General features: G+C 46.0%; 116 protein-coding genes, 1 tRNA gene and 1 other RNA gene (2 of these 118 running past the window's edge). 64 read left to right on the top strand and 54 right to left on the bottom strand.

Annotated features, from left to right (window positions below; genetic code table 11):
- Positions 1-110 carry the beginning of an accessory factor UbiK family protein gene (locus B0G85_RS07500; RefSeq protein WP_100379824.1) on the bottom strand. The gene continues 145 nt to the left of window position 1, outside the view, so 110 of the gene's 255 nt are visible here — the first part of the coding sequence; it begins with the start codon at positions 108-110; its stop codon lies off the left edge, out of view.
- 260 nt (positions 111-370) lie between these two features.
- Here B0G85_RS07500 and B0G85_RS07495 point away from each other — a divergent pair, with 260 nt between their 5' ends.
- The 8 genes from B0G85_RS07495 to ptsP all read left to right on the top strand — a co-directional run bounded on the left by B0G85_RS07495 (position 371) and on the right by ptsP (position 7888).
- Positions 371-1204 carry a TorF family putative porin gene (locus B0G85_RS07495; protein WP_100379823.1) on the top strand — a complete coding sequence of 278 codons (834 nt, stop codon included), beginning with the start codon at positions 371-373 and terminating at the stop codon, positions 1202-1204.
- 25 nt (positions 1205-1229) lie between these two features.
- A complete protein-coding gene (locus tag B0G85_RS07490; RefSeq protein ID WP_100379822.1) occupies positions 1230-1568 on the top strand; it encodes a P-II family nitrogen regulator in 339 nt (112 codons plus the stop codon).
- A 13-nt stretch (positions 1569-1581) separates the two neighbouring features.
- Positions 1582-3036, top strand: a complete 1455-nt coding sequence (locus tag B0G85_RS07485) for an ammonium transporter (protein ID WP_100379821.1) — start codon at positions 1582-1584, stop codon at positions 3034-3036.
- A gap of 104 nt (positions 3037-3140) precedes the next feature.
- Positions 3141-4439, top strand: a complete 1299-nt coding sequence (gene gshA / locus B0G85_RS07480; protein WP_100379820.1) for a glutamate--cysteine ligase — start codon at positions 3141-3143, stop codon at positions 4437-4439.
- 38 nt (positions 4440-4477) lie between these two features.
- Positions 4478-5419 carry a glutathione synthase gene (gene gshB, locus B0G85_RS07475; RefSeq protein ID WP_100379819.1) on the top strand — a complete coding sequence of 314 codons (942 nt, stop codon included), beginning with the start codon at positions 4478-4480 and terminating at the stop codon, positions 5417-5419.
- A 2-nt stretch (positions 5420-5421) separates the two neighbouring features.
- On the top strand, positions 5422-5856 hold the full coding sequence (locus B0G85_RS07470) for a PTS sugar transporter subunit IIA (protein WP_100379818.1): 435 nt from the start codon (positions 5422-5424) through the stop codon (positions 5854-5856).
- Positions 5857-5864: 8 nt separating this feature from the next.
- A complete protein-coding gene (locus tag B0G85_RS07465; RefSeq protein ID WP_100379817.1) occupies positions 5865-6134 on the top strand; it encodes an HPr family phosphocarrier protein in 270 nt (89 codons plus the stop codon).
- A gap of 2 nt (positions 6135-6136) precedes the next feature.
- Complete coding sequence (gene ptsP, locus B0G85_RS07460) at positions 6137-7888, top strand: phosphoenolpyruvate--protein phosphotransferase (RefSeq protein WP_100379816.1); 1752 nt, start codon at positions 6137-6139, stop codon at positions 7886-7888.
- Here ptsP and B0G85_RS07455 read toward each other — a convergent pair.
- From B0G85_RS07455 to gpmA, 3 genes are read right to left on the bottom strand one after another with little or no spacing between them, the layout of a single operon-like run.
- Entirely contained in the window at positions 7885-8661 is a 777-nt protein-coding gene (locus B0G85_RS07455; protein WP_100379815.1) for a HesA/MoeB/ThiF family protein, read from the bottom strand. The two genes, ptsP and B0G85_RS07455, sit on opposite strands and share 4 nt — an antisense overlap.
- A 27-nt stretch (positions 8662-8688) precedes the next feature.
- Positions 8689-10122, bottom strand: a complete 1434-nt coding sequence (locus tag B0G85_RS07450) for a S41 family peptidase (protein WP_100379814.1) — start codon at positions 10120-10122, stop codon at positions 8689-8691.
- Between the two features lie 14 nt (positions 10123-10136).
- Positions 10137-10826, bottom strand: a complete 690-nt coding sequence (gpmA, locus tag B0G85_RS07445) for a 2,3-diphosphoglycerate-dependent phosphoglycerate mutase (protein WP_100379813.1) — start codon at positions 10824-10826, stop codon at positions 10137-10139.
- 22 nt (positions 10827-10848) lie between these two features.
- On the opposite strand from gpmA, the gene B0G85_RS07440 reads away from it, so the two are divergent.
- From B0G85_RS07440 to B0G85_RS07425, 4 genes are read left to right on the top strand one after another with little or no spacing between them, the layout of a single operon-like run.
- Positions 10849-11262: a rhodanese-like domain-containing protein gene (locus B0G85_RS07440; RefSeq protein WP_100379812.1), complete on the top strand. Its 414-nt coding sequence runs from the start codon at positions 10849-10851 to the stop codon at positions 11260-11262.
- A gap of 21 nt (positions 11263-11283) precedes the next feature.
- A complete protein-coding gene (gene grxC / locus B0G85_RS07435) occupies positions 11284-11538 on the top strand; it encodes a glutaredoxin 3 (protein WP_100379811.1) in 255 nt (84 codons plus the stop codon).
- 23 nt (positions 11539-11561) lie between these two features.
- A complete protein-coding gene (secB, locus tag B0G85_RS07430; RefSeq protein WP_100379810.1) occupies positions 11562-12065 on the top strand; it encodes a protein-export chaperone SecB in 504 nt (167 codons plus the stop codon).
- Positions 12066-12087: 22 nt separating this feature from the next.
- A complete protein-coding gene (locus tag B0G85_RS07425; protein WP_100379809.1) occupies positions 12088-13110 on the top strand; it encodes an NAD(P)H-dependent glycerol-3-phosphate dehydrogenase in 1023 nt (340 codons plus the stop codon).
- A gap of 7 nt (positions 13111-13117) precedes the next feature.
- On the opposite strand, the gene trmL is transcribed toward B0G85_RS07425, so the two are convergent.
- Both trmL and B0G85_RS07415 read right to left on the bottom strand, forming a co-directional pair.
- Positions 13118-13588 carry a tRNA (uridine(34)/cytosine(34)/5-carboxymethylaminomethyluridine(34)-2'-O)-methyltransferase TrmL gene (trmL, locus tag B0G85_RS07420; protein ID WP_100379808.1) on the bottom strand — a complete coding sequence of 157 codons (471 nt, stop codon included), beginning with the start codon at positions 13586-13588 and terminating at the stop codon, positions 13118-13120.
- A 10-nt stretch (positions 13589-13598) separates the two neighbouring features.
- On the bottom strand, positions 13599-14357 hold the full coding sequence (locus tag B0G85_RS07415; RefSeq protein ID WP_100379950.1) for a ComF family protein: 759 nt from the start codon (positions 14355-14357) through the stop codon (positions 13599-13601).
- A 23-nt stretch (positions 14358-14380) separates the two neighbouring features.
- Between B0G85_RS07415 and B0G85_RS07410 the strand changes: the two genes are divergently transcribed.
- From B0G85_RS07410 to B0G85_RS07385, 7 genes are all read left to right on the top strand, one after another.
- Positions 14381-15184: a methyltransferase domain-containing protein gene (locus B0G85_RS07410; RefSeq protein ID WP_100379807.1), complete on the top strand. Its 804-nt coding sequence runs from the start codon at positions 14381-14383 to the stop codon at positions 15182-15184.
- A gap of 180 nt (positions 15185-15364) precedes the next feature.
- Entirely contained in the window at positions 15365-16522 is a 1158-nt protein-coding gene (gene coxB, locus B0G85_RS07405) for a cytochrome c oxidase subunit II (protein ID WP_100379806.1), read from the top strand.
- Positions 16523-16567: 45 nt separating this feature from the next.
- Positions 16568-18187 (top strand): cytochrome c oxidase subunit I, encoded by a 1620-nt coding sequence (gene ctaD / locus B0G85_RS07400; RefSeq protein ID WP_100379805.1) that lies wholly within the window; start codon positions 16568-16570, stop codon positions 18185-18187.
- On the top strand, positions 18171-18302 hold the full coding sequence (locus B0G85_RS10410) for a cytochrome oxidase small assembly protein (protein WP_232725984.1): 132 nt from the start codon (positions 18171-18173) through the stop codon (positions 18300-18302). The genes ctaD and B0G85_RS10410 overlap by 17 nt, the downstream gene beginning before the upstream one ends.
- Positions 18303-18318: 16 nt before the next feature.
- Positions 18319-18906 (top strand): cytochrome c oxidase assembly protein, encoded by a 588-nt coding sequence (locus tag B0G85_RS07395; RefSeq protein ID WP_100379804.1) that lies wholly within the window; start codon positions 18319-18321, stop codon positions 18904-18906.
- Positions 18903-19097 carry a DUF2970 domain-containing protein gene (locus tag B0G85_RS07390; protein ID WP_100379803.1) on the top strand — a complete coding sequence of 65 codons (195 nt, stop codon included), beginning with the start codon at positions 18903-18905 and terminating at the stop codon, positions 19095-19097. The genes B0G85_RS07395 and B0G85_RS07390 overlap by 4 nt, the downstream gene beginning before the upstream one ends.
- A gap of 30 nt (positions 19098-19127) precedes the next feature.
- Positions 19128-19982 carry a cytochrome c oxidase subunit 3 gene (locus tag B0G85_RS07385; RefSeq protein WP_100379802.1) on the top strand — a complete coding sequence of 285 codons (855 nt, stop codon included), beginning with the start codon at positions 19128-19130 and terminating at the stop codon, positions 19980-19982.
- A gap of 63 nt (positions 19983-20045) precedes the next feature.
- Here B0G85_RS07385 and B0G85_RS07380 read toward each other — a convergent pair whose 3' ends face one another.
- A complete protein-coding gene (locus tag B0G85_RS07380; protein WP_100379801.1) occupies positions 20046-20255 on the bottom strand; it encodes a twin transmembrane helix small protein in 210 nt (69 codons plus the stop codon).
- 14 nt (positions 20256-20269) lie between these two features.
- On the opposite strand from B0G85_RS07380, the gene B0G85_RS07375 reads away from it, so the two are divergent.
- Genes B0G85_RS07375 through B0G85_RS07355 form a run of 5 tightly spaced genes read left to right on the top strand, consistent with a single transcriptional unit; the run spans position 20270 to position 24307 of the window.
- On the top strand, positions 20270-21046 hold the full coding sequence (locus B0G85_RS07375) for an SURF1 family protein (protein ID WP_100379800.1): 777 nt from the start codon (positions 20270-20272) through the stop codon (positions 21044-21046).
- Positions 21009-21707 carry a redox-active disulfide-containing membrane protein gene (locus B0G85_RS07370; RefSeq protein ID WP_232725983.1) on the top strand — a complete coding sequence of 233 codons (699 nt, stop codon included), beginning with the start codon at positions 21009-21011 and terminating at the stop codon, positions 21705-21707. The genes B0G85_RS07375 and B0G85_RS07370 overlap by 38 nt, the downstream gene beginning before the upstream one ends.
- Complete coding sequence (locus B0G85_RS07365; RefSeq protein ID WP_100379798.1) at positions 21704-22813, top strand: COX15/CtaA family protein; 1110 nt, start codon at positions 21704-21706, stop codon at positions 22811-22813. Before B0G85_RS07370 ends, B0G85_RS07365 begins: the two co-directional genes overlap by 4 nt.
- Positions 22810-23703, top strand: coding sequence for a heme o synthase (gene cyoE, locus B0G85_RS07360; RefSeq protein WP_100379797.1), 894 nt, complete (start codon positions 22810-22812; stop codon positions 23701-23703). The genes B0G85_RS07365 and cyoE overlap by 4 nt, the downstream gene beginning before the upstream one ends.
- Before the next feature lie 7 nt (positions 23704-23710).
- A complete protein-coding gene (locus B0G85_RS07355; protein WP_100379796.1) occupies positions 23711-24307 on the top strand; it encodes an SCO family protein in 597 nt (198 codons plus the stop codon).
- A 37-nt stretch (positions 24308-24344) separates the two neighbouring features.
- On the opposite strand, the gene rpoH is transcribed toward B0G85_RS07355, so the two are convergent.
- On the bottom strand, positions 24345-25277 hold the full coding sequence (gene rpoH, locus B0G85_RS07350) for an RNA polymerase sigma factor RpoH (RefSeq protein ID WP_100379795.1): 933 nt from the start codon (positions 25275-25277) through the stop codon (positions 24345-24347).
- 93 nt (positions 25278-25370) lie between these two features.
- The gene (gene ftsY / locus B0G85_RS07345) at positions 25371-26261 is read right to left on the bottom strand and encodes a signal recognition particle-docking protein FtsY (protein WP_100379794.1); all 891 of its coding nucleotides are present in this window, start codon (positions 26259-26261) and stop codon (positions 25371-25373) included.
- Between the two features lie 26 nt (positions 26262-26287).
- Here ftsY and B0G85_RS07340 point away from each other — a divergent pair, with 26 nt between their 5' ends.
- The 5 genes from B0G85_RS07340 to B0G85_RS07320 are packed head-to-tail and all read left to right on the top strand — an operon-like array spanning position 26288 to position 30461.
- Positions 26288-27676 carry a M16 family metallopeptidase gene (locus B0G85_RS07340; protein ID WP_232725982.1) on the top strand — a complete coding sequence of 463 codons (1389 nt, stop codon included), beginning with the start codon at positions 26288-26290 and terminating at the stop codon, positions 27674-27676.
- Complete coding sequence (locus B0G85_RS07335) at positions 27676-29022, top strand: M16 family metallopeptidase (RefSeq protein WP_100379793.1); 1347 nt, start codon at positions 27676-27678, stop codon at positions 29020-29022. Before B0G85_RS07340 ends, B0G85_RS07335 begins: the two co-directional genes overlap by 1 nt.
- Complete coding sequence (gene rsmD, locus B0G85_RS07330) at positions 29015-29635, top strand: 16S rRNA (guanine(966)-N(2))-methyltransferase RsmD (protein ID WP_100379792.1); 621 nt, start codon at positions 29015-29017, stop codon at positions 29633-29635. Before B0G85_RS07335 ends, rsmD begins: the two co-directional genes overlap by 8 nt.
- 46 nt (positions 29636-29681) lie before the next feature.
- Positions 29682-30176: a pantetheine-phosphate adenylyltransferase gene (gene coaD / locus B0G85_RS07325; RefSeq protein ID WP_100379791.1), complete on the top strand. Its 495-nt coding sequence runs from the start codon at positions 29682-29684 to the stop codon at positions 30174-30176.
- Positions 30177-30194: 18 nt separating this feature from the next.
- Positions 30195-30461 carry a YfhL family 4Fe-4S dicluster ferredoxin gene (locus tag B0G85_RS07320; protein WP_100379790.1) on the top strand — a complete coding sequence of 89 codons (267 nt, stop codon included), beginning with the start codon at positions 30195-30197 and terminating at the stop codon, positions 30459-30461.
- Positions 30462-30465: 4 nt separating this feature from the next.
- On the opposite strand, the gene pth is transcribed toward B0G85_RS07320, so the two are convergent.
- From pth to B0G85_RS07290, 6 genes are all read right to left on the bottom strand, one after another.
- Positions 30466-31062, bottom strand: a complete 597-nt coding sequence (gene pth / locus B0G85_RS07315) for an aminoacyl-tRNA hydrolase (RefSeq protein ID WP_100379789.1) — start codon at positions 31060-31062, stop codon at positions 30466-30468.
- Positions 31063-31152: 90 nt separating this feature from the next.
- Positions 31153-31782 carry a 50S ribosomal protein L25/general stress protein Ctc gene (locus B0G85_RS07310; RefSeq protein WP_100379788.1) on the bottom strand — a complete coding sequence of 210 codons (630 nt, stop codon included), beginning with the start codon at positions 31780-31782 and terminating at the stop codon, positions 31153-31155.
- A 137-nt stretch (positions 31783-31919) separates the two neighbouring features.
- Positions 31920-32888, bottom strand: coding sequence for a ribose-phosphate pyrophosphokinase (locus tag B0G85_RS07305; protein ID WP_100379787.1), 969 nt, complete (start codon positions 32886-32888; stop codon positions 31920-31922).
- Between the two features lie 60 nt (positions 32889-32948).
- Positions 32949-33025 (bottom strand) — tRNA-Gln (locus B0G85_RS07300).
- A 5-nt stretch (positions 33026-33030) separates the two neighbouring features.
- A complete protein-coding gene (gene ispE, locus B0G85_RS07295) occupies positions 33031-33933 on the bottom strand; it encodes a 4-(cytidine 5'-diphospho)-2-C-methyl-D-erythritol kinase (RefSeq protein WP_100379786.1) in 903 nt (300 codons plus the stop codon).
- Positions 33926-35413: a lipoprotein insertase outer membrane protein LolB gene (locus B0G85_RS07290; RefSeq protein ID WP_100379785.1), complete on the bottom strand. Its 1488-nt coding sequence runs from the start codon at positions 35411-35413 to the stop codon at positions 33926-33928. Before B0G85_RS07290 ends, ispE begins: the two co-directional genes overlap by 8 nt.
- Positions 35414-35448: 35 nt before the next feature.
- Here B0G85_RS07290 and mutM point away from each other — a divergent pair, with 35 nt between their 5' ends.
- Both mutM and mutY read left to right on the top strand, forming a co-directional pair.
- Positions 35449-36285: a bifunctional DNA-formamidopyrimidine glycosylase/DNA-(apurinic or apyrimidinic site) lyase gene (mutM, locus tag B0G85_RS07285; RefSeq protein ID WP_100379784.1), complete on the top strand. Its 837-nt coding sequence runs from the start codon at positions 35449-35451 to the stop codon at positions 36283-36285.
- Entirely contained in the window at positions 36270-37409 is a 1140-nt protein-coding gene (gene mutY, locus B0G85_RS07280; RefSeq protein WP_100379783.1) for an A/G-specific adenine glycosylase, read from the top strand. Before mutM ends, mutY begins: the two co-directional genes overlap by 16 nt.
- Here the strand turns inward: mutY and rapZ are convergent.
- From rapZ to B0G85_RS07235, 9 genes are all read right to left on the bottom strand, one after another.
- Positions 37363-38253, bottom strand: a complete 891-nt coding sequence (gene rapZ / locus B0G85_RS07275; RefSeq protein ID WP_100379782.1) for an RNase adapter RapZ — start codon at positions 38251-38253, stop codon at positions 37363-37365. The two genes, mutY and rapZ, sit on opposite strands and share 47 nt — an antisense overlap.
- A 1-nt stretch (position 38254) precedes the next feature.
- Positions 38255-39241: an HPr(Ser) kinase/phosphatase gene (gene hprK / locus B0G85_RS07270; protein ID WP_100379948.1), complete on the bottom strand. Its 987-nt coding sequence runs from the start codon at positions 39239-39241 to the stop codon at positions 38255-38257.
- A complete protein-coding gene (locus B0G85_RS07265) occupies positions 39241-39699 on the bottom strand; it encodes a PTS sugar transporter subunit IIA (RefSeq protein WP_100379781.1) in 459 nt (152 codons plus the stop codon). Before B0G85_RS07265 ends, hprK begins: the two co-directional genes overlap by 1 nt.
- Positions 39700-39726: 27 nt before the next feature.
- Positions 39727-40056: a ribosome hibernation-promoting factor, HPF/YfiA family gene (gene hpf / locus B0G85_RS07260; RefSeq protein WP_100379780.1), complete on the bottom strand. Its 330-nt coding sequence runs from the start codon at positions 40054-40056 to the stop codon at positions 39727-39729.
- 201 nt (positions 40057-40257) lie between these two features.
- The gene (gene lptB / locus B0G85_RS07255; protein WP_100379779.1) at positions 40258-41025 is read right to left on the bottom strand and encodes an LPS export ABC transporter ATP-binding protein; all 768 of its coding nucleotides are present in this window, start codon (positions 41023-41025) and stop codon (positions 40258-40260) included.
- Positions 41022-41594: a lipopolysaccharide transport periplasmic protein LptA gene (lptA, locus tag B0G85_RS07250; RefSeq protein WP_198508753.1), complete on the bottom strand. Its 573-nt coding sequence runs from the start codon at positions 41592-41594 to the stop codon at positions 41022-41024. The genes lptB and lptA overlap by 4 nt, the downstream gene beginning before the upstream one ends.
- On the bottom strand, positions 41591-42181 hold the full coding sequence (gene lptC, locus B0G85_RS07245; RefSeq protein WP_232725980.1) for an LPS export ABC transporter periplasmic protein LptC: 591 nt from the start codon (positions 42179-42181) through the stop codon (positions 41591-41593). Before lptC ends, lptA begins: the two co-directional genes overlap by 4 nt.
- 64 nt (positions 42182-42245) lie before the next feature.
- Positions 42246-42818 carry a KdsC family phosphatase gene (locus B0G85_RS07240; protein ID WP_100379777.1) on the bottom strand — a complete coding sequence of 191 codons (573 nt, stop codon included), beginning with the start codon at positions 42816-42818 and terminating at the stop codon, positions 42246-42248.
- Positions 42819-42830: 12 nt separating this feature from the next.
- On the bottom strand, positions 42831-43823 hold the full coding sequence (locus tag B0G85_RS07235; protein WP_100379776.1) for a KpsF/GutQ family sugar-phosphate isomerase: 993 nt from the start codon (positions 43821-43823) through the stop codon (positions 42831-42833).
- A gap of 11 nt (positions 43824-43834) precedes the next feature.
- Between B0G85_RS07235 and B0G85_RS07230 the strand changes: the two genes are divergently transcribed.
- The gene (locus B0G85_RS07230; protein WP_100379946.1) at positions 43835-45817 is read left to right on the top strand and encodes a monovalent cation:proton antiporter family protein; all 1983 of its coding nucleotides are present in this window, start codon (positions 43835-43837) and stop codon (positions 45815-45817) included.
- 26 nt (positions 45818-45843) lie between these two features.
- Here B0G85_RS07230 and uvrA read toward each other — a convergent pair whose 3' ends face one another.
- Entirely contained in the window at positions 45844-48738 is a 2895-nt protein-coding gene (gene uvrA / locus B0G85_RS07225) for an excinuclease ABC subunit UvrA (protein WP_100379775.1), read from the bottom strand.
- Positions 48739-48775: 37 nt separating this feature from the next.
- Between uvrA and B0G85_RS07220 the strand changes: the two genes are divergently transcribed.
- Positions 48776-49954: an MFS transporter gene (locus tag B0G85_RS07220; RefSeq protein WP_100379774.1), complete on the top strand. Its 1179-nt coding sequence runs from the start codon at positions 48776-48778 to the stop codon at positions 49952-49954.
- Between the two features lie 40 nt (positions 49955-49994).
- Positions 49995-50450: a single-stranded DNA-binding protein gene (gene ssb, locus B0G85_RS07215; RefSeq protein WP_100379773.1), complete on the top strand. Its 456-nt coding sequence runs from the start codon at positions 49995-49997 to the stop codon at positions 50448-50450.
- A 60-nt stretch (positions 50451-50510) separates the two neighbouring features.
- Here ssb and queF read toward each other — a convergent pair whose 3' ends face one another.
- Genes queF through ilvA form a run of 3 tightly spaced genes read right to left on the bottom strand, consistent with a single transcriptional unit; the run spans position 50511 to position 53819 of the window.
- A complete protein-coding gene (gene queF, locus B0G85_RS07210) occupies positions 50511-51338 on the bottom strand; it encodes an NADPH-dependent 7-cyano-7-deazaguanine reductase QueF (RefSeq protein WP_100379772.1) in 828 nt (275 codons plus the stop codon).
- 37 nt (positions 51339-51375) lie between these two features.
- Positions 51376-52299: a 5'-nucleotidase gene (locus B0G85_RS07205; RefSeq protein ID WP_100379771.1), complete on the bottom strand. Its 924-nt coding sequence runs from the start codon at positions 52297-52299 to the stop codon at positions 51376-51378.
- Positions 52299-53819, bottom strand: a complete 1521-nt coding sequence (gene ilvA, locus B0G85_RS07200) for a threonine ammonia-lyase, biosynthetic (RefSeq protein ID WP_100379770.1) — start codon at positions 53817-53819, stop codon at positions 52299-52301. The genes B0G85_RS07205 and ilvA overlap by 1 nt, the downstream gene beginning before the upstream one ends.
- Before the next feature lie 133 nt (positions 53820-53952).
- On the opposite strand from ilvA, the gene B0G85_RS07195 reads away from it, so the two are divergent.
- The 13 genes from B0G85_RS07195 to rnpB all read left to right on the top strand — a co-directional run bounded on the left by B0G85_RS07195 (position 53953) and on the right by rnpB (position 69776).
- Positions 53953-57795 (top strand): DUF3683 domain-containing protein, encoded by a 3843-nt coding sequence (locus tag B0G85_RS07195; RefSeq protein WP_100379769.1) that lies wholly within the window; start codon positions 53953-53955, stop codon positions 57793-57795.
- The gene (locus B0G85_RS07190; protein WP_100379768.1) at positions 57795-58184 is read left to right on the top strand and encodes a gamma-butyrobetaine hydroxylase family protein; all 390 of its coding nucleotides are present in this window, start codon (positions 57795-57797) and stop codon (positions 58182-58184) included. The genes B0G85_RS07195 and B0G85_RS07190 overlap by 1 nt, the downstream gene beginning before the upstream one ends.
- Positions 58184-58927, top strand: a complete 744-nt coding sequence (ubiE, locus tag B0G85_RS07185) for a bifunctional demethylmenaquinone methyltransferase/2-methoxy-6-polyprenyl-1,4-benzoquinol methylase UbiE (RefSeq protein ID WP_100379767.1) — start codon at positions 58184-58186, stop codon at positions 58925-58927. The genes B0G85_RS07190 and ubiE overlap by 1 nt, the downstream gene beginning before the upstream one ends.
- Before the next feature lie 56 nt (positions 58928-58983).
- Positions 58984-59907, top strand: coding sequence for a Tim44 domain-containing protein (locus B0G85_RS07180; protein WP_100379766.1), 924 nt, complete (start codon positions 58984-58986; stop codon positions 59905-59907).
- Positions 59908-59958: 51 nt separating this feature from the next.
- Positions 59959-60576 (top strand): ubiquinone biosynthesis accessory factor UbiJ, encoded by a 618-nt coding sequence (locus B0G85_RS07175; protein ID WP_100379765.1) that lies wholly within the window; start codon positions 59959-59961, stop codon positions 60574-60576.
- A gap of 6 nt (positions 60577-60582) precedes the next feature.
- Entirely contained in the window at positions 60583-62166 is a 1584-nt protein-coding gene (gene ubiB, locus B0G85_RS07170) for a ubiquinone biosynthesis regulatory protein kinase UbiB (RefSeq protein WP_100379764.1), read from the top strand.
- Between the two features lie 80 nt (positions 62167-62246).
- A complete protein-coding gene (locus tag B0G85_RS07165; protein WP_100379763.1) occupies positions 62247-62900 on the top strand; it encodes a DUF502 domain-containing protein in 654 nt (217 codons plus the stop codon).
- Positions 62901-62916: 16 nt separating this feature from the next.
- Entirely contained in the window at positions 62917-64716 is a 1800-nt protein-coding gene (gene aspS, locus B0G85_RS07160; RefSeq protein WP_100379762.1) for an aspartate--tRNA ligase, read from the top strand.
- Positions 64717-64736: 20 nt separating this feature from the next.
- Positions 64737-65183, top strand: coding sequence for a dihydroneopterin triphosphate diphosphatase (nudB, locus tag B0G85_RS07155; RefSeq protein WP_100379761.1), 447 nt, complete (start codon positions 64737-64739; stop codon positions 65181-65183).
- A 9-nt stretch (positions 65184-65192) separates the two neighbouring features.
- Positions 65193-67016, top strand: coding sequence for an ABCB family ABC transporter ATP-binding protein/permease (locus tag B0G85_RS07150; RefSeq protein ID WP_100379760.1), 1824 nt, complete (start codon positions 65193-65195; stop codon positions 67014-67016).
- Positions 67017-67025: 9 nt separating this feature from the next.
- Positions 67026-68357 carry a glycerate kinase type-2 family protein gene (locus B0G85_RS07145; protein ID WP_100379759.1) on the top strand — a complete coding sequence of 444 codons (1332 nt, stop codon included), beginning with the start codon at positions 67026-67028 and terminating at the stop codon, positions 68355-68357.
- Between the two features lie 4 nt (positions 68358-68361).
- Positions 68362-69423: a dihydroorotase gene (pyrC, locus tag B0G85_RS07140; protein WP_100379945.1), complete on the top strand. Its 1062-nt coding sequence runs from the start codon at positions 68362-68364 to the stop codon at positions 69421-69423.
- Between the two features lie 46 nt (positions 69424-69469).
- Positions 69470-69776, top strand: an RNA gene (rnpB, locus tag B0G85_RS07135) — RNase P RNA component class A.
- On the opposite strand, the gene B0G85_RS07130 is transcribed toward rnpB, so the two are convergent.
- Positions 69777-70199, bottom strand: a complete 423-nt coding sequence (locus tag B0G85_RS07130; RefSeq protein WP_100379758.1) for an OsmC family protein — start codon at positions 70197-70199, stop codon at positions 69777-69779.
- A gap of 402 nt (positions 70200-70601) precedes the next feature.
- Between B0G85_RS07130 and rplM the strand changes: the two genes are divergently transcribed.
- The 4 genes from rplM (at position 70602) to erpA (ending at position 73102) form a co-directional block, all read left to right on the top strand.
- The gene (gene rplM, locus B0G85_RS07125) at positions 70602-71030 is read left to right on the top strand and encodes a 50S ribosomal protein L13 (RefSeq protein WP_015422034.1); all 429 of its coding nucleotides are present in this window, start codon (positions 70602-70604) and stop codon (positions 71028-71030) included.
- Between the two features lie 9 nt (positions 71031-71039).
- Positions 71040-71441, top strand: a complete 402-nt coding sequence (gene rpsI / locus B0G85_RS07120; protein ID WP_100379757.1) for a 30S ribosomal protein S9 — start codon at positions 71040-71042, stop codon at positions 71439-71441.
- Positions 71442-71576: 135 nt separating this feature from the next.
- On the top strand, positions 71577-72635 hold the full coding sequence (gene argC / locus B0G85_RS07115) for an N-acetyl-gamma-glutamyl-phosphate reductase (RefSeq protein WP_100379756.1): 1059 nt from the start codon (positions 71577-71579) through the stop codon (positions 72633-72635).
- A gap of 80 nt (positions 72636-72715) precedes the next feature.
- On the top strand, positions 72716-73102 hold the full coding sequence (erpA, locus tag B0G85_RS07110; protein ID WP_198508752.1) for an iron-sulfur cluster insertion protein ErpA: 387 nt from the start codon (positions 72716-72718) through the stop codon (positions 73100-73102).
- Between the two features lie 31 nt (positions 73103-73133).
- Here the strand turns inward: erpA and B0G85_RS07105 are convergent, their stop codons facing one another.
- Entirely contained in the window at positions 73134-74264 is a 1131-nt protein-coding gene (locus B0G85_RS07105) for an anhydro-N-acetylmuramic acid kinase (RefSeq protein WP_100379755.1), read from the bottom strand.
- 89 nt (positions 74265-74353) lie between these two features.
- Here B0G85_RS07105 and tyrS point away from each other — a divergent pair, with 89 nt between their 5' ends.
- Complete coding sequence (gene tyrS / locus B0G85_RS07100; protein ID WP_100379754.1) at positions 74354-75586, top strand: tyrosine--tRNA ligase; 1233 nt, start codon at positions 74354-74356, stop codon at positions 75584-75586.
- Positions 75587-75618: 32 nt separating this feature from the next.
- Here tyrS and ruvB read toward each other — a convergent pair whose 3' ends face one another.
- From ruvB to B0G85_RS07050, 10 genes are all read right to left on the bottom strand, one after another.
- Entirely contained in the window at positions 75619-76692 is a 1074-nt protein-coding gene (ruvB, locus tag B0G85_RS07095; RefSeq protein ID WP_100379753.1) for a Holliday junction branch migration DNA helicase RuvB, read from the bottom strand.
- Between the two features lie 20 nt (positions 76693-76712).
- Positions 76713-77294: a Holliday junction branch migration protein RuvA gene (gene ruvA / locus B0G85_RS07090; RefSeq protein WP_100379752.1), complete on the bottom strand. Its 582-nt coding sequence runs from the start codon at positions 77292-77294 to the stop codon at positions 76713-76715.
- Positions 77295-77321: 27 nt separating this feature from the next.
- On the bottom strand, positions 77322-77840 hold the full coding sequence (gene ruvC, locus B0G85_RS07085) for a crossover junction endodeoxyribonuclease RuvC (protein WP_100379751.1): 519 nt from the start codon (positions 77838-77840) through the stop codon (positions 77322-77324).
- A 30-nt stretch (positions 77841-77870) separates the two neighbouring features.
- Entirely contained in the window at positions 77871-79451 is a 1581-nt protein-coding gene (gene purH / locus B0G85_RS07080) for a bifunctional phosphoribosylaminoimidazolecarboxamide formyltransferase/IMP cyclohydrolase (RefSeq protein WP_100379750.1), read from the bottom strand.
- Positions 79452-79494: 43 nt separating this feature from the next.
- Entirely contained in the window at positions 79495-79734 is a 240-nt protein-coding gene (locus B0G85_RS07075; protein WP_100379749.1) for a helix-turn-helix domain-containing protein, read from the bottom strand.
- 70 nt (positions 79735-79804) lie between these two features.
- The gene (gene dusB, locus B0G85_RS07070; protein ID WP_198508769.1) at positions 79805-80824 is read right to left on the bottom strand and encodes a tRNA dihydrouridine synthase DusB; all 1020 of its coding nucleotides are present in this window, start codon (positions 80822-80824) and stop codon (positions 79805-79807) included.
- Positions 80825-80978: 154 nt separating this feature from the next.
- A complete protein-coding gene (locus B0G85_RS07065) occupies positions 80979-82136 on the bottom strand; it encodes an FAD-dependent monooxygenase (protein ID WP_100379748.1) in 1158 nt (385 codons plus the stop codon).
- Between the two features lie 2 nt (positions 82137-82138).
- Positions 82139-83521: an aminopeptidase P N-terminal domain-containing protein gene (locus tag B0G85_RS07060; RefSeq protein ID WP_198508751.1), complete on the bottom strand. Its 1383-nt coding sequence runs from the start codon at positions 83519-83521 to the stop codon at positions 82139-82141.
- Positions 83505-84230, bottom strand: coding sequence for an N-acetylmuramate alpha-1-phosphate uridylyltransferase MurU (gene murU, locus B0G85_RS07055; protein WP_100379746.1), 726 nt, complete (start codon positions 84228-84230; stop codon positions 83505-83507). The genes B0G85_RS07060 and murU overlap by 17 nt, the downstream gene beginning before the upstream one ends.
- Complete coding sequence (locus tag B0G85_RS07050) at positions 84223-85227, bottom strand: aminoglycoside phosphotransferase family protein (RefSeq protein WP_100379745.1); 1005 nt, start codon at positions 85225-85227, stop codon at positions 84223-84225. The genes murU and B0G85_RS07050 overlap by 8 nt, the downstream gene beginning before the upstream one ends.
- Before the next feature lie 32 nt (positions 85228-85259).
- On the opposite strand from B0G85_RS07050, the gene B0G85_RS07045 reads away from it, so the two are divergent.
- Genes B0G85_RS07045 through rsmA form a run of 4 tightly spaced genes read left to right on the top strand, consistent with a single transcriptional unit; the run spans position 85260 to position 91018 of the window.
- The gene (locus tag B0G85_RS07045) at positions 85260-87788 is read left to right on the top strand and encodes an LPS-assembly protein LptD (RefSeq protein ID WP_100379744.1); all 2529 of its coding nucleotides are present in this window, start codon (positions 85260-85262) and stop codon (positions 87786-87788) included.
- On the top strand, positions 87785-89242 hold the full coding sequence (locus tag B0G85_RS07040) for a peptidylprolyl isomerase (protein WP_100379743.1): 1458 nt from the start codon (positions 87785-87787) through the stop codon (positions 89240-89242). The genes B0G85_RS07045 and B0G85_RS07040 overlap by 4 nt, the downstream gene beginning before the upstream one ends.
- Positions 89217-90242 carry a 4-hydroxythreonine-4-phosphate dehydrogenase PdxA gene (pdxA, locus tag B0G85_RS07035; protein WP_100379742.1) on the top strand — a complete coding sequence of 342 codons (1026 nt, stop codon included), beginning with the start codon at positions 89217-89219 and terminating at the stop codon, positions 90240-90242. The genes B0G85_RS07040 and pdxA overlap by 26 nt, the downstream gene beginning before the upstream one ends.
- Positions 90239-91018, top strand: a complete 780-nt coding sequence (gene rsmA, locus B0G85_RS07030; protein ID WP_100379741.1) for a 16S rRNA (adenine(1518)-N(6)/adenine(1519)-N(6))-dimethyltransferase RsmA — start codon at positions 90239-90241, stop codon at positions 91016-91018. The genes pdxA and rsmA overlap by 4 nt, the downstream gene beginning before the upstream one ends.
- A 17-nt stretch (positions 91019-91035) precedes the next feature.
- On the opposite strand, the gene B0G85_RS07025 is transcribed toward rsmA, so the two are convergent.
- The 9 genes from B0G85_RS07025 to B0G85_RS06985 all read right to left on the bottom strand — a co-directional run bounded on the left by B0G85_RS07025 (position 91036) and on the right by B0G85_RS06985 (position 101021).
- Positions 91036-91770: a lysophospholipid acyltransferase family protein gene (locus tag B0G85_RS07025; RefSeq protein WP_100379740.1), complete on the bottom strand. Its 735-nt coding sequence runs from the start codon at positions 91768-91770 to the stop codon at positions 91036-91038.
- 5 nt (positions 91771-91775) lie between these two features.
- Entirely contained in the window at positions 91776-92348 is a 573-nt protein-coding gene (gmhB, locus tag B0G85_RS07020; protein WP_100379739.1) for a D-glycero-beta-D-manno-heptose 1,7-bisphosphate 7-phosphatase, read from the bottom strand.
- Positions 92345-94483 (bottom strand): glycine--tRNA ligase subunit beta, encoded by a 2139-nt coding sequence (glyS, locus tag B0G85_RS07015; RefSeq protein ID WP_100379738.1) that lies wholly within the window; start codon positions 94481-94483, stop codon positions 92345-92347. The genes gmhB and glyS overlap by 4 nt, the downstream gene beginning before the upstream one ends.
- Positions 94484-94499: 16 nt before the next feature.
- On the bottom strand, positions 94500-95393 hold the full coding sequence (gene glyQ, locus B0G85_RS07010) for a glycine--tRNA ligase subunit alpha (protein WP_100379737.1): 894 nt from the start codon (positions 95391-95393) through the stop codon (positions 94500-94502).
- Between the two features lie 60 nt (positions 95394-95453).
- On the bottom strand, positions 95454-96953 hold the full coding sequence (gene lnt / locus B0G85_RS07005) for an apolipoprotein N-acyltransferase (RefSeq protein WP_100379736.1): 1500 nt from the start codon (positions 96951-96953) through the stop codon (positions 95454-95456).
- Between the two features lie 32 nt (positions 96954-96985).
- On the bottom strand, positions 96986-97825 hold the full coding sequence (locus B0G85_RS07000) for a CorC family transporter (RefSeq protein WP_100379735.1): 840 nt from the start codon (positions 97823-97825) through the stop codon (positions 96986-96988).
- A gap of 54 nt (positions 97826-97879) precedes the next feature.
- Positions 97880-98338 carry an rRNA maturation RNase YbeY gene (ybeY, locus tag B0G85_RS06995; RefSeq protein WP_232725979.1) on the bottom strand — a complete coding sequence of 153 codons (459 nt, stop codon included), beginning with the start codon at positions 98336-98338 and terminating at the stop codon, positions 97880-97882.
- Position 98339: 1 nt separating this feature from the next.
- Positions 98340-99692 (bottom strand): tRNA (N6-isopentenyl adenosine(37)-C2)-methylthiotransferase MiaB, encoded by a 1353-nt coding sequence (gene miaB, locus B0G85_RS06990; protein WP_100379733.1) that lies wholly within the window; start codon positions 99690-99692, stop codon positions 98340-98342.
- A 66-nt stretch (positions 99693-99758) separates the two neighbouring features.
- Positions 99759-101021, bottom strand: coding sequence for a putative Na+/H+ antiporter (locus B0G85_RS06985; RefSeq protein ID WP_100379732.1), 1263 nt, complete (start codon positions 101019-101021; stop codon positions 99759-99761).
- Between the two features lie 81 nt (positions 101022-101102).
- On the opposite strand from B0G85_RS06985, the gene B0G85_RS06980 reads away from it, so the two are divergent.
- Together B0G85_RS06980 and htpG are read left to right on the top strand one after the other, a co-directional pair.
- The gene (locus B0G85_RS06980) at positions 101103-101504 is read left to right on the top strand and encodes a rhodanese-like domain-containing protein (RefSeq protein WP_100379731.1); all 402 of its coding nucleotides are present in this window, start codon (positions 101103-101105) and stop codon (positions 101502-101504) included.
- Between the two features lie 88 nt (positions 101505-101592).
- A complete protein-coding gene (htpG, locus tag B0G85_RS06975) occupies positions 101593-103494 on the top strand; it encodes a molecular chaperone HtpG (RefSeq protein WP_100379730.1) in 1902 nt (633 codons plus the stop codon).
- A gap of 95 nt (positions 103495-103589) precedes the next feature.
- Here the strand turns inward: htpG and B0G85_RS06970 are convergent, their stop codons facing one another.
- Positions 103590-103877 carry a YMGG-like glycine zipper-containing protein gene (locus B0G85_RS06970; protein ID WP_100379729.1) on the bottom strand — a complete coding sequence of 96 codons (288 nt, stop codon included), beginning with the start codon at positions 103875-103877 and terminating at the stop codon, positions 103590-103592.
- 50 nt (positions 103878-103927) lie between these two features.
- The gene (locus B0G85_RS06965) at positions 103928-104290 is read right to left on the bottom strand and encodes a Rap1a/Tai family immunity protein (RefSeq protein ID WP_100379728.1); all 363 of its coding nucleotides are present in this window, start codon (positions 104288-104290) and stop codon (positions 103928-103930) included.
- A 135-nt stretch (positions 104291-104425) separates the two neighbouring features.
- Here B0G85_RS06965 and B0G85_RS06960 point away from each other — a divergent pair, with 135 nt between their 5' ends.
- The 3 genes from B0G85_RS06960 to B0G85_RS06950 all read left to right on the top strand — a co-directional run bounded on the left by B0G85_RS06960 (position 104426) and on the right by B0G85_RS06950 (position 106928).
- Positions 104426-105628 carry an ammonium transporter gene (locus B0G85_RS06960; RefSeq protein ID WP_100379727.1) on the top strand — a complete coding sequence of 401 codons (1203 nt, stop codon included), beginning with the start codon at positions 104426-104428 and terminating at the stop codon, positions 105626-105628.
- A gap of 51 nt (positions 105629-105679) precedes the next feature.
- The gene (locus B0G85_RS06955; RefSeq protein WP_100379726.1) at positions 105680-106204 is read left to right on the top strand and encodes a gamma carbonic anhydrase family protein; all 525 of its coding nucleotides are present in this window, start codon (positions 105680-105682) and stop codon (positions 106202-106204) included.
- Between the two features lie 94 nt (positions 106205-106298).
- Positions 106299-106928 (top strand): trimeric intracellular cation channel family protein, encoded by a 630-nt coding sequence (locus tag B0G85_RS06950; protein WP_100379725.1) that lies wholly within the window; start codon positions 106299-106301, stop codon positions 106926-106928.
- On the opposite strand, the gene B0G85_RS06945 is transcribed toward B0G85_RS06950, so the two are convergent.
- Both B0G85_RS06945 and oxlT read right to left on the bottom strand, forming a co-directional pair.
- Entirely contained in the window at positions 106915-108513 is a 1599-nt protein-coding gene (locus B0G85_RS06945) for a gamma-glutamyltransferase family protein (RefSeq protein ID WP_157799298.1), read from the bottom strand. The two genes, B0G85_RS06950 and B0G85_RS06945, sit on opposite strands and share 14 nt — an antisense overlap.
- A gap of 146 nt (positions 108514-108659) precedes the next feature.
- Complete coding sequence (gene oxlT / locus B0G85_RS06940; protein WP_100379724.1) at positions 108660-109934, bottom strand: oxalate/formate MFS antiporter; 1275 nt, start codon at positions 109932-109934, stop codon at positions 108660-108662.
- Between the two features lie 313 nt (positions 109935-110247).
- Here oxlT and B0G85_RS06935 point away from each other — a divergent pair, with 313 nt between their 5' ends.
- The gene (locus tag B0G85_RS06935; protein ID WP_100379723.1) at positions 110248-111918 is read left to right on the top strand and encodes an MFS transporter; all 1671 of its coding nucleotides are present in this window, start codon (positions 110248-110250) and stop codon (positions 111916-111918) included.
- A gap of 53 nt (positions 111919-111971) precedes the next feature.
- Here the strand turns inward: B0G85_RS06935 and B0G85_RS06930 are convergent, their stop codons facing one another.
- Positions 111972-112583, bottom strand: coding sequence for an MOSC domain-containing protein (locus tag B0G85_RS06930; RefSeq protein WP_100379722.1), 612 nt, complete (start codon positions 112581-112583; stop codon positions 111972-111974).
- A gap of 255 nt (positions 112584-112838) precedes the next feature.
- On the opposite strand from B0G85_RS06930, the gene B0G85_RS06925 reads away from it, so the two are divergent.
- Positions 112839-113633, top strand: a complete 795-nt coding sequence (locus tag B0G85_RS06925; RefSeq protein WP_198508750.1) for a bacteriorhodopsin-like — start codon at positions 112839-112841, stop codon at positions 113631-113633.
- A gap of 167 nt (positions 113634-113800) precedes the next feature.
- Positions 113801-114092 carry the 5' end (the start) of a polyprenyl synthetase family protein gene (locus B0G85_RS06920; RefSeq protein ID WP_100379721.1) on the top strand. Its footprint extends 647 nt past the window's final position, so the window shows 292 of its 939 coding nt (coding positions 1-292); the start codon lies at positions 113801-113803; the stop codon falls past the right edge of the window.

Here is a 114092-nt window from a genome sequence, read left to right as displayed (position 1 = left end):
TTCTTTTCAATTTCCTGAGCAGGTGAATTCCGAATGGCATCGCCCACCTTATTCTGTACATTACTCGCAATACGCTGAATTTGTTCTAGGATTTCGCCTGGTTTTTGCATAACGCTGCCCGCCGTTCTATAAAGAGTTGCATAAAAGACACAAAAGCTATTTTAAGTTGGAACGCTCAAAAAGGCTTGAAGGCCCTTAAATAGATGAAATGAACATAAATTCACCAAAATAGTGCATAAAAGTGCTCTAAATGAGTGCATGTGCATCGTTAAGGGGAATATCGCCGAAGTGACGCATTCGTAAACCTTCATGATTCATGCATGCCTTTCAGCATTTATTTCTTTTTTACTTCAACAGCTAGGAGTTACACATGAAAACAATTCAAAAAACAGTAATTGCTTTAGCAGCCTCAAGCCTATTGGCAACAGCAGCTTTCGCACAATCAGCACCAGCTGCAGCACCTGAGGCTCCTGAAGTGAGCCCGATTACTGCTAACATTTCTTTAGTTAGCGATTACCGCTATCGTGGTATCTCACAGTCAAACTTAAGACCAGCTGTACAAGGCGGTTTTGACTATTCTCACGAGAGTGGTTTCTACATTGGTAACTGGAACAGCTCCATCACTTGGGTGAATAACTTAAACCCAGGAGTTTCTTCTGGTATCGAGATGGATTTTTATGCCGGTATTAAGAAAGAATTGATTGGCGAGGGTTTTGCATCTGATTTTGGTGTCTTGCAATACTACTATCCAACTAGTGGCAACTTTACAAGTCCAAGTGTTAACCCAAATACAACTGAGCTTTATGCTGCTCAGAACTATACATTTGGACCTGTAACTGGCTTCTTAAAACTTTCTTATGCAGTAACGAACACATTTGGTAATCAAAATAGCTCAGGATCATACTATCCGGATCTAACAGCTAACTACGATACCGGCATTTGGGGCTTAGCTTTGAATGGCCATGTTGGATATCAGTATATTGCTGGAACACCAGCTGGTACTACGGTATCAAACTCTAGCCTTTATAGCTATACCGATTGGAAGTTTGGTGTAACCAAGGACTTTGGCGGTGGCTTGTCTTTGGCGGCGGCATATATTGGAACCAATGCAAAGAAAAATGGTACTACCTATGCTTATGTCAGCCCAGCTGGAAAAAACTTAGGTGGCTCAACAGGCGTTGTTACCTTAACCAAGACTTTCTAATTCATTCCCCTAAACGGAGAAACACATGAAATTAATCACTGCAATCATCAAGCCCTTCAAGCTTGACGAAGTGCGCGAAGCTCTCTCGGAAGTGGGAGTTTCGGGCATCACCGTCACTGAAGTTAAAGGCTTCGGTCGTCAAAAAGGTCACACCGAGTTGTATCGCGGTGCTGAGTATGTTGTTGACTTTCTACCTAAGGTCAAAGTTGAGGCTGCTGTTGAAGATGGCATCTTGGAGCGAGCGATTGAAGCAATTGAAAAATCAGCTCGTACTGGCAAGATTGGTGACGGCAAGATTTTTGTCTCAACAGTTGAGCACGTCATTCGCATTCGCACCGGTGAAACCGGCGCGTCGGCACTTTAAAGAGAGGTTCAAAATGTTAACTTGGATGAAAAAACTGTTAGCCACAAGCGCAATAGCTTTAGCTATTGGCGCAGGCTCAATGTTGGTGGCCTCACCAGCTTTTGCTCAGCAAGCTGCAACTGCTGTTGCAGCGGCTGCAGCGGTAGCACCCGCATTGGTACCAAACAAGGCTGATACCGCTTGGGTATTGTTGTGTACCGCGTTGGTTATTCTGATGACATTGCCTGGTTTGGCATTGTTCTACGGTGGCTTAACACGTAGCAAAAATATTCTGTCAGTGCTGGTGCAGTGTATGTTTGGATTCTCCCTGATTACGGTGCTTTGGGCTATCTATGGATACAGCTTTGCATTTACTGAAGGTAGTGCATTCATCGGTGGACTAGATCGTCTGTTTTTGGCGGGTATTACTCCAGACTCAGTGGCCGCAACCTTTAGTAAAGGTATTGTGATTCCTGAATTTGTATTTATGGCATTCCAAGCAGCTTTTGCAACGATTACTTGCTGCCTCATCATTGGTTCATTTGCAGAGCGTGCGAAGTTTTCCGCAATCATTGTATTTATGATTATTTGGTTCACATTCAGCTATTTGCCAATTGCGCATATGGTCTGGTTCTGGCCTGGTCCTGATGACATCAAAGATGCTGCATCACTCGAGGCAATTACTGCTCGTGCTGGATGGTTGTGGCAGAAAGGTGTTCTCGACTTTGCTGGTGGTACCGTTGTTCACATCAATGCTGCGATTGCAGGCTTGGTTGGATCATTCATGGTTGGCAAACGTCTTGGTTACGGCAAAGAAGCAATGAAGCCACATAACTTAGTATTTGTAATGATTGGTGCTTCACTCTTGTGGTTTGGTTGGTTTGGTTTTAATGCAGGTTCTGCACTAGAGGCAAACGGCTCAGCTGCTTTAGCTTTCGTGAACACATTATTAGCAACTGCCGCCGCTGTCTTGGCTTGGTCATGTGCCGAGTGGGTTACAAAGGGCAAGCCATCCATGTTGGGCGGTGCATCAGGTTGCGTGGCTGGTTTAGTTGCGATTACACCTGCTGCTGGCTTTGTTGGCCCAATGGGTGCACTAGCGATTGGTGCTGCTGCTGGCGTAGTTTGTCTCTGGGGTGTTACGGGCCTTAAGAAGATGTTGGGTTCAGATGACAGCTTGGACGTATTTGGCGTGCACGGTGTAGGTGGTATCTTGGGTGCGATGTTGACTGGTGTTTTTGCTGACCCAGCCTTGGGCGGCACAGGTATCTGGGATTACGTAGCCAATGCTGCTGCTCCTGATTACTCAATTGCTAGCCAATTGTGGATTCAGAGTCAAGGTGTCATTACTACGGTGATTTGGTCTGGCGTGGTCTCCTTTATTGCCTTCAAATTGATCGATATCGTGATTGGTTTGCGCGTTAAGGAAGATGAAGAGCGCGAAGGCTTGGATATCAGTTCACATGGTGAGACTGCATACGAGTCCTAATTAGTAGATTGATCCCTCACTGGGCGACCTAGCTTGGTTGCCTAGTTTTTAAGCGCGGAATCCTCGGATTCCGCGCCTTTCTTTTAAAAATCTTACAATGGTGAATGGTCCCACATCTCATCACTGCCCTTAGCGGCCCCCTCTTCGAACTCGAGTCGAAGGTATTAGAAGCAACCCCTACGATCGAGCGCTGGTTTAGGCTGGAATGGCAAGAGCATACGCCGCCGTTTTACTGTTCTGTCGACTTGCGTAATGCGGGCTTTAAGCTTGCACCAGTTGATACCAATCTCTTCCCAGGCGGCTTTAACAATCTTTCGCCGCAAATGTTGCCCTTGGCGGTTCAGGCTGCAATGGCAGCGATTGAAAAGATTTGTCCTGAGGCAAAAAATTTACTATTGATACCAGAGCGACATACTCGAAATACATTCTATCTACAGAATATTGCGCGTCTGTCATCGATATTGCGACAAGCAGGACTCAATGTTCGATTGGGTACGCTATCTGATGAAATTAAGAAACCAACATGGATTGATTTGCCAGATGGCAATCGGCTGTTGATAGAGCCTTTATCTCGCCTAGGCCTAAAGAATCAGCGTCTTGGTTTGAAGGATTTTGACCCTTGCTCAATTTTGCTCAATAACGATTTATCTGCAGGCATTCCTCCTATCCTGGAAAATTTGCATGAGCAGTACCTTTTGCCAGGGCTTCATGCCGGTTGGCACATTCGTCGTAAGTCGGCCCATTTTGCTGCATATGATGAGGTTGCTAAAAAGTTTGCGAAGTTAGTAGATATTGATCCTTGGATGATTAATCCTTATTTTAATAGTTGTTCGAATGTGAACTTTCATGAGCGCAAGGGCGAAGAAGAGTTACAAACTGCGGTTGAGCAAATACTTAAAAAAACAGCCAAGAAATACCGTGAGTACGGTATTAAAGAAAAGCCGTATGTCGTGGTTAAGGCGGATGCTGGAACCTACGGTATGGGCGTGATGGTCGTAAATGACCCTGCTCAGCTCAAAGGCCTAAACCGCAAAGACCGTAATAAGATGAGCGTAGTGAAAGAGGGTCTCGAGGTCAGTGATGTATTAATTCAAGAGGGTGTCTATACCTTTGAGAAGGTCAATGAAGCGGTGGCTGAGCCAGTGGTGTATATGATTGACCGTTATGTTATTGGTGGCTTCTATCGCGTGCACACTGATCGCGGTCCCAACGAAAATCTCAACGCGCCTGGTATGCATTTTGTGCCGCTAGCATTTGAACAGAATTCGATACCTGATCTTGGTGCCAAGCCCGGTAGCGCTCCTCCAAATCGTTTTTATCTTTATGGCGTAGTGGCACGTTTAGCATTGCTAGCAGCTTCTTTAGAGCTCGAGCGGTCTGATCCTAACGCTGAATCTGCTTAATTTTTTATATTTAGATACTTAGATACCAAGATACCGAAATGGACCTACTTTTTATTGCTGATCCATTAGCGTCTTTTAAGGTTAATAAAGACTCAACCTTAGCCATGATGCGTGTGGCGCAAGAGGCAGGTCACCAATTGTGGTTTTGCGAAAGCCGTAATTTGCTGTGGAGAGGTAACTCAGTGGTTGCCGATTGTCAGTCACTTCAGATAAAACCAAGCAGTACGTCATGGTTTGAATTGGCGGCAATTGAGGGGCGCGCTCTCAATACTTTTGCGGCAGTGCTAATGCGCACGGACCCCCCTTTTGATATTGAATATTTAAATACGACCTGGTTATTATCTGCTGCGGTGCGACAGGGCGCCAGAGTCATGAATCATCCGCAAGCAGTACGTGATCATTCTGAAAAGCTTTCCATTACTGAGTTTCCCGAGCTCATTCCCCCAACTTTAGTAACGCGCGAGCTGAGTGCGATTAGTGCTTTTCATGAAGAGTACCGCGACATTGTGATTAAGCCCTTAGATGGCATGGGCGGCATGGGCATTTTTAGGGTGGGGCCAGACGGCTTGAACTTGGCTAGTATTGTTGAAACTTTGGGTGAGAATGGTGCTCGAACTTTGATGATCCAGCGCTTCTTGCCTGAGATTTCTCAAGGTGATAAGCGGGTTCTATTAATCGGTGGCGAAGTAGTCCCATTTTCTTTAGCGCGTATTCCACAAGGCAGTGAAATTCGCGGTAATTTAGCAGCTGGCGGTAAGGGTGTTGCAATGGCTTTGACAGAGCGTGAAAGAACGGTTGCAGAGCGTTTGGCACCTATACTGAATGAGCGGGGCTTATTTTTGGTGGGATTAGATTTAATTGGCGGGCAGGTCACCGAGATTAATGTAACGAGCCCTACTTGTTTTGTGGAAATTACCGAGCAGACTGGATTTGACGTCCCTCAGTTTTGGCTTAAAGCGCTTGAAAAGGCATTAAATTAAACATGGTTGGAATCATCATTGTTGCTCACACTCCGGTAGCAAATGCCATGCTGGGATTTGCGGAGCACATATTTGGTTTATTGCCTGAAGGAGTGAGGGCTGTAGATATTCCGCCTTATGAGGATACTAAGGCAAGCTTTGATCGTGTTTTAAAAGCCGCATATGGTGTCGATAACGGCAAGGGCCTATTAATTTTGACGGATGTCATGGGTGCCACACCTGCCAATGTCGCTTCTAAACTAGAGGCATTGGGTCCTCTATCCGGATTGAAGTCCCAGATTATTGTGTTGGCCGGATTAAATCTGCCAATGTTAATGCGCTGCATCTCCCATCGTGGTGAGGGTCTAGAGGAGCTTGCGCAGAAGGCACTCCAAGGTGGCCAGAATGGAATCTTGCGTCTAGGCAGTAAAGCCCAACAAGCAACTACGGAGAAATAATAGTCACTATGCCGGTTATAGAAATAGAAATTATTAATAAACTAGGTTTGCATGCTCGCGCCTCTGCGAAATTATCGCAACTGGCGGCAGCATTTCCCTGTGAAATTTTGTTGTCTCGAAATGGTCGTCAAATTAACGCCAAGAGCATCATGGGTGTGATGATGCTTGCTGCTGGTATCGGCAGCATAGTTACCTTAGAGACCATCGGCGATCAAGCAGATGAGGCAATGACAGCATTAACTGAGCTTATTAATAATCGATTTGGTGAGGGCGAATAACAGTGACTTTTGCTTTGCACGGTATTCCAGTATCGAACGGTATTGCTATTGGCAGAGCTGTGTTGATCTCTCGTGCGGCATTAGAGGTGAGTCACTATTTGATTGAGGTTGGTCAAGAAGAGGCAGAAGCGCAAAGATTGTTAGATGCCTTTGAGCAAGTACGCCTGGAGTTAGCCCAATTACACAAAGGCTTACCCAAAGATGCGCCACAAGAAATGGCTGCATTTTTAGATGTACACGGGATGATCCTAGCTGACCCTGCATTGGCAGAGAAGCCGCTCAAGCTGATTCGGACGCAGCGGTTAAATGCGGCCTGGGCTTTAACGACTGAACTCAATGATCTATTGGAGCAGTTCTCAGAGATTGAGGACACCTATCTCAAAGAGCGGGCGAATGATATTCGTCAGGTAGCAGAGCGTATCCTCAAGGCCCTCAGTTCACAAAAGAAAGAGAATCTAGAGAGCAAGGAGCCGCCATCTTTAAGAGATGTGGGCGTAGATTCTATTATTGTTGCTCATGACATCGCGCCACACGATATGTTGCGATTTAAAGAGCATGCTTTTACGGGTTTTGTAACTGATCTAGGTGGTAAAACATCGCATACTGCAATTGTTGCGAGAAGCATGGAAATACCTGCGGTAGTAGGCGTACGCCACGCTAGCGAGATGATTCGTCATGGCGACTGGTTGGTGGTTGACGGTGAGCACGGTGTTGTTGTCGTTGCTCCTGATGAGCAATTACTGGCCCAATACCGAGTTCTGCAAGCAAAAGCAAAGGCTGAAATTGAGAAGTTACAAGACCTCAAACTGACACCTACTAAAACAGTGGATGATGTAGCCATTGAATTACTAGCCAATATTGAGTTGCCAGAAGATGCGACGCATGCGGTTGATTTAGGCGCTATTGGTGTTGGTTTATTTCGGTCTGAATTCTTATTCATGGATCGCAATCAGGCGCTCCCAGATGAAGAGCGTCAGTATCAAGAGTACCGTCAGGTTGTAGATTTGATGCATGGATTACCTGTCAATATTCGGACGATCGATGTGGGCGCGGATAAGGCCCTAGGCGCAGGCTCTGATTTATCTAAAACAGGTACTTCGCCATTGGGATTACGGGCCATCCGTTGGTCCTTAACCGAGCCAGAAATTTTCCTCACGCAGTTAAGGGCGATCCTACGTGCCTCAGCCTATGGCCAGGCACGCATCATGATTCCGATGTTAGCCCATGTCAAAGAGATTGATGAGACATTACGCCTGATAGAAAAAGCGAAGCAGCAACTACTGCAACGAGGACAAGCTTTTAATCCGAACATTCAAGTGGGTGCGATGATTGAAATTCCAGCGGCCGCTTTAGTGCTTCCCTTGTTTATCAATCGTTTTGACTTCTTGTCTATTGGTACAAATGATTTAATTCAGTACACGTTAGCGATTGATCGATCAGATCATGCAGTGGCACACCTTTACGACCCCTTTCATCCAGCAATTCTGAACTTGCTCTACAACATTATCAATCAGGCAAAGCGTGCGAATATACCTGTAGCAGTCTGTGGCGAAATGGCTGGTGATCCTACGATGACAAAACTATTATTGGGTCTAGGCCTAACGGATTTCTCGATGCACTTCAGTCAATTACTGCTGGTCAAGCGGGAGATTTTGAAAGCTAACGTCGCTGCATTGAAGTCCCGAATTCCAGCACTCTTGATGGCTATAGAGCCACAAGATCAGGCTATTGCCTTAGAAAACTTGATGGCTTAATTCTCGAACGACTTAGTGGGGGTTCGCGCATTCCCACACACCAGACATTCCGGATTTCGAGTAAGTCGAATTTCATCAATTTGTGTATTGTGTGCGTTCCAAAGTAGCATTCTTCCAACTAGTGGCTGACCAAACCCAATGAGTAATTGCAAGGCTTGTGCGGCTTGCATAGTACCAATGATGCCGACTAAAGGAGAGAAGATGCCCATGCTAGAGCAATTTACTTCTTTAAATTGCTCTTGAGGTGAAAAGAGGCAGGCATAACAAGGGGATTTCGTATTTCGAGCATCAAAGACATTGAGCTGTCCATCAAACTTTAATGCTGAGCCAGAAACTAGCGGTACTCGATGATGAAAGCATGCTGCATTGATGATCTGGCGAGTAGCAAAGTTATCCGTGCAATCTAATACGATATCGATGCCGGGTAGCAGCGAGTTGAGTAAAGTCTCAGATGCTTTTTCTTGAATAGCGTGAATGATTAGCTCAGAATTTAAGCCCAGTAGAAACTGCTTTCCCGAATCTACTTTACTTTTCCCAAGAGAATGTTCCGTATGCATGATTTGACGTTGCAGATTAGTCAATTCAACCAGGTCATGGTCTACTAATGTCATTGTTCCAACGCCCGCAGCAGCAAGATAGGGTGCCGCCGCACTACCTAAGCCGCCGGCACCAATAATCAGCACGCGAGCGGCTAGCAGCTTCTCTTGCCCCAGCACATCAATTTCATCTAGCAGTAGATGTCTTGAGTAGCGAAGTAACTGCCCATCATTCATTGAGAAACTGTAATAGTGCTGTGTAGATTACTCAAGCTTAGAAGCAGAGCGCTTTACAGGGTCGCCATTAATAAAAGCCACTGCCTGAGTCAGCATAAAGTCATCCGCACTACCCAGCTCCACTGGTTTTTTGGCCTTATCTTTTTCTTTTTCTTCGGGTGTTTTCTTAGCGTTCTTTTCTTCAATGCGCTGCAACTCTTCGAGTCGACGCTTCTCACGATCAGCAGCCAATTTTTCCTCTGAAGATTGCTTATTGCGTAAGTGCTTCTCACTATCAATCTCACGGGTAATCAATACGTCATCAGGATCGCCATCTTTATTCTGATCAACAGCAATATCCGGTTTGATACCGTAGGCTTGAATAGACTTACCAGTGGGGGTGTAGTAATAAGCAGTAGTGATCTTTAAAGCAGAATCATTCGTTAGGGGGCGTACTGTTTGAACTGATCCTTTGCCAAAGGTAGTCTTACCAATAATGGTTGCACGCTTGTAATCTTGCAAAGCGCCAGCAACAATTTCAGAGGCGGATGCAGAATAGGCATTAACTAAAACAACCATAGGCAATTTTTTAAATATTGCAGGTACTCCGGCTAGAGGATCTCCGGGTTCGCTCAATCGATACATAGCAGGCGTAGCATTAAATATTTGCTTAGAGTCTGCCGTTTGGCCTTTAGTGGAAACGATGACCGCATCTGCAGGTAGAAATGCCGCTGCGACACCAACTGCCCCTTGCAATAGGCCGCCGCCATTATTTCTGAGATCCAGAATAACGCCTTTAAGTTTAGGATCTTGATTGGCAATCTCGGTTAATTTCTTAGCTAAATCAGGAACGGTGCGCTCTTGAAAGCTAGTCACTCTCACCCAAGCGATGTTGTTATCTAAAATCTTCGTTTTTACCGATTGCACTTTAATTTCAGCGCGCGTGATCGTTACTGGGAAACTGCGATCTTCACTCTTACGAAATACTGTTAGGGTAATTTTTGTACCGGGTGCGCCACGCATTGTACGAACGGCTTTATCCAACGACATGCCACGCACGGGCTTGTCGTCTAAGCGGGTAATGAGATCACCCGCTTGGAGGCCGGCACGTGCCGCAGGGCTATCTTCAATTGGATTCAGTACTTTAACCACACCATCTTCAGAGGTGATTTCAATTCCGAGGCCCGCAAACTTACCTGAAGTCTGCTCCTGCATTTCAGAGAAATCTTTTTTGTCTAAATAAGTGGAATGTGGATCAAGACTACTCACCATACCCTTGACGGCATCCGTAAGTAATTGCTTGTCTTCGATTGGCTCAACATATTCGCGCTTGATTTGAGCAAAAACATTCGATAAAGTGCGCAACTCATCTAGGGGCAGTGTTGAACCCTGTTGTGCAGTTGCTGATAGCTGAATGGTTGCTGCAACCCCGGCTATGAGGCCGACAGCAATAAGGGCGAAGTTTTTCATAAATTGGCGCATGTACTAGTTTTACCCTAATCGAGATAAAAATGTTGAATTGGTTTGAGATTGTCATCAAGCTCATAAACAAGTGGAATGCCGTTAGGGACGTTAATTTCCATAATGTCCTGATCAGAGACTTGATCCAAATACTTAATTAAAGAGCGAATACTATTGCCGTGTGCAACTAGTAATACCCGCTTGCCAGCCTTAAGGGCTGGGGCAATGGACTCGTTCCACAAGGGGAGCACGCGCTCGACATTGTCTTTTAAACATTCACCTAAAGGGATGTCACCGGGATTCAATTTTGAATAGCGACGGTCCAGATGCGCATTGCGCTCATCATTAGCTTCCAATAGTGGCGGACGAACATCATAGGAGCGGCGCCAAATATGTACTTGGGCATCCCCATATTGGGCAGCCGTCTCTGCTTTGTTCAGGCCGGTGAGGGCGCCATAGTGACGCTCATTAAGTCTCCAGCTGTGCACAACAGGGAGCCACATTAAATCCATCGTGTCTTGAACATGCCATAAGGTTCTAATGGCCCGCCTTAATACCGAGGTGTAAGCCACATCAAACTCATATCCTGCTTTGCGGAGGTTTTCTCCGGCTGCCAGGGCTTGTTCAGTCCCTTTTGGGGTTAAGTCAACGTCTGCCCAGCCGGTAAAACGGTTTTCGAGGTTCCAGGCGGATTCGCCATGACGAATAAGGACAAGTTGTTTCATAGAGCCATTCTATAATCCGGTGATGAACTTTCTCACACAAATTGATAATTTAGCGCTTATAGCCCTTCTACTAGTATCTGGCTTAGCGCTTTTCCTGCCTACATTATCTACGCTTATTAGCGGAAAAGGCTTGTCTCCTGCTGAGGCGACGATTTGGATAAATCGTCGAAAAGCAGCCGTGGTTGATCTTCGCCCCAATATTGAATTTAAAGCGGGCCACTTACCAGGCGCAAAGAATATATTTGTAGATCAACTGACTGCCAATCTTGAAAAGCTCAAGTTAGACCGTAAAAATCCACTAATTCTGGTTTGCGGAACAGGTGTTAGCTCACGCAAGGCCCTTGCAGAAGTGCAAAAAATGGGTTTTGCAGAGGTAAGCACTTTAGATGGTGGTGTGCAGGCTTGGCAGGCTGCAGCGCTCCCTCTCGTTAAATAATTGATTTCCGGAGACTAAATCATGCCCACAGTGACCATGTATAGCACCCAAGTTTGCCCCTACTGTGTGATGGCAGAAAAGCTCCTACAAAAGAAGGGCGTTACCAATCTTGAGAAAATCTTGATTGATCGCGATCCAGTTCAGCGCGAAACCATGATGACTCGTACAGGTCGTCGCACAGTTCCTCAAATTTACATCGGCGATACCCATGTGGGTGGTTATGACGATCTGGTAGCTTTAGATCGTGCCGGCCAGCTTGACCCATTATTAGCTTAAAAAATTCAATTAGAAAGTTTGCAATGACCGATCAGACCATTCCAGTCCAAGATAATGTGGATAACTCAAAAGAGCCCGGTTTTCGGATTCAACGAATTTATCTCAAAGATTTATCTTTAGAGCAGCCGCATGCACCGCAAATTTTATTGGTTGCAGCAGAGCCCCAGGTTGAGGTTGAGGTAGATGTTGCAGTGACTCGATTGAGCGATGATATTTTTGAAGTGGCTTTGATCGCTACGGTGACTGCTAAGGTGGATGACAAAGCGCTGTTTTTGGTTGAGGCAAAACAAGCAGGTATTTTTGAATTCAACAATATCCCGCCAGAACAAATTGATCCAATGCTTGGTATTGCCTGCCCAACTATTTTGTATCCCTATTTACGCTCAAATATTGCAGACACAATCAGTCGTGCGGGCTTCCAGCCAATCCACTTAAATGAGATGAATTTCCACGGCATGTATGAGCATCGCATGATGCAGGCTCAACTAGCCGCTGTCGAAGAAAGTAAGGGAACCCTCCCTAACTAAGCCGGATAAAAGGTCGCAGACCATGAAAGTGACACTGCTTGGAGCTGGTTCCTGGGGCACTGCTATGGCTGCACAAGCTGCGCGTCACTTGCAGTCAGGCGATGTTTGCTTATGGTCAAGAAGTGCCGGGCAGCTCGAGGGTATTGAGAAGACGGGTGAGAATACCGCTTATCTCCCAAAGGTTTTGTTGCCTCAAGAACTTCGATTAGAGGCGGACTTTCAGCAGGCGATTGAACGGCTTTCTGCAGATGACCTGCTGGTGATAGCCACCCCGATGTCAGGATTGTCAGAAACCGTTGCGCGGGTATTAGATGCTGCGAAACATTCACTGAATATTATTTGGTTATGTAAAGGTCTCGAACCCATCACGACCTTACTGCCACACCAAGTTGTTGAGCGTGAAGATCGGCTACATAGTCGCGGCTTACAACATCAATATGGCGTAGTGTCCGGGCCTAGTTTCGCTCAAGAGGTTGGCAGTGGTATGCCCTGTGCCTTGACGGTAGCGAGTAGATCTGCTGATTTATGTGGCATTGTTCAAGCTGCTTTTCATCATGGCAATATGCGAATTTACGCCAGCGATGATTTGGTTGGCGTTGAATTAGGCGGTGCCATTAAAAATGTACTCGCTATTGCAGCGGGTATCGGTGACGGTTTGGATCTTGGGCTCAATGCAAGAGCTGCAGTATTGACTCGGGGGCTTGCAGAAATGATGCGCCTTGTAAAAGCTGCCGGCGGAAGGCCTGAGACATGTATGGGGCTCACTGGGGTAGGTGATTTAATCTTGACTGCGACAGGCGACTTATCACGTAATCGCCGTGTAGGTCTTGCCTTAGCGGCAGGTAAGTCTTTGCCGGAAATATTAAAGAGCCTAGGACATGTTGCCGAAGGTGTTTTGTGCGCCTCCGCTGTTGCAGATTTAGCCACTCGCTTAGGAGTGGAGATGCCCATTACTGCGATGATGGGTGATGTCTTGTCAGGAAAGTTGGCACCAGATCAGGCTGTGAAAAAATTGATGGGTCGCGATCCCACCGTTGAAACTTAGTTGAGAATCAAGCACCGCCAGTAAGCCCGTTTTGTCTCCATGCTTCATAAACCACAATTGCAACCGTATTGGATAGATTCAAGCTACGACTACTAGCGTACATTGCTAAGCGCATCTGGTTGGGTATTGGTATAGAACTTCGCACCTCATCGCTGATTCCTTTTGTTTCAGAGCCAAAAACAAAATAATCATCCGCCAAGTATTGACCATCATGAAACTTTCCAGAGCCCTTGGTGGTCAATGCAAAAATACGGTCAGGCTTCGGTTGCTCGTCTACCAGAAACTGTTGCCAGTTTGGGTGCACCTTTACCTTGGCGAACTCATGATAGTCGAGTCCAGCCCTACGTAGCTTGGCATCTTCCATAGGAAAACCCAGTGGCTCAATCAAGTGGAGCTTGGCCCCTGTGTTGGCACATAGACGAATAATGTTGCCAGTATTGGGTGGTATTTCTGGTTCGAATAAAACAATGTTGAACATGTTTTGCACTTTAGTTTCTGAGTTGCTTGGAGGATCTTAGTGTTCTCAGTAGAACCCAATTGATAACCCGACGTACGCCATTGTCCTTCAGAACGCGAGCGATCTCGTTCAGGGTGGCTCCGCTAGTCATTACATCGTCAAAAATCACAATGCTACTGCCTTGTAATAATGCTTGATATTGTGGATTGACATAAAACATATCGCGAATCGCTTTATGGCGGTTGATTCTATTTTCAGTAGCTTGATGTTGGGTGTGATGGTGGCGCATTAAAACATGGGCTTGCTTTTTAATATTGACGCCACAATGAATTCTTCTGGCGAGTTCCCAGCTTTGGTTAAAGCCCCTAAAGCAGAGTTTTTCTTGGCTAAGGGGTACAGGAAAGAGGAAGTCGGCTTCAATAGCCTGAAGCGGCTCCATCATTCGCTCATTCCATGCCATTGCCAGCCCATAAGCACAGGCTAGGCGGCGTTGATATTTCAATTGATGTAATGCCGCTTGCAGTATTCCGTCATATCGATCTAAGCAGTATGTCTCATCAAAAAATGGTGGGTTCAGCAGGCACTCTTGACAGCATTTCTGCGCGAGTTCGCTTGCAGTCATGGTAATGCCGCATTTTTGGCAGCACTCGTAGTGATAGAGCTGATTTTCTGCCAATAGCGCACTGCAATAAAGGCAAAGTGCTTGTTCTTGATAATGCCCACAGACGATGCAGGCGTGTGGCAATAGATGTGCACAAAAGGCTTGGACAATGTTCTCGAATCGGCGCATGGGGCGCTGAGTATACTCACGCAATGACCCAATCAATAGCATGGCTTCAAGACGAAATTGCAGACCGAATGCTGCAAAAATTAGACATCGTGAAGTTAGAGGTAAAGGATGTCTTAGTGCTTCCAGATTTCCTAGGTCTGCATGCGCACTTTCTTTCAAAGCGTTTTCCGGGCGTACGTTTTCATAGTGCCCCAGAGTCAGGAATATCCGGTTTTGCCCGTTGGAAATTCAGGGTGAGGCGCTGGTGGAATTCTCGATTCAGGGCAGGGACATTTGTCTCAATGTCGGATTATGAAAAAACAGGTCGCATTGGGCTTCCTGACCATTCTGTTGATTTGGTTTTCAGTACTTTGTTGATCCAAGATCTTCCTGACCCAAAGTATTTCTTGCGGGAGTGTTGGAGGGTGCTGAAAGAGGGTGGCTTACTCTCATTTAGCTATCTTGGCCCCGATACCGGAAAGGAGCTGCATGTTGTGGGTTTGGCTGAACTGATGCCTACCCAGCAATTGGCTAGCCCGTGGGATATGCATGACATGGGGGATGCCCTGCTTGGGGAGCGCTTTTCTGATCCTGTGATGGACATGGAGTTTCTCCATTTGGAATATGTTGCTGATGAACTCCTGATCACTGATGCGATAGCGTTAAAGTTGGTTTCATCGTTGGGCGACAGAATTTCAAGGGTGGCAGATTTACCCAAAAAACTCACCTTGGAAATAGTTTATGGGCATGCTTGGGCACTTGGCAAACACCTGGCCAAGGTACAAGATCACATCGCTTATATCGATCCAAAGCAAATACAACGCAAGACAACAATTGATTCTAATTGAGTGTGAGTGTTTACTATCTATATAAGCTTTATGAGGCCTGAAGACTGTCAGTGTTGCTGGGTTTGTTACAAAGCTTAAATAACCCTATAATCTTGGTACTAGTTATTAGATCGAAATCGTTCTTTTGGATCACCTGAAGCAGGATTGCTACAGACTTTAAGACAACAAACAGAGAATAAGATGAATTTATTTGGAAAAGTCACTAGAGCATTGCTCTATTTAGTAGGCGCATTTGGTGCTGCAATGGCAGTTGCTTCCGAGAATATGCCGGGTGGCCCACAGGTAATGCAGCTCAATTTTGCTGCACCTGCAACAAAAATTATGCAAGAGATTCATTGGCTACATTGGATGATGTTGGTTATTTGCGCAGTAATTTTTGTTGGCGTATTTGGCGTGATGTTTTATTCAATCCTCAAACACCGCAAATCATTGGGTGCAAAATCTGCCTCATTTCACGAAAGTACCACTGTCGAAATTATTTGGACAGTCATTCCATTGCTTATCGTCATTGGAATGGCATTACCAGCAACCAAGACGGTGGTTGCTATGAAAGACACCACCAATTCAGATATCACCATCAAGACCACTGGATATCAGTGGAAATGGGGATACGACTACATCAAAGGCGAAGGCGAAGGAATTAACTTCCTCTCCACATTGTCGACATCCCGTGAATCAATCAACAACCTCGCGCCCAAATCAAATACCTATTTGATGGAAGTTGATAAAGAAATGGTTGTCCCAGTTGGCAAAAAAATTCGTTTAATTACTACGGCTAACGACGTTATTCATGCATGGACAATTCCAGCATTCGGCGTAAAGCAAGATGCCATTCCTGGATTTGTTCGCGATACTTGGTTCAGAGCAGAAAAAATCGGTACCTTCCGCGGGCAATGTTCAGAGTTATGCGGTGCCCAGCATGCGTTTATGCCGATTGTTGTCCGCGTAGTTTCGCCAGAAGATTACACCGCATGGGTTGCAGAGAAGAAAAAAGAAATGGCGGCAGCCTCAGATGATCCATCTAAGGTTTACACGCTAGATGAGCAAAAAGAGCGCGGCGCCAAAGTGTATGCCGCAAATTGTGCTGCATGCCACCAGCCAAACGGTAAGGGCGCGGGCACATTCCCTGCTCTAGATGCCAGTAAAGTTGTATTGGGTCCCAAAGAAGGGCAATACAACATTTTGTTGAACGGCAAAAATGCAATGCCGAAATGGTCTGGTGTGATTTCTGATGGCGATATTGCTGCGGTCATTACCTATACCCGTAACGCATGGGGTAATAAGACGGGTGAAGTAATTCAGACTCAAGACATCGTTGTTACACGCGCAGGCAAATAATTCTTTTTATTAATTGATAGACATTAAATTAAACCGGAGTAATCCATGAGCACAGTCTCTACAACACACGACCACGCACACGATCACGCACATGATGACCACACGCCGCATGGATGGCGTCGTTGGTTATTTGCTACCAACCATAAAGATATCGGTACGATGTATCTGATTTTTTCTTTTGTTAGTTTGTTAGCTGGTGGCGTAATGGCTTTAGGTATTCGTCTGGAGTTATTCCAGCCGGGCCTCCAGTTTTTCCGCCCCGAGTTTTTTAATCAGCTTACAACCATGCATGGTCTTGTTATGGTTTTCGGTGCGATCATGCCGGCATTTGTGGGATTTGCAAACTGGATGGTTCCATTGCAAATTGGTGCCTCTGACATGGCTTTTGCCCGTATGAATAACTTTAGCTTCTGGATCCTGCCAGTGGCCGCATGTTTACTGTTTGGTTCATTCTTAGCTCCTGGCGGTGCTCCTGCCGGTGGTTGGACTTTATATGCGCCATTGACATCACAGATGGGGCCAGGCCTAGATATGGCTATTTTTGCCCTCCATTTGTTGGGCGCTTCTTCGATCATGGGCTCGATCAATATCATCGTTACCATTTTGAACATGCGCGCCCCCGGTTTGACATTGATGAAAATGCCCATGTTTTGCTGGACTTGGTTGATTACGGCTTACTTGTTAATTGCTGTAATGCCAGTATTGGCTGGCGCAATCACAATGGTGTTGACAGACCGTCATTTTGGTACATCCTTCTTCTCTGCAGTCGGTGGCGGTGATCCGATCATGTTCCAGCACATTTTCTGGTTCTTCGGTCATCCTGAGGTTTACATCATGATTCTTCCAGCTTTTGGAATCGTGAGTGAGATTATTCCTGCATTCTCCAGAAAAACCCTGTTTGGTTACAGCTCAATGGTTTACGCAACTTCATCCATTGCAATTCTGTCCTTCATTGTTTGGGCTCACCATATGTTTGCAACAGGCATGCCAGTAACTGGTCAACTGTTCTTCATGTATGCCACGATGTTGATCGCAGTTCCAACGGGTGTGAAGATTTTTAATTGGGTTGCAACAATGTGGAAAGGGTCTATGACCTTTGAAACCCCGATGTTATGGGCGGTCGGCTTTATTTTCGTATTTACTATGGGCGGTTTCACTGGTTTGATTTTGGCACTAGCGCCAATTGATATTGGTGCGCAGGATACCTATTATGTGGTTGCCCATTTCCACTACGTTTTAGTTGCTGGATCGCTATTTGCGATGTTTGCTGGCTTCTACTACTGGTGTCCAAAGTGGACTGGCTATATGGCCAATGAGACGCGTGGCAAGATCCACTTCTGGACATCCATGATTTTCTTTAATATTACTTTCTTCCCAATGCATTTCTTAGGTCTTGCGGGTATGCCACGTCGTTATGCAGACTACCCAACACAGTTTGCTGATTTCAACATGGTTGCTTCTATTGGCGCACTTGGTTTTGGTTTATCTCAGGTGTACTTCTTGGTATTTGTTGTGATGCCAGCTTATCGTGGCCATGGTGAAAAAGCACCTATGAAGCCATGGGATGGTGCTAAAGGTTTAGAGTGGACTATTCCATCGCCAGCGCCACATCACACTTTTGAAACACCTCCTGATGCCAAAGAGTTACATGCAGCAGGAATCTAAGCAGACACTCAAAGAGATCCAATCTGCGAATAATCGTAGATTGGGTTTCATTCTATTGAGTGTTGCGATCATTTTCTTTATTGGTATTTTGATCAAGCGGAGTATGTTGGGTTAATCCCCAATCATCACGTATGTCAGCTATTGCATCTTTAAACCGCCAAATTCTACTGAAGCTGCTCATTGCTGCAGTGATGATGTTTGGGTTTGGGTATGCTTTGGTACCCATGTATAAAGCTTTGTGCGAAGTTACCGGCATCAATGTAGTGACCAGTAAAAATGATTACGGTACACGTGCCTTCAGTGCAAATAAAGTGGGTAATACCCAAGTTGACTATTCGCGTAAGGTCACTATCGAGTTTGACTCGAATAGTCGTGGACCATTTACCTTTAAGCCGGTGAAGAACTATTTAGAAGTTCATCCCGGTGAAATGACAGAGATTGTGTACGAGGTGACCAATAATTTAGGTCGCTCAGTAAAAGCCCAAGCGATTCCGAGTTACGCCCCAAAAACCGCGACTGAATTTTTTACTAAGCTGGAGTGCTTTTGCTTTCAGGAGCAAACATTGACAGCTAATGAGATGAGAAAGATGCCGGTAGTATTTGTGATTGATGCGGGATTGCCTGCGGATGTCAAAACGATTACCCTCTCATATACTTTTTTTGAATTAGGTGTTGGTCAGCAGCCTGCTGGGTCAACTACCCCAAAGTCTAAGTCATGAAAAAGAAAAGTAGTTTTTTGCAGTCCATGAAAGCGGTGTTGTGGGGCTTTTTAGGCGTGCGAAAGCAGTCAGGTTTGCAGGAGGATGTTGCCTCATTGAGTTTTGTGCACATCATCATTGCTGGTGTTATTGGCGCCCTTATTTTTATGAGCGTATTACTGCTCATTGTTAAAGCTGTTGTATCCCATTGATTATTTTTTTGATTGAATAGAGAGAGTCAGATGTCATCCAATTCAACCCCATACTATTTTGTTCCTGGGCTATCAAGCCACCCTGTAATGGCGGCACTTGGTCTTGTAGCCTTCGGTTTTGGTATGTCAGGCTGGGTAAACCAAGCCTCATGGGGAGGACCCGTCACCGCTGTGGGCGTGCTTTGGGTTTTGTTTGTACTTTATCAGTGGTTTGGCGATACGATTTCTGAAGCTAACTCTGGAAAGAATGGCATTAACGTTGACGTATCGTATCGCTGGTCAATGGCCTGGTTTATCTTCTCTGAGATCATGTTCTTTGCAGCCTTCTTTTCTGCTTTGTTTTATGCTCGTAATATTGCAATGCCTTGGATGGGTGATGTAGAAAGTAAGTTGATCTGGCCTAATTTCACGGCGGTATGGCCTAACGACGGCCCAGCTGGACTGGTAGAGAAATTTACTACGATGGGCCCATGGCCGATTCCAACTATTAATACTTTATTGCTATTGAGCTCCGGTGTCACTATCACGATTGCCCACCACGCCATTGTGCAAAATCACATGAAGAAAGCCATTATTGGTTTGGCTGCTACCGTAGGTTTGGGTGTTATTTTCTTGGGTTTCCAAGTTTATGAGTACTACCATGCTTATCATGAACTCAATCTGAAGCTGACCTCTGGTATTTATGGCTCAACCTTCTTTATGTTGACTGGCTTTCATGGCTTTCATGTCTTCTTAGGCGGAACGATCTTGGCCATCGTATTACGCCGGATGATTCGCGGTGACTTTACGGCTGACAATCATTTTGCGTTTGAAGGTGCTGCATGGTACTGGCACTTTGTAGACGTGGTCTGGTTAGGCTTATACATCGCAGTGTATTGGATGTAGAGAAACCAATAATCGGGGCATGTAGCCCCGATTTAATTTAGATTGGCGTTTCTTGCTGATGCATCAAGTGCCAACGCGAATCCCAGTAGCTTCGATGTATCCAAAGTAGTGTGCAATCAAAATGCCTAGAAAGAGCAAAACAGAAAGCCCAATTCGTAGGGTAAGGGAGTGCACCATTCTAGAGTTACTACCTTTATCTTTCATCATGAAGTAAAGGGCAGAGCCTAAACTCCCTACAATCATTAGTAGTGCAATTGGAATTACCCACTTCATCTTAAAGTCCTCAATTGAATATTTTTTCTGGCTTCATTACTTCTCGCATAGTTGCTACTGTATCAGCCTTAGCAGTAATTGCGATAGGCTGTGCAGCAGGGGTCTGGCAGCTCAATAGGGCTGAACAGAAGATTCAGTTAGGAAATTCTTTGGCTGCTAAGCAGCAGATGTCGGTACTAAACGCAAATAGCAGTCATTTGACTTCAGAAGATGCTAAGGAGCGTCGCATAGTCGCTCGAGGATCCTTCTTGCCAGATGAGGCGATTTGGCTTGATAACCGCCCTAGACCAGTTCCAGAAGGGGGCCAGGGTAATGCTGCTCAGTCAGGATTTTTTGTGATGATGCCCCTCAAACTCGATGGACAAAAAACCATCTTATGGGTGAACCGTGGATGGGCGCCTCGGAATAGCTTCAATCGCATTGACTTACCTGCCATTCATACAGACAGCCAGGTTATCGAGATTGAAGGTATTGCATTTGCCCATCCCGGGAAAGTATTTGAGCTGGGTCAAAAAGGATCTTCCAATGTCAGGCCTCGTATTGAACAAAACTTTGATTTGCTTGCTGAAGCAAAAAATCATCAGAGGGAGCAGTTGCCCTTCATTGTTAGGGAAATTGACCCTAATAAAAAGGATGGATTAGTCAGGGAATGGCCTTTGCCAACAAATGGAGTCGATCGCCATTATGCTTATGCTTTTCAATGGTTTGCATTAGCGTTATGTGGATTCTTATTTTGGCTTGTCAGCGGCTTTATTGGATATCGGCGTCTACGGAAAAATTTTGGAGGCTAAAGTGAGTGATCAAGAGTTATTAATTCCAGCATCGCAGACAGATTCATCAGAAATCAATGCGCGCACGAGGCGCGGTAGGTTTCAGATGCTCTTTTTATTGCTTGCCTGTGCTGCCCCAGTCATTGCATCTTACCTAGCCTATTACGTTTTTAAGCCAGAAGGCGCCAAGACAAACTTTGGTACCTTTGTGCAGCCTGCCCAAGAAATGAATGCCGCCTGGTTCGATATGCCATTTAATGGCAAGTGGACATTGCTGGTAGCTCGGCCAGCTAGCGAGTGCACCATCAAAGATGAATCTTGTTTAGAGGCGCTATTTTTAATGCGACAGGTACGTGTAGCTATGGGTCGTGAAAGTGGGCGCGTGCAACTAGTTTGGGTCAATACCGATGGAAAAAAGGTAGATGCTGAGGTATCGACGGCATATGATGAGCAGAATGCTGGTTTTAAGATTATTAATGCTCCTTCAGATCCTCAATTAAAAGCTCAATTCTTAGAGTGGCTTAATCGAGAGGGTGCCGGGCAAAAGATTCAGTTGATTGATCCTAGTCCTGCCAAGATGATGTATTTCCCCATTACAAATTCGCCCAAAGAATTTGGAAGTATTAAGAAAGATTTAGAAAAATTACTGCGCTTAAACCGTAAAGGTGAGAACTTGCAATGAATGGTTTTTTCTTGCTTGCTGAGCTAGCGGCGATTGCAATTATTTTTGCAGGAATACCATTACTTTATGTATGGAGAAGGCCGGGCTATAGTCTGTTTCAGAAACTCAATTGGGTTTTGGTTTTTATGGTGTTTGACCTCATTGTCTTCGGTGCATTTACACGACTTTCTGATTCTGGACTGGGTTGCCCAGATTGGCCCGGCTGTTACGGTACATCAAATCCTTGGCACGCTCTCGGAGAGATTCAGTTAGCTGAGGCGGCGATGCCCACTGGTCCAGTCACCGTGTTGAAGGCTTGGATTGAGATGATTCATCGGTATTTAGCAATGACAGTAGGTGCTCTAATATTGATTCAATTAGGCTTAGCCTTTAGTAAGATTAAAAGTATGGGCAAGGGCCCTTTACTAGGTAGCTTTGCGCTCTTGTTGCTAGTGTGTATTCAGGGTGCATTTGGTGCTTGGACAGTCACTCTGAAGCTGCAGCCAATTATTGTCACTATTCATTTAATGTTGGCTTTAGTTCTGTTGTCCTGCTTGACGGTCTATGCCCAGAGAAATCAGCAGCTGCTAGCAAAACCAAAGCTCATATCTGGAAAATTATTATTCATTGCTTTTGTTGTTCTGGCGATGCAAACATTCCTAGGTGCTTGGGTCAGTACTAACTATGCCGTGTTGGCTTGCCCTGATTTTCCGACTTGTATGGGCACGTTCATGCCAGAGACTGCTTGGAAAGAAGGCTTCTCTGTATGGCGTGAACTAGGTATGAATGCCCAAGGTGAATATCTCTCTCCCATTGCTTTACAAACTATTCATTGGGCGCATCGTGTATTTGCTATTGGCGTAATGGCGGTTCTAGGATATTTGGGTATCAGTATCCTGCGGATCTCTCATGACGTACCAGAATTACGACGTATTGCTCAGTTACTTTTGGCGCTACTTATATTGCAGGTATTAACTGGCATTTCTAATGTTGTATTTCAGTGGCCACTCATTGCGGCTCTGATGCATACCGCCGGCTCTGCTGCGCTAGTATTTTGCTTGGTGAGAATGAGTCAATGGTCTTCTTGGACTCGGTCTATTGGGGTTAAGATGGCTAAATTATTATGAGCAGCTCCAAAACCTCTCCTCCTGAGTCAATGCCACGCTGGCGTCAATACTGGGTATTGACCAAGCCTCGCGTAACCCAGTTAGCCGTCTTCTGTGCAGTCATTGGCATGTTCTTAGCTACGCCAGGAATGGTTCCTTATCCAGTGCTGATTGGCGGTGCTGTGGGCATTTGGTTGTTGGCAGGTGCTGCGTTTGCAATGAATTGTTTGATTGAGCAAGCGGTGGATGCCAAGATGAAGCGTACTGCTTGGAGACCTTCTGCTACTGGTGAGGTGACCCCTTTCCATATCGTTATTTTTGCGATTGTGCTGGGCGCTTTGGGCATGGTTATATTGTGGAACTTCTGTAATCCATTAACGATGTGGCTGACCGTTGCCACCTTTGTGGGTTACGCAGTTATTTACACTTGGTTACTAAAACCAGCGACCCCTCAGAATATTGTGATTGGCGGCTTATCTGGCGCGATGCCACCGGCCCTCGGTTGGGCTGCCGTAACTAATGGGCTTTCTGCAGAAGCATGGCTATTGGTGTTAATCATTTTTGTTTGGACGCCCCCGCACTTTTGGGCTCTTGCTTTGTATCGCCGTGATGATTATGTGCAGTCCGGGCTACCGATGTTGCCAGTGACGCATGGTGAGCGCTTTACCTTGCTTAATATTTTGTTGTATACCTTGATATTGATTGCGGCTACTTTGTTGCCCTATATTTACGGTATGAGTGGTCTTGTATATTTAGTTTCAGCGTTGATATTGGGTTTGATATTTTTAGCGTATGTGATTGCTTTATTTGTTTCTTACAGTGACGGTCTGGCAAAAAAGACTTTTCACTTTTCGATTACCTATTTATCGCTGTTGTTTGCAGCACTTCTGATAGACCACTACTTTCTCTAAAATACCTATGACTTATTTACGCAACCTAATAGGTGCCTGCTGTATTGCAAGCTTATGTTTTGCCATCACGGCATGCAGTCCTAAGCCTGAATTTAAAAACATTGATATTACTGGCGGCACTGCATTTGGTAAGGATTTCAGTTTGCTTGATCCCGACGGCAAAGTCAGAACGCTAGCCGATTTCAGAGGGAAAGTAGTAGTGATGTTTTTTGGTTACACCCAATGCCCTGATGTTTGCCCAACAACCCTGACAGAGATGCAGCAAGTCATGACTTTATTGGGTCCCCAGTCAGATAAGGTGCAGGTGTTATTTGTTACTGTAGATCCTGAGCGAGATACGGCAGCGATCTTGAAGCAATATGTGCCTGCATTTGATGCTCGCTTCTTGGGCTTACGTCCTGCAGATCAGGAAGCCCTAGAGCAGGTGACAAAAGATTTTAAGGTGTATTACAAAAAAGTACCCGGCACCAGTCCGGGCTCATACACCATGGATCATACGGCGGGTAGTTATGCATTTGATCCAAATGGGAATCTACGTCTTTACATTAAGCATGCGCAAGGTCCCGAGACCTTGGCGCATGATTTGAAAGAGTTATTGAAGTAAGCGGTGTCAGAATTACTAAGCACGCAACTGCTTAAACTTAGGCAGCCTGTGCTTGCAACATGCCGCGCATCTTTTTGAGTGCAGCAGTTTCGATTTGACGCACACGCTCAGCAGATATGCCGTATTCCCCAGCTAGGTCATGTAAGGTTTTGGTGCCGTTTCCTTCCGCGTCCATTGCTAACCAACGAGATTGAACGATATTACGACTGCGCTCATCCAGACCCATCAGCGCTTGATCTAGTTGCGGACCATGCAAGGCATCTGTTGCCGCTGACGCTATTTTTTCTGTCGGCTCTTGCGTGTTATCTGCAAGCCACTGAATCGGCGCATAAGCTGCGTCATCATCGTTATCGTCACCCTCTAGAGCAATATCGCCACCAGCAAGGCGCATTTCCATTTCCTTTACATCGGAACCTTTTACATCCAATGCTTTTGCTAGCGCTTCTACTTCCTTCGGGGTTAGCGCACTGAGTGTGGGCTTATTGCTGCGTAAGTTAAAGAATAATTTACGCTGCGCCTTGGTGGTTGCCACTTTAACTAAACGCCAATTTTTGAGGATGTACTCATGAATTTCTGCCTTAATCCAATGGATGGCATAAGAGACTAAGCGTGCACCTTGATTTGGATCGTAGCGCTTGACCGCCTTCATGAGGCCGATATTGCCCTCTTGGATGAGGTCAGCATGGGGAATTCCATAGCCCAAATATTGACGAGCGACAGAAACTACTAAGCGTAAGTGCGACAACACGAGCGTTTTAGCCGCATCTACGTTTTCTGTATTACGAAACTCTTGTGCCAGATGAAGCTCCTCTGCTGCGCTGAGCATGGGAACGCGGTTCACGTAAGCGATATATGAGTCTAGTGTGCCAACTCCGAGAGATGGCAACATTGGAAAGGAAAGCGAAGCAGCAGTCTGCGCTGCTGGCAGTGTTTGCCTTGCTTGCGGTGTGTATGCTTTCTTTGGAACCATGTTTTTATTTGATTTGGTGGTGTTAGTAGAGTTCTATTTTAGCACTCTTACTAAGAGAGTGCTAATGGTTATATAAATATCTAAGCTATTGATTTAATTGAATAATTCAGCGGAATATTGTTCGGCTGTGAATAGCACTAAGTCATCAATACCCTCACCTTTGCCTAGGGCTAAAACGGCGGGTTTTGTACCCTCATGGAAAGTGTGGGCCAAAGCGCAAATGACGCCGCCTTTAGCCGTCCCATCCAACTTAGTCACAATTAAGGCGGTCAGTCCAAGCGCCATATGAAAAGCTTTCACCTGACTTAAGCCATTCTGGCCGGTATTGCCATCCAGTATGAGTAAAGTTTCGTGAGGCGCCCCAGGGAGCGCTTTGCCGATCACTCTTTTGACCTTCTTGAGCTCTTCCATGAGGTGATCTTGGGTGGCCAACCTGCCTGCTGTATCAATAATCAGAATATCGCTTTTTCGAGAGATGGCTGCATGAATGGAGTCATGGGCCACAGCTGCCGCATCGCCACTTTCTTGGGTAATGACATCGACGTGATTGCGACTACCCCATTCAATCAATTGGTTGCGGGCTGCTGCTCTGAACGTATCGCCAGCAGCCAAAAGCACTGACTTGCCTTGAGTCTGAAATAGGCGGCACATTTTGCCGATGGTAGTAGTCTTGCCGGCACCATTGACGCCAACAACAAGCCATACTTCTGGAGTGGTCTTTGCCCTATCGGCATATAAAGGGTTTAATGGGTGCTCGAGGGGTTTTAGAAGGCTTGATACCTCTTGAACCAGCAATGCTTTAAGTACTTCTGGACTAGCTGCTTTTTCTGATTTAGCCGCCTTACGCAACTTGCTGATGAGTTGGTCCGTGGTTGGTAGGCCTACATCGCTGAGAATAAGGGATTCTTCTAGGTTATCAAACCAAGCTTCATCCAAGCGATTGGATGCAAAAAGGGATCCGAGGGTTTTACGTAGGCCGAACATAGTCGATACAATTTAATTTTTGGGATATGGTGATCTTACAGATGCGCTCCACTTTACTGCGAATTTCTTTCTGTTGGTTGATATCTAGTCAATGTGCCTGGGCAGCACCAGGCGGCACTTTGCCAGATACCCATGAATATCAGCTCTCCAATGGCTTAAAGCTGATCGTACGAGAGGACCATCGCGCTCCTACAGTCGCTCATATGGTGTGGTATCGCGCAGGCTCTATGGATGAGATCAATGGTCGAACAGGTGTGGCCCACGTACTTGAGCACATGATGTTCAAAGGTACGGATAAAGTGAAGTCAGGGGAATTTTCTCGCTTGGTCGCTGCTGTGGGTGGCCGAGAAAATGCCTTTACCTCACGAGATTACACCGCCTATTTTCAACAGGTAGAAAAGTCAAAATTAGATGATGTGATGAAGCTTGAGGCTGATCGCATGAGTCATCTCAATTTTGATGATGCCGAATTTTTGAAAGAAATTCAGGTGGTAATGGAGGAACGTCGCTTACGCACCGAAGACAACCCCAGCAGCCTTCTTTATGAATCTCTCATGGCCACAGCTTATATGAGCTCACCATATCGTCATCCAGTAATAGGTTGGATGAACGACCTAGAGAATATGAAGGCAGCTGATGCGCGAGATTGGTATCGCAGTTGGTATACCCCTAATAATGCAACTGTTGTAATCACCGGTGATGTTGATCCACTCGCTGTATTAAAGTCGGTTGAAAAGTTTTACGGTGTAGCAACACCTAAAGAGCTGCCAGTGCGCAAGCCTCAGGTGGAGCCGATTCAAAAAGGGGTCAAGCAAGTGCAAGTAAAAGCACCTGCAGATAGTGCTCAATTAGCAATGGCTTGGAAGGTGCCTAAATTACACCCCGGAACCCTGGATGATGTAGAGCCTTATGCATTGGAATTACTGACGGCAGTGCTAGACGGCTATGACAATGCACGCCTGAATCGTACCCTGGTTAAGCAAGAGCGGGTTGTCGATAATATCGGAGTTGGGTACGACATGATTTCGAGAGGCCCTGAGTTATTTTTAATTCAGGCGAGTCTAGCTAAAGGGAAAACAGTATCTCAAGCAGAGATGAGTATTCGTAAAGCATTAAGAGAGCTTGCAGACAAAGGAATATTAGATTCAGAGCTACAGCGCATCAAAGTAAGAATTCTGTCAGAGCAGATTTATAAGCGTGATTCTATTTTTGGCCAGGCGATGGAAATTGGCACTACAGAAATAGCGGGTTTTTCTTGGCGCGATATTGATCGCATGTTAGATAAGATGCAGACCATCACGCCCGCTCAAGTTCAGGCAGTGGCCAAAAAATACTTAGTAGATGAGGGCCTTACTATTGCGGTACTAGATCCGCAGGTTCGCCAATCAGTCCAGACTAAGCAAGGGGCACAGTAATGCTAATAAAACATCGAATCAAGCCCGCTTTTATTGGCGCCATACTAATGCTCAGTATGTTGTCATCAGCTTATGCTATTTTGCCGATCGAAAAACTGGATACCTACAAAGGTGCGCAAGCTTACCTCGTACAAACTAAAGCGCTGCCTATGGTAGACATCGAGATCAGTATTGATGCAGGCGATCGATATGACCCCGTTGCCAAGAGTGGTTTAGCCAGCATGGCTGGTCAGCTCATGAACTATGGTGCTCGGTCTGAGAATGGAGTTTTATCAGAAGCGCAAATCGCAGATGAGATTGCTGATTTAGGTGCCAATCTGGGCATCTCTGTAAGTGGTGAACGTGCGATCCTGCGCATTCGTAGTTTGAGTAGAAAGGATCTACGTGATCGGGCAGTGAAGTTGGCGTCAGCTATGTTAAGTAATCCGACTTATGACCCGAAGATATTGGCGCGCGAAAAGCAAAGAATGAGCGCTGCTATTTTGGAATCAGAGACTAAGCCAGAGTCCGTATTAGAGCGCCGGTTTAGAAAAGTACTTTATGGAAGTTATCCGCTTGCTGAGTCCCCGTCGGTCAAAACAATTGCCAATATCAGCACTGACAATTTGCAGCAGTTTCACAAACAGTTCTATCGAGGCGATCGTATGATCGTCAGTATTGTGGGTGATGTGACTAAAGCTGATGCCCAAGAAATAGTTCGCAGTTTGTTGCAGCAGATTCCACAGTCTGGTGTCACTATTGCTAGGCTACCTGCGTTTGAGCGTTCACCAGTAGAGCCTTTAAGTCAACGCGAAACCCAGATTCCCTTCGATTCCCAGCAAGCCCATATTGCCATGGGAATGACCGCAGTTACGAGAAATGACCCAGATTACTTTCCTTTATTGGTGGGCAGCTATGTCTTAGGCGGTGGTGGTTTTGTATCTCGTTTGATGGCAGAGGTTCGTGAAAATCGTGGTCTTGCCTATAGTGTCTCGAGCTACTTTGCGCCTGGTAAGGATGTGGGTATTTTTAGGGCTGGACTACAAACCAAAAATGATCAATCTAGCTTAGCCTTCGAGGTGATGAGTTCGACCATTGCACAATTTATTGCAGATGGCCCTACAGTAGTTGAACTTACCGCTGCAAAGGATAATTTAATTAATGGCTATCCTTTAAGAATTGATAATAACCGCAAGCTCTTAGATAACGTCTCATCTATTGCTTGGAATAATTTACCTCTCGATACGATGGAGACTTGGACTGGGCAAGTGCAGGCAGTGACTTTAGAGCAAGTTAAGACTGCATTTCAGAAGCACTTAGCAATGGACAGAATGAAGATCGTCATCTTAGGAGCTCGTAATAAATAAATCGGTCAAGCCAAAAAATCGCACAGAGGCACCTCAAAAGATACGTATTATTGGGGGTATCTGGCGCAGTCGATTAATCAATGTGTTGGATTTACCTGGCCTACGTCCCACTACAGATCGTGTTCGTGAAACCTTATTCAACTGGCTAGGGCAAGATTTAGTGGGCTTACGTTGCCTCGACTTATTCGCTGGTACTGGTGCCCTGGGTTTTGAAGCGGCATCACGACACGCTGATAAGGTGGTCCTATTAGAAAAAGATAAGAAAGCAGTAGCCAATCTCTCAAAAAACTTCGCCTTACTTCAGTCTTCTCCAGCTCCAGGAGAGGTATACATTACTCAGGCAGATAGTTTGGAATTTCTAAAGTATCAAATAGATGGTTCTAGTAATTTGATTTTTATTGACCCTCCTTTTCAGGAGGGAGCATTACTGGATCAGGCCCTATTTGAGGCTGCTCGCATCTGTGATGACACTGCTGGTGGTGGAATTTATGTAGAATTTCCAGCTAGTCGTAGTCGTGAGGAGTTAGAGGCGCTGGTGCCAGAATGGCACTGCAAGAAGTACTTAGAGGCTGGCCAGGTGAAGGCTTGTTTATTTCGGTCTAAAGCGATCTAAAAAAGACTAAACTCAAGCCTGTAGCTCACAAAGCCTGAGGAATGTAATGACAATTGCTGTATACCCTGGAACATTTGATCCCTTTACCCGTGGTCATGAGGATTTGGTCCGTCGTGCCTCTAGTATTTTTGGCGAACTGATTGTCGGTGTCGCTGATAGTCGTAGCAAGCATCCTTTCTTTAGTTTGGAAGAGCGTATTGCCATTGCTAAAGAAGTGCTGGGTCATTATTCCAATGTGAAGATTGTTGGTTTTACAGGTCTGCTTAAAGATTTAGTACGCGAGCATCAAGCTCGTGTGATTGTCAGGGGTTTGCGGGCAGTATCTGACTTTGAGTATGAATTTCAAATGGCCGGTATGAATCGCTATCTCTTGCCTGATGTCGAAACCTTATTTCTTACTCCTTCGGACCAGTACCAATTTATTTCGGGAACTTTTGTACGTGAGATTGCCTCTATGGGCGGAGACGTCAGCAAGTTTGTTTTTCCATCCGTAGAAAATTGGTTGGTAGAGAAAATTGCATCTAGTAAGCAAGCCAAATAATAAATCGGTATATAAAAAATGGCATTAATGATCACGGCCGAATGCATTAACTGTGATGTATGTGAGCCTGAATGCCCTAACGACGCCATCTATATGGGGTTAGAAATTTACGAGATCGATCCTCATAAATGCACTGAATGTGTTGGTCACTTCGACGCACCCCAATGCCAGCAGGTATGCCCGGTAGATTGCATTCCTCTAAATCCGGAGCTTGCAGAAACGCAATCGCAACTAATGGTGAAGTATCAGCTACTCACAGCAGCTAAAAAGCAAATGACTCAGTAACGCTTTAATTGACTTTGGAGTGCAGTTCTAACATGGCGGCTTGTGGATCACCCTTCATTAGCAGCGACAGAATCTGTAAACCATCTTCGATACTGGCGGCGATCTGCTTTTGCTCCGCTTGTAATGGCCTTCTTAGTACGTAGTCGGCTACCTCCATAGGGCGAGCACCTTCAGCAGCGAGATCACGTGGATGACCGATACCCAGACGAAGCCGCCAGTAGTCGGGAGTGCCCAGATGAGCTTGAATATCTTTTAAGCCGTTATGTCCACCTGTGCCACCACCCAGTTTCAGGCGTGCAGTACCAGGCTTAATATCTAGCTCATCTTGAATAACTAAAATATCTTTGGGCGCAATTTTATGAAAGCGGCAGAGTGCTCCAACTGCTTGACCGCTCAGGTTCATATAGGTACTAGGCTTAAGTAAGTAGAGATCTTCACCTTCCCAGCGGGCTTTCGCTACTTTTCCATGAAAGCGTTTTTCTGTTTCAAAGCGAACCTGCAGTTGTTTTGCAAGGGCGTCAACAAACCAAAAGCCAGCATTATGCCGATCTTCCATATGTTCTTCGCCAGGATTACCAAGGCCAATAATTAATTTAGTCATGATGTGAGCTCAAGAATAAAAGCATTTTCACAAAAAAGAAAACCCGCTATCAAGCGGGCCTTCTCTGTCGCGAAGATGAGGCTTAAATGATTAAGCTTTATCTTTTGGAGCCGCTGCCGCTGCAGTAGCCGGAGCTGCTTCAGTGTCAGCAGATTTCACAGTTGGAATACGTGCGTTAGCTAACACAGGGTTTTCTTGCTCAACATGCAATACCAGGGAAACGCCTTTTGGTAGTGCGATGTCTTTTGCATGAATACCGCGACCCACTTCAATGCCGCTCAAGTCAACTTCAATGAATCCTGGCAGGTCTGCTGGTAAGCAAGACACTTCCAATTCAGTAGCAATATGACTAACTACTGCACCTTGCAGTTTGACTGCAGGAGCAGCTTCAGCATTGATGTAATGCAACGGAACGCGCATATGCACTTTTTCAGTTGCAGATACACGCTGAAAGTCAATGTGCAAAACCAAAGGCTTAAAAGGATGCATCTGATAATCGCGCAACAATACTTTTTCAGTTTTGCCGTCGACATCAAGATCGAGAATGGAAGAGTGGAAGGCTTCCTTGCGGAGAGCATGAAACAGTGCGTTGTGATCTAACTCAATTACGGATACAGCGTCTTTACCGCCATAAATGATTCCCGGAGTTTTACCGGCGATGCGCAGACGGCGGCTCGCACCCGTTCCCTGTACGCTTCTTTTAAAGGCTACTACGTTCATATTCGATTCCTAAAATTAAGGTTAATTTCCGTTCGCGACCAAACAGAAAAGCCTTTAATTATATCGTGGGAATAGAGATTTACACCTCTGAGAGGCTAAAAATGATTAAAAACAGGCTTTGAAGGGCTTTTTTTGACTTATTCGGCAAACATGGACATCACTGAATCGCCCTTACAAATGCGAGAAAGGGTTTCAGCAAGGATAGGAGCGACGCTTAATTGGCGAATCTTTGCCACTTTTAGTGCCTCTGGTGTTAATGGAATCGTGTCGGTGACTACGAGTTCATCTAGATCGGAGGCGGCGATACGCGCTACGGCACCGCCTGAAAGGACGGCGTGGGTGCAATATGCGGTAACGCCTTTGGCACCACGCTCCTTGAGCGCTTCTGCGGCCTTACAGAGCGTGCCGCCGGTATCAATGATGTCATCCATGATTACGCAATGGCGACCTTCAACTTCACCAATTAAATGCATTACTTCGGATACATTTGCCTTAGGACGGCGTTTATCAATAATGGCTAAATCAGTACCTAATTGTTTTGCCATGGCGCGAGCACGAACAACGCCGCCAATGTCTGGGGAAACAATAATGAGATCTTTTTGGGTCTTCTGAGCCTGCAAGTCAGCAAGTAGGACCGGGGATGAGTAAATATTGTCGACCGGAATATCAAAAAATCCTTGAATTTGGTCAGCGTGAAGGTCCATCGTCAGAACGCGCTCAACGCCAGCAACAGATTGCAGCATATTCGCAACGATTCTGGCGGAGATGGCGACGCGCGCTGAGCGGGGACGACGATCCTGCCTGGCATAGCCAAAGTAAGGGATTACTGCAGTGATGCGACCTGCCGAGGCGCGTTTGAGGGCATCAATCATGATCATGAGCTCCATCAAGCTATCGTTAGTAGGGGCGCAAGTCGATTGCATCACCACCACATTTTTACCGCGGACGTTTTCTTGTATTTCCACCTGAATTTCGCCATCAGAGAAGCGACCTACAAACGCTTTACCCATCGAGAGATTGAGCTCTTTAGCAACCGCATGGGCCAACACCGGGTTTGCATTACCGGTAAATAGGGTCAATAGATCAACATTCATTGTGGCGGACATAGGCGTTTTGGGTATGAGGTGGGGTTTGAATGGATGTATTTTGGTGTTATCTACAGTATTTGGCAGGGGAAGAAGGATTCGAACCTTCGCATGCTGGAATCAAAATCCAGTGCCTTAACCAGCTTGGCGATTCCCCTACAGCTCATTCTGAAGAAATCAAATTGTAAGCGGGATTTTTATTTAAGCCCCTAACAATTCGACCTATCCATCCTTTTGGAAGATTTTGCAGAAGATTTTCTAGTTTGGCGCTGTCAGTCTTAGGGTCTAAGGCTGAAAACACGCTACTTCCAGAGCCGGACATGCAAGGCGCCGCATTCGGCACTACCTCGGCAATCCAATCTAATGCTTGCTTCACTTCAGGACATTTTTGCACCGCTGCCGCCTGACAATCATTCGATCGAAATGCGCTTGGTGATGCAAGAAAGTCATCAATTGTAATCGGAGCGTGGTCTCGGGTCAATTCAGGGCTCTGAAAAATTTGAGCAGTCGCAATGCCCTTATTGGGGAAAATGACCACAAAGTCTTGAGTTTCCAGGGGTATTGCCCGTATTTGCTCTCCAATTCCTTCTACGAAAGCATTTTGACCATAAACAAAGAAGGGAACATCGGCACCGAGTTTTAGTCCAAGTTGACTGAGGGTTGGGATATCTAATTTAAGGTTCCAGAGTTGATTAAGGCCAGTCAAGGTACACGCCGCATCCGAGGATCCACCCCCAAGGCCAGCACCTATTGGGATTGTTTTGGTCAGGTCGATTTCAACCCCTTGATCTATTTGGCAAAAATCTTTTAATAGGTGGGCCGCACGAACCACTAGATCATGTTCTGGGGGGACCCCAGGGATCGGGTTAATGCGACGAATCTTATTTTCTGGAATTCGTCTAAGTGTGAGAATGTCGCACCAATCAATCAGTTGAAAAACAGATTGCAGTGAATGGTAGCCATCAGAACGTTGCCCCACGATATGCAGAAAGAGATTAAGTTTCGCAGGGCAGCGAAGTTGCAAGCTATCTTTGCAAAGAGTGTTTATAGATTTTTCTTCAGTCATTCGAGGCATCAAAAATCAGGCGAATATCAATCGACCCAACATTGGAGCTACGCATCATCGTTAGTTTTTCTAGACGCTGAGAATTTCCCCAGACGTAGTTAAGAACCCAACCGTCTTGAGTAATTTTATCAACTTGACCTTGCATATTTCGTTCAACACTAGCGTTAGTGCCTGGACGAATATTTCCTCTAAGCCAGTCAGACAATCCACGCGCTGGCAAAGGTAGCCCTAAGGTATTCTGAATCAGAGTATCTGCATCAATCGCAGTTACTATTTGGCCATCACGCTCTAAGATAGCCTCACCTGGCTTAATTATTATTTTTGCAATCGATCCACCCATAGGGTTTCGAATTTCAAGTACATCAATGAGCGCATCTTGAGTTAGTGAAAATCCACCCGAGCCACCTTGATTGTTTCCTTCAGTAAGCCCGGTAACCTTCACCGAGAAACGCCCATCCCATGTGCCTTTGAGGGCGGTATACGCTACAGACCAATCCGGCTTTAAGCGTTTTACCGTTTCTTTAAGTGTGGGATTGTTAGCATCGAGTAGTTGGCCTTTGCGCCAAATAGCCTCCGCTTCGGTGGGTCGATTCATTACCCACAGGACTTCGCCAATATGGGCGGCAATGTCTGCCTCAGGTTTGATATTAAATGCCTGCTCAAGTTGTTCTAACGCCAGCGCATTTTTACCCATGCGAAAGTTCACCCAACCTAGACTGTCTAAAATAAAACCATCTTTGGGTGATAGCTGATGCGCTTTACTAATGAGCTTTAATGCCTCGGGCAGCTTTTGATTGCGATCAGCCATAGCGTACCCAAGCGCATTCAAGCTATTGACATTATTAGGGTCGATACGCAAGATTTCTCGTAATGTTTTTTCCATGACGTCAATCTGGCCAGCCTTTTCGGCAGACATAGCGTAGGTGTACATGAGCCCCAAATCTTTTGGGAGGGGTTTTTGAGAAGAAGCAATCTCATAGAAAGCCCGCAATGCTTCGGACTCATCTTTTGCTTTCGCTAGCAATGCTTGGATTTGCTGGAGGGTGATTTCTCGTTGAGCAGGGGTTTGCTGACGCAACAGGTCTATAGCAGGCTGTACCGCATCCGACCAACGCTGATTCAAAATTAGAAGCGTGATCAACACTTCTTTTGGCTTGGTCTGCTTAGGGCCAGCAAGACTATCCCAGGCTTGAGCCGCCTGAAGGGCTAGATCGGGAGCGCCTGCGTTAATGGCGATTTCCATGGCCCTTTGTGCGAGGCGGGGATCATCTAGCTGGCGTGCGAGCTCCAAGTAGGTTTTGTAGGCAAGACCTGCTTCTCCGCGCTGCAGGGCAATTTCAGAGGCTAAAACCTCAAATATCGCCTCACCGCTTTCGATACTATTGGTTTTGGCAAGGGCCTGGCCGGTAAATAAGCAGATTCCTAGACTGGCAGCGAGCAATAAGTCTCGAAAGTGCGATTTAATAAAAAATGGAATCATAAGCATATTCTAATCCGCGAATCTACAATGCATTCATGCCGGAGCTCCCCGAAGTCGAAGTTACCCGTTTGGGTATCAAACCCCATTTAGATGGGCGAACCATCAGCGCAGTCAATGTCATTGATGGTCGCTTACGTTGGCCAGTCCCTGCGCAGCTAGAAAAATGGTTGCCGGGTCAGAAAGTCTGGGGAATTGAGCGTCGCGGAAAGTACTTATTGATTGAAATGGATGCGGGTCATTTGCTCATTCATTTGGGCATGACTGGAACCCTGCGCGTATTGCCTAGTGGCGATGCCCTCAAGCTGCATGACCGCGTTACATTTGAGTTTGGTGAGTTGAGCTTGCGTTTGCATGATCCACGTAAATTTGGCGCTGTTTTGTGGCACCCTAAATCAGCAGGACCTGTTGAGAAAAATACCCTATTACAAAAATTAGGAGTTGAGCCATTATCCCCAGAGTTTGCAGAAGAGTTGGGTACAGAGATTTTGTATCGACAGTCTCGTAAGCGGAGTGTTGCGGTGAAGCAATTTTTATTGGCTGGCCAAGCAGTAGTTGGTGTAGGCAATATTTATTGCTCGGAAAGTTTATTTGAAGCTGGAATTCATCCGGCTAAGGCGGCCGGTAAGTTAACCCGTCCTCAGTGCTCCCGTTTGGCTGCCGCAGTGCGGTCTATTTTGAAAAAAGCGATTGCTGCTGGCGGCAGTTCACTAAAAGATTTTGTGAATAGTGCCGGTGATCCAGGCCATTTCATGATGCAAACGAAAGTTTATGATCGCAAAGATCAGGCATGTAAAGTTTGCAAGACCCCGATTAGACAAATTGTGCAAGGTCAGCGCTCCACATATTTTTGCGTTAAATGTCAAAAACGCTGATTAGCAGTTTCCCCCAAAAACTCATTGCTTGGCATCAAGTGGATGGGCGCGAAGGATTGCCCTGGCAAGGTGTCAAAGATCCATATGCTGTTTGGGTTTCTGAAATCATGTTACAACAAACGCAAGTGGCTACTGTCTTAGAGCGTTATCCACGCTTCATGAAACGCTTTCCGACGGTAAAAAAATTGGCTGCGGCACCAGTCGATGATGTCTTGGCTGAATGGGCTGGATTAGGTTACTACTCGCGCGCCAGAAACTTGCACGCATGTTCTATTGAAGTGATGGAGCGCTTTTTAGGGAAATTTCCAGGTGATCCTTTGTTGCTCGAGCAGTTAAAAGGGATTGGACGTTCAACAGCAGGCGCAATTGCCGCTTTTGCTTTTCAAGAGCGAGCACCCATTTTGGATGCTAATGTCAAGCGCATCTTGGCTCGCCTTTTTGGGGTTGAGGGCGCACTTCAGGAGAAGGCAGTTAATGATCTACTGTGGAGCCTGGCTGAGCAACTCCTCCCAAAGCATCGCGATGACATGCCGGTATATACCCAGGCACTCATGGACTTCGGTGCAACTTGGTGCACTTCTCGAAAGCCCGTATGTATCAGCGGGACTCGGAAATGCCCATTCGAAAAACAGTGTCAAGCAAATTTAAGTGATCAAGTTTTACAGTTGCCTCGCAAAACTCCCAAAGCAAAGTCTCCAGAGTTTGATTGCGACATGATGGTATTGCAAAGAGGCAACGCTGTCTTATTGCAAAAGCGTCCTACTAAAGCAATCTGGGGCGGCCTCTGGTCTCTGCCCGAATCTCCTTGGAGGACAGGGGGTTTGAATGAGGTTGCCTCACTTCAAATGACAAGTAAAGCCCTGCTTGCACTGACGTTACCGGAAGAAAATCACTTGACTATCGGTCGACACTGCAAGACCCTTATTCAAGGTGAGCGAATTAAGCATGTCTTTACGCATAGACGTTTATGGATGCAAATCTGGCATGTATCGGTCAACCAAGCGCTAGAATTTTCTAGTGAAAATCTAAGGTGGGTTTCTTTGGACCAGCTCGGTAAATACGGCTTGCCACAGCCTATTAAATTGCTACTGCAGGGATTGAGTCTAGCTCACGGTGACGACTAAGAAAATTAATCTGCAATGCCCCTAAATATTTTTTTGCATAGAAGTGATCGGCAATACGAGCGACCAGATAGACAGAGCGATGCTGTCCACCGGTACAGCCAATGGCAATAGTCAGATAACTGCGTCCATCTGCAATATAGTGAGGCAGCCATTTCTCAATAAACTGAGTAATGTCTTTTTCCATGCTGATGACTTCCGGAATTTGCTCTAAAAATTCTTTTACAGGCTGATCTTTTCCGGTTAGCGGACGCAATACTTTGTCATAGTGGGGGTTAGGCAGGCAGCGCACATCAAAGACCAGATCTGCTTCACTGGGCACTCCTTTTTTAAATCCAAAAGATTCAAACACGACTGTTAATCCAAGAGGCTTGTCTTTCAGTAAATCCTGTATCCAAGATCGCAATGCATGTGCTGGTAGATTGCTCGTATCGATGCTGTGTGCTTGTGTTCGCAGTGGTTCTAGAAGGTTACGTTCTTTATCAATAGCTTCAATCAGTGTGGCCGCTTGCGTTTGCTTGGTTTTTCCAGAGAGCGGGTGACGTCGACGTGTTTCTGAGAAGCGCTGTACGAGGGTGTTGGTGTCCGCATTTAAAAAGACAATTCTTACCTGGTGATGGGTACGCAAGTTTTCTAGTATTTTGGGGAGCTCTGTCAAAGATTGACCGCGCCGAGCATCTATCGCTACGGCTACACGCTCACTCATCTCTTTTTCCAGCGTAGTGATGAGACTTTCCAGTAATGTTACTGGAAGGTTATCAACGCAATCGTAGCCAGCGTCTTCAAACGCCCTGAGTGCAACTGATTTACCTGAGCCAGAGATGCCGGTAATCAGATTAATTTGCATATTAAATCAGGCGTCCTTGCAATTTAGTGGACTCAGCTTCTATAGTCATCTGCAAGCGCTGGCGTTCAATAAACTCCTTAAGGGTATCGATGCCGCGTAATTGCAAAATCGTATTGCGTACCGCTGCCTCGACTAGAACAGCTAAGTTTCTTCCTGCAGCCACTTGAATTTTGACAGTTCTGATGGGAACACCCAGAACGTTAATGTGTTGCGTTTCTAGTGGCAGGCGTTCAAACTCTCCATCGTTGCGGCGAACTAGCTGAACGATCAGACGTAATTTCAACTTGCGCCGCACGGCAGTTTCGCCAAAAATCGTCCGAATATCCAATAAACCCAATCCGCGTACTTCTAGTAGATTGCGCAGGATGACTGGACAACGGCCTTCAATGTAATCCGGTCCAAGGCGTGCAAAATCTACTGCATCATCCGCGACCAAGCCATGACCTCGGGAAATGAGCTCTAAGCCTAGCTCACTTTTTCCTAAGCCTGATTCTCCCGTGATCAACACGCCTAAACCAAGGATGTCCATAAATACACCATGCATAGTGATCTGTGGTGCGCCAATCTTAGTCAGATAGGTGCGCAAATGATCAATTACCTCGGCAGCAGAAATAGTAGTTGTGAACAAGGGTGTTGAGGATCTTTGGCAAAACAGCTGAAGGTCCGCATCAGCCGCCTTGCCATCAGCCACAATCACACAGGGTGGCGTTTTGGAAATGAGGCTGGCAATTTGATCTTGTCTTTGTTTTTGGTCTAACTCTGCGTGATAAACGACTTCTTGTTCCCCAAAAATCTGAATTCGACTGGGATGAATGAGGTTCAAGTGGCCAACTAAGTCTGAGCTAGCTGCAGCGGCTTTGACAGCCTCTGGTGGAAAGGTGCGGTCAGCCCCCTCAAGCCCCCTGACCCAAGAGAGTTTCAACTCTGACACATTGTCGTCAAAGATTTGCTGGGCAGTCACTCCCGCTAGCAGGAGTGGTTGCGTCATCATGCTGAGCCCCAAGATTGCAAAAGATTGCAAATCTTTTTTGGGTCATCTTCAGAGGCGAGTGTCTTGCGTGCACCTGGATCTGAAAGCAATTGCGCAATCGAGGACAAGATCTCAAGGTGTTGCTGGGTCGCTTTTTCAGGCACCAACAAAAAAATCAGAATAGAAACAGCTTCGCCATCAGGGGAGGCAAAGTCAATCGGCTCTTGGAGTTTAAAAAAGGCTGCAATAGGTTGCTTCAAGCCTTTAACGCGGCCATGTGGAATGGCAACACCAGCACCCAGTGCGGTGGAGCCCAGATCTTCGCGTGCATTGAGAAAGGCTACTATCGCATCAGCTTCAAGACCTACTTGGGTAGAGAAAAGTTGACCTACAGCCGCAAATGCCTCGGCCCGGTTAATGCAGGGGCTGTTTAAGGCAATGCGGTCTATAGTAAAAAGATCAGTCAGGGCATTCATAGTCAATGATTATAGGTGCCCTGATAATTAAGATTGCTCAAAGCTTTTTTCGTGGTGATGATTTTGAATTTTTTCTTTATGCTTCACCACTTGGCGTTCTAGTTTCTCGACCACCGAGTCCATAGCGTGATACAGATCAGCATGGTGTGATTGAGCAAAAAGCTCCTTACCCTTCAGATGGAGTGTAATTTCAGCAGTTTGCCGTAAATCTTTTTCTTTAGCGTTATCCACGATAAGAAAGGCAGACGCATCGAGAACGTGATCAAAGTGCTTACGAATTTTGGCTAACCCAGCTTCAAGATGGGTACGCATTGCTGGGGAAACTTCGACATGACGGCTATTAATCTTTAAATTCATCAGCAGCTCCTATTCAAATCAAAATGCATGCGCAAAGCATCAGCCGGGGTGCGCAGCGAGCCCCTGTAAAGTGGTATTGATTTATTGGAAAGTAAATCTCATGAACCTCCAGCGTATCAGCGATTTTGCTGAAAACCAAGGGGGTATCGAGTATTTCTATTAAATAAATGTTTTTAATGACTCAAATACATCGAGACCATCTTACATACGGAAGTTTTCGCCTAGATAGACTCTTCTGACGGCATCGTTTTCAATAATGTCATCGGGTTTTCCAGCAGCCAGTACGCTACCTTCGCTAATGATGTAAGCATGGTCACAAATACCCAGAGTCTCTCGAACATTGTGATCTGTGATGAGGACGCCAATCTGACGATCTCTCAAGAAACGCACAATTCGTTGAATTTCTCCAACGGCAATAGGGTCGACACCAGCAAAGGGCTCATCAAGCAGAATGAACTTCGGTTGTGAAGCAAGTGCTCGGGCTATTTCTACTCGTCGACGCTCTCCCCCAGATAACGAGAGTGCGGGGTTATTACGTAAATGGGTAATTTGTAGTTCACTCAACAACTCGTCAAGGCGGTGTTCAATCTCAGCCTTACTTAAACGCTTGCCAGCCTGAACTTGTAACTCCAGCACAGCCTGAATATTTTCAGCGACATTAAGCTTTCTAAAAACAGAGGCTTCTTGGGGAAGATAGGACAGGCCCATACGGGCCCGCTCATGAATAGGTAGATGGGTGATATCAGTACCATCCAGAATGATGCCTCCTCCATCCAGAGGCACCAATCCCACAATCATGTAAAACGAAGTAGTTTTACCAGCTCCATTAGGGCCGAGCAATCCAACGACTTCACCACACTTCACCTCGATTGACACATTTTTTACTACCGTGCGTGAGCCATAGCGTTTTTGAAGGTGTTGAGCGCTTAGCGTTGGGGTCTTTTGCTGTTTACTGGAATCCGTGGTCATTTCTCTAGTGTAGCTTTTCTTCGTGGTGAAAGGATTGCTCTGGCAAGAGGTAAGTCTGCTGCATTAGCATTAGGTGGCGGGTAGACTTTATAAGCTTGCTGAACATCATCATAGTCAATTTTCCATCCCCGCAATTGGTCAAGCATTTGCATGTTCAAAAGGCGTTTTAAGCTTGCATCACCAGTCAATGTGAGTAACTCAGTTTTTGCGTTATAGAGAACGCCTTGACCGCTCCCTTGCATAAACTCATCCGTAGGTCCTTCCCGCCTTTGTCTAAAGCTGGCAGTAGATTGAGTATTACCTTGCACATCAACATACTCATAGCCTTCAGGATCTACTTTGATATTTCCTTTTTCACCTTTAATAAGGATGCTACCTTTAGTAAGGAGTACCTCCCCCTCTAGGTCATAAATCTGTTGTACATCATTGACGGAGACTTTCTCAGCCTCTAAGACAATTGGCTTATCTTGATCTGCTTTTTCAGCATAGGCGCTTGGGATGGAAAAGCTAAGTAATATTAAAAGGGTAGCGATTATTTTGGCTACTGACATGATCTTCAGGAGCTTCATGGCTGCGCCCCTGATTGAATGCGCTCAATACGTCCCTTCACATTCCCAGAAAGCGTCATACTTTGCTCAATATTATTGAAAATACCGCCATCATTCGAGTGCAGCACGGATACACCTTGTTCCAAGGTAATCGGCTTGTCCGTTTCGATCACATCGTCATTAATAAATACCTTGAATGAGGCGGAGCGGGCTAGCATGCGCGGTCTTGCCGGCTCAGAGCCCGATACAGTTTGAGCAGGGCGAAAAATTTCAGCGTTATTCAGTAGATCCAGAATAGTCAGATCACCATCAAGATGACCGAGATCTGCCTTTACAGTGACTGGTGACTTTTCCGGAGGGAAGAGGCGCATCCGTGGAGTTTCAATGTCAATAGAAGCATCATCATCGTAGTGGATTACTTTTTTGCCCAGGATTCTGTATTTGGTATTTCCTAACTCATCCAAGGCAGAGAGCGTTCCATTTTTGATAATGTAGTCAGGCTCATGAAGGCGAACACGCTCTATTGCAGATTTATCTGTCGCAGAACTTTGCCTGACTAACCAAAAAGTGACCAAAGTAATCAGGCCTAACAATATTAGTGGCATCATCCGCAACAAGTTGCGAAACAGATTGATTTTAATTTTATGAGGGTGAAGTAGCATCAGAAAAAACTTAAGCGCGGGCCTGATCAAGTAATTCTTCGTAGCGGTTTTGCGCTTTCAGAATAAGGTCACATATTTCGCGCACAGCACCACTACCGCCAGATCTTGTAGTCACATAATGCGCAGCTTCTTTGACGGCATCATGAGCTTGAGCGGGACATACCTTAAGCCCTGCAGACTTCATCATTTGAAAGTCGGGCCAATCATCACCCATTACCGCACAATCTGCATGCTTGAGCCCAAGTGATTGCAAAATACTATCTAAGGCTAAAGCTTTATTTTCAACACCCATGAGGACATGTTCAATACCCAGCTCTTCACAACGTCCAAGAACCATCTTTGAGCTTCGCCCAGTAATGATTGCTGTCGCAATGCCGATCTTTTGCAGTAGCTTAATTCCCAACCCATCTTGAATATCAAAAGCTTTGGTGAGCTCCTTACCGTTTTCACCGATAAATACTTGACCATTTGTGAGGACACCATCCACATCAAGCACTAATAATTTAACCTGGCCAGCTCTCTCCCAGGCTTGTGGGTATTGGGTTGATGGGTTTGTTTTGTGAGGGGTAAAGGCGCTTGGCATAGACTTGGTAGATTAAATTACTTTGGCTGCAAATAGATCATGCAGATTGAGGGCGCCCAATAAAGTGCCATTCGGATTGGTAACCACTAAGTGATTGATTCGATGTTTTTCCATCATCTCAATTGCCTCTTCTGCCAAAAGTTCGGGCGGAATGGTTCGCGGCTGAGAGGTGATTGCATTTTTTAGTGAGAGTCCATCGAGATTTGTGCTTTTTTCAAGTAATCGACGTAAGTCACCATCCGTAAAAATGCCGGCTACCTTTTTGTCGTCATCTAAAGTGACCACCATGCCCATGCGCTTTGCAGTCATCTCTAACAGGGCGGCATGTAGCGAGGCAGTAATAGCAATCTTAGGGGTTTCGTCAAATGTACGCATGACTTCGCTAACATGCATCAACTGCTTGCGCCCTAGGCGTCCACCAGGATGTGAGCGTTGAAAATCTTCAGCCAAAAAGCCACGTGCATCAAGTAAAGCAACGGCTAGAGCATCTCCCATAGCGAGTGCTGCAGTAGTGCTACTAGTAGGCGCTAAGTTCAGAGGGCACGCCTCTTTTTCAACGCTCGTGTCGAGATGGGCATCCGCTAATTTAGCGATTGAAGAATTTGGTGCCCCAGTAAGTGCAATCAGCTTTGCACCAGTACGCTTCACAATCGGTACGATTGTGAGGAGTTCATCCGTTTCACCAGAGTTAGATAATGCAACAAAGACATCATCACGAGTGACCATACCTAAGTCCCCATGACTAGCTTCGGCGGGATGGACAAAAAAAGCTGGTGAGCCAGTTGAGGCAAACGTGGCAGCAATCTTGCGGGCAATATGTCCAGACTTACCAATCCCAGACACGACGATCCGGCCTTTGCAAGAGTGCAGAAGATCTATGGCCAGTACTAGGGCGTCCGCATTAACGCCCTCTAGGCGATCACGCATTGTTATTAGTGCAGCAGCCTCAATAGTGAGGGTATCGCGTGCGAGCTTTAGGGTTTGGTCACGATTCTTAGCTATCATTGGGTGAGTATATGCCGTCAGTCCTTCAATTAACGCTCATCTTATTAGCCTCCGCAGTGGCTGGAGTAGTTATTTTCCGCTATTTTGGGCTTCCGCCTATTTTGGGCTATTTAGCTATAGGTGTCTTAATTGGTCCTCACACCCTAAATTTAGCCAATGATTCGGCGACTGTGAAGTATTTAGCGGAGTTTGGTGTCGTTTTTTTGATGTTTTCGATCGGGCTGGAATTTAATCTTCATAAATTGAGGGCTATGCGCTCAATCGTATTTGGTCTGGGGGGCAGCCAGGTCATCTTGACGATGTTATTGGCGGTTCCCGCTAGCCTGCTACTGAACTGGGCGTACCCCATCTCTTGGCAGGCAGCCCTTGCTCTTGGGGGTGCTTTGGCAATGTCCTCAACAGCTATCGTGACTAAGTTGATTTCTGATCGCTCTGAAATAGAAACAGAGCATGGTCGCAACATCATTGGTATTTTGCTATTTCAGGATTTAGCGGTTGTTTTTCTGCTTATTTTGCTACCTTCCCTAGGTAAGAATCCTGAGGACCTGGTCATTGCTCTGACTACGGCATCTATCAAAATTACTGTTGCCCTTACCCTCATTTTTGTTATTGGCCAAAGTCTGATGAGCCGCTGGTTTGGTTTGGTGACCAAATTACGCTCTCAAGAGCTATTTATGCTCAATCTCTTGCTGATCGTGCTGGGTATGGCTGCGTTAACAGAGCACTTTGGTTTGTCCTTAGCGTTAGGCGCTTTTTTAGCGGGAATGTTAATTTCGGAAACACCTTACCGTCACCAGGTTGAGGAGGACGTTAAGCCATTCAGAGATGTTCTGCTGGGCCTTTTCTTTATAACGGTAGGGATGTTGTTGGATTTTAGGGTAATTCATCAGCAGTGGCCTCTCGTCTTGCTCCTGTTAATTGGTCCTCTGTTCTTTAAGTTTGGATTAATTGCTTTATTAGCACGTGCCTTTGGCTCAAGCCCAGGCATTTCTATTCGAACTGGCTTATGTCTAGCGCAGGCAGGTGAGTTTGGTTTTGTACTTTTAACGCAAATTGATGGCCTTGATTTAATTGATCCTGCATTAAGTCAGGCGGTACTAGCTGCCATGCTGCTTTCCATGTTTGGCGCACCTTTTTTAATTCAATACAGTGACCGCATTGCGATGCGGTTCTCTTCGAGCGAGTGGTTATTGCAATCACTCGCATTAACTCGCGTAGCCGCCAAAAGTGTCCGTACTGAAAACCATGTTCTCATTTGTGGGTTTGGTCGTTCAGGCCAAAGTCTGGCACGGATGCTCGATCAGGAAAAAATCCCTTACCTTGCTTTAGATATGGATCCTGAGCGGGTCAAAGAAGCTGCCGCCGCAGGCGATAATGTCGTTTATGGCGATGCCAGCAGAGAAAACTATTTGGTTGCGGCGGGGCTCGCAAGAGCAAAGGCTGTTGTGATTACTTACGCTGATACACCGGCGACACTAAAAGTGTTGCACCAAGTAGAGCGTTTGCGTCCTGGCATGACAAGTTTAGTGCGCACTAAAGATGACGCGGATTTAGCAAAGCTTCAGGCAGCAGGTGCCACTGAAGTTGTTCCGGAATTGATTGAGGGTAGTTTAATGATGGCCTCTCACGTGCTGCTAATGATGGGCGTTCCAATGCGAAAGGTAGTGCGGCGCATTACTACTGCTAGGGAGGCCCGCTATAGTTTGTTACGAGGTTATTTCCGAGGTGCGGCAGATGATGATTTTGGGTCTAACGAATCTTGGCGCTTACATTCTGTTACCTTATTACCCGAATCTGTCAGCATTGGTAAAACGCTCGATGAATTGCATCTTGAAAATGAAGGCGTTAGTGTGCAGGCCGTTAGAAGAAAGTTAGGCGGCTCTGATTACGTCAAATTAGAGCTGAGCCCTGAATTACGTTTGCAGGCTAATGACATTTTGGTGCTTTCAGGCAATTCAGAAGCGACTGATTTAGCCGAATCTAAATTGCTCTGATAAGCGAACTTCAACAGTTTCTGTAATTATTTTTTCTTTTTAGTAGCTACTGCTGGTGTCTTTCGAACGAGTAGTGGCGCTAAGTAATGACCCGTAAAACTGGCCTTGTTTTTAGCGACCTCTTCGGGTGTCCCAGTAGCAATAATTTGCCCGCCACCGGCACCGCCTTTAGGGCCTAAGTCAATAATCCAGTCAGCAGTCTTAATCACGTCTAGGTTGTGCTCAATGATCACAATCGTATTGCCTTGCTTCTTCAGTGTTTGCAAAACCGTCAGTAGTAGCTGAATATCATGGAAATGTAGACCTGTTGTTGGTTCATCCAGAATGTACAAAGTTCTGCCGGTATCACGCTTAGAGAGCTCCAACGAAAGTTTGACCCGTTGTGCCTCGCCGCCCGAGAGGGTAGTAGCGCTTTGGCCTAATTTGACATAGCCAAGGCCAACATCCAAAAGTGTTTTGAGTTTGCGTTTAACAATAGGTACTGCCTCAAAGAAATCATGGGCTTGTTCGATAGTCATCGATAACACTTCATGAATATTCTTCCCTTTATAGCGAATATCCAAAGTTTCTCGGTTGTAACGTTTTCCATGACAGACGTCACAAGGTACATAGACGTCGGGTAAGAAGTGCATCTCTACCTTAATAACGCCATCACCTTCACAGGCATCGCAACGACCCCCTTTGACGTTAAAGGAGAAGCGTCCTGCTTCATAGCCGCGTTCACGAGAGGCGGGTACGCCGCAAAAGAGTTCGCGAATGGGGGTAAATAAACCAGTGTAAGTGGCTGGATTAGAGCGGGGTGTCCGACCAATTGGTGATTGATCTACGCTGATAACTTTATCAAAATGCTCTAGGCCTTTAATAGCATCATGTGCTGCAGGCTCTGCATTAGAGCCATAGATATGATGCGCAACTGCATGATGTAGGGTGTCATTAATGAGGGTAGATTTACCTGATCCTGAAACACCAGTAACGCAAGTCAATAAACCAACTGGAATTTGTGCGTGGACCGATTGCAGATTGTTACCGCGGGCCCCGATAATTTCTAAGAAGCGATCATTTACGGGGATTCGTTTTTCGGGAACAGCAATCCACTCACGTCCAGATAGGTAGGCGCCTGTTAATGATTTGGGATTGGCCTCTACCTCGGCAGGCGTACCTTGAGCTACTACCTCACCACCATGGACGCCGGCACCAGGGCCAATGTCAATCACATAGTCTGATGCACGAATCATGTCTTCATCGTGCTCGACAACCAGAACGCTGTTGCCTAAATCGCGTAGGTGCTTTAGTGTGCCGATGAGGCGATCGTTATCACGTTGATGTAAGCCAATGGATGGTTCATCTAGTACATACATGACTCCGGTAAGGCCAGAGCCAATCTGGGATGCCAGACGAATACGTTGCGCCTCTCCGCCTGACAGGGTATCGGCACTTCGCTCTAGGGAGAGGTAGTCTAGACCCACATCATTTAAAAATCGTAAGCGTGAGCTAATCTCAATCACGATTTTGTCAGCGATTTCTCGTTTAGCACCTTTTAAGGCTAGCACTTCAAAATATTCTTTTGCTTCTTTTAGGGGCAGGGCACTGATTTCAAAAATGGCGCGGGACTGTTTACCTTCGCCCACCTTCACAAAACGCGCCTCTTTACGCAAACGACTACCCTTACACGCCGGGCAGGTTTGTACATTTTGGTAGCGAGCTAATTCTTCGCGTACGGTGGCAGAGTCTGTCTCTCGATAGCGACGTTCAAAGTTCGCAACAATACCTTCAAAAGCATGCTCGCGAACGCTATTTTTACCGCGCTCGTTAATATATTCAAATGGAATAGTGGCGTCACCCGAGCCCAGCAAAATTAGATCTTGTTGTTTCTTATTGAGCGTCTCGAATGGTTTTTCAACATCAAAGCCACCATGCTTGGCAAGCGTCTGCAAAAGCTTAAAATAGAACTGATTACGGCGGTCCCAACCTTTAATGGCACCCGATGCCAGTGATAAGTCAGGATGAGCAACAATCCGTTTGGGGTCAAAGAAAGACTGGTGACCTAAGCCATCACATGATGGGCAGGCTCCCATCGGATTATTAAATGAGAAGAGACGTGGCTCTAGTTCTTGCAAAGAGTAAGAGCAGACCGGGCAAGCAAACTTGCTCGAGAAAATCATCTCTTTACCAGTGTCCATATTAACAATCATGGCCTTTCCCTCAGCCAGACGAAGGGCTGTTTCAAAAGACTCGGCTAGGCGTTGCTGGATATCGGGACGTACTTTAATTCGATCAACTACTACTTCAATAGAATGCTTCTCGTTCTTTTTGAGTTCGGGGAGTTGATCTACTTCAAAGATTTCAGCTTTGGCGGTATTCGTTGTGCCGCCGCCAGAGCGCACACGAAAGCGAACAAAGCCTTGAGCTTGTAAGTCCTGAAACAGGTCTACAAACTCCCCTTTACGTTCTGCTACTACCGGGGCCAAAATCATCAGCTTGGTATCTTCGGGCATCGATAGCACCGTATCGACCATTTGAGAAACGCTTTGCGCTTCTAGAGGGAGATCGTGTTCAGGGCAATGTGGTGTGCCGGCACGGGCAAACAGTAGTCGTAAATAGTCATGAATTTCGGTAACGGTGCCCACGGTGGAACGTGGATTATGACTAGTGGCTTTTTGCTCAATAGAAATCGCGGGAGAAAGGCCCTCAATCGTATCAACGTCTGGCTTTTCCATTAATTGTAAAAACTGGCGGGCATAAGCAGACAAAGACTCTACATAGCGGCGCTGGCCCTCTGCATAAAGCGTATCAAAAGCTAGCGAGCTTTTACCTGAACCAGATAGCCCAGTGAGGACAACCAGTTTTTCTCTAGGAATATCTAAATTGATATTTTTGAGGTTGTGCGTGCGCGCACCGCGGATCTTAATTTCGTTATTCATGATTTTTTAGCGTAACTTGTTAATATAGTCCTTTCCTATGAATCCTTCCGAACTTCGCTCTACTTTGGCCTTAGCAGGCATCTTTGGCCTTCGTATGTTGGGCTTATTTTTGCTGTTACCGGTATTTAGCATTCACGCTCGAGGCTTGCCTGGGGGCGAGCATGCGCTCTGGGTAGGGCTGGCTCTAGGGATCTTTAACATTGTTCAAGCGTGCTTTTACATTCCTTTAGGCAGGCTTTCGGATCGCATTGGGCGTAAGCCGGTGGTCCTATGGGGTTTATCTTTATTTGTTGCTGGTGCTCTTATTTGCGCCGCAAAGGATGATTTACTCTGGATTGCGATTGGCAGGGGAATTATGGGTGCAGGGGCAGTTTCAGCAGCTATTTCTGCTTGGGTGGCCGATCTTACGCGGGAGCAGGTGCGTACACGTGCCATGGCGCTGGTTGGCGGCAGTATTGCCCTCTCATTTGCTTTATCGCTAGTGATTGCAGCGCCGATCTACCGGGTGATCAGTTTGAGCGGTATTTTTGTCATACTAGCGTTGTTGGGTGTTGGGGCAATGCTTGTTACCTACTACGTCTTACCGAGCACTAAGCCTACAGCTCGAATTGAGCAGGCAAGCTTGAGAGCGGTATTCTTGCGTCCTGAACTGATGCGACTCAATGCGGGCGTATTCGTTTTGCATGCCACTCAAGTAGCCATGTTTCTGGTGGTACCCCGTTTGTTAGTGCAGGCAGGGCTTCCGCTGGTAGCGCATTGGCAGGTGTATCTTCCAGTGGTTCTCCTATCTTTTTTCTTAATGGCCCCATTCATTATCTTTGGTGAGAAAAAGCAACAATTACGTAAAGTGATGCTGATGGCAATTATTTTATTGTTTATTGCTGAGTGCGCTTTTATTGGGGCTAATTCGGTCATGTCCATCGCCATCGCTTTATTGATTTATTTTGTCGGATTTAATCTGCTAGAGGCGTTACAGCCCAGCTTGGTTTCACGTTTTGCTAAAGAATCCAAAGGAACTGCTCTAGGGGTTTACAACACTACCCAATCGATTGGGCTCTTTACAGGGGCTGTAGCAGGGGGCTGGTTGATGGATAGCCAGGGAGATTTATCGGTCTTTGCCATGGGCGCAGCACTACTTTTATGCTGGCTTATAATTGCTTGGTCGATGCATGAACTGCCTGCTAGGGTGGTAGATACTGCAACGACATCATCGTAGCTTTATTCATTAATAGCATCATTTTTCTTCGGGAGACAACATGGCTTCGGTAAATAAAGTCATCATCGTAGGTAACGTTGGACGTGATCCAGAAACGCGTTATATGCCAAGCGGCGATGCGGTTACCAATATTTCAGTAGCGACCTCTGATCGTTACAAAGATAAACAAACTAGCGAGATGAAGGAAACCACAGAATGGCACCGCGTTGCGTTCTTTGGCAAGCTTGCTGAGATTGCTGGTCAGTATCTCAAAAAAGGTTCACAGGTTTACGTAGAGGGACGCTTACGCACACGTAAATGGACTGATGCTAGTGGTCAAGAAAAATACTCCACTGAAATTGTTGCAGATTCTATGCAGATGCTCGGTGGAAAGCCAGTAGGTGGCAGTGAAGGTGGCGGCGAAAGTTATTCTCGCTCAAAGCCTGTAGAGCACTCTGCCCCAGCATCTTCTAATGCCGCATCGCTAGGCGCAATGGATGATGATATTCCGTTTTAAATAGTATTTGCCCAATAAAAATCCCTTCTAGAATTTTTCTACAAGGGATTTTTTTATGGGCTACTGTCGAGCGTGTCGTGTATTTTCAGGCCAAGGTGCATTATGGTCTGTGCGAAAAGGGTTGATATCTAAACCACCCCTTCTGGTATAGCGGGCATAGACTGAAAGTTTTTCTGGCTTACATTGACGCTTGATATCAGTGAAGATAGTTTCAACGCAATGCTCATGGAACTCACCTAACTGTCTAAAACCAATGAGGTAGCGCAATAAACCTTCTTCTAGGATGGGGCGCCCTTGATAACGAATTTGAATGCTAGCCCAATCTGGCTGGCCTGTGACTGGGCAATTTGATTTAAGTAAATGAGACACTAGACATTGCTCAATAGGTCCAAAGTCTGCATTAACCTCTAGTAATGTCGAATCAGCAGCCAAGCTAGGATCGATTTCAATATCGAGACGATCCATTAAAACACCACTCATTTCTTGCATGCCTTTTTTAGCAATTGTTTCTGGGAGAAAAATGCGCGTTGCAATCTTGCTGCCAGCCACCCGAGAAAGATCGGTGATCAGTGTTTCGCGTAAGGCACTCTCATCTTCAAAACGCACGTTGTTCAGACTATTAAGATAGAGCTTGAAAGATTTAGATTCAATCATGTTCGGTGAATCTGCTGGTACCTGAAATTCTGCTAAAGCAATTTGGGGCTTCCCTTTTGAATTAAGCCAGCTTAACTCAAAAGCATTCCAAATATCCACACCAACAAAAGGAAGCGTTTGATTCTCTAAAAGCTTGAGCTTCAGGCGATTCTCCGCTCTAGAAATCGGGAACAAAACACTCGGATCATATTGATCGGGGTAAGCCGATTGCTGGCCTAAAGGTAATGTCGTCATACTATTATTTTCTTTAATCTTTTCAGTGCTTTATTTTTTAATTCTTTGGGTCTTCAGGCTTTTGGCGATTGGACACACCAGAAACAACGTGGCCTGTAGGTGCAACAGAGGCGGCAGACTGACAGTGACCGGTTTGATCATCAAAGAAAAAGTCTGGCTCAAATTCACGGAGAAACTCGCTTTTAGCAAGGCCGCCTAAGAACATCGCCTCATCTACATCAATGCCCCAGGCCATTAAGGTGCGGATGGCACGTTCATGTGCGGGGGCAGAGCGTGCCGTTACTAGTGCAGTGCGAATACGCATTCCCTGCTCACTAGTAGTACGCTGTAAGCGATGAAGTGCTTCTAGTAATGGCTTGAAGGGGCCAGGCGGCAGAGGGATTGCAGCATTCTTACTCTCGTGATCAACAAAAGCCAGCAGGCCTTTACTCTGAAACACTTGCTCTGCTTCATCTGAAAATAGGACGGCATCTCCGTCAAATGCAATACGGATTTCATGCGGGTGAGATTCTGCGGTTTTGCTTGATTCTGGGTAAACACGAGCAGCTGGAAACCCGGCATCAATCGTAGCGCGGACATCATCTTCATTTGCCGAAAGAAATAAGTTGGCATGTAAAGAGCGCAAATAGTGATAGGGAGCGCGACCTCTAGTAAATACTCCCCGCTCAAGGTGAAGGCCATGATGTTCAGCAGAGCGAAAGACGCGTAAGCCACTCACAGGGTCATTGCGAGAGAGAATAACGACCTCAACGCGTTGCTCACCCTCCTCGTTAAACGCTAAGAGTTTTTTTACTAATGGAAAGGCAACACCCTTTCGCGCAGCATTCCCTAGTCGATCTAATTGCAGCTTCATGTAAGCGCTGTCATCAGAAGATTCGAAGAGGCGATTCTCTTCTTCAAAATCAAAGAGGGCGCGAGAGGAGATCGCTACAACCAGTTTGCCAGTGAGTGAATAGGACATTATTTTAAGAAGAGACGGTAAGCAGGGTTATCGGTTTCATTCCAATGCGGATATCCCAAGCTAGCTAAAAAATGTTGAAATTGTTTTTGCTCATTCTTGGGTACCTGGATCCCTACCAAGATGCGACCATAATCAGCGCCATGGTTACGGTAATGAAAGAGGCTGATATTCCAGTTCGGTGCCATGCTGGTCAGAAATCTCATTAACGCACCTGGGCGTTCCGGGAATTCAAAACGGTATAGCAGCTCATCTTGAGCAAGGGCTGATCGGCCTCCGACCATGTGGCGTAGGTGGGATTTAGCTAACTCATCATGCGTTAAATCAATGGTCGAAAATTTTGCCTTACGAAAATGTTTTGCAATCTCGGTGCTATCCGTTGCTTTCTGTGTGGCAATGCCAATAAAAATATGGGCTTCACTTTGATCGGCGATACGGTAGTTAAATTCCGTCACGTTACGATTGCCCAATAATTCACAAAAACGTTTAAAGGAGCCACGTTCTTCTGGGATAGTGACGGCAAAAACAGCTTCACGGCTTTCACCTACATCCGCACGCTCAGCAACAAAACGCAGGCGACTAAAGTTCATGTTGGCGCCACAGGCAACGGCAACCAAGGTTTTCTTTTTGAGGCGATGTTTTTTAACATATTTTTTCATACCAGCAATGGCTAGAGCGCCAGCAGGCTCCAAAATACTGCGAGTGTCAGTGAAGACATCATTGATCGCCGCACAGATTTCATCGGTATCTACCGTAATAATGTCATCGACTACGCGCTTGCAAATACGAAACGTTTCTTTGCCAACCAGCTTTACCGCAGTACCATCGGAAAACAGACCAACATCTTTCATTTCAATGCGCTTATTGGCTTCTAGTGATCTTCTCATGGCATCTGAATCAACAGATTGAACGCCAATTACTTTCGTTTTTGGGCTTACAGCTTTGACATATTCACCAATGCCAGCAATTAAGCCGCCCCCGCCAATAGCTACAAAAATGGCATCTATCGGGGCTGGATGTTGCGCAAAGATCTCTAGGGCAATCGTGCCCTGGCCAGCGATGACATCAGGGTCGTCAAAAGGGTGAACAAAGGTCAATCCCCGTTTTTTCTCCAAAAGCTCAGAATATTGAAAGGCATCACTGTAGGATTCTCCATGTAGGATGACTTCAACCCAAGAGCCTCCTCGAGCCTTTACAGCATCAACTTTGAGGCTGGGAGTGGTTAGCGGCATAACGATCACAGCCTTGCACTTCATTTTGGCAGCTGCTAAGGCTACTCCTTGGGCATGGTTGCCGGCTGAAGCAGCGATTACTCCGCGTTTTAAGGCCTCAGGGGGTAAATTCACCATTTTGTTATAGGCGCCACGCAGTTTGAAAGAGAACACCGGCTGGTTATCCTCTCGTTTGAGCAAAATCTGGTTACCTAAGCGCTTGGTAAGTTCGGGGGCTAACTGGAGCTCTGTTTCTCTGGCCACATCGTAGACACGGGCCGATAAAATTTTCTTTAAATAGTTCGTTGCCATCTGTTGAGCGTACCATGAATGAGGCCTAAGCCCTTCAATTTGAAAGGGTTTATCCCTTTTGGCGATAACTTTCTGGGTTTCCTGCCAATATGAACTTCCTCAATTAAAATGTATATTTATCAGTTATGACGCTATGAACGCACCCTTAGGTTTAACCCAGTTATTGAACGCTGATGCGGGCTCTCCCCGCCTCCGCGAAATTCCTTACAACTACACCTCGTTTTCCGATCGTGAGATCGTGATTCGCCTGTTGGGTGAGGAATCTTGGCGTGTGCTGAATGATCTTCGTGGCGTTCGTCGTACAGGGCGCTCGGCTCGTATGCTATTTGAGGTGTTGGGTGATATCTGGGTGGTTCAACGCAATCCGTTTCTTCAAGATGATTTATTAGATAACGCGAATCGCCGTCAATTGCTCATTGATGCACTCTGGCATCGCCTTGGCGAAGTGAAGAAGCGATCTAGCGGCGAGTCAGCTGAGCAAGTGCAAATCTTATTGCAAGCTGCCCATGGTGCTGTAGAACGTTTTGAGCAAGGATTTAAAGAGGTTGCAGAAATTCGTAAGCGTGCTCTTAAGCTTCTGGGTCGGCATACTGCGACTGATAACATTTGCTTTGATGGCGTATCGCGCGCGGCACACGTTACAGATGCAACAGATTGGCGTGTGGAGTTTCCGTTGGTGGTATTAAAGCCAGATTACGAATCAGAAATCCCTGGTTTAGTAAAAGCCTGTATTGAGTTGGGCTTGACCATTGTTCCCCGTGGCGGTGGTACTGGCTATACCGGCGGTGCTATTCCGCTTTATGCGTTGTCAGCAGTCATTAACACTGAAAAGCTTGAGCAAATCGATGGCGTTAAAAGTAAGCGCTTGCCAGGCGTTGACCATGAGGTCTCGACCATTTTTACTGGTGCAGGCGTAGTGACTCGTCGTGTCGCAGACGCAGCAGATCGTGTCGGATTGGTATTTGCAGTGGATCCTACATCAGCTGATGCTAGTTGCATCGGCGGCAATATTGCCATGAATGCAGGCGGTAAAAAAGCAGTGCTTTGGGGTACTGCATTAGATAACTTAGCTAGTTGGCGGATGGTAGACCCAGAAGGTAACTGGTTAGACGTTGAGCGTCTTGACCATAATTTGGGAAAAATTCATGTAGTCGATCAGGTGCGCTTTCAATTAACCTGGTCTGATGGCTTAAGCGAGCCGGGTACACGTGTGCTCAAAACAGAAATACTAGAAGTTGCAGGTAAGAAATTTCGCAAAGAAGGTTTGGGTAAAGACGTTACCGATAAGTTTTTGTCCGGCTTACCAGGTGTTCAAAAAGAGGGCTGTGATGGCCTTATTACCAGTGCTACTTGGATCTTGCATCGCATGCCAACGTATATGCGCACTGTTTGTTTAGAGTTTTTTGGACAAGCCCGAGAAGCAATTCCTAGTATTGTTGAAATTAAGGCTTACCTCGATGGTTTAACTAAAGATGGTGGACCAATATTGGCTGGCTTAGAGCACTTAGATGATCGGTACTTACGAGCGGTGGGTTACTCGACGAAGTCCAAGCGCAACAGCATGCCAAAAATGGTTTTAATTGGGGATATTGCTGGGGATAACGAAGAGGCAGTAGCTGCAGCCACTAGTGAAGTGGTTCGCATGGCTAATCTTCGTGTAGGTGAGGGTTTTGTAGCCGTCAGTGCTGAGGCACGTAAAAAGTTTTGGTTAGACCGTGCCCGTACCGCGGCGATTGCACGCCACACCAACGCCTTCAAAATTAATGAAGATGTGGTGATTCCCTTGCCTCGCATGGGTGAGTACACCGATGGTATTGAGCGTATCAATATTGAACTATCTCTGAAAAACAAACTACAGGTTTTAGATGGTCTTGAATCTTTTCTCAATAAGAGTCCATTACCTCTGGGTAAGTCAACTGAAGAAGATGGCGATATCTCAACCGCAGAAATTTTAGGTGATCGCGTACAGCAGGCGCTTGAATTAATTGCTAATGTGCGGGCGCGATGGTCTGAGTGGTTAACTCAGATGGATATTTATTTTCCGGATTTGCAAAACTACAGTTTGCGTTCTTCTTGGAAATCAGAGGTACGCGCAGAGCTCAGAATCATTTTTGGCGGTTTGGCATTTAAACCGATTTTGAGTGAGCTAGAGGCCATTCATCAGAAGATCTTACGCAAGCGGGTTTTTGTGGCGCTGCATATGCATGCAGGTGATGGCAACGTTCATACCAATATTCCAGTGAACTCAGATGATTATGAGATGTTGCAAGACGCACATCGCTCTGTTGATCGCATTATGAAGCTGGCACGCTCTTTAGATGGCGTGATTTCAGGGGAGCATGGAATTGGTATCACGAAGTTAGAATACTTGACGGAAGAAGAGTTAAAAGATTTCCGCAGCTACAAAAATCGCGTGGATCCTGAGGGTCGATTTAATAAAGGCAAGTTAATGCCAAATGCTGACCTAAGCATGGCTTATACCCCTAGCTTTGGCTTAATGGGCCATGAGTCCATCATCATGCAGCAGAGTGACATCGGCGCGATTGCTGACAGCATCAAAGACTGCTTGCGTTGCGGTAAGTGCAAACCAGTTTGCGCAACTCATGTACCACGCGCTAACTTACTCTATAGTCCACGTGACAAAATTTTAGCTACTTCGTTGCTGATTGAAGCCTTCTTGTATGAAGAGCAAACCCGCCGCGGCATTTCGATACGACACTGGGAAATGTTTGATGACGTTGCAGCACATTGCACAGTTTGTCATAAGTGCTTGACACCCTGCCCAGTGAATATTGACTTTGGTGAAGTGTCGATGAATATGCGCAATTTATTGCGCAAAATGGGTCAGCAAAAATTCAATCCCGGCACGGCAGCATCCATGTTCTTTTTGAATGCGACTAATCCAGACACGATTAACTTGGCTCGCAAAGTCATGATTGGCTGGGGCTACAAAGCGCAACGCTTAGGTAATGACGTATTGCGCAAGTTTGCCCGTAAGCAAACGGCTCATCCACCGGCTACTGTTGGTAAGCCTGCGATAAAAGAACAGGTGATCTTCTTCATTAATAAGAAGATGCCCGGAAATTTGCCTAAGAAAACTGCTAGAGCCTTGCTTGATATTGAAGATGCAAACTACGTGCCGATTATTCGGGACCCAAAAACAACGACGGCAGATACTGAGGCGGTATTTTATTTCCCAGGCTGTGGCTCCGAGCGCTTGTTTTCGCAAGTAGGATTGGCAACACAAGCCATGTTATGGAATGTCGGCGTCCAAACAGTATTGCCTCCGGGTTATCTTTGCTGCGGATATCCTCAGCGCGGTAATGGTGATTTCGATAAAGCCGAAAAAATGATTACCGACAATCGGGTTCTTTTCCACCGCGTAGCGAACACCTTAAATTACTTAGATATCAAGACGGTAGTTGTTTCTTGTGGAACTTGCTATGACCAACTAGCGGGCTACCAGTTTGATCAGATTTTCCCTGGATGTCGCATTATTGATATTCATGAATATCTGCTAGAAAAAGGTGTGAAGCTAACAAATGTGACTGGGGTTAAATATATGTATCACGACCCATGCCATTCTCCGATGAAGTTGCAAGATCCTATGAAGACGGTCAATGAGTTGATACAGCAAGAAGATGGCAAGGCCATAGAGAAGAATGAGCGTTGCTGTGGTGAGTCGGGAACCTTGGCAGTGACTCGCCCTGATATCTCAACACAAATACGCTTTCGTAAAGAGATTGAAATGGAGAAGGGTGCCGATGCTTTGCGCGAAGGTAATTTCACGGGTGAAGTGAAGGTTCTGACTAGTTGCCCATCGTGTTTGCAGGGTCTCAGCCGCTTTGATGCTGATAGCGGAACTACTGCAGATTACATCGTAGTCGAGATGGCTCAGAAATTATTAGGCCCAGATTGGATGCAAGACTATGTTGCTAGAGCTAATCAAGGCGGTATTGAAAGGGTATTGGTTTAATGATTCCAACAAACATCGTGGTACACCAGCACTCTAAGGTTTTAGAGTTAACTTATCAGGATGGCCATGTATTTCGTCTACCGTTTGAATTTCTGAGAGTAGTGTCTCCCTCTGCCGAAGTCCAAGGACATGGCCCTGGGCAAGAGACTTTGCAAACGGGTAAGCGAGAGGTATTGATCGCCAATATTGAGCCAGTTGGTCACTACGCTATTAAACCCTCCTTTTCTGATGGGCATGACTCTGGTTTGTATTCTTGGGACTACCTTCAGTTTCTCTGTGAGCATCATGACTCTATATGGAAAGAGCATTTAGACAAATTAGCTGCCGCCGGTGTTGATCGAGATGCGCCAATGAATGTAGCTGGTGGAAAGTCCTGCGGTACCCACTGATGAGTAAAACGCATTTTGGATATCAGAGTGTCGATGAGACAGAAAAAGCTGGGAAGGTCGCAGAGGTCTTTCATTCGGTAGCAAGTAAATATGATGTGATGAATGACTTTATGTCATTCGGTTTACATCGCTTGTGGAAAAAAGTGACGATTGCCCGTGCCCAAGTTCGCCCTGGTCAAAAGGTTTTGGATATTGCCGGCGGAACTGGAGATCTTGCGGCGGCATTTGCTCGCGCAGCGGGTTGGGGTCAGAATCATGACGCACAAGTATGGCTAAGTGACATTAATGCATCCATGCTGGGAGTGGGCCGCGATCGTCAGTTAGACCAAGGCCTTGCTCTACCTTGTGTTCAATTTGATGCAGAAAAAATTCCTTTTCCGGATAACCATTTTGATGTTGTAACAGTCGCTTTTGGTTTACGCAATATGACCCATAAGGATGTTGCCTTGGGAGAAATGTGCAGGGTAATCAAGCCAGGGGGGCGAGTATTAGTTCTCGAATTTTCTCAACCCGATACTTTTCTGAAGCCTGCCTATGACGCTTACTCATTTAAGGTTTTACCTTGGCTGGGAGAAAAGATCGCCCAAGATGCTGAAAGTTACCGTTATTTGGCGGAGTCTATCCGTATGCACCCCGATGCACAAGCTCTGAAAGAGTTGATGTTGTCTGTTGGCTTTGATGAAGTCGATACCCATAGGATGACTGGGGGTATCGTTGCTTTGCATATTGGTATTAAATACTAATAGTCCTGATATTTTTAGCACTTAAGAATTAAAGCAGTTCCATAGGAGACAAAAAGATGAATAAGCATTTTTTCAAAGCGGTTGTAGTGAGTTTTAGTTTGTTATTTGCTTCTATTAGTCATGTAGATGCCGCTCGCCTTGGTGGCGGCAGAAGTATTGGCAAAGCTCCAAGTGCACCAATGCAAAAACAGATTGCCCCCACTCCAAAACCAGCGCAGCAGGCTCAACCAGCCGCTCCAGCGCCAGCCCCTGCTGCGGCCCCCAGCCGCTTTGGAGGCATGGGTGGTATTTTGGGTGGTTTAGCTGCAGGACTTGGGATTGGTTACCTGTTGTCCCATTTTGGCTTAGGCGATGCCGCCTCCTCCATGATTACTGGCTTACTGATAGCAGTGTTGGCAGGCTTTGTATTAATGTTTGTCATCAGAAAGTTGTTGCCCGCCCTTTCCGGTGCGGGCCGTAGCCCACAAGTACCGTCTCAGGGTATGCAGCGTAACCAAATGGATCAGGCGCCCAGACAAGAGCCCGCGTTTACACCGGCTGCCAATGCTTTTAGCGGTGCTGGTGTCATCGCTTCCGAGTCTGCGCCTGCACCATTCGCATCGACCTTGCCACCTGGGTTTGATGAGTACGCCTTTTTGGAAAATGCGAAACAATACTTTGTAGGCTTGCAAAAAGCCTGGGATAAGATGGATTTAGTTGCTTTGCGCGAGTTTGCGACTCCAGAGATGTTTGCTACGATTGAGCAAGATCTTTCAGGTCGTGCTGATGCCGCTAATCAAACAGAGGTAGTAACATTGAATGCTCAGCTTTTGGGCGTTGAGACCACTGACAATACCTATTACTGCAGTGTTCAGTTCTCCGGCATGATCCGAGAGCAAGCCGATGCACCTGCCAATAACTTTACTGAGGTTTGGAATCTCAGTAAGCCAGTAACGGGCCCAGGAGGTTGGGTACTGGCGGGTATCCAGCAGTTAGTTTAAGCTTAGGTACTTTCCACTGAAAGCCCGCACTTGTGCGGGTTTTTTACACTAATGAACACTATTTCTCCAACAACCCACTCTATTGCAGCAGCTACGGCCTGTCGTGGCATTAATCATGTACTGACTGCAGAGCCATGGGCTATGTCAGAGTTAGCTAGGCATGCAGGCAAGGTGATACTACTGAAACTTCCTGTAGGAGATTTATATTTTGAGTTGACACTCGAGGGCTTGCTGAGGGCTTCATCAGCTGTAGAGGGCCCCACCTTGGAGTTGTTAATATCAGCAGATGCGTTGACTGCATTAATGGGCAGCTCTGGAAGTTTTCGAGACCAGGCTATTAAGGCAGTACGAATTACTGGTGATGCTGATCTAGCCCAGCTGCTAGGTCGACTCGCTGGTCAGGTTCGCTGGGAGTATGAAGAGGATTTAGCGCGCTTTATTGGCGATGCTCCAGCACACTTTGCAGTACAGCAGAGTCAGAAGCTCATATTATCTGGACGTACTGCAGTAAGAGATCTACTAGAAAATGTGGTTGAGTACGTCAGCGAAGAAAAAAAGATACTTTTGAATAAGCAGGATTTTATGGTTCGCAAGAATGAATTAAGCGCTTTACGTGATGCGGTGGATCGCATGGAAAAACGTATTCAATTTTTAGAGAAAAAAGGTTAGTTCACCGTGCGTAGACTTGCCCGACTTTCATTTATTTTCTTTACTGCATGGCGTTATGGTTTGTTACCTTTACTGCGCGATATTCTGAAGCCGGGAATCCGTCGTGGCTTGTTAACAATAATTTGCTGGACATCGCCTGGGGAAGCTTTACCCAGAGGTATGCGAATTCGGTTAGCTTTAGAAGCGCTGGGCCCTATTTTTGTTAAGTTCGGACAAGTGCTTTCGACTCGTCGTGATTTATTGCCTGAAGACATTGCGAATGAATTAGCAAAGTTACAGGATCAAGTCCCACCTTTTTCTAATGAAGAATCTTGCCGCCTCATTGAGAAAGCATTGGGAAAGCCGATTGCAGAAATTTTCCTTGAATTTGATGCGACACCAGTAGCGAGCGCCTCTGTAGCGCAGGTCCACTTTGGTCTTTTACGTGGTACGGAGAAGTACCCAGAGTGGGAGGGTCGTGCTGTAGCCATCAAGGTCTTGCGCCCCGGTATTCTCCCAGTCATTGAGGGTGATCTAGCCCTGTTGTATGACTTGGCAAAAATCATTGAGCGGATTTCTGAAGATGGCCGCCGCTTAAAGCCTCGCGAGAATGTTGCTGAGTTTGATACTCACTTACATGATGAGTTAGACCTGATGAGGGAGGCTGCAAATGCAAGCCAACTTCGACGCTACTTTGCGGATTCTACTAAGTTGATGATCCCGGAAATGTATTGGGATCTATGTCATACCAATGTCATTGTGATGGAAAAAATGAATGGTATTTCTATTGGGCGCACTGCGGATTTAAGAGCTGCAGGAGTGGACTTTAAAAAATTAGCCGCAGATGGTGTAGAGATCTTTTTTACACAAGTATTTGAGCATGGTTTCTTTCATGCGGATATGCATCCTGGAAACATCATGATTAGTTTGGATCCAGAAACATTTGGCCGCTTCATTTCACTTGATTTTGGAATTGTGGGGGCACTGAGTCAGTCTGACAAAAGCTATCTTGCCTTGAATTTCCTCGCTTTTTTCAATCGCGATTACCGCCGAGTTGCAGAGTTGCATATCGAATCTGGTTGGGTTCCTGCCAATACCCGCGTTGAAGAATTAGAAGGGGCAGTACGTTCTGTTTGTGAGCCTTATTTTGATCGCCCTTTGAAAGAAATTTCTTTGGGCATCGTATTGATGCGTTTGTTCCAAACTTCGCGACGTTTCAAAGTAGAAATTCAACCTCAACTCACGCTGCTGCAAAAGACCTTATTAAATGTGGAGGGTCTTGCGCGTCAACTCGACCCCGATCTTGATCTTTGGAAGACTGCCAAGCCCATCTTAGAAAAATGGATCAGCCAGCAGCTAGGTTGGCGAGCCTTGGTAGACGGAGTCAAGGCTGAAGCACCTGGATGGGCTCAAATTCTGCCAACTTTACCCCGTTTAATCGCCGAGGCCTTGTCGCGCCCCCCTGTGCAATCAAGAGATCAAAAAGGCGAATTAGAAGTCTTAAAAGGCCTTTTACTGCAAGAAAGGCGTACTCATCGCTTGCTGGTTGGGGCTTTATTGTTTGCGGGCGGGTTTTTGGCCGGCATTTTGCTGATTGGCTCGAGTCTTTAGTAGCGTTATCGCCATACTGCGCCTAACCCGCTAAAATAAAAGGTCAAGCGAAGCGCAAGCAGCAGTCACTTTAAAATTACATGAAAAAATACTTTATCGCAGGCATCCTAGTATGGGCACCTATGGCTGTCACCATCTGGGTGATTACCTGGGGCCTAGGCTTGCTTGACGGTGTATTTGGGTCTGTAATGCATGCCATCATTGCTGTATTTCCGATTCAGTTTTCCCCAGGACTGCAACATTTCCGAGAGTTACCGGCAGTTGGTATCTTGATCGTGATTGCCGTCATTATGTTTACCGGCTTGTTGGCAATTAGTTTTGCAGGGCAGTGGTGGATGAAGGTATGGAATCGCATCATGAATCGCATTCCGATCGTGCGCTCTATTTACTCTAGTGTTCAACAGGTTTCCTCAACCTTATTTTCTGGAAGCGGCCAGGCTTTTAGCAAGGCATTATTGATTCGCTATCCTCACGCTGAGTCTTGGGCTATTGCATTCCAGACGGGTAACCCTGCGACGGAAGTAGCTGCTAAGTTAGGGGGCGATTATGTCAATGTATTTTTGCCCACCACTCCAAATCCTACATCTGGGTTTTTCATGATTGTGCCTCGTGCTCACACCATAGAGTTAGATATGAGTGTTGAAGAAGCGCTTAAGCATATTGTTTCTATGGGATCAGTTCCGCCCTCCAACCCAACTCATTTGACTGCTATTAAGTCAGATCCTCACTTTTGATTTATAGGAAATTGTTATGTCGATGCGAAGCCATACCTGCGGCCAGGTAACCGAAGCCCTTATTGGTACGGAAGTCACCCTCTCTGGATGGGTCAATCGTCGCCGTGATCATGGCGGCGTGATCTTTATTGACTTAAGAGATCACCAAGGTTTTGTTCAGGTTGTCTGCGATCCAGATCGCCCAGAGATGTTTGCATTAGCAGAGCAAGTGCGTAATGAGTTCTGTATTCAAATTAAAGGCCTAGTGCGCGCCCGCCCAACGGGTACTGAAAATAATGACGTCGCCAGTGGCAAAGTAGAAATTCTTTGTCATAGCTTAGTTATTCTGAATGCCTCGATTACCCCCCCATTCCAGCTTGATGACGAGAATTTATCTGAGACTACACGCCTAATGCATCGAGTTCTAGACCTGCGTCGTCCGCAAATGCAAAAGAATTTACGTTTGCGTTACAACGTAGCCATGGAATGCCGTCGTTACTTAGATGCTGCAGGCTTTATCGATATTGAAACGCCAATGTTGACTAAGAGTACTCCTGAAGGCGCACGTGATTACTTGGTGCCATCTCGCGTACATGATGGACAATTTTTTGCCTTGCCACAATCTCCTCAGTTATTTAAGCAGTTATTGATGGTGGCGGGTTTTGATCGTTACTACCAAATTACAAAATGTTTCCGCGATGAAGATTTACGCGCTGATCGTCAGCCTGAATTTACTCAGATCGACTGTGAAACTGCTTTTATGGATGAGGTTGAGATTCGTGAATTATTTGAAAATATGATCCGTCATATTTTTAAGACAACGATGAATGTAGAGCTAGCAAACCCATTCCCAACCATGCCCTATTCCGAGGGCATGGCACGTTTTGGATCAGATAAGCCAGATTTGCGTGTGAATTTCGAATTTACCGAATTAACGGATTTGATGAAAGATGTCGATTTCAAAGTATTCTCTGGGGCGGCCAATCAAGAAGATGGTCGCGTTGTTGGTCTGTGCGTTCCAGGAGGCTCAGAAATTAGCCGTAGCGAAATTGATGACTACACTCAATTTGTCAGTATTTATGGCGCTAAAGGTTTGGCTTGGATTAAGGTGAATTCTGTAGCAGAGGGTCGTAATGGTTTGCAATCCCCAATCGTTAAGAATTTACATGACGCTGCTATTGAAGGCATTCTGAAGCGCACTGGCGCTAAAGATGGCGATATTATTTTCTTTGGTGCTGATAAAGAAAAAGTAGTGAACGATGCCATTGGTAACTTGCGCTTGAAAATTGGGCACTCTGCTTGGGGTAAAGAGCATGGCCTTTCTACTGCAGGTTGGAAGCCATTGTGGGTAGTGGATTTCCCAATGTTTGATTACGACGAGGGTGAAGCTCGTTGGGTGGCCTGCCATCACCCGTTCACGAGCCCTAAAGATGAGCATATGCATTATCTTGAATCTGATCCAGGTAAGTGCCTAGCAAAAGCGTATGACATGGTTCTAAATGGTAGTGAAATCGGTGGCGGCTCAGTACGTATTCACCAAGAGGCAGTGCAAAGTAAAGTATTCCGCGCATTGAATATTGGTCCTGAGGAAGCCCAGGCAAAGTTTGGTTTCTTGTTGGATGCACTGCAGTACGGTGCTCCTCCCCATGGAGGCGTTGCCTTTGGATTGGATCGTATTGTGACCATGATGACCGGTGCCGATTCGATCCGTGACGTTATTGCTTTTCCTAAAACACAGCGGGCACAGTGCTTGCTAACTCAGGCTCCTAGCCCAGTTGATGAGCGTCAATTACGCGAATTGCATATTCGCTTGCGTCAAACGACTCCAGCGGCTTAATAAAAGACTTTTACAGTATTTTGAAAATCCCCATTTCGGTTTTAGTTGTAATCTATAAATCGAATGGGGAAGTGCTATTAATTGAGCGGGCTGATAAAGCCAACTTTTGGCAATCGGTCACTGGCAGTATTGATGTGATCGATGAGGATCTTTCTGTAGCTGCCGCGCGAGAGGTGCACGAGGAAACAGGAATTAATGTTGCCCTCTTACCTTTAGACGCATTGCAAAGCATGCATCATCAGATTGATTATGAGATTTATCCCCAGTGGCGTCATCGATATGCTCCTGGAGTAATCAAGAATACCGAGCATTGGTTTTCACTACTGGTGCCTGATGACACTCCCATTACACTTGCCCCCAGAGAACATGTAGCTTATCAGTGGGTGCATTTTCAAGAGGCTGCTAGCTTGTGTTTTTCACCCAGCAATGGGCAAGCTATTTCGCAGTTATTTTTAGCGTCAAATTAAGGTAGACACATGAGACCTGCATCAGGCCACCATTATTCCGCACAAACTCCTACGGCCGCTCGGGGAAATGATTGGAAAGTGATTCGTGATTTACTCCCTTACTTGCTGGAATATAAATTCAGAGTTGCGATTGCCTTAACTTGTCTTGTTGCCGCCAAGGTAAGTAATCTTGGAATTCCAATTCTAATGAAGCAATTAATTGACACTTTAAATATCAAATCAGATTCTGCGCAGGTCCTACTCGTCGTTCCTACAGTCTTGATTTTGGCATATGGCCTTTTAAGAATATCAACTTCTTTATTTACAGAATTACGTGAGTCCTTGTTTGCACGCGTAACTCAAAATGCCGTTCGTAAGGTTGCCCTTAAAGTATTTGAGCATCTACATGCCTTGGCTCTCAGCTTTCATTTAGCAAGACAAACTGGCGGTGTTAGCCGTGATATTGAACGCGGTACTCGCGGGATACAGTCACTGATCTCTTACTCGCTTTACAGTATCTTGCCTACTTTGATCGAGTTTTGCTTGGTCTTAGGCTATCTAGCCTATGCATACGATATTTGGTTTGCAGTGATTACCTTAGTCGCACTAGTGCTCTACATCGCCTTCACCGTAGTGGTCACTGAATGGCGTTCCCATTTTCGGCGCACGATGAATGAGATGGATTCAAAAGCCAATCAAAAGGCGATTGATTCTTTACTCAATTTTGAGACTGTCAAATATTTTGGTAACGAAGCTTTTGAAGCTGGACGCTATGATCAAAACCTTCAGCGTTATCAAGTTGCTGCAGTGAAGTCTCAAAAATCGTTGGCAGTCCTGAATTTAGGGCAGCAAATGATCATTGCCGTTGGCTTAGTCTTAGTGCTATGGCGATCGACGCTGGGAGTGATTGATCAAACGATGACCTTGGGTGATCTGGTGTTGGTCAACACGTTAATGATTCAACTCTATATTCCTTTAAATTTCTTGGGGGTTATCTATCGTGAGATCAAACAAGCCCTGACCGATATGGATAGAATGTTTTCGCTTCTCGATACGGATAAGGAAGTTGCCGATATTCCGAATGCCAAACCTTTGCAAATTGCTAATCATGGGCGAGGCCCTGATGTGCGCTTTGAGCATGTCTCGTTTCACTATGATCAGAAGCGAGAAATTCTGCGTGATGTGAGTTTTAATATTCCGGCTGGAACAATCACTGCTGTAGTAGGTCGCAGCGGGGCGGGTAAGAGCACTTTAGCCCGCTTGCTATTTCGTTTTTATGATGTTCAGTCTGGTCAGATCTTAATAGATGGACAAAATATTATTCAGGTGACTCAGACTAGTTTGCGCAAAGCAATTGGTATCGTGCCACAAGATACGGTGCTGTTTAATGACACCATCGGATACAACATTGCTTACGGCAATCCGAATGCCTCGATCGAGGAAATCCATGAGGCTGCAAGAGCGGCGCAGATTGATGGTTTTATTAAGCGCCTACCAGATGGATATGACACTCAAGTGGGCGAGCGGGGTCTAAAGCTCTCCGGTGGTGAGAAGCAGCGCGTAGCTATCGCTCGCACTTTATTGAAAAAACCGGCTATGTTGATTTTTGATGAGGCGACTTCTGCTTTGGATTCAAAAACAGAGAGGGCTTTCCAGGAAGAGTTGTTGGGCTTAGCTAAAAATCGTACTACTTTGATTATTGCGCATCGACTTTCTACCATTATTCATGCTGATCAAATACTCGTTATGGAACGAGGGCAGATTGTTGAGCGCGGTACGCACGCTGAATTATTGACTGCCAATAGCCACTATACCGAAATGTGGCAGATGCAAGAACGCGCTATCCTTGATTAAAATACGGGTATGACCTCGTCAGAAAAAATCCTCAAAAATGCATTTGCAGCTGCTGTTGCGGTTGCTGATCCAAAGTTAATCGTTCCAGAATGCCTTCAACAGATTTTTCTGCCAGGACAAGAGCCTAAGGGGAGATGTCTGGTTGTGGGTGCTGGTAAGGCAAGCGCTGCAATGGCTAGTGCCTTGGAATCTTATGCGGCAATACATTGGCCTCAAGTCCTTTTGGAGGGGCTAGTGATTACCCGCTATGGGCATTACTCTCCAACTCGTCATATTCAGATTATCGAGGCAGGACATCCCGTCCCAGATCAAGCTGGAATGGATGGTGCTAAAGCTATCTTTGATCTTGTTAACGACTTAAAGCAGGGTGATGTCATGATTGCCCTGATTTCTGGTGGAGGCTCTAGTCTACTCACACTTCCACAAGCCGGCATCACCATGGAAGATATGCGTCAGACCACAGAGGCTTTATTGCGCTCTGGTGCGCCCATTGAGGAAATGAATATTGTTCGCAAGCATTTGTCAGCTATTTTGGGTGGTAATTTAGCAAGGCTAGCTATTGCTAAGGGCGTTCGCGTTGAAGCTTTATTGATTTCTGATGTAACGGGCGACTCACCCGCCAATATTGGTAGCGGCCCATGTGCCGCTGATTACTCAACCTATCAAGATGCTCTAGATCTCCTTCATCAATATTATTTGGGTGAGGGAGTTATTCCAGCATCCGTGTTGGATCACTTGCGGCGTGGATGCGTAGGTGAGATTGTGGAGACTTTGAAAGAGCAAGATTTGCAATTTGCCCAAGTGAATAATCATGTGATTGCGACCGCTTACAAAAGTTTAGAGGCAGCAGCAGAATATGTAGGCCGGCTTGGCTATGAAGTGGTAATGTTGGGGGATACGATTACCGGCGAAGCCCAGCGTGTGGGTATAGAGCAGGCGGACCTAGTAAAAAAAGCGATTGCCGATGGACGGCTCAAGAAAAAACCGCTCGCTTTTATTTCTGGGGGTGAGTGCACTGTGACACTGCCAACTGGCATACGAGGGCGTGGCGGACGCTGCAGTGAATTTCTACTTTCTTTCTTCAATGCTACTCATGACATTTTGAATATCTCTGCCTTAGCAGCGGATACTGATGGTATTGATGGCAGTGAGAAGAACGCTGGCGCTTGGTTTAGCCCTGAGCTTAGGGCGGCTGCCCAAGTGCAATGTTTAGTTGCGGAGCAATATTTGGTGCAACATAATTCTTATGGTTTTTTTGCACAATTAGATGCTTTGGTAGAAACTGGCCCTACACTGACAAATGTGAATGATTTCCGCATCATCTTGGTTAATTCTGAATAAATATATGCCTACAAACTCAATTCAATCGATTCAAATAATTCAGCCAGATGACTGGCACTTGCACATCCGTGATGGTGAAGTGATGAGGGATGTCCTGGCTGATACTGCTCGTGAGTTCGCGCGCGCTATCATCATGCCAAATTTGAAGCCACCAGTAATCACAGTGGATTTAGCAGTGCAATATCGTGCGCGCATTGAGGCCAATCTGCAATTGTTGGGCTTCAACAGTTTTACGCCATTGATGACTTTATATTTGACCGACAATACTGCTATAGAGGAAGTGCGTAAAGCTAAGGCCGCTGGCATTGTTGGATTCAAGCTTTACCCTTCGGGCGCAACAACTAACAGTGATGCCGGGGTAAGCGACATTAAAAATTGCTATGGGGTTCTGGAGGCCATGCAAGCGGTAGGCATGCCGTTACTATTGCATGGTGAAGTTACGAGTGCACAGATTGATATCTTTGATCGTGAGGCCGTATTTATTGATCAAGTGCTTGAGCCGCTACGTAAGGACTTTCCAGAGCTCAAGATTGTCTTTGAGCACATCACCACAAAGCAGGCCGTGCACTATGTTCGCGATACGCAAACCAACGGGAAAAATCTTATCGCTGCAACAATCACTCCTCAACACCTGTTGATGAATCGCAATGCCATTTTTTCTGGGGGTATTCGTCCGCATCACTATTGCCTACCTGTTCTCAAGCGTGAAGAGCATCGTGTTGCTTTGCTTGAGGCTGCCACGAGCGGTAATGCTCGATTTTTCTTGGGTACTGATAGTGCACCGCATGCCAAAGGTGCAAAAGAGGCGGCTTGTGGTTGTGCGGGTTGCTACAGCGCCTTTAATGCGCTAGGTCTGTATGCAGAGGCATTTGAGAGCGTAGATCGACTTGATAAATTAGAAGGTTTCGCTAGCTTCTTTGGACCTGATTTTTACTCCCTGCCTCGCAATACCAAAAAAATAACACTAGTGAAGCAAGCGCAATCTATTCCGGCCGAGCTGCCTTTGGGTAATGAAACAATCGTCCCTTTACGTGCTGGCGGAACGATTGCATGGTCTTTGGCCTAATTTAATTTCAAGCGTTATTTCTGCGACTGCGTTAGACTGCATGCGCAGAGTCAATTGGGCAATCGCCGCCTCTTTATTGAGGGGGAGGAAAGTCCGGACTCCATAGGGTAGGGTGATGGCTAACGGCCATCCACGGTGACGTGAGGAATAGGGCCACAGAGACGAGCGTATTTAGTTACGGTGAAACGCGGTAACCTCCACCTGGAGCAATCCCAAGTAAGCAGGCGATGAGGCGACCCGCTGAGTCTGCGGGTAGGGAGCTTGAGCCGTCAGGTAACTGCCGGCCTAGAGGAATGATTGCCCCCGGATGCAAATCTGGGCGACAGAATCCGGCTTATCGATTGACTCTGCACTTATTCTGCAATGACCTCAACGCTGTAGGTCAGCTCAGCAGTTTTGGCTAGCATTGCAGTTGCCGAGCAATATTTCTCATGAGACAGTTTTACTGCCCGATCTACCCTGGCAGCGTCGAGATCCTTGCCGGTAACCTGAAAGTGCAGATTGATTTTGGTAAAGACCTTGGGGTCCTCGCTGGTACGCTCCGCCCGAAGACTGACATTGCAAGCTGTAATCGCCTGTCTAGAGCGCTGAAGGATTAACACCACATCGAATGCTGAGCATCCACCGGCACCAGCCAACAGAAGCTCCATGGGTCTTGGGGCCAGGTTTCTGCCACCAGCTTCGGGAGCGCCGTCCATGTTCACAAGGTGGCCACTACCTGTTTCGGCTGAAAAAGCCATACCATCCGTACCCAGCCAAGAAACTGTACATTCCATATTAGTGACCCCTTACTTACTAAATTAATCAATATTATCAATAGTTTATCAATTTTATTACATCCTTGTTTTGGCTAAAAGGCTTCATAAAGTTGATTTTGATCAATTTTCTTGCGTCGCACCATCTTTATAGATACAATATCAATATTGGAAATTAGTCTTGTATAAGAGTTGATTTTCTCCCAGTGTCTCCTCCACTTAAACATAGGTGGATTCCAACCCAGGACTCGTTCCTGGGTTTTTTTTGGGTTATAATTTAAGGCTTTACTGAATTGCCATCCAGTCAGTGGCAATTGTTGTACCGATGAAGTTAACGAATCTGCGAGCTTGCAAACATAAGCAGGGCCAAGGTGGAATTAGCTTGATTGGAGTATTTTTTTGACTATAACAATTTAAGAAATCATGAAAACTTTTTCTGCAAAATCCCATGAGGTAGTGCATGAATGGTTCGTGATTGACGCTACGGACAAAGTCCTCGGTCGTGTCGCCAGTGAAGTGGCACTCCGTCTACGCGGCAAGCACAAGCCTGAATACACTCCCCACGTTGATACCGGCGACTTCATTGTTGTCATCAACTCTTCTAAGCTGCGTGTTACAGGCACAAAAGGCTTGAATAAAATTTATTACCGTCACAGTGGATACCCAGGCGGTATTAGCTCGACTAACTTTGACAAGATGCAAGATCGTTTTCCAGGTCGCGCCTTAGAGAAGGCTGTGAAGGGTATGTTGCCAAAAGGCCCACTCGGTTATGCCATGATTAAGAAATTAAAAGTCTATGGCGACGCCAGTCATCCGCATGCGGCTCAACAGCCAAAAGCGTTAGAGATCTAAGGAAACCAAATGGCTATTAATTACGGAAATTGGAATTACGGTACGGGTCGTCGCAAGAGCTCTGTGGCTCGCGTATTTATTAAATCTGGCAAAGGTGAAATTATCGTTAACGGTAAACCCATCGATGCCTATTTTGCGCGTGAAACATCCCGCATGATCGCTCGTCAGCCTTTGGCTCTCACGGCACACCTAACAACCTTTGATATTAAAGTGAACGTTAGTGGTGGTGGGGAAACTGGTCAAGCTGGTGCAGTACGTCACGGTGTGACTCGTGCATTAATCGACTACGACAATACCTTGAAGCCAGCACTGTCTAAAGCAGGTTTGGTTACTCGCGATGCTCGTGAAGTTGAGCGTAAAAAAGTGGGTCTGCACGGCGCGCGTCGTCGTAAGCAGTTCAGTAAGCGCTAATTTCTTTCAGTCGCTAAAGTTTGATGAAAGGGTCGCGCAAGCGGCCCTTTTTGTTTCTACAATGAAGAGATTGGGTAGTATTTATTCTGTGGCGTGATTACAGTATTGCGTTCGCTTTGTATTTCGGAGAAAAGCATGATTAAGGTTGGCATTGTAGGTGGCACGGGGTATACCGGCGTTGAGCTCTTGCGTCTTTTGGCGCAGCATCCAGAGGTGCAGATTACGGCGATTACCTCACGCACAGAAGCTGGTTTACCAGTATCAGATCTATTCCCATCTTTACGGGGTCGTATTGATCTGAAATTTTCTACCCCCGATGATGCAAAGCTAACGGAATGTGATGCGGTATTTTTTGCTACCCCCCATGGAGTTGCTATGGCGCAAGCAAAAGAACTCTTAGCTGCTGGGGTTAAGATTTTGGATCTTGCTGCGGATTTTCGTTTGCAAGATGTGAAAGAGTTTGCACAGTGGTACGGCTTGGAGCATAGTTGCCCAGAGATTTTGGCCGAAGCAGTCTATGGTTTGCCGGAAATCAATCGGGAGGCTATTAAAAAAGCCCGAGTGGTTGGTTTGGCTGGTTGCTACCCTACTTCTGTGCAACTCGGTTTGGCACCGTTACTATCCCAAAAGTCTACCGGTGGGAGTCAGTTGATTGATGGTACGCACATTATTTCTGATTCAAAGTCTGGGACGTCAGGCGCTGGACGCAAGGCCGAGATCGGAACCTTGCTGTCAGAAGCGAGTGATAACTTTAAAGCGTACAGCGTTAAAGGCCATCGCCATCTCCCGGAAATCGTTCAGGGATTAAAAGCAATTGCAGGTCATGATCAGATTGGTCTGACATTTGTGCCACACCTTACACCGATGGTACGCGGCATTCATTCGACCATTTATGCCCGCCTAACTGAGGTAGGTATGAGCGTGGACTATCAAGCGTTATATGAGCATTTCTATCAAGATGAGCCTTTTGTGGATGTTATGCCTGCAGGTAGCCACCCAGAAACGCGTTCTGTACGGGGAAGTAATGGATTAAGGGTTGCCGTCCACCGGCCTGGAAACGGCGATACCCTGGTTATTTTGGTGGTTGAGGACAATTTGGTGAAGGGGGCCTCGGGTCAGGGCGTTCAGTGCTTAAACTTGATGTTTGGCCTACCTGAGACGACTGGATTGACTCAAATTGCTGTATCACCCTAGCTGATGGGATAAAGACCTTTTGGCACGCAGGCCATTAAAGGCCTAAAATAAACCATTGTCATTTGAATTAGGAGTAAACCATGACCCAATTAGCTACTCAAGAAACAAGCACAGCGGTTCAAGATTTTGCTGAACCACCAACACCATTGGTGTTTACCGATAGTGCTGCAGCCAAGGTTGCAGATTTGATTGCTGAAGAAGGCAACCCAGAACTCAAACTGCGCGTCTTTGTTCAGGGAGGCGGTTGTTCAGGCTTTCAATATGGCTTCACATTTGATGATGCCGTAAACGAAGACGACACCCTTTTTGAAAAGAATGGCGTTACTTTATTGGTTGATTCAATGAGCTTCCAATATTTGGTTGGCGCTGAGATTGACTACAAAGAAGATATCAATGGATCACAGTTTGTGATTAAGAATCCAAATGCAAGTTCTTCCTGTGGTTGCGGCTCTTCTTTCTCTGCTTAAAGAATCAGCTAAAGAGCAGTCTTACATTTACTTAAGCTGGGTAGCAAGCGCCTAAAATTCTAGGGCCCTTCGCACCCGTTACGGCCGGCAAATTTGCTGGCCGTTTTTCTTTATGAGCCCATGCCAACCAAGCAAAAGCAAGGGCCTCTACTAGCTGTGGATCAACCCCTAGTACATCGCTAGTCACAATCTTGAGGTTATTATTAAATAATGCTGCAGAGTAGGTTTTAAATGCCTCTAGCAACATCCCATTGCGTGCGCCACCCCCACAAATAATGAGCTTTTGGGTTTGGGGTGCATAGCACTTTAAGGCTTGTAAAGCTGAGTGAACCGTTAAATGCAAAAGGCTGGCTTGGACGTCCTCGGCGTGGATGTTGTCAGAACCGATTTGTTGTTGTAGCCATGTCAGATGAAAGTCATCTCGCCCCGTACTCTTTGGTGGAGCTTTAGTAAAAAATGTGTCTGACAGCATCTTATTCAGCAATATTGGATGTACTTTACCTTGTGATGCCCATAATCCATTTCGATCAAATGCGTGTCCTTGCTGATCTGAGATCCAGGCATCCATCAATATATTTCCTGGACCACAATCAAAACCGGTGACCTCTCCATTTATGGGTAGGAGTGTGAGATTGGCAATGCCTCCTAAATTAAGGACGGCAATATTTTGACCTGAGCCAAATTGCTGTTGATGAAAAGCAGGCACTAGCGGTGCTCCATGCCCCCCTGCGGCCAGGTCACGACTTCTAAAGTCAGCGATCACTTCAATCCCAGTTAACTCTGCTAGAAGGGCTGCATTGAGGGTCTGATGGGTATAGGCCAACTGATGAGGTAGGTCTGCTTGATGACGAATAGTTTGACCATGCGCACCAATAGCCTTGATATCGGAGGGGGTCAGCTCAGATTGAGTGAGTAATTGTTGGATGGTTTGTGCGTAACTGATTGCCAGGGCATTCGCAGCTTGGTTTTCACGGTGGATCTCGTTTGGGCCCGGGCTTTGAAGTTCGAAGAGGGCTTTGCGTAATTCTGGGGTGAATGGGGCGCTCACTGACCTGATCAGATTGGTCTCTCCATCGGAGCCTAGCTCTGCAAGCACGGCATCAATTCCGTCCAGACTAGTGCCAGACATGAGTCCAATGTAGAGGGAACGGAGCTTATTCATACGGTATCAGAGTTTTGTTCTCAGGAATGCGACAATTATGCTTGAGCAATATAAATACTAATTTAACCGACTCGGTGAAACGATAACGCATGACGGGTAAACCAGAACAACAATATCCACTAACTCCTGCAGTTTTTGAAGCCCTTGAAGTCACTAAGCGGGGCTCTGATGAGCTACTGGTTGAGGCAGACTGGATTAAGAAGCTGGCAAAAAGCCAAGCTACAGGCGTACCCTTGCGGATTAAGTTAGGCTTAGATCCAACGGCGCCCGATATTCATCTTGGGCATACGGTTGTTCTCAATAAGCTTCGGCAGCTTCAAGATTTAGGTCATACCGTGATTTTCTTGATTGGGGATTTCACCAGCATGATTGGTGATCCGTCTGGTCGCAATGCCACTAGGCCGCCTTTAACTGCAGAAGCAATTGCTGTCAATGCGCAGACTTATTATCGTCAGGCTAGTATGGTTCTTAATCCTGCTAAAACAGAAGTACGCTACAACAGTGAGTGGTGCGATCCCTTGGGGGCGCGCGGCATGATTCAGTTGGCAGCAAAATATACGGTTGCTCAAATGCTAGAGCGGGATGATTTCACAAAGCGCTATCGAAGCGGAGTGCCGATCTCAGTACATGAGTTTTTGTATCCACTCATGCAGGGATACGACTCCGTGGCCTTAAAGAGCGATCTTGAGCTTGGTGGCACTGATCAGAAATTTAACCTCTTGGTAGGCCGCGAGCTTCAGCGTGAGTATGGCCAAGAACCACAATGTATTTTGACAATGCCTTTGTTGGTAGGGTTGGATGGCGTTGAGAAAATGAGTAAGTCTAAAGGCAATTATATCGGCATCAGCGAGCCCGCAAGCGAGATGTTTGGCAAACTCATGAGTATTTCAGATGATCTGATGTGGGATTACTTCACATTACTTTCTTTCCGCCCCTTGGCAGAAATCAATCTCATGAAACAAGAGATAGCTGCCGGTCGTAATCCACGCGATTGCAAAGTATTACTCGGTCAAGAGATTGTTAGCCGCTTTCATTCGGAAGCTGCTGCAGAAAAAGCGCTAGAAGATTTTAATCATCGAGCTAAGGGCGGCATTCCAGATGATGTTCCTGAAGTAAGTCTAGAGGGTGCACCAATGGGCATTGCAAATCTGCTTAAAGCCACTGGTTTAACACCATCCACCTCTGAAGCAAACCGCAATCTTGAGCAAAATGGTGTGAAGATCGATGGTGCGACCGTTAGCGACAAAGCAATGAAGCTGGCGGCAGGAGTTTACTTAGTACAGGTAGGAAAACGCCGCTTTGCTAAGGTAACACTGAAGTAAAGTCTATAGCGATAGGCTGGATATCTAGGTCTCTAGCCTTCTGAACCAACAGATCCAATGGGTGGTGTCAGTCCAAAATGGGCATAGGCTTGGCGGGTGGCGACTCGTCCGCGCGAGGTACGCTGCAAATATCCCTGCTGAATTAAGTAGGGCTCTAGAACATCTTCAATAGTGTCGCGCTCTTCACCAATAGCAGCAGCTAAGTTATCGATACCAACTGGGCCACCATCGAATTTATGCAAGATAGCCTCGAGTAACTTTCGGTCCATCACATCAAATCCACTAGGATCAACATCTAGCATCTTGAGTGCGGCATCGGCTATGTCTTTGGTGATGACACCAGTGCCTTTGACCTCTGCATAGTCTCGTACGCGACGCAGCAAGCGATTGGCAATGCGAGGAGTGCCACGAGCACGTTTAGCAATTTCGACAGAACCAGCAGGATCGATCTTGGCTTTGAGTAAATTGGCAGAGCGATTAATAATTTTGGTGAGTTCTTCGGTGGTATAGAACTCGAGCCTAGCGACAATGCCAAAACGATCACGTAATGGGTTGGTTAGCATGCCTGCGCGCGTTGTTGCACCAATTAAGGTAAAGGGCTTCAGATCAATCTTTACGCTACGTGCAGCAGGGCCCTCGCCGATCATGATGTCAAGACTGTAGTCCTCTAAGGCTGGATACAGAATCTCTTCTACTACCGGAGAAAGACGATGAATTTCATCAATAAAAAGTACATCATTAGTTTCAAGATTGGTGAGCAGGGCTGCAAGATCACCGGGTCTATCTAAGACAGGTCCACTAGTTTGGCGTAAATTCACACCTAATTCCCGCGCAATGATGTGTGCCAGGGTGGTTTTACCTAGGCCAGGAGGCCCAAAAAGAAGGACGTGATCTAGCGCTTCTTCTCTTGCTCTAGTAGCGGCAATAAAAATTTCTAATTGGGCTCGTGCCTTAGTTTGGCCAACGTATTCATCTAACTGTTTTGGGCGTAAGGCTCTCTCGAAGATGGCCTCTGAATTACCAACGGCCCCACTCACCAGTCGATCTGAAGCAGATTCTGGTAAGTCTTCAGGAATAGCGCTCAAGTCTTCGGTATGTATTGCCATGTAACAAGTGTAGTGCTTATTTAAGACTTAGAGAGGTGCTTTAAACCCATTCGGATACCATCCGAGACTGAGCTATCAGCCGGGATATGTTTGAGGGCTAGATGCGCCTCTTTCTCAGAGTATCCCAGCGCAAGGAGTGCTTGCAGTATTTCACTACTAGCTTCAATAGCGTTTGATTTTCCGGGGACTAGTTCCAGTCCTGCGATCAGCTTTCCTTTTAGCTCCAAGCAAAGGCGTTCAGCAGTCTTTTTGCCGATACCAGGTACTTGGGTCAAGCGACCCGCTTCTTGCATGGCAATTGCCTGAGCTAGCTCATCGACACTCATACCCGATAGCACCGCTAAAGCAGTACGAGATCCAACACCACTAATTTTGATTAAAGCCCTAAAAGCTGCACGCTCTGTTTCTGTTGCAAAACCAAAGAGCTGCTGAGCATCTTCACGAACCTGGAAGTGCGTTAGCAAGGTAATTTTTTGATTGACCTCCGGGAGCTGGTACAGAGTACTCATAGGTACGTCAATCTCATATCCAACTCCCTGACAATCTATTAGTAGGCGAGGAGGGTGAATGGATACAAGAATGCCTTGGATGCGACCGATCATATTATGAGATATTAACCTGTGATGAGATTACTTGCTGCGTTTCTTAGGCGCTAATGCAACGCTAATGGCTTTCGGAATCTGGGCATGATGGGCTGCGCAGATCGCTACACCTAAAGCATCAGAAGCATCCGTTCCCGGAGCACGGCTCAATCTCAGGAGACGTTTCACCATCTCCTGAACTTGCGGCTTGGCTGCACGCCCAGTCCCAACAATAGATTGCTTGACTCGAAGAGCGCTGTATTCAGCAACGGAGAGTTTTTCAGAGACGAGGGCAGCAATCACGGCCCCCCTGGCCTGCCCAAGCATTAAGGTAGATCGTGGATTGACATTCAGAAAGACCTCTTCAATTGCAGCGGCTTCTGGATGGTACGTTTCTAAAACCTCTTTAATGCCAGCGTACAGGATGCCTAATCTTTCTGGCAAACCTTGAGCAGGGTCACCACTTTCGATCGTCCCAGAGGCGACATAAGTCAGTTTTTGCCCATCGACGTCAATGACACCAAAACCAGTGACACGAAGACCCGGGTCAATTCCTATCCAGCGCATGTTATTAATTTAACTTTTCTCGTTGTTAAATTAGTGACGGAAGTGACGGGTGCCAGTAAAGATCATCGCAATACCATGTTCATCTGCAGCGGCAATGATTTCATCATCACGCATACTGCCACCTGGTTGAATAGCGCAGCATGCGCCGGCGTTCACAACCACGTCTAAACCATCTCGGAAGGGGAAGAAGGCATCACTCGCAACGGCTGAGCCTTTAAGACTCAGACCGGCATTCTCTGCTTTGATGCTAGCCATACGAGCAGAGTCCACCCGACTCATTTGGCCGGCACCAACACCCAAAGTCATCCCGTTAGCGCAATACACGATTGCATTCGATTTCACAAATTTTGCAACCCGCCAAGCAAACATCATGTCATGCATTTCACTCGGGGTAGGCAATCTTTTGCTAACAACCCGCATCTCACTTTGCAGTACATTTTTAGCATCCGGGGATTGAATAAGTAAGCCACCCCCAACCCTTTTAAAATCAAAACTATTAAATCCAACGCCCAACGGAATTTCTAATAAGCGGACATTTTGTTTAGCAGCAAAGATGACTTTAGCCTCATCTGTAAACCTTGGTGCAATCAACACTTCAACAAATTGCTTGGCAATAGCTTGGGCTGCTAAGCCATCACAGGGAACATTAAGAGCAATGATTCCACCAAAGGCCGAACTCGGATCAGTTTTAAATGCTTTTTGATAGGCTTCCAAGGCATGATCGCCAACAGCAACACCACAAGGATTTGCATGTTTAATGATGACGCAGGCTGCAGCACCTCCAGCCTGATTTGAGAAACTCTTAACGCATTCCCAAGCGGAGTCTGCGTCTGCAATATTGTTGTAAGAGAGCTCCTTGCCTTGCAATTGGTGATAGTTTGCTAAGGCACCTTCTACCGCTTGAATATCTTTATAGAAAGCTGCGGATTGGTGTGGGTTCTCACCATAGCGCATTTCCTGGACCTTCTCAAAAGCGAGGTGCAGAACGGCTGGATATGCTGATCGAGCTTTGTGATCCAGATCATCACCTAATGCGCTTAAGTAGTTAGCAATAGCGCCATCATATTGGGCCGTGTGCGCAAATACTTTTTTAGCAAGACGCAGATTAGTCTTGTAGGAGACTACATTCTGATTAACTTTCATTTCTGCTAAGACAGGCTCATAGTCTTCAGGTGAAATGAGCACCGTGACATCTTGATGATTTTTAGCAGCAGCACGTAACATTGCTGGGCCACCAATATCAATATTCTCTATTGCATCTTCAAATGAGCAGTGTTCACGGGCAATCGTCTCATTAAATGGATAGAGGTTAATCACCAGCATATCAATCGTATCAATTCCATGCTCTTTCAGTGCGGCCATATGCTCGGGCAGGTCTCTACGGGCCAATAATCCGCCATGAACCATCGGGTGCAGTGTTTTGACACGACCATCTAGCATTTCAGGAAACTTGGTTAAGGAAGATACTTCGACAACGGGCAAATGATTCTCAGCTAATAGCTTTGCCGTTCCACCTGTAGAAATAAGCCGAATGCCTTGCTCATGAAGGGCTTTGGCAAAGGCCACAATGCCATTTTTATCGGAGACGGAAAGTAGGGCTGTACGGATCATATTGGGCGAGGGTATTAGGTGAATAAAAAATGTGAAAGGGGTATTACTTGAGTAGCTGATGCTCAGCAAGTTTCTTATGAAGTGTGTTGCGATTGATGCCTAAATACTGAGCCGCTAAGGACTGATTCTGTTTCGCATGCTGCATGACTAATTCCAGCATCGGCTTTTCTACAACTGCTAACACCATTTGATAGAGGTCTGAGGGTGGCGTGCCTTTGAGGTCATCAAGGTATTGTTGCAGCTGAGTCTCGATACACTCAGTTATAGGATGCTTGGTAGTCATGGGTAAGTAGTGTTTTGCGCTAAATTAAAATATTAGATACAGTGAAATGCAGAACATAAAAAATAGTGAGTTAAGCGGCCTCTAAAAAAAGCAAGCGATCTGAATGGGACTTCATCTCAGTAAAGAAGTCATTGACCATTTGTAATTGCGCTTTGCAATCGTCAGCGGTATTCATTCTTTGTCTAAAGGCATGTGAATCTCGTAAGCCCTTGCAATACCAACCAATATGTTTCCGTGCAGTACGTAGCCCAACATATTCACCATAGAACTCATAGTGGTCAATCAAATGACTATTCATAATCTCTTGAATTTCATTAATTTGTGGTGTAGGTAGCTTGTCACCTGTTTTCAAAAAATAATCAATCTCACGGAAAATCCAAGGGCGACCCTGGGCGGCACGGCCAATCATGATGGCATCAGCACCGGTAACTTGCAAAACTAAGGCTGCTTTTTCTGGGGTGGTGATATCACCATTGGCCACAACCGGAATAGCGACGCTATTTTTTACCGCTGTAATCGTTTCATATTCTGCTTCTCCATGATAGAGATCTGCTCTGGTGCGACCATGAACCGTGAGCATCGAGATGCCTGCTTTTTCGGCAAGCTGCGCTACGGCAATGGCATTTTTATTTTCACGATCCCAGCCAGTACGAATTTTTAAAGTTACCGGAATAGCATCAGGACCTACACCAACGGCTTGGACCACCGCTTCCAGAATCTGCTGTACCAAAGGCTCATCTCTGAGTAGGGCGGAGCCGGCAGCAACATTGCATACTTTTTTAGCGGGGCAGCCCATATTGATGTCAATAATTTGTGCGCCATTGTCTCTATTGAGTTGAGCTGCAGCAGCCATCATTTGTGGATCCGCGCCAGCAATTTGCACAGCAATGGGATTGAACTCTCCCTCATGATTGGCGCGACGCTGGGTTTTTTCACTTTTCCAGAGTAGGGCATTAGACGCAATCATTTCTGATACGGCATAGCCGGCGCCCAGCTTTTTGCATAGCTGCCGAAATGGGCGGTCAGTTACCCCCGCCATTGGGGCGACAAATAGTCTATTTGCAAGAAGGTGTTGGCCGATCTTCATTATTGTTTTTTTGGCTTGTGCAAATTTATTGAGTACTGGAAAGGCTGTCACTTTAGCATAAATAGGGTTAAATCTGCTTAAAAAATAGGCAGATTTAGGAAATAAGATTCCATCAAGCTTGCCGGTCTTGACTAGCTCATCAGCGTGTTACGAGGCCTTAGCGCCTACCAAACATCATTTGCCGGGCTAAGGCTGTTTTGACTGGGGGAAGCCACTGTAGGGCCGATAAAGCCAATCCCCGGGCTAATACGATGGGGGCTAGATCAGAAGTAAATACTCTCGCCATAAAGTCCGTAAGGCCAATAGTAGCCATTCGATCTACTTTTCGGCTTTGGGCATATTCATGCAGGGCCTCCTCAATTGCAGCTGGAGTCTGTTGTACATCCATGAGGGAGAACAGCATGCTGAGCTTTTCCGCCAAGAGATAGGCATCTCTGAACCCTAGATTAAGACCTTGACCAGCTACAGGGTGCAAAGCCTGCGCAGCATTACCAATCCACGCCTCATTACTAGAGGTAATTTCTTTGCGGTAGTTCAGGCCTAACTCGTAAAGGCGGCGGTCTCGTATTTTTAAAAATTGCCCAACGCGTGAGCCAAATGCTGTTTGCAGGCTGCGTAAAAAATCAGCATCATCTAATGCGAGTCGCGCTTGTGAAGCATCTGGACTTCCGCACCAAACTAAATTAAGGGTGTGCGGACCAAAGTGACTAGGCAGAATTGCTAAAGGGCCTTCCGGAGTGAAACGCTCCCATGCTTGATGGGGGATGGCCTTTTCAACTTCAACCAAGCCGACTAAAGCCGATTGCTGATAGTCTCGCCCAGATTCAACCCAGTCTTGGGTTTTAAAGAGTCCACCTTCGGCGTGCACCACAACTCGCCCATGGATATCGCCAAAGTCTTTGTTTGCCTCAACTTGTTGCCATACAAAATTTGGGCTGTGGGCTTGAATTGCTCTCAGTGCCTGACGAAGCGTAAGGTGGATATCACGGTAGCGGACAATATGTCCGAGTGCATCTTGATTTAACTCTTCACGCTTCATGAGTGCGCGACCAAAGCGACCGGCTTGCGATACATGTACGCTGTGAATATCAGCGCAATCAATAGGCCAAGCATGGATCGTATCAAGCAGTAATTTACTGCCGTGAGAGAGGGCGGTGCCTCTACTATCACCCGCCACTAAATCCGCATCATTGAGCGGGTTGCGATCCAATAGAGTGAGACTGACATCAGGGAATTTCTGTAAACACCATGCAGCGCAGGCTAGGCCAACTGGGCCGCCGCCTTGAATCACGATGTCATAAGTCTCAGACTTCATGATTAACTATTTTTCATCACTGCTTCGATTTCATCTGCATCAACTGGAACGCCACGAGAAATCAATTCACAAGCAGCATCATTTACGACTGCATCATCTTCTATTCGGATGCCAATGTTCCAGAATTTTTCATCAATGTCATCAGCGGGGCGCACGTATAAACCAGGTTCGATCGTTAAAACCATGCCAGGTTTTAAGATACGAGAAGGCTTTTCTTCGGGACTCTTTAACCCTGGTATTAGTGTTTCGCGATAGGACCCCACATCATGAACATCCATGCCAAGCCAGTGCGAGGTACGATGCATATAAAAACGACGATAGGCAGCAGTTTCTAGCGCGTTCTCCAATGAACCTAGCTCAGACAATTTAAGTAATTGCTCGTCGAGTAGGCCTTGAGTTAATACCCTAAGTGCAGCTTCATGTGGCTGCATAAAAGTATTGCCGGGCTTAGTTGCCAAAATTGCAGCTTCTTGTGCCGCAAGTGTGATGTCATAAAGCGCTCGTTGGGGCCCGGTGAATTTTCCATTGACTGGGAAGGTGCGAGTGATATCGGAGGCATAGCCATCTAATTCACATCCTGCATCAATGAGGCAAAGCTCACCACTGCGTAATTGGGCAGCGCCGGCACGATAGTGAAGAATGCAAGCATTGGCACCGCTAGCCACAATGCTGTTGTAAGCAACACTTTGTGATCCATTAGAACGGAATTCATGCAGTAGTTCAGCTTCTAAATGGTACTCACGCATACCCAGCTTGCAAAATTGCATTGCACGAATATGGGCTCGTGCAGAAATTTGTGCAGCACGGCGCATAGTGTCAATTTCATGGACGTCTTTAAATAAACGCATTTCATGAATAAGGGTTTCAACATCATGAAACTCAGATGGAGGATTTACGCCAGAACGGGCTTGTTGACGCACTTTTTTCATCCAGTGGCGCAGGCGACGATCGGCTTCAGCACTTTCAGATAGTCGAACATAAACGGCATCTTGATCGGCTAATAGTTCACTTAGCTTTTGATCTAGATCGTGGTGGCTATGTGCGTACTCCACTCCTAAAGCGATGGGCGCAGCTTGGGGGCCTAGACGAATACCATCCCAAATTTCTCGTTCAGGATCTTTAGGTCTACAAAATAAGTGAGACTCAAGTTGGGGTTGATGTTGACTGCCACTAATGTTGAGAACCAATGTTGCCCCGGGTTCCTCAAAACCAGTGAGATAAAAGAAATCACTATCGTGGCGATAGGGATATTCACTATCGCGATTACGAGCAGCTTCCGGTGCGGTTGAAATGATGGCAATTCCACCACCGGTTTTGGTGCATATCTGCTTTGCTAGGGCAATACGGCGTTCTTGGTAGATAAGATTGTTATTCATGTGCTGCATTGAGCTCTTGTAATCGTTGCGGTGTACCTACATCGTGCCATGGTCCTGTATATTTTTCACCGGACACCTGATTTTCTCTCATGGCATCCCTTAGTAAAGGGGCTAACTTGGCTGATTTGCCGATTGCTAGGTTTTTGAAAAGGTCCCGGTGATAAAGGCCAATACCTGAAAAGGTTAGCTTTTCGCCCTGACCCGACAGATTTTCGGATACCCGTGCATCCAAAAGATCAAAATCCCCCTCGGGATGATGGGCTGGGTTGGGAACCATAATGAGATGGGCCAAGATTGGTTTTTGGGTGTTTCTTAAAACTGTGAGCGTATTTAAAAGCTGCTCAATCGGAAAATGAGGGCAAAACACATCCCCGTTGATTACCAGAAAGTAATCCTCTGTATTGAGGTGTGGCAGTGCCTGCCGTATACCACCGGCAGTTTCTAATGCAGTTTTTTCTGGCGAGTAGGTGATATTCAAATGAAATTGATGTCCGTTACCAAGCGCATCCTCAATTTTTTGTCCTAGCCATGCATGATTAATGACGACATCTTGGATGCCTGCTGTATTCAATGCCTCTAGATGCCAAGCTAATAAGGATTTACCTTTAATAGAAAGTAGTGGTTTTGGTGTTTCATCGGTTAGTGGACGCATACGCTCACCTCTGCCTGCCGCCAGAAGAAGACAAGGGATCACATTAGCGCCTATTGAATCAGGCATCTGGATCACGTCGAGTAGATTCCAAGATTCGCGCTAAGGGTTTTAATTCAATATATCGATTGGCAGTAGCAATCGCGTACTCAAGTACTAAGGGGATATCTTTGAGATAAGTCTCTTTACCATCGCGGTAAAAGAGTCTTGCAAAGATGCCCAGCACTTTAAGGTATCTTTGCAAGCCCATCCATTCAAAGTCACGATAAAACTGGCCAAAATCATTTGGCATTGCAAGGCCTACTTTGCGACCCTCTTCCCAGTATTTAATCACCCAGTCAATCACACGCTCTTCGGGCCAAGCAATGTAGGCATCGCGCCATAAAGAAGCAGCATCATAGGTAATGGGTCCATACACTGCATCTTGAAAGTCGATTACGCCCGGATTATTTTTCTCAGTCACCATCAGATTGCGTGAATGAAAGTCGCGGTGTACGTAGACCTTCGCTTGAGCTAAATTATTTTCGATGATGAGGGAAAAAGTATTCTGAATTTGCAAGTCTTGCGCTGCTGTTAAGGGCAAGTGCAAATGTTTTCCTAAGTACCACTCTGGAAATAAATTTAATTCTCGTTGAAGTAGTGCTTGATCGTAGTTGGGTAATACATTGGATTTGCTAGCTAGTTGCATTTTTACTAAAGCATCAATTGCATCTTGATAGAGTCCATCTGCTGATTCTGAATTTAAGGCAGCCAAATAAGTTTGATTGCCTAAATCACCAAGCAGAAGAAAACCTGCCGCAATATTTTTCTCGTAGATTTTGGGGACATACAAACCCGCTCTCTCTAGCAATAAATCTACCTTCAAAAAGGCATCCAGGGGTTCATATTGGGGTGGGGCGTCCATGACGATCAAAGAGCCAAAATCGGGGTTTTTGGAGTGAATTCGAAAATACCGACGAAAGCTGGCATCTGCAGATGCAGGGGCTAAAGTGGACATATCTAATTGCCAGCTAGCTTCAAGGCCTGTTAGCCAGTTTCGGAGGGTATCTAAGCGGGAGTCGGTCATGGTCGATTCGTATAATAAGCGGGTCTGGATCTATGAGTCATTATCGCCTTCGTGCCGGCCCTTGTGCCCCTCTTTTGAATACTGTAACCCTGCGCTTAATGTTGGGGGTAGCGTTGTCACAATTTGCACTTCTAAGCTCAGCTCAGGCACCCGCTCCATTGGCACCTTCTTCGCAGTCATTAAGTAACGCCGCAAATGCTATTTTGATACCTGACCGGGGCGGCGTTACTGTTTTGAAATTAGATGACCAATTACGTGTTGGTAAGCCCATTGAAGATGGCAAAGCACTGACTTTTACCTCCAGTGATTCAATAGATGGCGTTGTCGATCGTGAGATGCGTTTAAAAGGGCGTGCACAAATTCGTCGTAATGGCGCAGTCCTTAAGGCGGATGAAATTAAATATGATCCCGACTCTGATGTAGCAAACTTAGTTGGTAATACGGAGCTCTCTAAAGGCAATGCTTCTTTTAAGGGGCCTAAGGCACGGTTTAAGGTCGATGCACGTGAAGGTGAAATGGATTCACCAATTTATGAGCTCAAAGATAATCGCGCTAGCGGCACTGCGAATAAATTAAGCATTCAAACTGCAGATGTTTTTGTGTTCGACAAGGCCACTTATACAACTTGCACTCCAGAAAACTTAGATTGGTATTTTACGGCTAGCACGCTGGAAATTGACAATGAGCAAAAGGAGATGGTTGGTACTCATGGGGTAATGCGATTTTTCGACGTGCCGATTGCCTATGTTCCCTATTTCTCAGCACCAACCTCCAAGGAGCGTCGGTCCGGAATTTTGGCGCCCGTTGCTGGCTATAGCTCTAGAAACGGTATCGATATCACTCAGCCCTACTATGCCAATATCGCACCAAACCGAGATTTATTATTGTTACCTCGTGTGATGGGTCAACGCGGTGTTCAATTGGGCGCGAAGTATCAATTTCTAGATCAACAGTATGCGGGTACCTTAGCTGGCGACTACCTCCCCTACGATCGCAAAACGGGTACGGATCGTTGGCGATATGACTGGCAACAAAGACAGAATTTCAGTGGCGCTTTATTGGGAATGGGTGGTATTCCAATTGCAGGGGCGTGGACGGGCTATGCCAACGTTGCTCGCGTTTCTGACAATTTGTATCCTACCGACTTTTCACAAAGTATCGCTGGTGCGGTGACTAGCCAGTTTCGTCAAGAAGTAGGCACCACTAAAGGTTTGACGGGGAGCTTGAGTAATTGGAATGTATCTGCCAGGGCATTAACCTTTCAAACCTTGCAGCCCGATCCAACAGTCACTGTTCAGTCGCCTTACAACATATTGCCTAACGTAAATGCAAGCTACAGCAATCGCCTAACCCCCACAGTAGCGGATGCCTCTGGAAAGTATCTTGCTTTGCCTTCTGGACCGGTAACTACATTCTCAACCGATTACACGCGGTTTTCCTATAACGTGAACAGTAATTTAGCGGCAGCTCCAGCGGGCTACCTGTATAGCCAGGCTGACCGGACAGTCATTAAAGGCGCTATGGCCTTACCTCAAATCACACCGGGTTATTACGTGACTCCAAAGGTGAGTTTTCAGGCGAATAACTATGCAGCAACCTCTGTAACGCTAGGTGCGCCACCTCCCCAAGGGTTTGCAATTCCTACACTGAGCTTAGATTCAGGTTTGTCATTTGAAAGAGATGCAGCAGAACTCAAAGGATTTTTTGGGCGTGACATGCTGCTCACAATGGAGCCCCGAGCCTATTATGTATATACCCCTTATCAAAGTCAGGCAATGACACCCCTATTTGATACTTCTGATGCCGGTTTTGGCGTAACCCAGATTTTTAGTGAAAACACGTTCGTCGGTAATGATCGTATTTCCGATAACAACAAGTTAACTGGGGGCATCACGAGTCGCATGATTGAGGCGGGTACTGGCGCAGAGCGTGCCAACGTCACTCTTGCTCAAAGACAGTCGTTCACAGCTCAAAAAGTGGGATTGAACGGCAACATCATTAACCCAAGCACCTATTCTGATACTTTGGGCTCTGGATCGATACGCCTACTTGGTAACTTTAGTGCCGATATGTTTGGGCAGTACAACACCCAGCTAAACAAATTTGTTCAAACAACTGTGGGTGGTAGCTGGCGTCCAACACCTGGCCGAAGTCTTAATTTCGGTTACCGAAATGTCTGGACTCCACCAACGCAGTCCTTTGGACCCACTCCAGCCACCCTAGCGCAGACCACTACCGACCAATATAACGTGTCCGGTCAATGGCCCTTGACGCGTGAGGTTTCGGTTTTAGGGCGCTGGGGCTACGACGCTTTATCAACCAGAACACTCAATACTTTGGTTGCTCTTGAGTGGATGCGGGATTGCTGGACATTCAGAGGCGCCTACTCACAGGTACTCAACACTTCACAAATCACAACCACACAGGTTTTATTCCAAATTGAATTTAGGGGCTTTGGTAGCGCTGGAAGTAATCCAGTTGATATCATGAAGCTCAACATCCCAGGATATCTGCCTACCTCTAAGCCTATACCGCCTTCAATATATGAGAACTATCAATGATGCATAGCACTTCATTCAAACAAGTCTTAGCTGCCATTCTTTGGCTTGGCGCTTCCTTGCTGCCTCAGTTTGCTTTGGCGCAAAACAGTCTAAAAACTACACCAACGGTAGATAGCAAAATTCGGAATATTGATGGTGTGGCTGCCGTAGTCAATACCGGCTTTGTGACCCGCAAAGAAATTGATGATCGTATTGCTGCTCTACAAAAACAGGGAGGCAAACTACCCGATGCTACTACGTTGCGCAAGACTGTATTAGAGCGCTTGATTATTGAAAAAATTCAATTACAAAATGCAGAGCAAGAAGGAGTCTCTGTAAGCAACAAAGAGCTCGATAAAATTATTGGAGACATTGCTGTAAAAAATAAACTTTCACTTGCTGAATTGAAAGTCAAAATTGTTGCTACCGGCAGTAGCTATGAGCGTTACCGGCAAATGTTGCGTGACGATGTCATTTTGAGTCGGTATCGTGAGCGTGAAGTAGAGGCTAAGATCAAAATTTCTGATGCAGAAATTGATAATTTTATTACTGATCGCAATCGTGCTGTGGCGGGTGCAGGTGGGGGCGCCACTCGTTCTATCCCCGCAGGCAAGGGTGAGCCAGAAGAAATAGATGTGGCGCAGATCTTTATTCCAGCTGATGCCGCTGCAGGAGCGGGTGCTCAGGCAGAGGCAAAGAAAAAGGCAGAGTCTTTATTGCGGGATGCCCGAGGAGATGTCGATTTTTTGCAGTTAGGCGCATTAGCTGCCAAAGATAATCCCAAGATTAAGTTTCAGGAATTGGGCTATCGCACGCCCGACCGCCTTCCACAATTATTTTACGAAGCTATTAGAAATACTGGTAGCGGTCAGGTTGCCAATGCGGTGGTTAAAAGTCCTGCTGGTTATCATGTTTTAAAAGTATTGGATCGTCGTGCGTTAGTTGTTAATGCTGAGCCTCAGCAAGCTGCTCCTCAAGAAAGTGCACCTACTACGCCTCAGAACATTATGGTGACGCAGACAATGTCCCGTCATATTTTGCTTCGTAGTCGTGAGGGCTTAACAGACCAAGATGCTGAGAGGCGTTTAGCGGGTTATCGTGATCAAGTGCGTGCTAAAACTGCAGATTTTGGTGAGCTGGCCAAAAAGTATTCTGAAGATGGCTCGGCTGAGAATGGTGGAAATCTCGGCTGGATGGGTCCAGGAGATTTAGTGCCTGAGTTTGATCAGGCAATGAATCGCCTGCAAATTGGGGAGGTTAGTAATCCAGTGAAAACTGAGTTTGGCTGGCACTTAATTCAGGTACTAGAACGTCGTGAGGCGCAATTGACTATAGAGAAACAACGTCAGTTTGCCCGTGCAGCGATTCGGGAGCGTAAGTTCGACCAAGCCTATCAAGACTGGTTACGTGAATTGCGCGATACAGCGACAGTCAAGATCCTTAACGCCGATGATCCAGCATCCAGCCCCCGTTAATTTGGTTATTTGCTCCGGTGAGCCAGCAGGAGTAGGGCCCGAGATTTCTATTGCGGCTGCACTTGCATTTCTGAAAGAGCAGGCTGGGGTTCGAATTACCCTGCTGGGGGATAGTAGCCTCTTTCGTAATGCGACAATTCCAGTGGAGGTCGGCGACCGCCTGCATGTTCAATCTAATCCTCTGAGAGTTCCAGTAAGGCCCGGTGTACTTGATCCGGCCAATGCTCAGTATGTTCTGGATATTCTCGATACTGCAACGACCGCTTGTCTTGAGGGTCGATTTGATGCCATGGTAACGGCACCAGTGCACAAGAGTGTGATCAATGATGGTCTTCCTGTAGGTAGTCGTTTTTTCTCAGGCCACACTGAATACCTCGCCAATCTGTGCAAACAAGATCATGTAGTGATGATGCTCTGTGCAAGCTTACCGAGAGGATTTTTAGGGCTGCATCAGTCGCGAGATTTGAGAGTAGCCCTAGTAACAACCCATTTACCTTTAAAGGATGTGCCTGCTGCGTTAAGCCAGGATTCTATTTTAGAAACAATCCAGATTGTGGATCAGGACCTTCGTACTCGATTTGGAATTGCAATGCCATCGATCCGAGTCTCAGGCTTGAACCCTCATGCAGGAGAGTCTGGATATTTAGGCCATGAAGAAATCGATATGATTATTCCTGCAATCAAGGCTGCTCAAGCTTTAGGCATTCAGGTGAGCGGGCCTTATCCTGGCGACACCATGTTTGATGCTGGCACTTTAGAAACAGTAGATGCTTTTATTGCGATGTATCACGATCAAGGCTTGGCGCCATTTAAGTTTGTTAGTTTTGGTGGCGGAGTTAATGTGACTTTAGGTTTGCCAATCATTCGAACTTCTGTAGACCATGGCACAGCTTTAGATATTGCTGGTCAGGGAATCGCTGATTCCAGCAGCATGTTGGAGGCACTTCGCTTGGCTTATCAATTTGCGCAGCATTCTAAAAATAGAAATACATCCACATGAAGCATCAAGCACGAAAACGCTTCGGCCAAAATTTTTTACAAGATTCCGGTGTTATTTATTCGATAGTTGCTGCCATCAATCCTGATAGCAATATGCATATTATGGAGATCGGTCCTGGTTTGGGCGCGCTGACTAGACCTTTGCTCAGTAACCTTGATCACTTAGATCTTCTGGAGATAGACCGAGACTTAGTAGCATATTGGAAGCAAGAGGATCTGAAAGGGCTAAACGTCATTGAGGGAGATGCGCTTCAATATGACTTTCTGGGCTGGGCTAAGGCTAAATCTTCTGGTGGCGCTTCATGCAAGGTAGTGGGTAATCTGCCCTACAACATCTCTTCTCCGCTACTCTTTCATTTGGTATCTGCAGCGCATGTCATTGATGAGCAAGTGTTTATGCTTCAGGCTGAGGTAGTAGAGCGGATGGTTTCTAAGGCAGGGGGCTCAGAGTTCTCTAGATTATCCGTCATGCTGCAAGCACGGTACGACATGGAGCTGGTATTGGAGGTGCCTCCTGAAGCATTTGATCCCCAGCCTAAGGTCAACTCCGCAGTTGTGCGCATGATCCCTAGGCAAGATTTTGATTTGAACGATGCTCAGTGGCGCGCCCTAGAGAAGGTAGTGGCAGCGGCGTTCTCTCAGAGAAGAAAAATGTTACGTACCAACTTATCTTCCTACGCGGACAGAATCACTTTGTCAGAATCTGAGTTAAAAGCACGTGCCCAAGATATTTCAGTGGAGCGCTATGTTGAGTGGGCTAAAACGCTCGCTGCTTAATTCTCTAGGGATGTAAATTATGGGTATGCAGTAGGATCAATCACTCGCATTTCTGCTTCAATCCACCGCTCTACTTCTTGATGTAATTGGCCGCCTGTCTTGCCGGCAGAGGGAATGGCAGGGCCAATCGAAAAAATGACGGTGCCAGCTTGTTTCATAAAGCTATTCTTGGGCCAGCAACGACCTGCATTGTGCGCAATAGGAATAACCAAAGCCTCGGTGGCACTGGCAAGTCTTGCGCCACCTTTGCTATAGGGTTGATGTGAGCCTGTAGGCGTTCTCGTACCCTCTGGAAATAACAATATCCACTTGCCCTCGCTGAGGCGCTTACGCCCTTGCCCCACAACAGACAGCGCTGCTGTTTCTTTGCTAGCCCGGTTAATATGAATCATTTTGAGTAATGCCAAGGCCCAGCCAAAAAATGGAATCCAGAGTAATTCTCGCTTAAAGACAAAGCAGACTTGCTTAGGGAGCAAAGCAATATAAGCAATAGTTTCATAAGCCGATTGGTGCTTGCTGAGGACAACTACAGGCTGATCGAGGACCGCAGTCATATTCTCCATCCCGCGGATTTCATAGGAGATACCGCAAAGTGGTTTCAGTATCCAGATGACAACTTTATTCCAAAGGCCAATAAAGCGATAGCGGTTCTCAGGATTTAAAAATGGAAATACGATGATGCAAAGTACAGACCATATCGGCGTAAAAATCAATAAAAACAAGGCAAACAGAGTGGAGCGTAAAAAGACCATTTTTCTTAAACCTTATCCTGTATCAGTGCGTTTGCAAAAGCCAATAAATCCGCATGAATGTGAGTGCCTTCAGGCAGACCGCCTGCTTCTAACGTCTTGCGGCCTTTTCCGGTCAACACTAAATGGGGGCTGGCACCAAGGGCAACGCCTGCTTGAAGATCTCGTAAGGAGTCACCTACTATAGGGATACCCAGTAGCGGGTTACTACCATTGGATTGTTTGTAGCGTAAGGCAATTTCTTTCATCATGCCTGGCAAGGGCTTGCGGCAATCGCATGCATGCGCATCCAGATGGGGGCAGAAGAAAATACTATCAATATGACCGCCTAATGGTTTGAGTAATCTTTCCATCTTGCTATGCATCGCATGCAAATCATTGATGTTGAAAAATCCTCGAGCCAAACCTGATTGATTGGTGGCTACCGAAATTTGGTAGCCTGCTTGGTTTAGCAGAGCAATTGCTTCTAAACTACCCGGGAGAGGAACCCATTCCTCGCTTGATTTAACATAGTCATCTCGATCTTCGTTGATCACACCATCGCGATCCAAAATGATTAATTTAGTGGAGCTAGTGCTCATGCTAATTTGCCGAGGTCGGCAATAAGATTCATTTTCTGGTGAAGTTGTTGCAAGAGAGCCAGGCGGTTATCGCGTAACTCTGGATTGGGATCCATAACCATGACATCAGCAAAGAACTGATCAATTGGATTGCTCAGTGCAACCAGCGCTTGGAGAAATACTACAAATTGCCGTTGCGCATAAGCTGTTTTCAGCTGAGGGGCAATACTTTCTAGCGCTTTAAAGAGTGCAACTTCTGCAGGTGCTTGCAGTAGTGCGTTTGAACAGTTTTCCGGGATGACAGTAGTAGTCTTCTTTAAGATATTGCTGATTCGCTTATTAGCTGCAGCTAGCTGACTAGCTTCTGGAAGGGCGTTAAATTCACGCAAAGCAGTTAAACGATCCATTAGATCGTTGAGTTGGGCAGGAGATTGGCTTAAAACAGCATCAATCTCACCAGCGGTAAATGGCTTGCCAGCAACAGATTGATCTCGCAAATAAGCGCGCAGACGATCGATGATGAAGGCATAGATATCGTCACCATTTGCTTTTTCTTGAACATCCGATTGTGTGAACTGCCGACGAGCTAGGGCAATCAAAGCAGGCAGACTTAAGGCAAGATTCTTTTCTAACAAAAGACGACAGATTCCTAAGGCATGGCGACGAAGTGCATAGGGGTCTTTATCGCCTGTTGGGGCAAGTCCCACACCCCAAATACCAATCAAAGTCTCAAGCTTATCGGCAATCGCTAGAATCGTGCCGGTCTGCGTTTCAGGTAAAGCATCCCCGGCAAAGCGTGGTCTATAGTGCTCACTGCAAGCAGAGGCTACATCCTCATGTTCGCCATCATAGGTAGCGTAGTAACGTCCCATGATGCCCTGTAGTTCTGGAAACTCGCCAACCATATCGGTTAGTAAGTCTGTTTTTGCAATTTCAGCGGCACGACTCGCAAGCGATTCATCTGCGGACAATGCCTGAGCGATGCCAACGGTAATTGCTTGAACACGTTGTGTTCGCTCAAACTGATTGCCTAGTTGATTGTGATAAACCACTTTTTTAAGATCAGCTACTCGTGAGGCTAACGGCCTTTTTTGATCTTGCTGAAAAAAGAAACGGGCATCAGATAAACGTGGGCGTATTACACGTTCATTACCGGCAATAATCGCCTCTGGTGTATCAGTTTGAATATTCGAGACAATTAAGAAACGATTTCTTAATTTACCTTCTGAATCTGTCAGGGCAAAGTATTTTTGATTGGTTTGCATCGTCAAAATTAAGCATTCCTGAGGTACTTCCAAAAATTCAGAATCAAAATGACATTCGTAGATGGCGGGCCATTCCACTAAGGCAGTGACTTCATCCAATAAACTATCGGGCATCAGTACTGAGTCGCTACCGGCTGCTTTTAGTAAGGCAGATTCAATATATTCGCGTCGCTGATTAAAATGAGGTAAGACTTTGGCTTGAGTCGTGAGTGCGGCAACATAGCTATCAGCACAGGCAATGGTGATGATGTCAGAAGCCAAAAAGCGATGACCTTCAGTCTGATTATCAGCATCAATACCTAAGGCGCTGAGCCTCAATACCTGATCACCATGGAGCGCAATAATGCGGTGTGCTGGACGAGCAAATTCGACATCTGCTAATTGGCCATTTTTCTGTAGCACTTGATAGTGCATCATTTTAGCGATGGGTAGCTTACCCAGCGTATGCACTAATGCTTGTTGTGCGGTTTTCTCTAAAGTGGCGCCCTGGGCAATCACATTCAGAAAGAGGGCTTCATTTTTACCTTCGCCTGATTTTTCTAGAGTGGATAAATCGATATCGGGATATCCCAGTGCACTCAACTTCTTCAGTAAGGGTGCAGTGGGTTTTCCATTAGCATCAAATGCAATACTGGCAGGCAATAATTTTTCACGTACAAGGTGGTCAGGTGCCTGACTCAAAACCTCGGTAATGTGTACTGCTAGTCGACGAGGTGTAGCATAGCTACTGACAATAGAGTCTTCCCCAAGAAGCCCGGCGGATTTAAGGGCATCGTAAATGCCAACACTAAAGGCATCCCCAAGACGGCGTAAAGATTTTGGGGGGAGTTCCTCAGTAAAAATTTCAATCAGTAGACTGGCAGTTTGAGGGGATGGGTTTGATGTACTCATAGTAGACTTAGGAATCTCAATCGGCTGTGAGCAAAGAAGGGCGTTGACACATTGGGAACCCTAATTTTTCGCGTGACTCAAAATAGGCTTGAGCTACTGCGCGAGAAAGGTTGCGAATGCGACCAATGTAGGCGGCGCGCTCAGTGACAGAGATTGCACCGCGGGCATCTAATAGATTAAAAGTATGACCCGCTTTAAGAACCATTTCATAAGCGGGAAGCGCTAGTGGAACTTCCATGAGACGCTTTGCTTCATTCTCATAGTTGGTAAAATTAGCAAAGAGTAACTCTGTATTTGAGTGCTCAAAGTTGTAGCACGATTGCTCCACTTCGTTCTGGTGATACACATCACCATAGGAAACACCATCTGCCCAAACCAGGTCGTAGACATTAGAGCAATTCTGGATATACATTGCCAGGCGCTCAATACCGTAAGTAATTTCACCTAAAACCGGTTTGCAGTCCAGGCCACCCACTTGCTGGAAATAAGTGAACTGAGTCACTTCCATGCCGTTCAGCCACACTTCCCAGCCAAGCCCCCAAGCGCCAAGTGTTGGGTTTTCCCAGTCGTCCTCAACAAAACGTACGTCGTTCTGTTGGAGGTTTAAACCTAGTGCAGCCAGTGAGCCCAAATAGAGTTCGAGAATATTTTCTGGCGCAGGTTTGAGTACAACCTGAAATTGGTAATAGTGCTGCAAGCGGTTCGGGTTTTCTCCATAGCGACCATCTTTTGGTCTGCGTGATGGTTGAACATAGGCAGCTTTCCATGGCTCAGGACCAATGGCCCTCAAGAAAGTGGCTGTATGAGATGTACCCGCACCGACTTCGAGATCAATGGGTTGCAATAAAGCACAACCTTGTTGATCCCAATAATCTTGGAGTTTAAGAATGATTTGCTGAAAAGTAAGCATGATTAACCTGGCTAAGGTGTTGATTTTACATGGCTAAGCTGGAAAATTCGGAAATCACTTCTAAATACGTCTTTGACGAATCCACCCTAAGATCAGTAGGAGGGTAGAAAGGGTCAAAATAGGGGCACTACCCCAGAGTACATAAGGAGTTGTGCCTGCATACGCTTGTACCTTCGTACTCAAAGTATCCTGAGTCCATTGTTTGAGTTCTGCCAGTACAGCGCCATCAGGCCCTACGACAGCAGTCAGGCCGGTATTGGTAGCGCGCAGGCCGGGAAGCCCGGTTTCGAGTGATCGCAATTGGGAGAGTCTTAATTGTTGCTTCGGTGCCTGAGAATTTCCAAACCAGGCTAAGTTGGTGACATTAATGAGGAGATTTACTGGCTTGATACTTTTACGAATTCTGGAGGCTAACTCTTCACCAAAGACATCCTCATAGCAAATCGTGATGGCAGCGTTTAGTGTTTCTTGGCCTAGACGTTCAATGCTAAAGGGGGCTTGATCTAGCTTCCCTCGTGCAAAGTCACTCATCGGAACATGAAACGCGTTCACAAACCAATGAAAGCCAGGTGGAACGAATTCGCCAAATGGCACCAAATGTGACTTGTCATATTGATAAGGCGCCCTATTGGGAGATAGACCCTGTATGCGATTGGAATACTGAACACCCTGTGTGTTCGATGTTTCACCAATTACCCCAAGCAATACATTACTAGCGCTGTTAGTGGAAAAATCTTGTATGGATTGAAGGAGTCCTTCAGGTAGATTGCTTTGGGGCCAAGGGTAAGCGGTCTCAGGTGTGATGATGAGGTCAGCCGCTTGACTTTCAATTGCCTTGGTATAAAAAATAAATTGCTGTTCAATCGACTCTGGGTTGAACTTTAAGCGTTGCTTAAAATTACCCTGAATCAAGCGCACGCTGAGGGGTTCTCCAGTCGGCTTAGTAAAGCTCCAAAGACTGGCCAACTGTGACAATGTGATGGCAGCAACAATGCAGGTAGCACTAAAAAAGAAATTCTTTTTAAGTTGAAAAATTTCCCAAGAAACCCAGACAGCAAGAAAAGTACAGGCCAGTCCGCCCAGTAGTGGTGCCACCCAAGCAAAAGGCCCATTGACTTGAGCTTCGGCAAAACCCATCCAGGGAAAGCCAGTAAAAATAAATTCGCGGATATATTCCACAATCACCCAGCTTGAGGCAAGCACGAGACCGCTGAGATACCGATTTTTTTTCAGACGCAGAATTAAGCAGGCAGTCGAGAAAAACAAGGCCATTACTGTGGCCAATAAAAAGACAGCAATACTAGCAATGACGGGGTGCATGCCACCTACATCATGCAGGCTAATATAAATCCACCACAAACCAAGTACAAAGTAACCTAAGCCAAAAGAGAGACCTAGTAAAAATAGTTTTTTGATGGATGGGTTTGCTTGTGTAGATATTTGCCACCACACTAAACTGAGCAGTGGAATCTGAATCCACCCTCCATAAGGGAGCTCTGCAGCGCCAGCAAGCAGCATTCCGGTAACCAACAGCATCGCTAGGGCAATGCTGTTGGGCATTCTTAGCAAAGGCCGATCAGTCACGGTAGTGCTTAGTTAGTATTTTTTGGCAGCTGCCGTGCAAGCAGGATATGAATCTGTCTTGGGTCTGCACGTTGTATTTCAAATTCGATACCTTCGATGGAGATACGCTCTCCTATTTTTGGTACGCGTCCTAGATGCTGAATGACGAGGCCGGCAATGGTCTCAATGCCTTCAACATCAAATTGAGTGCCAAGGGCCTGATTGAATTGATCTAGCTCAGTGATGCCCTTAACGCGCATATCCCCATTATCTAGGGCGATGAGGTTATCTGCCTCCTCATCGATGTCATGTTCATCTTCAATGTCACCAACAATCTGCTCCAGTACATCTTCAATGGTGATGATGCCGGCAACACCACTGTATTCATCAACCACGATTGCTAGATGGTTTCGATTATCTTTAAAGTCTCTCAATAAAACACTGAGTCTTTTAGATTCCGGAATAAATACTGCGGGGCGTAACCAGTCCCTCACCTGAAAATCTTTTTCAGTGGAGTGCCGAAGTAGGTCTTTGGCTAATAAGGTGCCAATGACGTTATTGCGACTTCCTTCAAAAACAGGGAAGCGTGAATGCGCAGCAGTAATGACGTTTTTGATAATCTCAGATAAGGATAAGTTGATATCAATCCAATCAATTTGGGCGCGTGGTACCAAAATATCGCGAGCAGATAATTGCCCTACCTGGAAGACACCTTCAATCATGGATAAGGCATCTGCATCAATCAATCCCTCGATTTGTGCATCTCTGAGGGTGTCAATCAACTCTTGACGGCGTACTGTTGGACTGCTCGGCTGAGATGTCAGAAACTCAGAGAGGCGCTCTAAAAGGGATTTATTGGGGTCAGGCATAGTAAAAGAATAGCTTAGAAAAAAAGATTTCAATAAAAGAGTGACTCAATTACCCTAAGCTGGCGCGTAAGGGTCTGTAAAGCCTAACTGCTGTAGAAGGTCGATTTCATGGCTTTCCATCTTTTGAGCCTCTTTAGGGATCTCATGATCCAGTCCCTGGGCGTGCAGGCAACCATGAATGACTAAATGCGCTAAGTGGGCTTTTACGGCCTTGCCTTGATCGTAAGCCTCTTCTTGAATGACGGGTAGGCAAAAAATAATATCGGCAATGACGGTTTTTTTTGTCAGTTCGTAAGGAAAGGTGAGCACGTTAGTCGCCTTATCTTTGTGACGATAAGCAGCATTTAACTTCCTTCCCTCTGCACAGTTCACAAAACGAAGCGTGATGACACCGCTTTGCTCAATTGCTGTATTTACCCATTTTTTAATTAATGTAGATGAGGCAATTGCCCCTAGCTTTTTTTCAAGTGCTGGGCTAGCTACCTGAATGTCAATAACTAATTTGCTAGGCATCTTAATGCGATGGGGCAAGGACATCTACTAATTCACCTCTTAGTGTGTAATTGAGCACTTCAGTAATATGAATGTCGACCATTTGACCAATCAGGGATTCCTTCTCTGACTCTGGTGCCGTAAAGTGAATAACGCGATTATTGGCAGCACGACCCTGAAGATTGACACCATCTTTTGCTAAACCTTCAATCAACACTCGCTCTGTATGGCCAAGCATTTGTTGGCTGATCTGATTTGCTTGAGATTCCACTAGGGCTAGCAAGGTCTGCAAGCGTTTGAGCTTGATTTCATGTGGAGTGTCATCGCTGAGATTGGCTGCAGGCGTTCCTGGACGTGGGCTAAAGATAAAGCAAAAGCTGTTATCGAAATGAAGTTCTTCGACCATTTGCAGTAGTTTGGCAAAATCCGCATCGGTCTCGCCCGGAAAGCCGACAATAAAGTCACTAGAAAGCGTTAGGTCAGGACGTACCGCTCGCATCTTGCGGATGATGCTTTTATATTCTAGACAGGTGTATCCCCGCTTCATAGCTGACAGTATGCTGTCCGAGGCATGCTGCACCGGCAAGTGAAGGTGGCTTACTAATTTAGGCACTTTAGCATAAACGTCAATTAAACGCTGAGTAAATTCTTTTGGGTGGCTTGTTGTAAAGCGAATTCTTTCTACCCCAGGAATTTCTGCGACGTACTCAATGAGTAATGCGAAGTCGGCAATTTCTTCTGTGCCCCCCATCTTTCCTAAATAGGCATTGACGTTTTGACCCAGTAAAACAATTTCTTTTACGCCCTGATTGGCCAGGCCTGCCACTTCGGTAAGCACGTCATCAAATGGGCGCGATACCTCTTCGCCACGGGTGTAAGGCACTACGCAGTAACTACAGTATTTAGAGCAGCCTTCCATGATCGAGACGTATGCAGATCCTTTGGTTTGGCGTGAGGCAGGCAAGTGATCAAACTTTTCAATTTCAGGAAAAGAGATATCCACTTGAGGCCTGCCAGTGATGCGACGTTGCGAAAGGAGATCTGAGAGTCTATGCAATGTCTGAGGTCCAAAAACCACATCTACATAAGGAGCTCTACTAATAATTTGCTGGCCTTCTTGGCTTGCAACGCAACCACCAACGCCAATCAATAAATCGGGCTTGATTTTTTTAAGTTCACGCAAACGACCTAGGTCTGAAAAAACCTTGTCTTCTGCTTTTTCACGTATAGAGCAGGTATTGAGCAGGACCACATCGGCATCTTCCGGAGTGTGGGTAATTTCCATGCCGTCGTTAGCATGCAAGAGATCGGCCATCTTGCCCGAGTCATACTCGTTCATTTGACAGCCGAAGGTTTTGATATAGAGCTTTTTCATATGCCGTTCTCAGGTTTATAGCTGGGGGCCAAACTCAGATTTTACGGGATTTGGGTGAATAAGCCCTTATAAAAGTCTGAATGCCATAATCGCTACGATTGTGGGTGGAACGGCGGCAACAAATAGGAGCCCCGCAGAAACGGCGGCATTCGGAAAATAGTGGCGCAAAATAGCCAAACCAGCAGGATTAGGCGCATTAGCAATCACTGTTAAACCACCGCCCGCGACAGCCCCACCAACCAAAGCTAATTTGAACTCTGGAGAAGTGCCTGTGACCAGCGAGCCTAGATAGGTCAGTGCGGCATTATCGGTAATCGCAGTTAATGCCAGGCTTCCATAAAATACAGCCGTGGGACTCATTTTTTCTAATATCGGTTGTAGCCACCAGCCTTGTAATGCCCCCAATACGACAAGTCCGGCTAGAAAGAATCCAACTAGCAATGCCTCGCGCAAAATTAAGGGGCTTTGATGTTTTGGGTACGCGGCCGTAAAGCCAATAAAAAATAGTAAGAGCCACATAAAGATGACGGGGTCGTGAGCAAAACTAACAATGCCAGCTAAAAAGAAAAGATGAATTGCTGTAATAGTGACTGGGATGCGGACTGGCTTAGTATTTGGCGATGGCTCAACTAATTGCTTTTGAAAGAGGAGTGTGACTGCTAGCGCATTAATCACGATAGCGATACAAGCCTCAAAGCCAAAGTTGGCAAACATGAATGCTGAACTCCAGCCCCAAGTAGAGGCAACCATTAATACCGGCGGCGCTGCAAAGTTAGTGAGTGTTCCACCGATGGAGATGTTGACAAATAAAACACCTAGGGTTCCAAAGAGTAAATAGGTAGTGCATTTGTGGCGATAAACTAAGTCGCGTAATAAGAAGGCGGCAAGCGTCATCGCTGCAGGCTCGGTAATCAGCGAGCCTAATAGCGGAGTCACGCTAAGGGTCAAGAAATAAAGAGCAGGTGCTTGCTTTATTCGAAAGAGACTTTGTAGGCCCTTACCCATCTGCTGCAAAATGTGTGTAGCGAAATGCAAGATAGGCTTAGTTCCCGCAACCACCATAATTGCAAAGACAAATAATGGCTCAGTGAAGTTACGTTCACTAGCATATCTTTTGGCAGTGGCTAAATCATTCGCGAGCCACATAAAGATAATCAAAATAGCAGCCCAAAAACCAAAGACGACTTCGACCTCTCCGAGTAGATGCCATAAACCGGCATGTCGGCGAGATTTTTTCGCTAGGTCCTCGAAATACGAGGCGCAAAAAGTATGAAGGACGGCAATAGCAAAAATAATGCTCGCACCCAGTTCTGTAGGCGTAAAGTTCATACAGACATGTTATCAGTACTCGCGATGACCATATATTGAAGATCAACTAAATAAAAATGCTATTAATTAAGGAGTTTTTATATGCAATTAAAAATAGGGTACCAAGAGCTCGTTGCTCAAGCGATGGCAGAAGTAGATACGCTTTCTTTGGCAGAGGCGAAATTAATTCTGGGCGATGAAGGTACTGTTTTTGTAGATATTCGTGATATTCGAGAGCTGGAGCGTGAGGGGATGATTTCAGGCGCGATCCATGCCCCACGCGGCATGTTGGAATTTTGGGTGGATCCAGAAAGCCCTTATTACAAGCCTATTTTTGGTGGAGGTAAACGCCTAGTGCTCTATTGCGCCTCTGCTTGGCGCTCTGCTTTAGCTGCCCAAACCCTTCAAAAAATGGGGTTTCCTGGTATTTGTCACCTAGAGGGTGGTTTTGGTGCCTGGAAAAAGGCTGAATTACCGGTAGCGCAGAAGCAGCCAAAGCCCTAGGCTATTCAGATTTTAAGCCGGGTCTTGAAATTGCCTTAGCAGCCCCCATGTAATGAGAGTTCAGTTTATTGATTAAAAGGGTATTCGTATGACGACAGTAAATAAAGAGACTTTGGGCTTTCAGGCCGAAGTAAAGCAGCTTTTACAACTCATGATTCATTCCTTGTACTCCAATAAGGAAATTTTTCTCCGTGAATTAATCTCTAATGCATCTGATGCCTCTGATAAATTGCGTTTTGAGGGTATTGAGCATCCAGACTGGTATGGGGATGATCCCGAGCTAAAGATCAAGGTGAGCTTTGATAAAGCTGCTCGCACCGTCACTATTGCTGATAACGGTATTGGCATGAGTCGTGAAGAGGTGATCTCCAATCTAGGTACGATTGCGCGGTCTGGCACCAAAGAGTTCTTCTCTAAGCTGTCGGGTGATCAGCAAAAAGATGCGGCTTTGATTGGTCAGTTTGGCGTTGGTTTTTACTCTGCTTTTATTGTGGCTGATCGTATTACCGTTGAGACCCGTCGCGCAGGATTACCTGCCCAGGATGGCATTCGCTGGGAGTCCGATGGCTCTGGCGAATTTACTGTAGAAAATGTCGATCTTGCGCAGCGCGGCACTGCCATCACGATGCACTTACGCGAAGGGGAGGATGATTTCCTTTCCACTCAAAAGCTTAAATCGATTATTCGTAAATACTCCGACCACATCTCCCTACCTATTCAGATGAACAAGGAGTCATGGGACGATGATAAAAAAGAGCAAGTCATTCAAGATGAGATGGAGAGCATTAATCAATCAAGCGCACTGTGGGCGCGCTCTAAGTCAGAAATTACAGAAGAGCAATACACCGAGTTTTATAAACATCTATCTCATGACTATGAAGACCCTCTGTGCTATTCATTAAACCGAGTAGAGGGTCGTAGTGAGTTTACTCAACTCCTATATGTTCCTACGCGGGCACCATTTGATTTATGGGATCGCAATAAGCGTGGCGGTATCAAGCTGTATGTAAAGCGAGTTTTCATCATGGAAGATGCGGAACAATTACTGCCCATGTACCTTCGTTTTGTGACGGGTGTGATTGACTCAGTTGATCTACCCTTAAACGTTTCTCGTGAAATTTTGCAAGAGTCACGTGATGTCAAAGTCATTCGAGAGAGTTCTACTAAGCGCGTGCTCAGTATGTTGGAAGATTTAGCCAATAATGACGATGAGCTTAAAAAAGAAAAGTATCGAACTTTTTGGACCCAGTTTGGACAGGTTCTTAAAGAGGGCATTGGTGAAGATCAGCCCAATAAAGAACGGATTTCTAAGTTACTCCGTTTTGCAAGTACCCATACCGATTCTGCAGACCAGGCCGTTTCCTTGGCGGAGTATGTAGCTCGTATGAAAGAAGGTCAAGACAAGATTTATTACGTGACGGGCGATTCTTTTAACGCCGCTAAAAATAGTCCGCATTTAGAGATCTTCCGCAAAAAAGGAGTAGAAGTTTTATTACTGACTGATCGCGTAGATGAATGGATGCTGTCATTCTTTACGGAGTTTGATGCAAGGCAGATGACTTCAGTGGCAAAGGGTGGTTTAGATTTAGGTAGCCTAAGCGATGAAAAAGAAAAACAAGAGCACGAAGAAACTGAGAAGGGTTTTAAAGACTTGCTAGATCGGATGAAGGTAGTTTTGGAGGATAAGGTGAAAGATGTGCGCGTGACCTTCCGCTTAACCGATTCACCTGCATGTTTGGTGTCTGATGAGGATGAGCTTTCCGGTAACTTATTGCGTATGCTCAAAGCTGCAGGACAACAAGCGCCCGAGACAAAGCCGATTCTGGAAATTAATCCAGAGCACCCAATGCTTCTCAAGTTAAAGTCTGATGATAAGCAGTTTGATCAGTGGACGCAGATCTTATTTGATCAAGCTTTGTTGGCAGAAGGTGGCCAGTTAAATGATCCCGCTGCTTACGTCAAACGGATTAATCAGCTATTGCTTGCTTAATACTGTAGTCCAAAATAAAAACCCGACTTACCTATTATGGTGAGTCGGGTTTTTTGTTTTGAGGCCTTAAATATTAATCAGTACAGCTCTGTTTTTTAGTTTGGTGCTTGAGCTGGTTTGTTATTTTTGCCAGCGTTATAGCCAGAGTTGTATTCAGAAGCCTGTTCTTTTTTGTAAGCATCGTATACATAGCCTGATGCTGCACCGACTGCCGCGCCGCCTACTGCTCCCCAGATTGGGTTGCCATGAAATATAGCGGTACCTACTGCACCAGCTGCTGCACCAATACCTGCGCCTGATAATGTGCGCTGTTCTGTATTGTTCATGTTGGAGCATGCGGTCATTGCTAGGATGACTGATGTCATTAAGATTAATTTTTTCATATTAACGGATCCTTTTGTCTTTATAAGTTGGTTAGTTCATTTGCCAAAGATTATTTTCTGGCACAAGGAAAGCGTGATGCTAAAAATCCTAAGAAGACACCGGCAGCAGGCTTATCTGATGTCTGTTGGTTTGTTTGCGCAAACGTCACAAAATCAGCAACGACTTCATCGCGCGATGGTGCAGGTTGTTTTACACAAATATAAGGTTTTGCTCGCTGGGGATGACGTGTTGCAAGGTAAGTATCGTAAATTGCAGTGGTGTATCCAACACAAAAGCTGCGAGACTCTGGGCTTGCGGGTAGTTTGCAGGTGGTGACCAATTCTTGAGTGCTTAGCACCTGTACTTTGGTTTGAGCATGCACTAGGCCTGTCAATGTTCCTAAAACGATTAAAGCGAATAAGATTTTTTTCATGGGATCTCTCTTGGATGTATTAAATCTAATAATAACCCGTTTATTTGTACTAATAAGCACCAAATAGGTGCAATTTGATTTCAGGATAGCTATAAAAATCCCCATAATGATTCAAAAAACAGAGGGAGTAATTCGATGGATACTTTGAAATCAGGCAGTGATGTTCTTTTTATCTTGCTCGGCGCCATTATGGTGCTGGCAATGCATGCTGGTTTTGCATTTTTAGAACTAGGTACTGTCCGTAAGAAGAACCAAGTGAATGCTCTGGTAAAGATCTTGGTTGATTTTGCAGTTTCGACTATTGCCTATTTCTTTATTGGCTACAGCATCGCTTATGGGGTGGATTTCTTCTCTGGTGCTGAGCTTCTTGCGCAGAAAAATGGATATGAGCTCGTCAAATTCTTTTTCTTGCTGACTTTTGCTGCCGCAATCCCGGCCATCATCTCTGGTGGTATCGCAGAGCGTGCCAAGTTTAATCCTCAACTAATTGCCACTTTCCTCTTAGTGGGTTTTGTTTATCCCTTCTTTGAGGGCATTGCCTGGAATCAGCACTACGGTATTCAGGCGTGGATAAAGACATTGACTGGTGAAGAATTTCATGACTTTGCTGGGTCTATTGTGGTCCATGCAGTCGGTGGCTGGATTGCCCTACCAGCAGTGATCTTGCTGGGAGCGCGCCAAGGTCGTTACACCAAAGAGGGTCAGATCGCAGCGCATCCTCCCTCAAGCATCCCTTTTTTAGCATTGGGGGCCTGGATCTTAGCGGTAGGTTGGTTTGGCTTTAATGTCATGAGTGCACAAACGATCGACAAGATTAGTGGCTTAGTGGCTATGAATTCATTAATGGCTATGGTGGGAGGCACTTTAGCTGCGTGGGTTGTTGGCCGCAATGATCCGGGTTTTACTTACAACGGCCCATTGGCAGGTTTGGTAGCGGTATGTGCGGGCTCTGATCTAATGCATCCAATGGGCGCATTAGTAGTGGGACTAATCGCTGGCGCACTATTTGTTTACATGTTCACTTTGGTACAAAACCGCTGGAAGATTGATGATGTTTTAGGCGTGTGGCCATTGCATGGTCTTTGTGGCCTGTGGGGTGGCTTGGCGGCAGGGATTTTTGGTACTAAAGCGCTTGGTGGTCTAGGTGGCGTCACCTTTACGGGGCAATTGATGGGTAGCCTTCTGGGTGTTGGTATCGCCTTAATCAGTGGATTTATTGTGTATGGTGCCTTAAAGGCCATCATGGGCATTCGGATGTCTCAAGAAGAGGAGTACGAGGGCGCAGACCTGAGTATTCATCGGATCTCATCAACACCAGATCGTGAGTCCAACTGGTAACAAGGACGCTTTGTCCAAAATAGAGCCATGATTCCTTGCCTATAATCAATTATGGCCATATTTGAACTAGACGGAATATCTCCCCAATTATCCGAGGGGGCTTGGATTGCGCAAAGCGCAGAAGTGATTGGTCGGGTTGAGCTCCACTCAAACGTTAGTGTGTGGCCGAAAGTAGTCATTCGGGCCGATAACGATCTTATCCAAATTGGCGAAGGTAGTAATGTTCAAGATGCCTCCATCTTGCATGCTGATCCCGGTTTCCCTCTCATCATAGGGAAGCGGGTCACTGTGGGTCATCAAGTGATGTTGCACGGATGCCATATTGGTGACGGAAGCCTGATCGGTATTGGCGCGGTGATCTTGAACGGTGCGAAGATTGGTAAAAATTGTTTAGTGGGTGCCGGTGCCTTAGTTACTGAAGGTAAAGAGTTTCCAGAGGGCTCAATGATTTTGGGCTCGCCTGCCAAGGCGGTAAAAATGCTGTCACCAGAACAGATTGCTGATATCGCTGATATTGCCGAGCGTTACGTTCACAATGCACAGCGTTATCAAAAGACGCTCAAGATCATTACTTAACCCAGCCCAATCGTTTGAGCGGCCAAGATTCACTATTCCTACGGCTGAGTAATGGTTTTTAATCGATTGGCTTCAGTAAATTAGACTATGCCTTATGGATCAAATTAATTTCTGGATTGGCATCATTGCTACAGTCGCTTTTGCTGTTACGGGTGTCCTTGCTATTGCTGACCGCGGTGTCGATCTATTTGGAGTCATGGTACTGGGCGTGATTACCGCTATTGGTGGCGGAACATTGCGAGACATTATCTTGGATGTACCTGCCTTTTGGTCGATTTCACAAATCTATATCTGGGTTGCTTTAGCTGCTTGCATCGTTACCTTTGTAGCGGAATCGTTTTTTACGCAACCGCAAATTTATCGCTTTATGCTCTATATCGATGGTCTTGGCGTAGCGTTGTTTGGCATTCAAGGGGCTGACAAGGTATGGAATTTGGATTTTGGCTTACCAGTAGCGCCAGTAATTTTAGGTGTGCTGACTGCAATTGGCGGGGGATTATTACGTGACATTTTGGCAGGACGAAAAACGTTGCTGATGTCACATGAGTTGTATGCCATTCCCGTTACTTTGGGTTGTCTTTTGTACGTGCTGATACTGAACTTCTTGCCGCAGTACACGCTCGAAGGCTCTGTACTGTGCATGCTAGCTATTTTTGGTTTACGCGTAGCGGCCATTTACTGGGATCTACGCGTACCCAAATTGTTTATTACTAAAACGCGCTAACGGCACCATCACTTCGAGGGTCCCAGCCGCCATGTAATGTTCCAGAGGGGTCTCGGATGATGCAACCCGCATGACCTACCGTTTCATCAAAAGCATCCAGCATTTCTATCTCATGCCCTAGGGCATGTAGCTCTTTGGCTACCCAAGGGCTAAATCGAGATTCCAGTTTTAAACTATCACTGGTCTGACCCCAGGTTCGACCTAATAACCAGCGGGGTCTACTGATGGCATCTTGTGGGTCTAAGCCATAAGTAGCCGTCCGGGTAAATACAGCACATTGCGTTTGTGGTTGGCCATCGCCGCCCATCGTGCCGTACACCATAGAACGACCGTCCTTAAATAAAGCCATTGCGGGATTTAAGGTGTGGAATGGCTTGCGATATGGCTCAAGGTGATTGAGTGTTTTCGGGTCAAGCGAAAAACTGCAGCCCCGGTTTTGCCAGTTCACGCCAGACTTAGGCAGCACGATGCCAGCGCCAAACTCGTGATAAATACTTTGAATAAAGGAAACACAATTTCCATTGCCATCAATCACACCCATCCAAATCGTATCGGCCGGTCCTTTTCCTTGGCCCCAAGGTAGGGCTTTTTCAGGATCAATATTCTTGGCTAGCTTCTTTAAGAAGGCGGGGGATAAGAAGGACTGGGCATTCTTTGTCATATAGGCCGGATCGGTGACAAATTGATCGCGTACCTTAAATGCTTGTTTAGTAGCTTCAACGCAGTGATGCACGTATTCCGCGCTATCAACTTTAAAGCGCTTGAGATTGAGTTGGTCCAAAATGCCGATAATCATCAGCGATACAACGCCTTGCGTTGGGGGTGTCATGTTGTACACATTACCCATACTGTGTTTGAGTTCAAGTGGGTCAATGAGCTTGGCTTGATGACGTTGTAAATCACTGAGCCGGAGTGGGCTGCCTACTTCGGTGAGCTCCTTTGCGAGAAGGTCAGCTAAGTCTCCGCGGTAGTAATCTTCCGTTCCTTTTTTTGCAATCTGACGGAGTGTTTTAGCAAGTCGCTCTTGCTTGAAGATACTGCCCACTTCAGGTGCTTTGCCATTGACTAAGAAAGTTTCTGCAAAGCCTGGAATATTGTTGAGCTCCTGCTGCTTTTTTGCAGTGAGGCTCGACTGGCTAAACGTCACTGGCACGCCAGCTTGGGCATAGTGAATCGCATCAGCCAGTAGTCGTGATAGCGGTAGCTTGCCATCAAGCCCTTGCTGAGAGAGTTTGTGAGCAGCGCCCCAACCGGAAATCGTTCCTGCAACAGTGTTAGCGGCAATGGCGCCACGAAACGGAATGGCCTTCGTAATACCGCGCTCGGCATACCAATTTTTTGTAGCTAGGCCAGCGGCTGCACCGCAAGCATCAATACCACCCATGGCTTTGCCAGGAGAGTGAACGACCCAGAAAGAGTCGCCACCAATAGAGTTCATGTGGGGGTACACCACAGCAATCGTTGCTGCAGCTGCCACCATAGCCTCTAGAGCGTTACCACCTTCCCTTAAGACTGCTAAGGCCGACTCAGATGCGAGTGAATGCGGCGCAACGGCCATGCCTCTAATACCCCATTTTTGTTGCATGAATTCTTTCTTTCGTTAAGTGTGCACTCTTATAAAAAGGTACTTACATCAGCACATCAGTATATCGTCTCGGATATTTGTAATAAAAGCAAAAAGAGCGCCCATGATCTCTGAGCGCTCTTTTGATCCCATTTGATCAAGATAATTTATGCCACAGGATTTTTCTTTAGATAATCTGCCCGCATAGGACGCAATACAAAGAAGGCAAGTAAAGCAGCGGCAGCATCAAGAGTAATCATGATGGCAAATACTGGCAACCAGCTTTCAGTAACGCCGTGAATATAGGCTGCAATTGGGCCGCCAATGATGGAGCCAACACCTTGGGCCATATATAGGAAGCCATAGTTGGTAGTGGCATGCTTTTGTCCAAAGGTGTCTGTGAGGGTGGATGGAAAGAGAGAAAAGATTTCACCCCAACCAAAAAAGACAATTCCGGAAAGCAAGACAAACATCAGTGGGTCATTACGCATCATTACCCAGGCGAACATGGCTACCGCTTCTAGTCCAAATGCAATCGTCATCGTGTATTCGCGACCGATGCGATCGGAGATCCATCCAAAAAGTGGACGGGTCAGGCCATTAGTAATGCGGTCGATCGTCAGAGCTAAAGGTAATGCAGCCATACCCCAAACCAACATGGTTGCAACACCAAAGTCTTTAGCAAAGGCACCCATTTGAGAGATCACCATTAGGCCGGAGGTAGACATCATTGAGAACATTAAGAACATCACCCAGAAAACAGGGGTCTTCAGCATTGTTTTAGGTGATACACCAGAGGATGCACTGGCAGTTTGCTCAGCAGTTTGCGTACGATCTGCACGCGGTGCACGAATACCTTGGGCTGCCAATAAACCAACAATACCAATCAAGTATCCAAATACAGTGAGGGTTTGTTGATAGCCCGATGCTGCCAAGCTATTCGAGATTGGGAATGTGGTGAGAAGCGCTCCAATACCGTAGCCTGCAGCAACCATACCTACCGCAAAGCCCCGATTTTTAGGGAACCATTTCACCATCAGTCCGACAACTCCGATGTACACAATACCGGTGCCCAGGCCACCCAAAACGCCATAAGTTAGGTAGAGGTGAGTCACGTCAACCACATTAGCCGAAAGTACCCAACTCAATCCGGTCAAAATTGTGCCAATAGACAGCAGTAAACGAGGACCAAACTTATCGACTAAGTAGCCCTGGAAGGGGGAGAAAAAGGTCTGTAGAACAATCAATATCGAGAAGGTCACTTGAAGCTGAGTCAGACTAACGCCTAGTTGCGCCAAAATCGGTTTGGTTAATAAAGCCCAAACATACTGAGGGCTAGAAATTGCCATCATGCAAACAATGCCTAATGCTAATTGGACCCACTTGGAATTGAGTGGACTACTACTAGCCCCCGGTTTATCTATTGCTGTTGCTGTTCTCATTTCGTGCTCCTTTGATAGTTATATTGAATACCAACTCAGACTAGCTTGTTTTGATTGCTTAATCACACCCAGTTGATAGTGAATGCCCTGCATTAGTGCCAAATGCCCCATTAAATTAAGTTTTGTTGCCCGAATTCGGTGCACTTCAGTGGTTTAAGGGATATGTTGTAGTGCTTGAGTCATACGACATCTGGGGAAAACCCCTAATCCCATTTGATAAGGAATTACCCTAAGTAGCGGATTTCTTTGAATTTTTTCAAAGCATAATCGGCAAGTTGTTATTTATTCCATTAAAAATAGTTAGGAGCTACTGATGTCAACATCAACTAAAGCAGCCCCAATGACCGCTGAAGAGCGCAAAGTTATTTTTGCATCCTCTTTAGGTACGGTTTTTGAGTGGTACGACTTTTATCTTTACGGTTCATTGGCTGCGATTATGGCCAAGCAGTTTTTCTCTGGCTTAGATGCTGGTTCTGCTTTCATTTTCGCGCTGTTAGCTTTTGCTGCCGGTTTTATCGTTCGCCCATTTGGCGCATTGGTATTCGGTCGTTTAGGCGATTTGATTGGACGTAAGTACACCTTCTTGGTGACTATTCTTCTCATGGGCGGTGCTACGTTCATCGTAGGTCTGCTACCAAACTATGCGACTATCGGCGTTGCTGCTCCAGTAATTCTGATTGCATTGCGTATGTTGCAAGGTTTAGCCTTGGGTGGTGAGTATGGCGGTGCGGCAACTTACGTTGCTGAGCATGCTCCTAATGGCAAGCGTGGCGCATACACTGCTTGGATTCAGACGACAGCGACATTAGGCTTGTTCTTGTCATTACTGGTGATTTTGTTCACCCGTGAATTGACAGGTCCAGACTTTGATGTTTGGGGCTGGCGCGTTCCGTTTCTTCTCTCAGTAGTTTTGTTAGCGGTATCCGTATTCATTCGTATGTCGATGAACGAATCTCCAGCTTTCAAAAAGATGAAAGAAGAAGGCAAGCTCTCTAAAGCACCTTTGACAGAGTCATTTGGTCAATGGAAGAACTTGAAGATTGTTATCTTGGCATTGTTTGGTCTGGTTGCAGGTCAAGCAGTGGTTTGGTACACAGGTCAGTTCTACGCTTTGTTCTACCTTACCCAAGTATTAAAGGTGGATCCAAAGACAGCAAACTTATTGATTGCTGCTTCATTGGTAATTGGTACTCCATTCTTCGTAATTTTTGGTACTTTGTCAGATAAGATTGGCCGTAAGGTCATCATTATGAGTGGCCTCTTATTAGCCATTATTCTGTACATCCCAAACACACCAGTTTCTTTGTTTAATGGCTTAACCCACTTTGCTAACCCAGCGTTAGAAAAGGCAATGGCAACTTCACCAGCAAGTATTACTGCTGATGTGAACGAGTGCACATTCCAATTCAATCCAACTGGTACAGCGAAATTCACTAGTTCTTGCGATATTGCAAAACAGGTGATGGCTTCGAACTCTGCTAGTTACACAACCATTGCTGGTCCTGCAGGTGGCACAGCGGTTGTGAAGATCGGTGATACAGAGATTCAGGGTTACTCTGCTAAGGGTATGGCTCCAGCTGATGCGAAAGCAAAAGATGCCGAGTTTAAGAAAGCAATTCGTGATGCATTAAATGCAGCAGGCTATCCAGTGAAAGCGGATCCAGCAGCTATCAATTACGCAGCTATTTTGGGTATCTTGGTGATCTTGGTGCTGTTGGTAACCATGGTTTATGGTCCAATTGCAGCGATGTTGGTTGAGATGTTCCCAACCCGTATTCGCTATACCTCGATGTCCTTGCCTTACCATATCGGTAACGGTTGGTTCGGCGGCCTAATGCCAACGATCGCCTTTGCCTTAGTGGCGCAAAACGGTAACATTTATTACGGTCTCTGGTACCCAATCATCATTGCTGCAGTGACATTGGTAATCGGTGTACTGTTTATTAAAGAAACAAAAGACGTAGATATTTACGCAAACGACTAAGTTACTCTAGTCGGTATTACATGAAAAACCCGATCACGATGTGGTCGGGTTTTTTATTCCCATAAATCGCGTTGATTGCGACGCTGTAAAAGGGCCTGACTCTGATCTGCGATGGAAGTCACTCTTTGTCCAGGTATCAATTGAATAGATGCACCTGCAGTAACGAAGCCCGGACGATTCACGCGCAAATACCACCCACTAAACCCTGACTGAAGCATCGCTTTAGCAGCACCCTTATAGCCCATTTTGGCGTTGAACTTAAAGCAGGGCTCTCTCAGTTTGGTGACAGTAAATTCTAGATCACCTATGACCAGTTGATCTCCAACATAGATCATGGTTTCTAGTAAACCTTCAAAAGTAAAGTTTTCACCAAATGCGCCCAAAGGAAGATCGACTGCTACTTTTCTCTCTTGACTAAGCAGCTTGTTCCAAAAAGCGTAATGCTCAATTGGATAGACATAAATTGCTTTTTCCATACCGCCATGAACAGATAAATCTGCCTGTTCATCCCCGGTGACACCTAAAGAGTGAATTTTTATTGAGGTTGGGTTTTGAGTGTTGCTGATACTGCGTTTATTAATCGCCGACGCTACGGATGGGTAATTCGGGTGATGGTTCCCAAATAGCGGAGCAACCGTTCCAGTAGAGATGGAGAGAAGTTTCATGGATATCTTTATTTTTAACAGCGTCAGGAAGCACAGGTCACTAAATATGACATAAGTATGACGAAGACATTACGCAACGATAGTAGAGAGTATTGGTAAAAACCCCCATACAAAGGAGGTTGAAAAACCACGAGGGTAACCACTAACTGACGTGAATTTATATTTAGTTGTAGGATATGAGAATGACTTCACTTAAAGCTTAATTTTTAAAAGTCATATTTCGTAATAAAAGTCTTTATAAACATCGGGAGATTCATGATGCTGTCTCATTTTAAAAAGTTGTTTAGTAGCGCGCTGCTCTTTAGTGGCTTAGCTTTACTGACGACACAAGCCTTTGCGGCAGCGGATACGCTAAAGCAAGAAGACTTTGTCGGCATTTCGTTTTGGATCATTTCTATGGCGTTGGTTGCATCTACTGCGTTTTTCTTTTTAGAGCGTGATCGTGTTTCTCCAAAATGGAAAACCTCATTAACCGTATCAGGCTTAGTGACATTAGTAGCTGCTGTTCACTATTTCTACATGCGTGATGTTTGGGTCGCAACGGGTTCTACACCAACCGTATTTCGTTACATCGACTGGTTAATTACAGTACCTTTGCTAATGATCGAGTTCTATCTGATTTTGTCAGCAATTGCAAAAGTTCCAACAGGCGTTTTCTGGCGCTTGATGATTGGTACTTTGGTCATGTTGATTGGTGGATATGTAGGTGAAGCCGGTTACGTTGCTGTATGGCCAGCATTTATTGTCGGTATGATCGGTTGGTTCTATATTCTGTATGAAATCTTTGCTGGTGAAGCTAGCAAAATCAATGCAGCTTCTGCGCCTCCATCAGTTCAATCTGCTTTCAACACAATGCGTTTGATCGTGACCTTTGGTTGGGCAATCTATCCGATCGGATACTTCTTCGGATACCTTACTGGTGCCGGTCCAGAGAGTAGTGCTAATGCGTTAAATATCATTTATAACGCTGCGGACGTTCTCAATAAGATCGCATTTGGTTTGATTATTTGGAGTGTTGCTGTAGCTGAAACTGAAAGATCAGGTAAGTAATTGTTTTGATTAAAGACTAGTGGGAGCATTCCCATTAGTCTTTTCATTTGGTAGTGATTAGTAGTGATTAGTAGTGACTAGTAACAAATTAGTAAAGTAAATCAATGCGATAAATAAGAGTAGTTAATTATTTAGTGGTAACCATAGACAGATTTAGGGATATCCCCATGAACAGGCTTGCAGATGAATTTCTGGTAAAAACAGCTCCTAATCCGGACTTGTGGCTTTCATCTGTGGACGCTCTGATGCTCGATTTAGTTAAAGATCAAGAGCAATCTAAAAATACTATTTCCTCCTTAGCGCATGAAGCTGCCGCGTATCATCTTCAATTGGGCGGTCACCGCATTCGTGCTCGTCTTGCCCTTGCTGCTTGTGCAAGCTTAGGAGTGAATGAAACAAATGCCATTGCCTTAGCAGCAGCTGTTGAGTTGCTGCATAACGCCTCATTAGTCCATGATG

Source organism: Polynucleobacter brandtiae (genome assembly GCF_002797575.1).
Taxonomy (GTDB): Bacteria; Pseudomonadota; Gammaproteobacteria; order Burkholderiales; family Burkholderiaceae; genus Polynucleobacter; species Polynucleobacter brandtiae.
Note: the sequence above shows the minus strand (reverse complement) of the source record. Positions and strands in the feature narration are given on the sequence as shown.

Coding starts and splice junctions, on each gene's coding strand:
- B0G85_RS07235 (WP_100379776.1), bottom strand. CDS start 43,823: ATGATAGCTAAGAATCGTGACCAAACCCTAAAGCTCGCACGCGATACC.
- B0G85_RS06935 (WP_100379723.1), top strand. CDS start 110,248: ATGTCAACATCAACTAAAGCAGCCCCAATGACCGCTGAAGAGCGCAAA.
- pth (WP_100379789.1), bottom strand. CDS start 31,062: ATGACTAAATTAATTATTGGCCTTGGTAATCCTGGCGAAGAACATATG.
- B0G85_RS07025 (WP_100379740.1), bottom strand. CDS start 91,770: ATGGTCTTTTTACGCTCCACTCTGTTTGCCTTGTTTTTATTGATTTTT.
- grxC (WP_100379811.1), top strand. CDS start 11,284: ATGCCCACAGTGACCATGTATAGCACCCAAGTTTGCCCCTACTGTGTG.
- rsmA (WP_100379741.1), top strand. CDS start 90,239: ATGAAGCATCAAGCACGAAAACGCTTCGGCCAAAATTTTTTACAAGAT.
- coxB (WP_100379806.1), top strand. CDS start 15,365: ATGAATTTATTTGGAAAAGTCACTAGAGCATTGCTCTATTTAGTAGGC.
- B0G85_RS06960 (WP_100379727.1), top strand. CDS start 104,426: ATGGATACTTTGAAATCAGGCAGTGATGTTCTTTTTATCTTGCTCGGC.
- mutY (WP_100379783.1), top strand. CDS start 36,270: ATGTCAAAAACGCTGATTAGCAGTTTCCCCCAAAAACTCATTGCTTGG.
- pdxA (WP_100379742.1), top strand. CDS start 89,217: ATGATCCAGCATCCAGCCCCCGTTAATTTGGTTATTTGCTCCGGTGAG.
- pyrC (WP_100379945.1), top strand. CDS start 68,362: ATGCCTACAAACTCAATTCAATCGATTCAAATAATTCAGCCAGATGAC.
- B0G85_RS07265 (WP_100379781.1), bottom strand. CDS start 39,699: ATGAATGCCCTGACTGATCTTTTTACTATAGACCGCATTGCCTTAAAC.
- glyS (WP_100379738.1), bottom strand. CDS start 94,483: ATGAGTACATCAAACCCATCCCCTCAAACTGCCAGTCTACTGATTGAA.
- B0G85_RS07145 (WP_100379759.1), top strand. CDS start 67,026: ATGACCTCGTCAGAAAAAATCCTCAAAAATGCATTTGCAGCTGCTGTT.
- glyQ (WP_100379737.1), bottom strand. CDS start 95,393: ATGCTTACTTTTCAGCAAATCATTCTTAAACTCCAAGATTATTGGGAT.
- B0G85_RS07485 (WP_100379821.1), top strand. CDS start 1,582: ATGTTAACTTGGATGAAAAAACTGTTAGCCACAAGCGCAATAGCTTTA.
- B0G85_RS06965 (WP_100379728.1), bottom strand. CDS start 104,290: ATGAAAAAAATCTTATTCGCTTTAATCGTTTTAGGAACATTGACAGGC.
- B0G85_RS07385 (WP_100379802.1), top strand. CDS start 19,128: ATGTCATCCAATTCAACCCCATACTATTTTGTTCCTGGGCTATCAAGC.
- ispE (WP_100379786.1), bottom strand. CDS start 33,933: ATGACTGAAGAAAAATCTATAAACACTCTTTGCAAAGATAGCTTGCAA.
- B0G85_RS07230 (WP_100379946.1), top strand. CDS start 43,835: ATGCCGTCAGTCCTTCAATTAACGCTCATCTTATTAGCCTCCGCAGTG.
- hprK (WP_100379948.1), bottom strand. CDS start 39,241: ATGACGCAACCACTCCTGCTAGCGGGAGTGACTGCCCAGCAAATCTTT.
- ruvB (WP_100379753.1), bottom strand. CDS start 76,692: ATGGCAATACATACCGAAGACTTGAGCGCTATTCCTGAAGACTTACCA.
- B0G85_RS06950 (WP_100379725.1), top strand. CDS start 106,299: ATGGATCAAATTAATTTCTGGATTGGCATCATTGCTACAGTCGCTTTT.
- ftsY (WP_100379794.1), bottom strand. CDS start 26,261: ATGTTCGGCCTACGTAAAACCCTCGGATCCCTTTTTGCATCCAATCGC.
- B0G85_RS07175 (WP_100379765.1), top strand. CDS start 59,959: ATGAACACTATTTCTCCAACAACCCACTCTATTGCAGCAGCTACGGCC.
- ruvC (WP_100379751.1), bottom strand. CDS start 77,840: ATGCGCTGGATAGGAATTGACCCGGGTCTTCGTGTCACTGGTTTTGGT.
- aspS (WP_100379762.1), top strand. CDS start 62,917: ATGTCGATGCGAAGCCATACCTGCGGCCAGGTAACCGAAGCCCTTATT.
- lptA (WP_198508753.1), bottom strand. CDS start 41,594: ATGAAGCTCCTGAAGATCATGTCAGTAGCCAAAATAATCGCTACCCTT.
- ctaD (WP_100379805.1), top strand. CDS start 16,568: ATGAGCACAGTCTCTACAACACACGACCACGCACACGATCACGCACAT.
- B0G85_RS06955 (WP_100379726.1), top strand. CDS start 105,680: ATGGCCATATTTGAACTAGACGGAATATCTCCCCAATTATCCGAGGGG.
- B0G85_RS07305 (WP_100379787.1), bottom strand. CDS start 32,888: ATGTCCGCCACAATGAATGTTGATCTATTGACCCTATTTACCGGTAAT.
- cyoE (WP_100379797.1), top strand. CDS start 22,810: ATGAGCAGCTCCAAAACCTCTCCTCCTGAGTCAATGCCACGCTGGCGT.
- rplM (WP_015422034.1), top strand. CDS start 70,602: ATGAAAACTTTTTCTGCAAAATCCCATGAGGTAGTGCATGAATGGTTC.
- hpf (WP_100379780.1), bottom strand. CDS start 40,056: ATGAATTTAAAGATTAATAGCCGTCATGTCGAAGTTTCCCCAGCAATG.
- B0G85_RS07000 (WP_100379735.1), bottom strand. CDS start 97,825: ATGCCTGACCCCAATAAATCCCTTTTAGAGCGCCTCTCTGAGTTTCTG.
- B0G85_RS07365 (WP_100379798.1), top strand. CDS start 21,704: ATGAATGGTTTTTTCTTGCTTGCTGAGCTAGCGGCGATTGCAATTATT.
- B0G85_RS07380 (WP_100379801.1), bottom strand. CDS start 20,255: ATGAAGTGGGTAATTCCAATTGCACTACTAATGATTGTAGGGAGTTTA.
- rpsI (WP_100379757.1), top strand. CDS start 71,040: ATGGCTATTAATTACGGAAATTGGAATTACGGTACGGGTCGTCGCAAG.
- B0G85_RS07340 (WP_232725982.1), top strand. CDS start 26,288: ATGGTGATCTTACAGATGCGCTCCACTTTACTGCGAATTTCTTTCTGT.
- gmhB (WP_100379739.1), bottom strand. CDS start 92,348: ATGAGCACTAGCTCCACTAAATTAATCATTTTGGATCGCGATGGTGTG.
- B0G85_RS07060 (WP_198508751.1), bottom strand. CDS start 83,521: ATGCAGCACATGAATAACAATCTTATCTACCAAGAACGCCGTATTGCC.
- B0G85_RS06980 (WP_100379731.1), top strand. CDS start 101,103: ATGCAATTAAAAATAGGGTACCAAGAGCTCGTTGCTCAAGCGATGGCA.
- purH (WP_100379750.1), bottom strand. CDS start 79,451: ATGATCCGTACAGCCCTACTTTCCGTCTCCGATAAAAATGGCATTGTG.
- ilvA (WP_100379770.1), bottom strand. CDS start 53,819: ATGGCAACGAACTATTTAAAGAAAATTTTATCGGCCCGTGTCTACGAT.
- B0G85_RS07050 (WP_100379745.1), bottom strand. CDS start 85,227: ATGACCGACTCCCGCTTAGATACCCTCCGAAACTGGCTAACAGGCCTT.
- B0G85_RS07425 (WP_100379809.1), top strand. CDS start 12,088: ATGAAAGTGACACTGCTTGGAGCTGGTTCCTGGGGCACTGCTATGGCT.
- B0G85_RS07205 (WP_100379771.1), bottom strand. CDS start 52,299: ATGTCCTATTCACTCACTGGCAAACTGGTTGTAGCGATCTCCTCTCGC.
- B0G85_RS07180 (WP_100379766.1), top strand. CDS start 58,984: ATGAATAAGCATTTTTTCAAAGCGGTTGTAGTGAGTTTTAGTTTGTTA.
- B0G85_RS07045 (WP_100379744.1), top strand. CDS start 85,260: ATGAGTCATTATCGCCTTCGTGCCGGCCCTTGTGCCCCTCTTTTGAAT.
- ubiE (WP_100379767.1), top strand. CDS start 58,184: ATGAGTAAAACGCATTTTGGATATCAGAGTGTCGATGAGACAGAAAAA.
- ruvA (WP_100379752.1), bottom strand. CDS start 77,294: ATGATCGGTCGCATCCAAGGCATTCTTGTATCCATTCACCCTCCTCGC.
- B0G85_RS07165 (WP_100379763.1), top strand. CDS start 62,247: ATGAAAAAATACTTTATCGCAGGCATCCTAGTATGGGCACCTATGGCT.
- B0G85_RS06945 (WP_157799298.1), bottom strand. CDS start 108,513: ATGCAACAAAAATGGGGTATTAGAGGCATGGCCGTTGCGCCGCATTCA.
- tyrS (WP_100379754.1), top strand. CDS start 74,354: ATGACGGGTAAACCAGAACAACAATATCCACTAACTCCTGCAGTTTTT.
- B0G85_RS07220 (WP_100379774.1), top strand. CDS start 48,776: ATGAATCCTTCCGAACTTCGCTCTACTTTGGCCTTAGCAGGCATCTTT.
- B0G85_RS07065 (WP_100379748.1), bottom strand. CDS start 82,136: ATGAAGTCTGAGACTTATGACATCGTGATTCAAGGCGGCGGCCCAGTT.
- B0G85_RS07390 (WP_100379803.1), top strand. CDS start 18,903: ATGAAAAAGAAAAGTAGTTTTTTGCAGTCCATGAAAGCGGTGTTGTGG.
- ybeY (WP_232725979.1), bottom strand. CDS start 98,338: ATGCCTAGCAAATTAGTTATTGACATTCAGGTAGCTAGCCCAGCACTT.
- mutM (WP_100379784.1), top strand. CDS start 35,449: ATGCCGGAGCTCCCCGAAGTCGAAGTTACCCGTTTGGGTATCAAACCC.
- B0G85_RS07355 (WP_100379796.1), top strand. CDS start 23,711: ATGACTTATTTACGCAACCTAATAGGTGCCTGCTGTATTGCAAGCTTA.
- gshB (WP_100379819.1), top strand. CDS start 4,478: ATGGACCTACTTTTTATTGCTGATCCATTAGCGTCTTTTAAGGTTAAT.
- B0G85_RS07320 (WP_100379790.1), top strand. CDS start 30,195: ATGGCATTAATGATCACGGCCGAATGCATTAACTGTGATGTATGTGAG.
- B0G85_RS07470 (WP_100379818.1), top strand. CDS start 5,422: ATGGTTGGAATCATCATTGTTGCTCACACTCCGGTAGCAAATGCCATG.
- lptB (WP_100379779.1), bottom strand. CDS start 41,025: ATGACCACGGATTCCAGTAAACAGCAAAAGACCCCAACGCTAAGCGCT.
- rapZ (WP_100379782.1), bottom strand. CDS start 38,253: ATGCAAATTAATCTGATTACCGGCATCTCTGGCTCAGGTAAATCAGTT.
- B0G85_RS07440 (WP_100379812.1), top strand. CDS start 10,849: ATGAACTTTCTCACACAAATTGATAATTTAGCGCTTATAGCCCTTCTA.
- B0G85_RS07240 (WP_100379777.1), bottom strand. CDS start 42,818: ATGCCAAGCGCCTTTACCCCTCACAAAACAAACCCATCAACCCAATAC.
- B0G85_RS07105 (WP_100379755.1), bottom strand. CDS start 74,264: ATGAATAAGCTCCGTTCCCTCTACATTGGACTCATGTCTGGCACTAGT.
- B0G85_RS07415 (WP_100379950.1), bottom strand. CDS start 14,357: ATGCGCCGATTCGAGAACATTGTCCAAGCCTTTTGTGCACATCTATTG.
- B0G85_RS07130 (WP_100379758.1), bottom strand. CDS start 70,199: ATGGAATGTACAGTTTCTTGGCTGGGTACGGATGGTATGGCTTTTTCA.
- B0G85_RS07465 (WP_100379817.1), top strand. CDS start 5,865: ATGCCGGTTATAGAAATAGAAATTATTAATAAACTAGGTTTGCATGCT.
- lnt (WP_100379736.1), bottom strand. CDS start 96,953: ATGCCCAACAGCATTGCCCTAGCGATGCTGTTGGTTACCGGAATGCTG.
- B0G85_RS06970 (WP_100379729.1), bottom strand. CDS start 103,877: ATGAAAAAATTAATCTTAATGACATCAGTCATCCTAGCAATGACCGCA.
- htpG (WP_100379730.1), top strand. CDS start 101,593: ATGACGACAGTAAATAAAGAGACTTTGGGCTTTCAGGCCGAAGTAAAG.
- murU (WP_100379746.1), bottom strand. CDS start 84,230: ATGCCTGATTCAATAGGCGCTAATGTGATCCCTTGTCTTCTTCTGGCG.
- B0G85_RS07410 (WP_100379807.1), top strand. CDS start 14,381: ATGACCCAATCAATAGCATGGCTTCAAGACGAAATTGCAGACCGAATG.
- oxlT (WP_100379724.1), bottom strand. CDS start 109,934: ATGAGAACAGCAACAGCAATAGATAAACCGGGGGCTAGTAGTAGTCCA.
- B0G85_RS07455 (WP_100379815.1), bottom strand. CDS start 8,661: ATGAATGATGGGCAGTTACTTCGCTACTCAAGACATCTACTGCTAGAT.
- B0G85_RS07495 (WP_100379823.1), top strand. CDS start 371: ATGAAAACAATTCAAAAAACAGTAATTGCTTTAGCAGCCTCAAGCCTA.
- trmL (WP_100379808.1), bottom strand. CDS start 13,588: ATGTTCAACATTGTTTTATTCGAACCAGAAATACCACCCAATACTGGC.
- B0G85_RS07335 (WP_100379793.1), top strand. CDS start 27,676: ATGCTAATAAAACATCGAATCAAGCCCGCTTTTATTGGCGCCATACTA.
- B0G85_RS07450 (WP_100379814.1), bottom strand. CDS start 10,122: ATGCGCCAATTTATGAAAAACTTCGCCCTTATTGCTGTCGGCCTCATA.
- B0G85_RS07150 (WP_100379760.1), top strand. CDS start 65,193: ATGAGACCTGCATCAGGCCACCATTATTCCGCACAAACTCCTACGGCC.
- ssb (WP_100379773.1), top strand. CDS start 49,995: ATGGCTTCGGTAAATAAAGTCATCATCGTAGGTAACGTTGGACGTGAT.
- argC (WP_100379756.1), top strand. CDS start 71,577: ATGATTAAGGTTGGCATTGTAGGTGGCACGGGGTATACCGGCGTTGAG.
- B0G85_RS07190 (WP_100379768.1), top strand. CDS start 57,795: ATGATTCCAACAAACATCGTGGTACACCAGCACTCTAAGGTTTTAGAG.
- B0G85_RS06930 (WP_100379722.1), bottom strand. CDS start 112,583: ATGAAACTTCTCTCCATCTCTACTGGAACGGTTGCTCCGCTATTTGGG.
- lptC (WP_232725980.1), bottom strand. CDS start 42,181: ATGATGCCACTAATATTGTTAGGCCTGATTACTTTGGTCACTTTTTGG.
- gshA (WP_100379820.1), top strand. CDS start 3,141: ATGGTCCCACATCTCATCACTGCCCTTAGCGGCCCCCTCTTCGAACTC.
- secB (WP_100379810.1), top strand. CDS start 11,562: ATGACCGATCAGACCATTCCAGTCCAAGATAATGTGGATAACTCAAAA.
- B0G85_RS07040 (WP_100379743.1), top strand. CDS start 87,785: ATGATGCATAGCACTTCATTCAAACAAGTCTTAGCTGCCATTCTTTGG.
- B0G85_RS07195 (WP_100379769.1), top strand. CDS start 53,953: ATGAACGCACCCTTAGGTTTAACCCAGTTATTGAACGCTGATGCGGGC.
- gpmA (WP_100379813.1), bottom strand. CDS start 10,826: ATGAAACAACTTGTCCTTATTCGTCATGGCGAATCCGCCTGGAACCTC.
- B0G85_RS07490 (WP_100379822.1), top strand. CDS start 1,230: ATGAAATTAATCACTGCAATCATCAAGCCCTTCAAGCTTGACGAAGTG.
- uvrA (WP_100379775.1), bottom strand. CDS start 48,738: ATGAATAACGAAATTAAGATCCGCGGTGCGCGCACGCACAACCTCAAA.
- queF (WP_100379772.1), bottom strand. CDS start 51,338: ATGACGACATTACCTTTAGGCCAGCAATCGGCTTACCCCGATCAATAT.
- erpA (WP_198508752.1), top strand. CDS start 72,716: ATGACCCAATTAGCTACTCAAGAAACAAGCACAGCGGTTCAAGATTTT.
- B0G85_RS07395 (WP_100379804.1), top strand. CDS start 18,319: ATGTCAGCTATTGCATCTTTAAACCGCCAAATTCTACTGAAGCTGCTC.
- B0G85_RS07075 (WP_100379749.1), bottom strand. CDS start 79,734: ATGACTACCAAGCATCCTATAACTGAGTGTATCGAGACTCAGCTGCAA.
- B0G85_RS06985 (WP_100379732.1), bottom strand. CDS start 101,021: ATGAACTTTACGCCTACAGAACTGGGTGCGAGCATTATTTTTGCTATT.
- B0G85_RS07290 (WP_100379785.1), bottom strand. CDS start 35,413: ATGATTCCATTTTTTATTAAATCGCACTTTCGAGACTTATTGCTCGCT.
- B0G85_RS07310 (WP_100379788.1), bottom strand. CDS start 31,782: ATGAACGTAGTAGCCTTTAAAAGAAGCGTACAGGGAACGGGTGCGAGC.
- miaB (WP_100379733.1), bottom strand. CDS start 99,692: ATGAAAAAGCTCTATATCAAAACCTTCGGCTGTCAAATGAACGAGTAT.
- coaD (WP_100379791.1), top strand. CDS start 29,682: ATGACAATTGCTGTATACCCTGGAACATTTGATCCCTTTACCCGTGGT.
- B0G85_RS10410 (WP_232725984.1), top strand. CDS start 18,171: ATGCAGCAGGAATCTAAGCAGACACTCAAAGAGATCCAATCTGCGAAT.
- B0G85_RS06925 (WP_198508750.1), top strand. CDS start 112,839: ATGATGCTGTCTCATTTTAAAAAGTTGTTTAGTAGCGCGCTGCTCTTT.
- rpoH (WP_100379795.1), bottom strand. CDS start 25,277: ATGGTTCCAAAGAAAGCATACACACCGCAAGCAAGGCAAACACTGCCA.